The 115,343-nt window shown below is 55.8% G+C and carries 93 protein-coding genes and 2 tRNA genes (2 of these 95 cut by a window edge); 52 read left to right on the forward strand and 43 right to left on the reverse strand.

From position 1 onward, the window contains the following. A protein-coding gene (locus HG15A2_RS06085) for a glycerate kinase type-2 family protein (RefSeq protein WP_145058829.1) crosses the window boundary here: on the forward strand, positions 1 to 934 show its 3' portion. 455 nt of this gene lie to the left of the window's left edge; only the last 934 of its 1,389 coding nucleotides appear in the window; its start codon lies beyond the left edge, outside the window; it ends in the stop codon at positions 932 to 934. Between the two features lie 118 nt (positions 935 to 1,052). Here HG15A2_RS06085 and HG15A2_RS06090 read toward each other — a convergent pair whose 3' ends face one another. Next, on the reverse strand, positions 1,053 to 2,531 hold the full coding sequence (locus tag HG15A2_RS06090) for a DUF1598 domain-containing protein (protein WP_145058831.1): 1,479 nt from the start codon (positions 2,529 to 2,531) through the stop codon (positions 1,053 to 1,055). Positions 2,532 to 2,938: 407 nt separating this feature from the next. On the opposite strand from HG15A2_RS06090, the gene HG15A2_RS06095 reads away from it, so the two are divergent. The 7 genes from HG15A2_RS06095 (at position 2,939) to HG15A2_RS06125 (ending at position 12,161) form a co-directional block, all read left to right on the forward strand. Beyond that, positions 2,939 to 5,212, forward strand: coding sequence for a DUF11 domain-containing protein (locus HG15A2_RS06095; RefSeq protein ID WP_145058833.1), 2,274 nt, complete (start codon positions 2,939 to 2,941; stop codon positions 5,210 to 5,212). Between the two features lie 56 nt (positions 5,213 to 5,268). Beyond that, complete coding sequence (locus HG15A2_RS06100; protein WP_145058835.1) at positions 5,269 to 5,772, forward strand: hypothetical protein; 504 nt, start codon at positions 5,269 to 5,271, stop codon at positions 5,770 to 5,772. Positions 5,773 to 5,997: 225 nt separating this feature from the next. Beyond that, entirely contained in the window at positions 5,998 to 7,125 is a 1,128-nt protein-coding gene (locus HG15A2_RS06105; RefSeq protein WP_145058837.1) for a hypothetical protein, read from the forward strand. 267 nt (positions 7,126 to 7,392) lie between these two features. Then, positions 7,393 to 8,151: a DUF2513 domain-containing protein gene (locus tag HG15A2_RS06110; protein WP_145058839.1), complete on the forward strand. Its 759-nt coding sequence runs from the start codon at positions 7,393 to 7,395 to the stop codon at positions 8,149 to 8,151. 109 nt (positions 8,152 to 8,260) lie between these two features. Next, positions 8,261 to 9,802 (forward strand): glycosyltransferase family protein, encoded by a 1,542-nt coding sequence (locus tag HG15A2_RS06115; protein WP_145058841.1) that lies wholly within the window; start codon positions 8,261 to 8,263, stop codon positions 9,800 to 9,802. Further along, complete coding sequence (locus HG15A2_RS06120; RefSeq protein ID WP_145058843.1) at positions 9,799 to 10,728, forward strand: HAD family hydrolase; 930 nt, start codon at positions 9,799 to 9,801, stop codon at positions 10,726 to 10,728. The genes HG15A2_RS06115 and HG15A2_RS06120 overlap by 4 nt, the downstream gene beginning before the upstream one ends. 146 nt (positions 10,729 to 10,874) lie before the next feature. Continuing rightward, complete coding sequence (locus tag HG15A2_RS06125) at positions 10,875 to 12,161, forward strand: glycosyltransferase family 4 protein (RefSeq protein ID WP_145058846.1); 1,287 nt, start codon at positions 10,875 to 10,877, stop codon at positions 12,159 to 12,161. Positions 12,162 to 12,239: 78 nt separating this feature from the next. On the opposite strand, the gene phnD is transcribed toward HG15A2_RS06125, so the two are convergent. Both phnD and HG15A2_RS06135 read right to left on the reverse strand, forming a co-directional pair. Next, complete coding sequence (phnD, locus tag HG15A2_RS06130; RefSeq protein WP_145058848.1) at positions 12,240 to 13,361, reverse strand: phosphate/phosphite/phosphonate ABC transporter substrate-binding protein; 1,122 nt, start codon at positions 13,359 to 13,361, stop codon at positions 12,240 to 12,242. Between the two features lie 365 nt (positions 13,362 to 13,726). Next, positions 13,727 to 14,599 (reverse strand): hypothetical protein, encoded by an 873-nt coding sequence (locus HG15A2_RS06135; protein WP_145058851.1) that lies wholly within the window; start codon positions 14,597 to 14,599, stop codon positions 13,727 to 13,729. Positions 14,600 to 15,081: 482 nt separating this feature from the next. On the opposite strand from HG15A2_RS06135, the gene HG15A2_RS06140 reads away from it, so the two are divergent. The 19 genes from HG15A2_RS06140 to HG15A2_RS06230 all read left to right on the forward strand — a co-directional run bounded on the left by HG15A2_RS06140 (position 15,082) and on the right by HG15A2_RS06230 (position 45,468). Then, on the forward strand, positions 15,082 to 16,926 hold the full coding sequence (locus tag HG15A2_RS06140; RefSeq protein WP_246117894.1) for an alpha-amylase family glycosyl hydrolase: 1,845 nt from the start codon (positions 15,082 to 15,084) through the stop codon (positions 16,924 to 16,926). Positions 16,927 to 16,986: 60 nt separating this feature from the next. Further along, positions 16,987 to 18,207: a glycosyltransferase family protein gene (locus HG15A2_RS06145; protein WP_145058855.1), complete on the forward strand. Its 1,221-nt coding sequence runs from the start codon at positions 16,987 to 16,989 to the stop codon at positions 18,205 to 18,207. Positions 18,208 to 18,376: 169 nt separating this feature from the next. Beyond that, positions 18,377 to 19,651, forward strand: coding sequence for an NAD(P)/FAD-dependent oxidoreductase (locus HG15A2_RS06150; protein WP_145058856.1), 1,275 nt, complete (start codon positions 18,377 to 18,379; stop codon positions 19,649 to 19,651). Beyond that, the gene (locus tag HG15A2_RS06155; protein WP_145058858.1) at positions 19,644 to 20,504 is read left to right on the forward strand and encodes a DUF1365 domain-containing protein; all 861 of its coding nucleotides are present in this window, start codon (positions 19,644 to 19,646) and stop codon (positions 20,502 to 20,504) included. Before HG15A2_RS06150 ends, HG15A2_RS06155 begins: the two co-directional genes overlap by 8 nt. Then, the gene (locus HG15A2_RS06160; protein WP_145058860.1) at positions 20,411 to 21,760 is read left to right on the forward strand and encodes an SAM-dependent methyltransferase; all 1,350 of its coding nucleotides are present in this window, start codon (positions 20,411 to 20,413) and stop codon (positions 21,758 to 21,760) included. The genes HG15A2_RS06155 and HG15A2_RS06160 overlap by 94 nt, the downstream gene beginning before the upstream one ends. After that, positions 21,757 to 22,533 (forward strand): DUF1295 domain-containing protein, encoded by a 777-nt coding sequence (locus HG15A2_RS06165; RefSeq protein WP_145058862.1) that lies wholly within the window; start codon positions 21,757 to 21,759, stop codon positions 22,531 to 22,533. The genes HG15A2_RS06160 and HG15A2_RS06165 overlap by 4 nt, the downstream gene beginning before the upstream one ends. Before the next feature lie 103 nt (positions 22,534 to 22,636). Further along, positions 22,637 to 23,353: an SGNH/GDSL hydrolase family protein gene (locus tag HG15A2_RS06170; protein ID WP_218932356.1), complete on the forward strand. Its 717-nt coding sequence runs from the start codon at positions 22,637 to 22,639 to the stop codon at positions 23,351 to 23,353. A gap of 148 nt (positions 23,354 to 23,501) precedes the next feature. Continuing rightward, positions 23,502 to 24,188 (forward strand): hypothetical protein, encoded by a 687-nt coding sequence (locus HG15A2_RS06175; protein WP_145058866.1) that lies wholly within the window; start codon positions 23,502 to 23,504, stop codon positions 24,186 to 24,188. A gap of 335 nt (positions 24,189 to 24,523) precedes the next feature. After that, complete coding sequence (locus tag HG15A2_RS06180; protein WP_145058868.1) at positions 24,524 to 26,230, forward strand: GspE/PulE family protein; 1,707 nt, start codon at positions 24,524 to 24,526, stop codon at positions 26,228 to 26,230. 481 nt (positions 26,231 to 26,711) lie between these two features. Beyond that, on the forward strand, positions 26,712 to 27,812 hold the full coding sequence (locus HG15A2_RS06185) for a type IV pilus twitching motility protein PilT (protein ID WP_145058870.1): 1,101 nt from the start codon (positions 26,712 to 26,714) through the stop codon (positions 27,810 to 27,812). Between the two features lie 127 nt (positions 27,813 to 27,939). Beyond that, the gene (locus HG15A2_RS06190; protein ID WP_145058872.1) at positions 27,940 to 29,655 is read left to right on the forward strand and encodes a GspE/PulE family protein; all 1,716 of its coding nucleotides are present in this window, start codon (positions 27,940 to 27,942) and stop codon (positions 29,653 to 29,655) included. 158 nt (positions 29,656 to 29,813) lie between these two features. Further along, positions 29,814 to 31,145 (forward strand): type II secretion system F family protein, encoded by a 1,332-nt coding sequence (locus HG15A2_RS06195; RefSeq protein ID WP_145058874.1) that lies wholly within the window; start codon positions 29,814 to 29,816, stop codon positions 31,143 to 31,145. Between the two features lie 142 nt (positions 31,146 to 31,287). Then, complete coding sequence (locus HG15A2_RS06200) at positions 31,288 to 32,334, forward strand: type II secretion system protein (protein WP_145058876.1); 1,047 nt, start codon at positions 31,288 to 31,290, stop codon at positions 32,332 to 32,334. Continuing rightward, positions 32,331 to 33,449, forward strand: a complete 1,119-nt coding sequence (locus HG15A2_RS06205; protein ID WP_145058878.1) for a type II secretion system protein — start codon at positions 32,331 to 32,333, stop codon at positions 33,447 to 33,449. The genes HG15A2_RS06200 and HG15A2_RS06205 overlap by 4 nt, the downstream gene beginning before the upstream one ends. A gap of 51 nt (positions 33,450 to 33,500) precedes the next feature. Beyond that, positions 33,501 to 34,823, forward strand: coding sequence for a pilus assembly FimT family protein (locus tag HG15A2_RS06210; protein WP_145058880.1), 1,323 nt, complete (start codon positions 33,501 to 33,503; stop codon positions 34,821 to 34,823). A gap of 2 nt (positions 34,824 to 34,825) precedes the next feature. Beyond that, entirely contained in the window at positions 34,826 to 36,259 is a 1,434-nt protein-coding gene (locus HG15A2_RS06215; protein WP_145058882.1) for a type IV pilus modification PilV family protein, read from the forward strand. Positions 36,260 to 36,380: 121 nt separating this feature from the next. After that, positions 36,381 to 42,485: a hypothetical protein gene (locus HG15A2_RS06220; RefSeq protein WP_145058884.1), complete on the forward strand. Its 6,105-nt coding sequence runs from the start codon at positions 36,381 to 36,383 to the stop codon at positions 42,483 to 42,485. 260 nt (positions 42,486 to 42,745) lie between these two features. Next, positions 42,746 to 44,674 (forward strand): PEP-CTERM sorting domain-containing protein, encoded by a 1,929-nt coding sequence (locus HG15A2_RS06225; protein ID WP_145058886.1) that lies wholly within the window; start codon positions 42,746 to 42,748, stop codon positions 44,672 to 44,674. Positions 44,675 to 44,829: 155 nt separating this feature from the next. Next, complete coding sequence (locus HG15A2_RS06230; RefSeq protein WP_145058889.1) at positions 44,830 to 45,468, forward strand: TlpA family protein disulfide reductase; 639 nt, start codon at positions 44,830 to 44,832, stop codon at positions 45,466 to 45,468. 219 nt (positions 45,469 to 45,687) lie between these two features. Here HG15A2_RS06230 and HG15A2_RS06235 read toward each other — a convergent pair whose 3' ends face one another. After that, a complete protein-coding gene (locus HG15A2_RS06235; protein WP_145058891.1) occupies positions 45,688 to 47,493 on the reverse strand; it encodes a hypothetical protein in 1,806 nt (601 codons plus the stop codon). A gap of 138 nt (positions 47,494 to 47,631) precedes the next feature. On the opposite strand from HG15A2_RS06235, the gene HG15A2_RS06240 reads away from it, so the two are divergent. The 6 genes from HG15A2_RS06240 to HG15A2_RS06265 all read left to right on the forward strand — a co-directional run bounded on the left by HG15A2_RS06240 (position 47,632) and on the right by HG15A2_RS06265 (position 53,062). Further along, on the forward strand, positions 47,632 to 48,858 hold the full coding sequence (locus tag HG15A2_RS06240) for a hypothetical protein (RefSeq protein ID WP_145058893.1): 1,227 nt from the start codon (positions 47,632 to 47,634) through the stop codon (positions 48,856 to 48,858). Between the two features lie 179 nt (positions 48,859 to 49,037). After that, positions 49,038 to 49,322 carry a hypothetical protein gene (locus HG15A2_RS06245; RefSeq protein ID WP_246117895.1) on the forward strand — a complete coding sequence of 95 codons (285 nt, stop codon included), beginning with the start codon at positions 49,038 to 49,040 and terminating at the stop codon, positions 49,320 to 49,322. Between the two features lie 72 nt (positions 49,323 to 49,394). Continuing rightward, positions 49,395 to 50,345, forward strand: a complete 951-nt coding sequence (gene xerC, locus HG15A2_RS06250; RefSeq protein WP_315851217.1) for a tyrosine recombinase XerC — start codon at positions 49,395 to 49,397, stop codon at positions 50,343 to 50,345. A 139-nt stretch (positions 50,346 to 50,484) separates the two neighbouring features. Further along, positions 50,485 to 51,171: a DUF899 family protein gene (locus HG15A2_RS06255; protein ID WP_145058897.1), complete on the forward strand. Its 687-nt coding sequence runs from the start codon at positions 50,485 to 50,487 to the stop codon at positions 51,169 to 51,171. Between the two features lie 11 nt (positions 51,172 to 51,182). Further along, on the forward strand, positions 51,183 to 51,362 hold the full coding sequence (locus tag HG15A2_RS06260) for a hypothetical protein (protein WP_145058899.1): 180 nt from the start codon (positions 51,183 to 51,185) through the stop codon (positions 51,360 to 51,362). Between the two features lie 323 nt (positions 51,363 to 51,685). Next, positions 51,686 to 53,062, forward strand: a complete 1,377-nt coding sequence (locus HG15A2_RS06265; protein WP_145058901.1) for a sigma-54-dependent transcriptional regulator — start codon at positions 51,686 to 51,688, stop codon at positions 53,060 to 53,062. Between the two features lie 87 nt (positions 53,063 to 53,149). Here HG15A2_RS06265 and HG15A2_RS06270 read toward each other — a convergent pair whose 3' ends face one another. The 4 genes from HG15A2_RS06270 to HG15A2_RS06285 all read right to left on the reverse strand — a co-directional run bounded on the left by HG15A2_RS06270 (position 53,150) and on the right by HG15A2_RS06285 (position 58,581). Beyond that, entirely contained in the window at positions 53,150 to 54,886 is a 1,737-nt protein-coding gene (locus HG15A2_RS06270) for an L-lactate permease (protein ID WP_145058903.1), read from the reverse strand. Between the two features lie 190 nt (positions 54,887 to 55,076). Next, complete coding sequence (locus tag HG15A2_RS24775) at positions 55,077 to 55,211, reverse strand: hypothetical protein (protein ID WP_261342151.1); 135 nt, start codon at positions 55,209 to 55,211, stop codon at positions 55,077 to 55,079. A 1,070-nt stretch (positions 55,212 to 56,281) separates the two neighbouring features. Then, complete coding sequence (locus HG15A2_RS06280; RefSeq protein ID WP_145058905.1) at positions 56,282 to 56,872, reverse strand: hypothetical protein; 591 nt, start codon at positions 56,870 to 56,872, stop codon at positions 56,282 to 56,284. A 197-nt stretch (positions 56,873 to 57,069) separates the two neighbouring features. After that, positions 57,070 to 58,581 (reverse strand): hypothetical protein, encoded by a 1,512-nt coding sequence (locus HG15A2_RS06285; RefSeq protein ID WP_145058907.1) that lies wholly within the window; start codon positions 58,579 to 58,581, stop codon positions 57,070 to 57,072. A gap of 252 nt (positions 58,582 to 58,833) precedes the next feature. Between HG15A2_RS06285 and HG15A2_RS06290 the strand changes: the two genes are divergently transcribed. Then, positions 58,834 to 59,319 carry a DUF6960 family protein gene (locus HG15A2_RS06290; RefSeq protein WP_145058909.1) on the forward strand — a complete coding sequence of 162 codons (486 nt, stop codon included), beginning with the start codon at positions 58,834 to 58,836 and terminating at the stop codon, positions 59,317 to 59,319. 98 nt (positions 59,320 to 59,417) lie between these two features. Here the strand turns inward: HG15A2_RS06290 and HG15A2_RS06295 are convergent, their stop codons facing one another. The 3 genes from HG15A2_RS06295 to HG15A2_RS06305 form a co-directional block, all read right to left on the reverse strand. Next, positions 59,418 to 61,289 carry a hypothetical protein gene (locus HG15A2_RS06295; protein ID WP_145058911.1) on the reverse strand — a complete coding sequence of 624 codons (1,872 nt, stop codon included), beginning with the start codon at positions 61,287 to 61,289 and terminating at the stop codon, positions 59,418 to 59,420. A gap of 62 nt (positions 61,290 to 61,351) precedes the next feature. Beyond that, positions 61,352 to 62,095, reverse strand: a complete 744-nt coding sequence (locus tag HG15A2_RS06300; protein WP_145058913.1) for a hypothetical protein — start codon at positions 62,093 to 62,095, stop codon at positions 61,352 to 61,354. Between the two features lie 15 nt (positions 62,096 to 62,110). Beyond that, positions 62,111 to 62,986, reverse strand: a complete 876-nt coding sequence (locus HG15A2_RS06305; protein ID WP_218932357.1) for a DUF4339 domain-containing protein — start codon at positions 62,984 to 62,986, stop codon at positions 62,111 to 62,113. A 202-nt stretch (positions 62,987 to 63,188) separates the two neighbouring features. Between HG15A2_RS06305 and HG15A2_RS06310 the strand changes: the two genes are divergently transcribed. Next, on the forward strand, positions 63,189 to 63,998 hold the full coding sequence (locus HG15A2_RS06310) for an undecaprenyl-diphosphate phosphatase (RefSeq protein ID WP_145058917.1): 810 nt from the start codon (positions 63,189 to 63,191) through the stop codon (positions 63,996 to 63,998). Between the two features lie 111 nt (positions 63,999 to 64,109). On the opposite strand, the gene HG15A2_RS06315 is transcribed toward HG15A2_RS06310, so the two are convergent. Both HG15A2_RS06315 and HG15A2_RS06320 read right to left on the reverse strand, forming a co-directional pair. After that, positions 64,110 to 65,696, reverse strand: a complete 1,587-nt coding sequence (locus tag HG15A2_RS06315) for an alkaline phosphatase family protein (protein ID WP_218932358.1) — start codon at positions 65,694 to 65,696, stop codon at positions 64,110 to 64,112. 119 nt (positions 65,697 to 65,815) lie between these two features. Next, a tRNA-His gene (locus tag HG15A2_RS06320) sits at positions 65,816 to 65,888 on the reverse strand. A 260-nt stretch (positions 65,889 to 66,148) separates the two neighbouring features. Here HG15A2_RS06320 and HG15A2_RS06325 point away from each other — a divergent pair. Beyond that, entirely contained in the window at positions 66,149 to 66,670 is a 522-nt protein-coding gene (locus HG15A2_RS06325; RefSeq protein WP_145058921.1) for a general stress protein, read from the forward strand. Positions 66,671 to 66,830: 160 nt separating this feature from the next. Then, a complete protein-coding gene (locus tag HG15A2_RS06330; RefSeq protein ID WP_145058923.1) occupies positions 66,831 to 68,159 on the forward strand; it encodes a TolC family protein in 1,329 nt (442 codons plus the stop codon). Between the two features lie 27 nt (positions 68,160 to 68,186). Here the strand turns inward: HG15A2_RS06330 and HG15A2_RS06335 are convergent, their stop codons facing one another. The 6 genes from HG15A2_RS06335 to HG15A2_RS06360 form a co-directional block, all read right to left on the reverse strand. Beyond that, positions 68,187 to 68,648 carry a response regulator gene (locus HG15A2_RS06335; RefSeq protein ID WP_145058925.1) on the reverse strand — a complete coding sequence of 154 codons (462 nt, stop codon included), beginning with the start codon at positions 68,646 to 68,648 and terminating at the stop codon, positions 68,187 to 68,189. A gap of 21 nt (positions 68,649 to 68,669) precedes the next feature. Continuing rightward, entirely contained in the window at positions 68,670 to 70,514 is a 1,845-nt protein-coding gene (locus tag HG15A2_RS06340; protein ID WP_145058927.1) for a CHASE domain-containing sensor histidine kinase, read from the reverse strand. A gap of 175 nt (positions 70,515 to 70,689) precedes the next feature. Next, entirely contained in the window at positions 70,690 to 71,844 is a 1,155-nt protein-coding gene (locus HG15A2_RS06345) for an ATP-binding cassette domain-containing protein (protein WP_145058929.1), read from the reverse strand. An 80-nt stretch (positions 71,845 to 71,924) separates the two neighbouring features. Then, positions 71,925 to 73,118: an ABC transporter permease DevC gene (gene devC, locus HG15A2_RS06350; RefSeq protein ID WP_145058931.1), complete on the reverse strand. Its 1,194-nt coding sequence runs from the start codon at positions 73,116 to 73,118 to the stop codon at positions 71,925 to 71,927. A 122-nt stretch (positions 73,119 to 73,240) separates the two neighbouring features. After that, complete coding sequence (locus HG15A2_RS06355; RefSeq protein WP_145058933.1) at positions 73,241 to 74,458, reverse strand: FtsX-like permease family protein; 1,218 nt, start codon at positions 74,456 to 74,458, stop codon at positions 73,241 to 73,243. Positions 74,459 to 74,518: 60 nt separating this feature from the next. Continuing rightward, complete coding sequence (locus tag HG15A2_RS06360; protein ID WP_145058935.1) at positions 74,519 to 75,862, reverse strand: hypothetical protein; 1,344 nt, start codon at positions 75,860 to 75,862, stop codon at positions 74,519 to 74,521. A gap of 515 nt (positions 75,863 to 76,377) precedes the next feature. Between HG15A2_RS06360 and HG15A2_RS06365 the strand changes: the two genes are divergently transcribed. The 9 genes from HG15A2_RS06365 (at position 76,378) to HG15A2_RS06405 (ending at position 80,725) form a co-directional block, all read left to right on the forward strand. Next, entirely contained in the window at positions 76,378 to 77,073 is a 696-nt protein-coding gene (locus tag HG15A2_RS06365) for a DUF1990 family protein (RefSeq protein WP_218932359.1), read from the forward strand. After that, on the forward strand, positions 77,070 to 77,267 hold the full coding sequence (locus HG15A2_RS06370; RefSeq protein WP_145058939.1) for a hypothetical protein: 198 nt from the start codon (positions 77,070 to 77,072) through the stop codon (positions 77,265 to 77,267). Before HG15A2_RS06365 ends, HG15A2_RS06370 begins: the two co-directional genes overlap by 4 nt. 161 nt (positions 77,268 to 77,428) lie before the next feature. After that, positions 77,429 to 77,731 carry a hypothetical protein gene (locus HG15A2_RS06375; protein WP_246117896.1) on the forward strand — a complete coding sequence of 101 codons (303 nt, stop codon included), beginning with the start codon at positions 77,429 to 77,431 and terminating at the stop codon, positions 77,729 to 77,731. A gap of 250 nt (positions 77,732 to 77,981) precedes the next feature. After that, positions 77,982 to 78,260, forward strand: a complete 279-nt coding sequence (locus tag HG15A2_RS06380) for a hypothetical protein (protein ID WP_145058941.1) — start codon at positions 77,982 to 77,984, stop codon at positions 78,258 to 78,260. A 73-nt stretch (positions 78,261 to 78,333) separates the two neighbouring features. Continuing rightward, positions 78,334 to 78,783, forward strand: coding sequence for a hypothetical protein (locus tag HG15A2_RS06385; RefSeq protein ID WP_145058943.1), 450 nt, complete (start codon positions 78,334 to 78,336; stop codon positions 78,781 to 78,783). Between the two features lie 219 nt (positions 78,784 to 79,002). Beyond that, positions 79,003 to 79,356: an STAS domain-containing protein gene (locus HG15A2_RS06390; protein ID WP_145058945.1), complete on the forward strand. Its 354-nt coding sequence runs from the start codon at positions 79,003 to 79,005 to the stop codon at positions 79,354 to 79,356. A gap of 27 nt (positions 79,357 to 79,383) precedes the next feature. Then, positions 79,384 to 79,854 (forward strand): ATP-binding protein, encoded by a 471-nt coding sequence (locus tag HG15A2_RS06395; protein WP_145058947.1) that lies wholly within the window; start codon positions 79,384 to 79,386, stop codon positions 79,852 to 79,854. Between the two features lie 154 nt (positions 79,855 to 80,008). Next, positions 80,009 to 80,608 carry a DUF2585 domain-containing protein gene (locus HG15A2_RS06400; RefSeq protein ID WP_261342152.1) on the forward strand — a complete coding sequence of 200 codons (600 nt, stop codon included), beginning with the start codon at positions 80,009 to 80,011 and terminating at the stop codon, positions 80,606 to 80,608. Between the two features lie 44 nt (positions 80,609 to 80,652). Continuing rightward, positions 80,653 to 80,725: transfer RNA gene (locus tag HG15A2_RS06405), tRNA-Asn, on the forward strand. Here HG15A2_RS06405 and HG15A2_RS06410 read toward each other — a convergent pair. The 16 genes from HG15A2_RS06410 to HG15A2_RS06485 form a co-directional block, all read right to left on the reverse strand. Then, positions 80,694 to 80,957: a hypothetical protein gene (locus tag HG15A2_RS06410; RefSeq protein WP_218932361.1), complete on the reverse strand. Its 264-nt coding sequence runs from the start codon at positions 80,955 to 80,957 to the stop codon at positions 80,694 to 80,696. The two genes, HG15A2_RS06405 and HG15A2_RS06410, sit on opposite strands and share 32 nt — an antisense overlap. A 279-nt stretch (positions 80,958 to 81,236) precedes the next feature. Beyond that, positions 81,237 to 81,878: a hypothetical protein gene (locus tag HG15A2_RS06415; RefSeq protein ID WP_145058953.1), complete on the reverse strand. Its 642-nt coding sequence runs from the start codon at positions 81,876 to 81,878 to the stop codon at positions 81,237 to 81,239. 61 nt (positions 81,879 to 81,939) lie between these two features. Beyond that, positions 81,940 to 82,581: a PEP-CTERM sorting domain-containing protein gene (locus tag HG15A2_RS06420; RefSeq protein WP_145058955.1), complete on the reverse strand. Its 642-nt coding sequence runs from the start codon at positions 82,579 to 82,581 to the stop codon at positions 81,940 to 81,942. Between the two features lie 11 nt (positions 82,582 to 82,592). Further along, positions 82,593 to 83,258 (reverse strand): hypothetical protein, encoded by a 666-nt coding sequence (locus HG15A2_RS06425; protein WP_145058958.1) that lies wholly within the window; start codon positions 83,256 to 83,258, stop codon positions 82,593 to 82,595. Positions 83,259 to 83,281: 23 nt separating this feature from the next. Then, positions 83,282 to 83,959, reverse strand: coding sequence for a PEP-CTERM sorting domain-containing protein (locus HG15A2_RS06430; protein WP_145058960.1), 678 nt, complete (start codon positions 83,957 to 83,959; stop codon positions 83,282 to 83,284). Between the two features lie 70 nt (positions 83,960 to 84,029). Then, positions 84,030 to 84,743, reverse strand: coding sequence for a PEP-CTERM sorting domain-containing protein (locus HG15A2_RS06435; RefSeq protein WP_145058962.1), 714 nt, complete (start codon positions 84,741 to 84,743; stop codon positions 84,030 to 84,032). 117 nt (positions 84,744 to 84,860) lie between these two features. Further along, complete coding sequence (locus HG15A2_RS06440; protein ID WP_145058964.1) at positions 84,861 to 85,613, reverse strand: PEP-CTERM sorting domain-containing protein; 753 nt, start codon at positions 85,611 to 85,613, stop codon at positions 84,861 to 84,863. 73 nt (positions 85,614 to 85,686) lie between these two features. Then, positions 85,687 to 86,385 carry a PEP-CTERM sorting domain-containing protein gene (locus HG15A2_RS06445; protein ID WP_145058965.1) on the reverse strand — a complete coding sequence of 233 codons (699 nt, stop codon included), beginning with the start codon at positions 86,383 to 86,385 and terminating at the stop codon, positions 85,687 to 85,689. Positions 86,386 to 86,447: 62 nt separating this feature from the next. Beyond that, on the reverse strand, positions 86,448 to 86,681 hold the full coding sequence (locus tag HG15A2_RS06450) for a hypothetical protein (RefSeq protein ID WP_145058968.1): 234 nt from the start codon (positions 86,679 to 86,681) through the stop codon (positions 86,448 to 86,450). 61 nt (positions 86,682 to 86,742) lie between these two features. Next, entirely contained in the window at positions 86,743 to 87,225 is a 483-nt protein-coding gene (locus tag HG15A2_RS06455) for a response regulator (RefSeq protein WP_218932362.1), read from the reverse strand. A 492-nt stretch (positions 87,226 to 87,717) separates the two neighbouring features. Further along, positions 87,718 to 88,776 (reverse strand): sigma-54 interaction domain-containing protein, encoded by a 1,059-nt coding sequence (locus HG15A2_RS06460; RefSeq protein WP_145058972.1) that lies wholly within the window; start codon positions 88,774 to 88,776, stop codon positions 87,718 to 87,720. Between the two features lie 523 nt (positions 88,777 to 89,299). Then, the gene (locus HG15A2_RS06465; RefSeq protein WP_145058974.1) at positions 89,300 to 91,393 is read right to left on the reverse strand and encodes an endo-1,4-beta-xylanase; all 2,094 of its coding nucleotides are present in this window, start codon (positions 91,391 to 91,393) and stop codon (positions 89,300 to 89,302) included. A gap of 350 nt (positions 91,394 to 91,743) precedes the next feature. Then, positions 91,744 to 95,205, reverse strand: coding sequence for a mechanosensitive ion channel domain-containing protein (locus tag HG15A2_RS06470; protein ID WP_218932363.1), 3,462 nt, complete (start codon positions 95,203 to 95,205; stop codon positions 91,744 to 91,746). A 165-nt stretch (positions 95,206 to 95,370) separates the two neighbouring features. Beyond that, positions 95,371 to 96,828, reverse strand: coding sequence for an arylsulfatase (locus tag HG15A2_RS06475; RefSeq protein WP_145058978.1), 1,458 nt, complete (start codon positions 96,826 to 96,828; stop codon positions 95,371 to 95,373). 94 nt (positions 96,829 to 96,922) lie between these two features. Next, positions 96,923 to 99,172 carry an NAD-dependent DNA ligase LigA gene (gene ligA, locus HG15A2_RS06480; RefSeq protein WP_145058980.1) on the reverse strand — a complete coding sequence of 750 codons (2,250 nt, stop codon included), beginning with the start codon at positions 99,170 to 99,172 and terminating at the stop codon, positions 96,923 to 96,925. A 118-nt stretch (positions 99,173 to 99,290) separates the two neighbouring features. Then, positions 99,291 to 99,557, reverse strand: a complete 267-nt coding sequence (locus HG15A2_RS06485; RefSeq protein ID WP_145058982.1) for a hypothetical protein — start codon at positions 99,555 to 99,557, stop codon at positions 99,291 to 99,293. 229 nt (positions 99,558 to 99,786) lie between these two features. Between HG15A2_RS06485 and uvrA the strand changes: the two genes are divergently transcribed. From uvrA to HG15A2_RS06500, 3 genes are read left to right on the forward strand one after another with little or no spacing between them, the layout of a single operon-like run. Beyond that, positions 99,787 to 102,786, forward strand: coding sequence for an excinuclease ABC subunit UvrA (gene uvrA, locus HG15A2_RS06490; protein ID WP_145058984.1), 3,000 nt, complete (start codon positions 99,787 to 99,789; stop codon positions 102,784 to 102,786). Further along, entirely contained in the window at positions 102,783 to 103,649 is an 867-nt protein-coding gene (locus HG15A2_RS06495; protein ID WP_145058986.1) for a hypothetical protein, read from the forward strand. The genes uvrA and HG15A2_RS06495 overlap by 4 nt, the downstream gene beginning before the upstream one ends. Next, positions 103,646 to 104,704: a ThiF family adenylyltransferase gene (locus HG15A2_RS06500; RefSeq protein WP_145058988.1), complete on the forward strand. Its 1,059-nt coding sequence runs from the start codon at positions 103,646 to 103,648 to the stop codon at positions 104,702 to 104,704. Before HG15A2_RS06495 ends, HG15A2_RS06500 begins: the two co-directional genes overlap by 4 nt. A gap of 147 nt (positions 104,705 to 104,851) precedes the next feature. Here the strand turns inward: HG15A2_RS06500 and HG15A2_RS06505 are convergent, their stop codons facing one another. The 4 genes from HG15A2_RS06505 to HG15A2_RS06520 all read right to left on the reverse strand — a co-directional run bounded on the left by HG15A2_RS06505 (position 104,852) and on the right by HG15A2_RS06520 (position 107,810). Further along, a complete protein-coding gene (locus tag HG15A2_RS06505; protein ID WP_145058990.1) occupies positions 104,852 to 105,514 on the reverse strand; it encodes an RNA polymerase sigma factor in 663 nt (220 codons plus the stop codon). 189 nt (positions 105,515 to 105,703) lie between these two features. Further along, entirely contained in the window at positions 105,704 to 106,015 is a 312-nt protein-coding gene (locus HG15A2_RS06510; RefSeq protein WP_145058992.1) for a hypothetical protein, read from the reverse strand. Positions 106,016 to 106,449: 434 nt separating this feature from the next. Further along, on the reverse strand, positions 106,450 to 107,367 hold the full coding sequence (locus HG15A2_RS06515) for a cytochrome c (RefSeq protein ID WP_145058994.1): 918 nt from the start codon (positions 107,365 to 107,367) through the stop codon (positions 106,450 to 106,452). A gap of 107 nt (positions 107,368 to 107,474) precedes the next feature. Further along, complete coding sequence (locus tag HG15A2_RS06520) at positions 107,475 to 107,810, reverse strand: hypothetical protein (RefSeq protein WP_145058996.1); 336 nt, start codon at positions 107,808 to 107,810, stop codon at positions 107,475 to 107,477. Positions 107,811 to 107,939: 129 nt separating this feature from the next. Here HG15A2_RS06520 and HG15A2_RS06525 point away from each other — a divergent pair, with 129 nt between their 5' ends. Beyond that, entirely contained in the window at positions 107,940 to 109,745 is a 1,806-nt protein-coding gene (locus HG15A2_RS06525; protein ID WP_145058998.1) for a phospho-sugar mutase, read from the forward strand. Positions 109,746 to 110,000: 255 nt separating this feature from the next. Further along, a complete protein-coding gene (locus HG15A2_RS06530; protein ID WP_246117897.1) occupies positions 110,001 to 111,392 on the forward strand; it encodes a UvrB/UvrC motif-containing protein in 1,392 nt (463 codons plus the stop codon). An 82-nt stretch (positions 111,393 to 111,474) separates the two neighbouring features. Here the strand turns inward: HG15A2_RS06530 and HG15A2_RS06535 are convergent, their stop codons facing one another. Next, complete coding sequence (locus HG15A2_RS06535) at positions 111,475 to 111,930, reverse strand: hypothetical protein (RefSeq protein ID WP_145059000.1); 456 nt, start codon at positions 111,928 to 111,930, stop codon at positions 111,475 to 111,477. 71 nt (positions 111,931 to 112,001) lie between these two features. After that, positions 112,002 to 113,252 carry a beta-ketoacyl-[acyl-carrier-protein] synthase family protein gene (locus HG15A2_RS06540; protein WP_145059002.1) on the reverse strand — a complete coding sequence of 417 codons (1,251 nt, stop codon included), beginning with the start codon at positions 113,250 to 113,252 and terminating at the stop codon, positions 112,002 to 112,004. Positions 113,253 to 113,561: 309 nt separating this feature from the next. Here HG15A2_RS06540 and HG15A2_RS06545 point away from each other — a divergent pair, with 309 nt between their 5' ends. Beyond that, a complete protein-coding gene (locus tag HG15A2_RS06545) occupies positions 113,562 to 114,104 on the forward strand; it encodes a division/cell wall cluster transcriptional repressor MraZ (protein ID WP_145059004.1) in 543 nt (180 codons plus the stop codon). Between the two features lie 459 nt (positions 114,105 to 114,563). Here HG15A2_RS06545 and HG15A2_RS06550 read toward each other — a convergent pair whose 3' ends face one another. Both HG15A2_RS06550 and HG15A2_RS06555 read right to left on the reverse strand, forming a co-directional pair. Continuing rightward, positions 114,564 to 114,974, reverse strand: coding sequence for a DUF1844 domain-containing protein (locus HG15A2_RS06550; protein ID WP_145059006.1), 411 nt, complete (start codon positions 114,972 to 114,974; stop codon positions 114,564 to 114,566). Positions 114,975 to 115,082: 108 nt separating this feature from the next. Continuing rightward, positions 115,083 to 115,343, reverse strand: partial view of a CTP synthase gene (locus tag HG15A2_RS06555; protein ID WP_145059008.1) — the end only. 1,416 nt of this gene lie beyond the right edge of the window; only the last 261 of its 1,677 coding nucleotides appear in the window; its start codon lies off the right edge, out of view — the gene reads right to left on this strand; it ends in the stop codon at positions 115,083 to 115,085.

Genomic DNA, 115,343 nt, shown 5'->3' on the forward strand with positions numbered 1-115,343 from the left:
CCTGTTGCCCATGCCGATCGACGGGTTTTCACTGGCTGACAAAATCGAAATTACACGCGAGTTGTCTGCCAGTGGTGCGACCATCCAGCAAATCAACACCGTTCGACGGGAGCTAAGCGAAGTGAAAGGAGGAGGATTGCTGCACGCTTGTGGAGCGGGCCAGATGATCTCGCTGATCTTGTCCGACGTGCTAGGCGACGACCTGAAAACCATTGCTTCTGGTCCCACGGTGCGCTGTGAGCCTAAGCCGGAGTCGGCGATTGCAACTCTCGAAGAGCTCGGCCTAGCGAAGAGTCCCCTTGGGCAACGAGCGATTACTGCAATTCGTAACCAGCCGAGGCATGTCGAGCAATCGAAACAGTGCGAGGTCGTAAACCTGGTGATTGGCAACAACGCCACTGCTGTCGATGCAGCAGGCGTCAAAGCAGAACAGCTAGGATATAGTCACGCGATGACTTCGGCGAGAGAGCCCGAAGGCCATGCTGAAGAAGTGGGGATGCATCTTGGGGAAATGGCTCGAACGATGCGTGATTCGACAGGCTCCAACAGCACCGACCCCAACTCCACAGGTCCAGACTGTTTGATCTCAGGGGGCGAGCCGGTAGTGAAGCTAGTCTCTGAGGTTGTGCGTGGCCGTGGCGGGCGCAATCAACAGTTGTGTTTGGCTGCGCTGAACAAGCTGGAAGACTGGCACGGCGTGTCCCTGATTTCCGGCGGCACCGATGGGGAAGATGGCCCGACCGATGCTGCGGGGGCGATCGTCACAGCGGGCATCGTCGCGAAGGCTAAAGAATTGGAGCTCGCGCCGGCAGACTATCTATTGCGGAACGACGCTTACACGTTCTTTGAGCAGGTCGGTGGGCTTGTGAAGACGGGTCCTACGAATACGAATGTTTGTGACTTGAGAGTGGTTACCGTAAATCAGGGGCGGTAGCGCCGCTGAGCCTGACAACGCACGAGGCACTGCAAACATCGCGGCGACCAAGATCGGTGGCTAACGGGAACTCGCCGGCGGTCCTTCCACTTTCACAATCCGCTGCTCCACTTTTCCTCTAGTCCCACCACCATTGGTCGGCGGGCAAGTCGCTCAAGTCGATGGAATCTCGCATGCTGGCGACGTTGCCACCTTCGTCGGCAAGGCGATTCTCTGGGCTGAGGGCCTGATCGGCGCGGATCTCGACGCCGCCACCTACAGGAGTCATCAGCCGGCGTTGCTTCCACATGCTATTTACAGCCGTGGCGACTTGCTTCGGGGTGTTGTAGTTTTGCACGGGATAGGTCGCCTCTTCACCCAGGCTGCCTAGGTCCCAGCCGGCGGCTTCGTAGAGATCGTTCTGCTGGATGAACGCGGCAGCTACTAGCAGGTCGATGCAGTTACGTAGTTGACCATAAACGGGCGCCCGTTGGGCCAATTGCTCGTAGTTGTCAGTAAAGCTGCGAGTGAATTTCCTGCTGGCGCCGCTCTGGCGTCCTGAGCCGGTGCGCCCACCATCGCCGCCGACCACTTCGTCCTCACCAACGAGCTTCACGCCTGCGCCAACGAACTCAGCCGCGTGACCGTCTTCGCTGATTTTCACGCGCTCGTAATTAGGCACGAAGAACCAACGCTGCAATGCGTTGCGAGCCACGCTAGCCGGGTTGGCCAGGGCGACATAGCTGGCAATACGTACGGGGGGGCGTTCCAGGCCAATACCGATGAGCTTCATGCGATAGTCAGCCTCGACCAGCACTTGGGCGAAGTGCGTATCGGCTGCGACGCCACCGATAGTGATGTTCTGTAGACCGAGGCTTTCCTGCAGGCCTTCGACGACAAAGTTGGTGAACTGAGCATCGCCAATACTCCGTGGGCTGCCAACTCTGCTCAGGAACTGCTGCATGCGTTGCAAGCCTTCCTGCGTGGGATCGATCGAGCAGTAAACTAGCGGGTTCTTCTTGCCATGAGGGGCAAAGGTGCGAAGAGCGACCACGAGGTCTTGCAGTTCCATAACCGGCTGGCCAGTTTCTATGCCAATGACTCGGCCTGTTTCTGTTTCGACCCAAGCCTCAGCTGGGCCGGCAACGACGATGTCGTTTGTTTCAGGATAGAAAAACACGTACTGGACTCGCGTGAGTCCAGCTAGGTGTTGCATGGTTTCGTCAGGGCCATGGCCTTCAGCGATGGACTTGTCGATCAGTCGTCCGAGTCGTGTGAGCGAGACCTTCCGCAATTTGCTGGGTCGTTGGAGGTCCGCCTCGAGTTGCGTCCTTGCTTGGCGAGCTCGTAACTGCATGAGCTGCCCGGTGGCATCGGTCGCAGCGACACGTCGCAACACACCATCGGCATCGACTGCAACGCCGGAGAACGGACTATCTCCGATGGTGCTACCACCACCAGCGCCGCCGCCAGCACCTCCTCCACCGCCGCCGCCGAACTGGGCAACTGCTTGGCCGGGCATTCCGAGTGCCAGGCTCAGGCAAACAGCCGCAGCCAGACCGACTTTAGCTAGGTTAGCCTTGGTGAAGGGACTTACGATGAGATTGCGAGTAACCATGATTACCTCTGAGTATCTCTGGTTGAGTACGACCTGCGTGGTCGTGTGCTGTTCCGATTGAGTTCTCTTAGTAGAGAGAATCCCCATCTGTTGGGGCCTCTGCCTACTCTACTGATGGTAATTCGGGAGAGCCGGCGAAGCAAGAAATACGGCGGGAAACGGGGAAATTACTGCCTAGGCGACGGCCTGCTGGTGAAAGTAGCTGAGGTGGACCCCGGAACGATCCCTATAGCCGGTGCGACCCACTGTTCCGCCCAGGTCGTGTTGCGGAAATACCACCTGTCGCGTTGGAAAAACACATCACGGTCCGATCCAGGCGTTACAGTTTAACGCCGCCCATGCGCGCACAGTCCTATTGAGGCTGCGCGGGCCCTCGGCGGTACACTCCCGAAAATACAACCACAACTATGAACTCCCTCCCCACAAACTCTGCTCGTTGGATCTCAGCCGCTTTGACGGTTGGGATCGTGGTGTGCCTGTTGGGTACGAGCGGATGTGCCGGTTTGAGAGTGCCAAGGATCGATCCTACTGGCGAGCGGTTTTTGATTTGGCCGAAAGATCAGCCTCAGGCGGCTATCACCGCGGGTAATCCGACCGCTCCGCCGGTGCTGACTGATCCGTTCTTCCCTGCTCAACCCACTTCTGCTGTGCCGGTACAAGTTGCCCGCCCGCCGGAAGTACTGAAGGTTTCGCCCGAGCGCATCCTCGCGCCCATCGGCAGCGAAGTCGTCATCAAGGCGGGCATCTGTGAGAAGAGCGGCTACTTGCTTTCTGATCAGAAGCTGCAGTGGCAGCTCGCCCGCAACGGCGTCGGACAGTTTGTGGAAGTTGGCGGCAAAGGGCTACTGCAGCGCGCTTTGCTACCGTGGAACCAGTCCGAGAAGATTGATAACTACTACGCCACCGGCTACACAGCTGCCTCGCCGCTCTGTATTTCTCGCGGGACGGCCGATCCGAGCGACGATGTGGCAATTCGCCGAGGCGACGGCTGGGTGAGCGTCACCTCGCCGGTTGAGGGCACGAGCTACGTCACTGCTTACGCGCCGAACGTCGCCACTTGGAACGCAAGAAAATCAACGGCCCAGATCCACTGGGTCGACGTGCAATGGACTTTCCCCCCCACTACCGTGCAAAGCAATGGCCAACCCCAATTGCTGACCACGACCGTCACTCGCCAAAGCGATGGCATGCCGTTGGAAGGTTATCTGGTTCGGTACGAAGTGGCCGATGGTGGTGCACTGCGTAGCGAGTCCACTGGCCAAGTTGTTGAAGTCCGCACCGATGCGCAGGGAAAAGCCACCGTCGAGGTCGCCCCGACCGATTCGGGCGCGAATCAGTCGCGGATTGATGCCCAACTCGTCCGTCCAGCAGATTATGGCAGCGGAAGTTCGCCTAAGCTGGTCATCGGCAACGGCGCCACGATAGTCAACTGGAACGGCAACGAGCCTTATTTTAACCCCGGCACGCCGGCCCCACTGCCCAGCGAGCCACGGCCGTTGGAGCCAATACCGAGTCAACCTTCGCCAGCGGGGCCCACCACGGCGCCGCAGTTGGATGTGGAGATTTATCGCGTTACACCAGGACAGGTAGAAGTCGACGGCCAGGTTCGCTTTGAGGTGATCATTAAGAACGTTGGTGATGCGCCAGCGACCGGACTATCGCTTAACGATCGTTTTGATCGAGGCTTCCGTCACTTAGCTGATCCAACGGGCGAGCAGGAAATCACCACCGACTTGAAATACATCCTTGCCCCAGGGCAGCAGAATTCTGAGTACATCACTTTCGACGTCACGAAAGCGGGCAGGATTTGCCACGAGGTAATCGTCAGTAGTGTGGAAGGTGCACGCGCCTCTAAGGGGGATTGCGTGGATGCTGTACAGCCGGCACCCGAGCCACGTGCTGGCGTTCAAATCAAGAAGGTTGGTCCGCGCGACGCAGTCGTTGGCGAGTCGCCACTGTTTACCGTAACCGTGACCAATACAGGCGAGACGGCGCTGACGAACGTGGAGGTTCGTGATAGCTACCCCGTGGAGCTCGCACCGCAACCAGGCCGCGACTACGAAAAGCTCGGAAATGACATCATCTGGCGTATCCCACGCTTGGAAGTGGGGCAGTCGAAACGCTTCGACGTGTACGCTCAAGGCCTCCAGCCTTCGCTGAGGGCAACTAGCTATGCCGAAGTGAGCGCACTAGCTGAGGGAGTGCCGGGCAACTATCGCAGTGCGAGCGAGCACACCATCGAAATTAAACCCCTTCGAGGCGGCGCCCCCGGCGGCACTGTGCCGGGCGGTGTAACCAATGCCGATGGCAATCTAAAGATTCGCCTCGAATCGCTCAATGACACCGTGCGAGTTGGCACGCGACAGCGTTACCGCGTGACGATTGAAAACGTTGGCCAGAATGTCGATGGCCTGGTCTACATGCGTGTCATATTTCCTCAAGGCATGAGACCCGACATATTGACTGCTCAAGGACCGCAAAACGTGCAAACCGAGTTCGATGCCGGGCAAAACGCGATCGTTTTTACGCCGGTCAAGAGTCTTCGTCCGCGGGAGGTGCTACCCTACGAGTTCAACGCGGACGTGAACCAGCCCGGCAGCGGCACCATTACGGCGGAAGCTGTGAGCAGCAATTCGGCAAATGGCGTGATCGATGCGGTTAACGTGCAGATGATTCGGTAGCTGCCCCAAAAGTGGGCCGTTGCCAGGGGGCAGGGGGCAGTGTTAGCTTAGAACGCATGCCCCGCTTTGTTCTTCTTTGGCACGCGTGCCCGTCCAGTTATGGGAAATCTGACCCCAAAGGTAGCCATTGGGATTTTTTGCTTGAGGATGGCGGTGCGCTGGCGACTTGGAATTTGTTTGAATTGCCTAGTGCTTGGAATAAGTCTGTATTGAACGAGGGCGCTGCTAAGCCGAAAGCGGCGGGAATAGCCGCGGGCCAACGGCCCGCCGGTGCGCGTCCGGACGAGCTTGCAAACTCAAGAATCGTTGCCGCAGAAAAGATCCAGGACCACCGGTTGGCGTATCTCGACTACGAAGGACCCATCACAAGTGAGAATCCTGAAAATCGTGCAAGCGTGGATAAAGGCTCTGTGGAACGGATCGACGGGGGGGAGTATCGGTTGCTTGAGCGGAGTGAAACTCTCTGGCGGGTTGAACTTGCTGGTGAGTTTTTGCAGGGGATCGTGGAATTGCGTTTCTTGCAGGAAGGGGATTGGCGGTTGGAAGTGGGGTCTCCTTAGAACTTCGCCGAGCGAGTAGCAAGCTCCGCGGCTAAATGGCTTCTCTTAGTGCTTAGGCGTTAGCGCGATCGCTACGGCCCCACTATTCGGAACGGTCCAAACGACCCGACCCGTAGAGTTTCTTTACACGGTAACGTTTATCAGTGCCGATCTGTAGGAGTGTACGGATCACACCGCGGGTCGCTATCTTGGCGGTTGACTCGCTTGGGCATAGGAGGCACTTCGATGTCAGTAAAAAACACGGAACGTTACCGCAACAATTCTTCCTCGCATCAGGGGCAAGGCGAATGGTGGAAACTGCTAGCCGCCGTGGGGCTTACCGTCGCAATCGTTTACTTCGGTCACATGCGCCCCGCTGACCGCAACCTGCTGCTGTTGCAGCGGCAGTGCCACGAGCTGAACTTAGCCGTTAGTCAGCTCACCCGTCAGACGGTTGCCGCTGACGGAACGCTTGGCGTGATCGAATCGCTCTCCGTGCAAAACGCACGCATTGCCGATGCGGAAGCCAAGCTCAATGCCATCAGCCAGCGTTGGGACGCCATCGCTTCGAAAGCTGAGGCTATCGCCACTCGTACGGGCGATTTCGCAGAGCTCGCTCAGGCCCAGTCGCGTCTCGCTACACATAGCCAGACGCTCGACGGCGTGCTCGATGCAGTGGACGACTTGGAGATTTTGCGCCGCGACATGAAAGCCTCGCACCAACAGCTCACCCGAGCTGGTGCCACGCTGGCGAATCTCGAAGCACTGCAGAGCCGGCTCACCCGAGCACTGGATCGCGTTGATCGAGCCGCCCCGGCGCTTGACGCGGTAGACAGCCTGTGCGAGGAAGTGGCTCTGAGTCGCTCGAAACTGGCTGCGAGCGAGCAGACTCTTGCCGAGGCCAGTGGCAAGAGCTTCAAGCAGGTGGCCGTACTGGCGAGCCAGTTGGAGCGTCAATCGCACGTGCTTGCCGAAGCCCATGCGGGCGCTGCCGACTCGCAACGCGGTCTCGATGCTTTGGTGGACTTGAAAGACCAAGTCCTCACGGAGGCGACCGATCTGACCGAAGCGGAAGCCACACTGCAACGATTGGTGGACATGCAAACGAGCGTGCAGCTGGCGGATGAGACCCTGAACGACATTCAGCACATGGTTGTCGATGTCATGCTCATTCAGCCCGCTGCTGAACGTGCGGTGGCCGCGCTGAAGCCAGTGGTTGAGTTCACCCGCATGAGCCAGCGGCTCAACCCGCAGGACCGCTTTAGCAGCAAGCCGGAAGCCGCGGAGCCTGCCGAGAAGGTGACTGCTGACGAGCAGGCCGACTCCGCAGCGGAGCAGCTGGACATTGCGACGACGATTTTGAATTGGTTCTAAGGGCTTCTCTGCCAACTAAATATTTCTACGACTAAGGCCGGGGTGCGTAAGCACCCCGGCCTTTTGCCACTTCTGCTGGCATAACCCTCCGCTAGCACTTCATCATTGTGCGAAACCGAGGTTGACCAAATCAGTCAATTGGGCGAAGTTCCCACAGCCGCGCTGCCTGTCAGGTGCGGCTGTCGTGTGCGTCCCGCCTGGTCGTTGGGAATGACCAGCCCGCATGAATTACTGACGAACCTCTTGTTTCCCGCAATGGAGTGAACGATGAAGCGAGACATAGACTTGGCCCGCGAGCTGTTGCTCGATATTGAAAATCGTGGCATCGACTGCTCGATGAGCGTACTACGCAGTGGCCCCAATCAAGAAAACGAAGAACGCATTCGGTACCACCTGCGCCTGCTGATCGATGCTGGCTTGTTGAAGGAGGTTGACCGTACCTCGACCGGCATTCCTTGTTTGCGTCTGACTCACGATGGGCACGAACTGCTTGAGTTGGCCCGAAATGAAGGTCGTTGGCGGCAAGCGAAGAGTGCTTGCCAGCAGCGCATCGGCGGACTGTCGCTCTCGGTGATTCGCCAGTTGCTTATCCGCTCCGCACTGCGTCCCCGCTACGGACGTCGCTTCCGCCCTTTCGTCGCTGAAGGTCGCTATGAAGTTGATCGCTATCGCGAATTTGATCACTATCGCCCCCAGAATCACTACCGTACACGTCCTGCCTATCGTGCCGAGCCGTACCGCTACGAGACGATACGAGATGAAAACGCAGTCTATGGTCCCGGATCATACGCTCCTATGGAGGGTGAAGATATGATCGATACTCGTGCGGCGGACGCGCGCGACTGGTGGACCGATGGGGTCGATCAAGGTGAGCCTCGCTATGCAGAACCGCGTTGCGTCCGCACCCGCTTCGCCGGTTACGAGATGAACGGTCGCGATAGCTACCAACGCAATGGCATTGATCTGGATGGCGACGGCCGCATCGATCTGGAGTTTGAAACTACCCTGCCAGACTACCTGATCTGAGACCGACCGGTTTGATTCTCCCCAGGAGAGTCGCTAAGCTACTTAGCGGGCGGCGCGTTCGAATTGAACGCGACGCCCGTCATTTTTGCGCTACCCGTGAAGCATTTCCATGAACATAGTAATTCTTCATCACCACTTAAATCCCGGCGGGGTGACCCGCGTGGTGGAGAATCACCTGCGCGCGCTGGGCACCGTTCCAGATAACGGCGAATTGCAAGTGCTCTTGTTGCATGGCGGACGCTGCCAAGATTGGCCTCTAGAGAGATTACAAGAATCGCTGCCATTCCAAATTTCGATGAACACTATCGAAGGTCTGGACTATGACCTCACCGGAACGAAGCCTAGTGAGGCGCTAGGTCAGCGGATCGCCAGGAAACTTGCTAGTGAACAGTTCACTCCAGAAAACACGCTTCTTCATTGGCACAATCATTCGCTTGGGAAGAACGCATCGACTCCGCTAGCGGTTACTCACTTAGCAACGCAGGGTTATCGACAACTACTGCAGGTTCACGATTTTGCGGAAGACTTTCGCCCGAGCAACTATCGCTACTTGCTGCGCAAGTTGGGCGAAGGCGATGCTGAGCAACTGGCAGCACGGATGTATCCGCAATCCACAGGGATTCACTACGCGGTGCTCAACGGTCGAGATCGAGCGGTACTGGCCGAAGCGGGGATAGAACGGTCGCGGCTGCACTTCTTACCGAACCCGGTCGCTGGTCCACCGCTCGATGACGATGCCGACGAGGCCCGGCGGATGGTCAACGAGAAGCTGGCTATCTCAGCCGAGAAGCGATTTGTTGTCTATCCGGTGCGCGGCATCCGGCGAAAGAACCTGGGTGAGTTCCTGCTCTGGTCCACGGCCTGCCGCGATGCGCATTTCCTAGTGACGCTTGCTCCGCAGAATCCCGCGGAACGGGCGTCGTTTGATCGTTGGTCAGCGCTTGCGGAGGAACTAGAGCTCCCCTGCACGTTGGGCGTGCCGAGCACCGCGGAGCTTGCCTTCGGTGAAATACTCGCTGCCAGCGATGCCCTACTGACCACAAGCGTGGCTGAGGGCTTTGGCATGACGTTCTTGGAGTGCTGGCTCGTCGAGAGAGATCTTCTGGGGCGGGATTTACCTGAGATCACACAGGACTTCACGTGCGCGGGGCTCGACCTAAGCCAACTCTATGAGACGTTGGAAATACCCACTCAGTGGTTTGATCGTGGCGAGTATCTCAGCAGCATGTCGCTCCTAATGGCGGAGGCATACTCGGGCTTTGGTGTCGTCCCCACTACGCCCGAAGAATTGAGAGAGCAGCTTGCGAGCTTGATCGATCATCCGACCATCGACTTTGCCCGGCTGCCTTCTTCGTTGCAAGCGAGTGTCATCCGCCAAGTGCATCAGGACGAATCACGTCGAGAGCAGTTGCTCGAACTGAACCCTAAACTCGCCGTTAGTGCGTGCAAAGATTCAGACCGAGTCACTAGCAATGCGGCTATCACCCAGCAGCAGTATTCACTCGCCAACCTTGGTGAGCAGTTGCTTACTACTTACCAAGCAACAATGGCTAGCACGACTGCGGATGCTACCGCACTCCCACGAGGGCAAGCGATTCTGGGTGCGTTTTTGCGAACCGATCGATTCAATCCAGTGCGAGTTGAGTCATGAGCCAATCGGAGCAGCAGGCACTCGAACAGATTATCAAGCAGGCGAGCCGACCGCTTGAACCGCAACCTACTGCGCAAAACCCCGAACTGCCCAAGTTGGCGGGCGTTCGTGCGGTGCTGTTCGATATCTATGGCACACTCATCATTAGCGGCAGCGGTGATATCGGGGCCGCTGACCCGACGATTCGTGGGCAAGCCTTTGCGGATGCCCTGGCTGCGGTAGGGGTAGAGTACCAAGGCGATTGTGCCGCCGGTGCGCGTGCGCTTCGCCACCAGATAGATGCGAGCCACGATCGCTCGCGTGCTGCAGGGGTTGAGTTTCCAGAGATCGATATCGTAGAAGTCTGGCGGCTCACCTGTGAGGAGCTAGCTAGAGGAAACTCCATCGCAATGGGCCAGCAAATCAATCATCAACAGCTGGCGGTGGAATTTGAAGTCCGCACGAACCCCGTGTGGCCCATGCCCGGCCTGTTGGATTGCTTAGCCGACTTGAAGCGAAAAGGGCTGATTCTAGGGATTATCAGCAATGCTCAGTTCTTCACGCCGTTAGTGTTTCCCGCTTTAGCTCGCCAAACGCTAGATAATTTGGGCGTAGCCCCAGAATTACGGTACTATTCCTATGAGTACGGCCGCGCGAAGCCGGGGGAGTGGTTGTACGAAAAAGCGGCCCGTGGTTTGGCAGACCAAGATAACCCGATCCACCCCACCGAGACGCTTTACGTAGGAAACGACCTTCGCAACGATATATGGCCGGCTGCCCAGGTTGGATTTCGTACGACACTGTTCGCTGGCGACCAGCGCAGTTTGCGATTGCGTGAGGATGCTCCCAACCGTGACCAACAACCCGAACCGGATGCGATTGTGACGCAGCTCAATCAGATTCCAACTATTATTGGTGAAAGCGACATTGGCGAATCGCAATCCTAGCGAAGAACAACTTTAGCCCACGAGCCAACTTCAAGACCGATAGTGCTCGCGGGCTAGCCTCCAGGCTTAATTTGATACAAACCCTTTCGAAACAAGACCTCTCACAAGCCTGGCGGCGCTAGCGTGGGACATTCCCAAAGATTCTCATGAGTAGCGACAGCCAACGCCACGGGCAAAACATCGGTTTCGTTGGTACCCGTTTCGCGGGTACCGATGGCGTATCTTTAGAAGCCGCGAAGTGGGCCCAAATTCTTTGGGATCATCGCCATGTGAGCCACTGGTTCGCTGGTCGATTAGATACGGATCCCTCGATTAGCATGCTCCGTGAGCATGCTTGGTTCGGCCATCCCGATATTCTGTGGATCAACGAGCGGATTTTCGGCCGGACAACGCGAACGACTGAAGTGACGCGACGCGTCTACTCCATCGCAGAGCATTTGAAGCGATCGCTCTATGAATTCGTCGATCAGTTCGCCATTGATATTCTCATTGTGCAGAACGCGCTATGCATTCCCATGAACTTGCCATTGGGTGTTGCACTCACGCAATTCATCGCAGAGACCGGCTTTCCAACGATTGCGCACCATCACGATTTCTATTGGGAACGCGATCGCTTCTCGGTGAACGCCATCGGCGATTTTCTGGCGATGTCGTTTCCGCCTTCGTTGCCATCGATTCAGCACGTGACGATTAACTCGGCTGCGCAGGAAGCGTTGTCTCATCGGCTGGGCGAGTCTTCCGTCCTGGTGCCTAATGTGTTGGACTTCGAGACACCTCCCGAAGAAAACGACGACTATATTAGCCATATGCGTGAGGATCTCGGCCTTGATCCGGACGACATCATGTTCCTCCAGCCTACGCGCGTAGTACCACGAAAAGGTATCGAGCACGCCATCTCGCTCCTCGCGGCGCTGAAGAACCCTAAATGTAAGCTGGTGGTGTCACACGAGTCGGGCGACGAAGGGGACGAGTATCTGCATGCCTTGCACGAGATGGCAGAGCAGCAGGGCGTATCGCTGCTCATGGTTTCCGATCGTATCACCGAGGAACGCGAAACAACCGCCGAGGGCGAACGCACTTACACCCTTGGCGATGCTTATGCGATTGCCGACTTCATCACCTATCCCAGTATCTACGAAGGCTTCGGCAATGCGTTGATTGAGGCGTTCTACTATCGCAAGCCGGTGCTAGTGAATCGTTACTCAATCTTCGTGAAGGACATCGAGCCGAAGGACTTCAAAGTGATCACCATGAACGGCTACCTCACCAAAGATGTGGTCGCCAAGGTGCAGCGTGTGATTAACGAGCCCGAGTACCGCGAGCAAATGGTGCAGCACAACTTCGAGCTAGGTAGGAAGTTCTACAGCTACGGCGTCCTGCGACGCAAGCTGCGGGCGTTGATTACGAATCATACGGGGATGGATGATTTGTAGGGTTACTGCCCCCACCTCCGAATCAAGCTAGTCCGCGCTGAGTCAACTGATGACATGGCCGATGGATACCGGGCATCCCTAGCGAACAGCGATTTGATCGCGGACGCTGCTGACGGCTTGGTCGACCGCGCGAACACTGGCCCAATCGTCCCGATAGACAACGGGAACGAATTTCTTTGGCTCACCCGGTGCCATTTCCTTGGCGAGTGTTGTGTCAGTCCAGTCGAGATTCAACAGGGCGTCGCGAATCTCTTCGCGTAGCTTGCTGGGAAGATTGTACGAACAGCCCACTGCCACGGGTGGGAAGAGAGAGGACTCGTAGATGACTCGAAACGAATCTCTAGCAACATCTCCCTTCGAGACAAGCCGCTGCAGAATGTCGCTGGCAACCGGTGCTGCGTCTGCCCTACCTTCGGTCACATTTCGCACGGAATTGGCGTGGCTGAGGGTAAAGTGCCAGTTGTAGTCATGCTCGGGCCGAAGGTCCATTTGCCACAAGTGGACCATTGCCGCCTTGCAGCCAGAGTTGGAATTGGGACGTACGAAGGCGATATTCTTGCCACGTAAGTCAGCTAGGTCCTTGATCTGGCTGTCGACTTTGACGATGAATTGCATCTTGTACCCGAACTGACCCGTGGCTGCCTTTTCGGTTTTGGGGCTTTCTGCTTCGCCGGCCTTTGCTTTCGGATCGCTACCCTCGGCGTTGCTAATGGTGCAGAGTGGAATGAATCCTGCGTGCTTGACCGCCACGGGTACTGAGCCGGAATCGAATGCGGTGATATGCAACTGCCCACCGCGCAGGGCAGCCATCTGTTTCCTTGTATCCACTAGTCGCAAATAGCTGACGGGTAAGCCGGTCTTCTCGCTGATCGCTTCGACGGCTGCTTCCCAGACCGCGGCATCATTTGAACTGTTATCGGTGGCAACGAATGAGAATACCAATTCCGTCGGTTTAGCAAGCAGGGTTGCTTCTTCAGGCGTGTCGGCAACAAGGTCGAGATCCGTGTCGAAGTAGACCGCATCCATCTTTTCGTCGCGCGGCATATTGGTGAAGAGCGTATTGACCGACCGATCGGCAAGTACTTTTCTTTCGCGATCCCCTGAAGAGGACTCGTTGTAGACTACCCATCCCGCCACGGCCGCAGCCAGTGCGAGTATTGCCACCACAGGTTTCGTCGCGAATCCAGAACGGGTTCTCATCGGATTGTTCTCCAGAAAAGTTCGCCAAAGCGGTATGCGTGGAAGGCGCCGGCGCGGTTCAACGCTCGGTCCCTACAGTGAGTCTACACTCTCAGGGGGGAATCCCGCAAACGTGCAGCTACTGAACCGAAAGGTTCACCCGGGGGGCTATTCGGATAGAAAGGTCACGGCGGTCGCGAGGCTCGTTAAAACGCCGTCCCGACGTGCCGCACTACTGCTAGGCCAAGTACGGTCCGGCGTGCGAACCACCGTTTCTGCGCGGGCTGAAGAATTGAGTTAATTCGGTGCTCAAGAAGTACGGCGAGATAGCAATATCAGTCGACCATCGCGGTTTGTGCAACGGACAGTATGTTAGATGGCCTGCGCTACTCCTCTCCAACAGTACTCGCACGTCTCCGCCCCACGATGTGGCCAGCAGCGGCTCCCGTGGCCTCCATGAGAAATGTGCTGCCCGGCACAAAGGCTCCTAGGTCGCCGCCTACTTCGGATCCCATCTGCGGGTCGAGGATGCGGTGGGCCTCGGCGCGGCGTTCTGGGGTGCCTTGCTCTGCTAGAAAATGGTGGACTTCCTGTTTGTTCTTGCGTTCATGAATGAGCCCCACGACGGGCAAACTTTGTACGGCGGCGTAGGTGCCTGGGCGCCCGCGTCCGTGGACATCCTTGGCGTAGGCGGCCTGCTCGAGAGCGAGCGCAGGTACGTCGGAATAGATGTTTATCGTGTCGGTGTACGGGTTGTACGAATCATTGCCAATTAGTCGGCCGGGTAGCAGCGTGTAGCCGAGGGTGTGCAGTGTACCCAATGTGTAGCGCCAACCGGCTCCGACGCGTTTGTTCTCTACAAGGCGGCGCCACTCGCCACCTGGGTCGTACTGGTTGATGCGAACCTTGGTTTCCTCAAGTTCATTGACCGCTAAGAATTCTGCAACCTCGACTTGCGTAGCTGGGGAAACGTCGTGGTTTTCTACGCGTCGATCCCAAAGGAGTAGCTTTCTTGGCGCGCCAAACACCCACCCGACGCCGTCGATAAGTTTGCTGGGTCTGCCCTGTTCGAATTGAGACTCGCAGGCGGTTGTGCAGGGCAGTTGATCGGCAGGCGACACGTAACTAGCTTGCATCAAGGTGTCTTGCCGGACGACGGGTGCGCTTTGCGGTTCGGTAGCCAATTGGGCGACGGCGCTGCTCGCGAAAACGATCGACAGGCCGCAACTAGTAAGCAGAGTTCGTGTATCACAAGGCATTGCTTAACTCCTCCGAGAGTGATGGCGCCAGTAGGTTCTGGTCTAGTACAATTTTCGCCATACATCTTCGGGCTATGGCGGGCGGGAGTTTCCCGAGAAGTTAGCTTCCCGTAAAGAGGATTCCGAGCCGATTTGATAGCTGCTCACATCCTGAGGAAAGCTAGGAGAGCTGCGAAGTCAAGGATGTTGCATTTCGAATGCCGGCACAGAGGCAGAGCCAACAAGTAGAATCGGCGGTCACCTCAGAACTCAAGCTGATTTCCACTTTCGTTCGACTCCTTTCGGATTAACATGTCCGTTAACCTGCAGCCCTCTGGGGGCAAAAAACTACTGGATTTCTAGGCTCTTGCGGTTCTGGTATACTGAGCCGCTTTCCCATGCAAGCACGTGCCGGCGGTCACGAGCTTGCTAGCATGGTTTCGGAGTCGATGCAGCAACCCAATAAGCTTGCGGTGCAAGCACCGCAGCGAAATTAGACGAAGGTGCTATTCGAACTTCAAGAACCTGCATGGGTGAAAGAGAATACTACCCTCGCCCCCCACAGAGAGATTGCAGTTGTGACGGAAACCACTGCTTTTACGACCACTACCAAAACGATCGATCCTGCTATCGTTTCACAACTTCTACAGCGCTTAGAATTGCTCTACGGCGAAGCAGCAAGCGAGGTGCTGCCTCGGCTGATTGAACTGATCGAAAAGCATGCTACTACTGCTCTGCCTTCTGATGCGCGCGAGCAGCGGCGTTGGACTCAAGAAGATGTGGTGCTGATTACCTACGGCGATCAAGTACAGCATGAGGGCCAATCGCCGTTGGCGGCATTCGATGCATTCCTCGCGGAACAACGCTGGGACGAACTGTTTTCAACGGTTCACTTCTTACCGTTCTGTCCGTATTCGTCTGACGATGGCTTCTCGGTGATCGATTATTTGCAAGTCGATCCCGCGCTGGGCGACTGGGAGGACCTCGGTAGGATCGGTAGTTCGTTCGGTCTGATGTTCGATCTCGTGCTGAATCACTGTTCAGTCAAAAGTGATTGGTTTGCTGCGTATCTGCGCAGAGAATCGCCCTACGACGAATTCTTCTTCGAGGCCGAACCTACTGACGATCTTGGCCAGGTGGTAAGACCACGCAGCTTGCCGCTACTTACGGAATTTGAGACCGCGAGCGGCCCGCGTCATGTGTGGACGACGTTTAGTGCCGACCAGGTTGATCTGAATTATGCTTCGCCCGATGTGTTGCTCACGATGCTCGACGTGCTCTTGGAGTACGCAGCACGGGGCGCACAAATCATCCGGCTGGATGCAGTGGCATTTCTGTGGAAAGTCCTGGGCACGAATTGTCTGCACCTGCCAGAGACGCACGAAGTGGTAAAGCTCGCTCGTGACGTTCTAGAGCTAGTCGCACCGCACGTGTGGGTGCTCACGGAAACCAATGTGCCTCACCACGAAAACGTGAGCTACTTTGGCGATGGCGACGAAGCACATATGGTTTACCAGTTTAGCTTGCCGCCGCTGTTGCTTGATACGTTCGTACACGGCGATGCCACCTACTTCAATCGCTGGCTGGCCGCCTTAGAGTCTCCCCGTCCTGGCACAACCTACTTCAACTTTACCGCTTCGCACGATGGCATTGGCGTTCGGCCGTTGGAAGGTCTGGTTCCCGACGAGCGGGTCGATTCGCTAGTCGCTGCGGTGGAGCAGCGAGGCGGTCGCGTGAATACGCGCCGTCGAGGCGATCGTGATGTGCCCTATGAATTGAACATTACCTATGTGGATGCGCTAAGCCCTGAGGGTGAGGCCCCAGAGAGCCAGGACGAGCAACTTCACGCCCGCCGTTTTCTTGCCACTCAAGCGGTGATGCTGGCCGTTCAGGGTGTGCCGGCCACTTATTTCCATAGTCTCGTGGGCACTCGGAACGACCAAGAGGGCGCTGAAGAGAGCGGCATCGCTAGACGGATCAATCGCCGCAAGTTCCAGTGGGACGAATTGCACGAACAGATCGGCACCGCGGCACTGTCGAGTACGATTTACAAGGGCTACCAACGCCTCCTTCGAGTAAGACGCAGTTTGCCGGCCTTCCATCCGGATGCCCCGCAGCGTGTTCTCGAACAGGAGAACCCCGCACTGATCGCGTTCGAGCGGACCAGTCTCGATGCCTCGCAACGCATCCTTGTCGTTGCCAACTCCGGAGATGCAATTACGACTCTCAACCTCTCGGATTGGAATGTCGCCCAAGCGAAGGATTTGGTTACTGAAGAGACCCTTGGCGACATTGCGAACTACCAACTGCCGGCAGGCTCAGCTGTTTGGCTTGAGGTATCCGTGTAGTACCTTAGCCTTTCCTCCATTACCTCTAGACTCTCGACCCCAGTCCCTAGACTCTCAAAAATGCCTGACTTTGCCCAACCGAGTGCCGTTTCGACAATTCATGATCTAGGAATTGTCCATACCGATGAGATCGAGGCGAAGCTTGTTAAGGCTTCTCAGACCTATGGACTGGGCCTCGTACTGCCGGTCACAGCAAGTGATATGCGTGCTGAGCCGTTTGCAAAGATCGTAGACGAACTGGCCGGCGCTGAGTTCCTGAAGTCGATTGTGGTTGTGCTTAATCGAGCACCTGAAGAAAGCGACTACCGCGAAGCAGCGCAGTTGGTAGCACCATTGGGTGAGCGGGCGGAGATTCTGTGGACCGATGGCCCGACGGTTGCGCCAATGGTCGATGAACTGGTCGCCGAGGACTTCAATCTCGATACGCCAGGCAAGGGCAGGGCGGTATGGCTTGCGTTTGGTTACTTGTTGGCTGACAAAGACTTGAAGGCGTTTGTGTTGCACGATTGCGATATTGTGAATTACGATCGCGAAATTCTTGTGCGACTGTGCTTACCCATGGCGCACCCGAGCCTCGATTTCGATTTTTGCAAAGCGTACTACGCACGTTGCACGACGAAGATGCATGGCCGCGTGGTTCGCTTGCTCATGACGCCGCTCATGCGAGCTTTGCACACGGTCATTGGCGAAGACGAGTTTCTGTCTTTTCTGAGTGCATTCCGCTATCCGTTGGCCGGTGAGTTTGGCATCTCGAGCGGACTCGCTCGCTCGAATCGCATCCCTTGCGACTGGGGGCTTGAAGTAGGCACCCTTGCCGAGGTGTTCCGCAACACCTCGCCCAAACGTGTGTGCCAGGTCGATCTGGGCAGGTTGTACGAGCACAAGCACCAACCACTGTCGCTGAATGAGCCCGACAAGGGACTGATGAAAATGACGGGCGACATTCTCACGAGCATCTTCCGCACACTCGCTAGTCGAGGGTCGGTGTTCTCCCCAGGCCACTTTATCAGCCTGCGAGCAGCTTACTTGCGCTGTGCTCAAGATGCGATTCGCCAGTATCATGCCGATGCGCTGATGAACTGTCTCGACTTCGACCGCCACAGCGAAGAGCAAGCGATCGAGGGTTTTGCGGAACAAATCACGGCCGCCGGTACTGCCGTTCACGACGACCCGTCCGGCGGCGATGCCTTGCCCACTTGGACACGTGTGCTGGCGGCGAAGCCAGACTTCCCGCACAGGCTCAGGGAAGCTGCCACGGCTGACCACGAGCGGTTGAGTTAATCGGATGCCGGTTAATCGGACCCAAGTCTTTCCGGTAAATGGCGAACTCCTAATTGACCACGAAGTACACGAAGATTACCAAGTAAGTTAGCTGTTTACTGGCCTTTGGTGTCTCTATTGTTCTTTGTGGTTAGGTCAAATTGCCATTGCTCTCAGCTGGATATTTCTAATGCGCATCGCCATCATCGGGTCGGGAATCAGCGGCCTTGTGTGTGGTTGGCTTCTCTCTCGTAAGCATGAAATCACACTCTATGAGGCAGACTCACGTTTAGGTGGGCACACCAACACGGTGGACTTCACGGCCTTTGATCGTGAATGGTCTGCCGACACCGGTTTTATGGTGTTCAACGATCGAACCTACCCGAACTTTATTCGTCTGTTAGACATCTTGGGCGTTGCGTCGCAGCCTAGCGACATGAGCTTCAGCGTTGTGAATCAGGCGAGCGGACTGGAATATCAAGGCAGTTCGCTCAATGGGCTGTTTGCTCAACGGGCAAACTTACTGCATCCCCAGTTCCTGAGCATGTTGCGAGAGATTACACGGTTCAACCGGCTAGTATCGAATCAAGTATCACAAGTCACAGGCGAAGCTCACGAGACACTTGGTCAATTTGTTCAGCGGGAAGGTTTCCAAAAGGCATTCGTTCGCAACTACTTGCTACCCATGACGGCCGCTATCTGGTCTGCGCCGGCCAGCAGCGTGCTGGACTTTCCGGCGAAGTTCCTGTTTCGATTCTTTGCGAATCACGGCCTGCTCCAATTGCGCGACCGGCCCCAATGGCGAACGATCTCCGGCGGTGCACGTAGCTATATCGAGAAGTTGACGGCCGGCTGGGCAGATCGCATTCGCTTGCAGAGTCCGGTTCGACATGTTTCCAATCGAGCTGCAGGAGTGCGTATTGAGGGAGATGCTTTTTCTTCGCAGGACTACGATGCAGCGGTGCTAGCCTGTCATGCCCCCGACTCGCTAGGCATGCTCTCAGAACCAACAACGTTGGAAAACGAGGTGCTTTCCGCATTTGAGTATCAATCAAACGAGGCAGTACTTCACACGGATGTCTCCCTGCTGCCGAGTTCGAAGCGCGCTTGGGCGAGTTGGAATTATCGCGTTACGGACAACCGAGAACAGCCGCCCACGGTCACCTACGATTTATCACGCCTGCAGAAGCTAGAAACGCCTTCGCCCGTTTGTCTTACCTTAAACCCTGCGGCGGATATTGATCAGGAATTCGTCTTGTTGCGCCTCAACTATTCGCATCCGCTCTACACGGGAGCGGCTCTTGAGGCCCAGCAGCGACGCAATGCTTTGCACAAAGAGGGCAGGCTGTTTTACTGTGGCGCGTACTGGGGTAACGGTTTTCACGAAGACGGTGTGAATAGTGCGCTCGCGGTTTGCAAGACCTTCGGGCTTAGCTTAGAAGACGGGAAACCGAGAAATGCATAGCTGCTTCTACACGGGTCGCGTGATCCATAGTCGTCATACGCCAGTCGAGCACAGGTTTGCCAATCGCCTAACAATGGCCTACCTAGATCTGGAAGAGGTCCCGCATATCACCAGCAAAAGCTGGCTTCTCTCCGCCGCACGGTTCGCACCGGCTTCGTTTCGCGAGGTTGACCATTGCGAGTCGATCAGAGCAAAAGCCCGCTCTCTGCCCAGTCGGCCTACTTTGCTAAGCGATCTCGTCAAAGAGTATGTTTGTCAAGCAACAGGTGTTCAGCCTAATGGACCGGTGCGGTTGCTTACGCAATTGCGTCAATGGGGGCTCTATTTCAGCCCATTGAACTTGTTTTTCTGCTATTCGGGCGCAGGAGAGCAAGTCCAGGCTATTGTCGCCGAGGTGAGCAATACGCCCTGGGACCAGCGGCGATTGTATATACTGCACAAAGGAAATTCGACAAACGTCAAATCTGAGTTAAGTCAGGCAACGTGTCTGCGGTACGAACACCTGAAGGATTTTCATGTGTCTCCGTTTCGCGAATTGGGCGAGACCTATCGCTGGCGTCTCAGTCCACCGTCGAAGCGGTTGCATGTTGGCATCCAAAGCGTCGAAGCGGGTGTACCGACCTTTGCAGCAGCGATGACCCTTCGTCGGCAACCGTGGAGTGAATGGCAGTTGGCAGCCACGCTCGCGCGCCGACCTGTGAACACCCTTAACATTTTGGCCGCCATCCATTGGCAAGCCCTACGACTTTGGCTCAAACGATGCCCTTACTTTCCTCACCCGCAAGAACAGGCAGCGCCGGCGGCGCCAACCGTATCGCCCGCGGTCGCGTCCTCAGCGGCAAAGTCCCAGTAATTCGGGGCCGATTCTCTCCCTGGGACCGGCTTGCGCGAGGTCTCGTGCATCAGCGGCTCGAACAACTTGGGGTAGGGCCACTACGAATTACGGACTCCCTGGGAGAGGCCACTCTTGCCGGGGCCGGTTGCTCCGTGCTTGACCAATCAGAGTCATTCTGCAGTTGCAGGGAATTGGTTGTCACGCACCCCCGCTTTTATCGAAAAATCGTGACTCGCGGCAGCCTCGGGTTTGGCGATGCTTACGTCGATGGCGACTGGAACTCTCCTGACCTGCCGGCGTTGTTGGAAACGCTGGCGGAAGTGAGCGTCGAAGAATCCAATGAGCGGAATCCCACTCGATTGGCACTCTCCGCTTGGCAACGGTTGCAGCAACTTCTGAATCGTAACAGTCCACGTGGTAGCCGCAGGAACATTAGCTTTCATTACGATCTGAGCAACCAACTGTTCGCCCTGTTCTTGGATCCCACCTTCACCTACTCGTGCGGGATTTTTAGCAACGCATCGACGACACTGGAAGAAGCTTCGCTCGCCAAGTACCAGCGAATTTGCGAAAAGCTTGAGCTTAGTCCAAGGGACCATGTCCTAGAGATCGGCTGCGGTTGGGGTGGGTTTGTGGAGTATGCAGTGCAACACTACGGCTGCCGCGTGACTGCGGTAACAATCTCCAGAGAGCAGCTCAATTTCGCCAAGCAGCGTATTGCTGCAACGGGATTAGCTGACCGAGTTGACTTGCAGTTCTGCGACTATCGCCACTTGACTGGCAAGTTTGATAAGCTCGTATCGATTGAAATGATCGAAGCAGTCGGGCACGACTATCTACCAGCATTTGTTGAGAAATGCGACTCGCTGCTTAAGCCGAGTGGCAAGATGATGCTGCAAGCGATTACGATTCCCGATCACAGGTACGACGCCTATCGCCGCCGCGTCGACTTTATTCAGAAGTATATCTTCCCGGGTGGTTGCCTTGTTTCGTTGGAGCGACTTGCCAGGGTCGTTCATCAACACAGTACGCTTCGCGAGCTGCAATCGTGCGACTTCGCTGCGGACTATCAGAAAATGTTGCTCGCTTGGCGAGAGAAATTCTTGGCTTCCCGAGAGCAAGTACGTGCGCTACACCCCGGCGATAGATTCCTACGTGCCTGGGATTACTATTTCAGCTATTGTGCAGCGGGGTTTGCAAGAGGGAAGATCGGTGTTTCGCAGATACTGCTGGAAAAGGATAGCGGAACCAATCAGCGGACAACGGCGCAATGATTGATTTTCAGCTGCTAATCGCTGGACTAATAGCTGCGATCGCGCTGATGATCGGCCTCTGGTTTGTGCAACGTCGTACCGGTAACGCAGGAATCGTGGACGTGGCCTGGGGGGCATCGATAGGTGTGTTGGGACTTGCGTTCGCGCTGTTGGGCACAGCCCTGCCGGGACTCCGTTGGTTGGTCGGCGGAATGATTGGCGTCTGGGCGCTACGGTACACGAGTCACTTGTACACGCGTGTCGTGGGCGAACCAGAGGAAGGACGATACAAGGAGCTACGTCGTGCTTGGGGGGAGAAGCACGACTGGAAGATGTTTCTGTTCTACATGTTTCAAGCCTTTGGAGCCTGGGTATTTTCGTTGGGCGTGTTCGCCATCGCACATGGGAGTTGGCCAACCAAGCCGCTTGTCGGTTTCGCAGTCGCTCTCTGGATCGTTGGCATTGCAGGCAATTCAATTTCCGACTGGCAGCTCAAGCAGTTCAAGCAATCCCCTGACTCGAAGGGCAAGACCTGTCGACGCGGGCTGTGGCGCTACTCACGGCATCCGAATTACTTCTTCGAGTGGATTCACTGGTGTAGCTACATTCCACTGGCATGGGCGTCGCCTTTGTGGTGGCTAGCGCCGTTGGTGGCGTTGTCGCTGCTCTATCTCCTCCTGTTTATGACGGGCATTCCGCCCACCGAGAAACAGGCACTTGCCAGTCGTGGGGACGATTATCGTGAGTACCAGCGTACGACCAGCATGTTTGTCCCCTGGTTTCCGAAGGCTTGAAGGCCAAGCTGATTTCTAGGCACTGCTTTGACGCGAAGCTGGCTTCCGGCTAGGCTCATCCACTCGATATTACCCGTGGTTGGCAGAAGCCAAGGAGCAAATGATGACTAAGTTTTCCCAGATAGGTTTTCTCACTAGTTTGGCGCTATTGCTTGCCGTATCGATTGCTACTGCCGAGTCGCCAACCAAGTCTGCACGCTGGGCGAAAGCGATGGAGACTTTCGCAGCTGAAGACGCCAAACATCCGACGGATCCTGGAGGGGTCGTATTTGTGGGGAGTTCGAGCATCCGGCTGTGGGATTTGCCGAAGAGTTTTCCAGACCTAAAACCGCCTGCGCTCAATCGTGGCTTTGGCGGATCGCAACTTGAAGATTCGATTCGCCATCTCGAACTGCTTGTTCTCAAGCACAAGCCGCGGCTTGTTTTCATTTACGCCGGCGACAACGACATTGCCGCCGGAAAGGATGCGGAGCGAGTGGTGAAAGACTTCCAAACGCTTACGTCGCGAATTCACAAGACGCTGCCTAAGGCTCGAATCGCTTTTATCGCCATCAAACCGAGTCTCGCCCGCTTGAAGCTGGCTGACACCATGGTCGAAGCGAACGGGCAGATTGCTCAGCTCTGTGCAAAACGCGAAGAGTTGGAATTCATCGACGTTTGGAAGCCGATGCTCGGCAACGACGGCCAGCCGCGGCCTGAGCTATTTCGCAACGACGGCCTGCATTTGAACGACGCAGGCTACAAGCTATGGAACTCGCTCGTGGCGCCGGTGCTGGAACCTAGGTTGGAATCGACTGCTCAACGGGAGAGAGAGCAATAGCCCGCAAGCTACGTCTCGCGCGGAGACTACGATTTATGAAGAGACCAGCTAAGCCGCAAGCGGCGGAGTTGGGTTGTCGGATCATCGGCGGCGCGGGATACTACCAAGATACAAGTTCCCCTCACAGTAAGTCTTTACGGAGAAAGCAATGACGATCAGCCGAACTCGCTGGGAGTACATCCCCTTGGTTTGCACCGGTTTGCTTGCAGGTTTGGGAGGCGTGGCGATAGCCCAAGCGCAGGCGCCTCCACCGGTTGTTGTTGCAACGGACCAAGAAGATAAGGCAATCGTGGATGCCGTTGTTGAAGAAATCCAAAGGCAGGGCGGATCGATCGTGCCGCCTTTAGAGGCGTCGCCGCAGGAGCCTCCCCATGGGTGGCAAATTCAACAAGAACTACGAAGAGACGGCTTGCGCGGCGAATCGCGCGTTCTTGGCGAAGTCCTAGATCCTCCTGCTAGAGAAAATCTTCGTTTCGACCCGTCGGGCAATCCAGCGCTCAACAACCCCGGGCCCAGGGGTGGGGTGGGTCAGCCACGAGAGCGTCATGAGCGACGGCAGCTTGATCGTGACAGGCCGCGTGAGTTCCAACGTGAACAGCGGGGGGCTCACCATCAACCGGCCCACTCCAGATCGTCCATCCTACGCGATAGTTCCTGGCACTTAGAGGAAGTGGCCCATCGCCTGGAAGTCGAAGGACTTTATAGGGAGGCAGATGCGATTCGCGGCACAGCTCGGACGCTTCGCGAACGGTCGCGAGAGCTGGCCCGCAGCGAAGAGAGCAAGCCGAATAAGTCGGATGATCCTCGTGAGCGTACTTTGGGGGCGGTTCAGTAGTTGGGTGAGTTTCTCTTGGCCGGGATGCGTGCGAGGGCTTAGAATTCACGGCGAGCAAGCTCCTCGGCTAGCCGAATATTGCCTGGGAATCGCGCTGATGCCGGCGACTACTTGATTGACAGCCTGCGGGGGCGTCATTAGCCTAGGACTGTGGAGTGGGGCCGTCGTAGCGGGGTTGCTCAAATGTGCGCAACCGCGCGAATTCTCTCGTCGTAACCACTTCTGTCACTGTCTCTTAGTCGTCGATTGTCTGTCGGCATGAGATTCGCTGACGACATCGGAACCAGACGACTTCGAAACTACTTCTCGGAACAAAACAGAGAACCCCTGCCACCATGGCTGCTGACTTCGGTGACTTTCTGATCAAAAAGGGAATCCTTGGGCCTGAACAGCTCAAAGAAGCCCAAACCGTTTCCACCTCGCGCAACTTGAAACTGTGGGACGCGGTCCAAAATCTGGGCTACGGCAGTGCCGAGCAACTGATGCGGGCGCTGGCTGAATTCCATAAGTACGAGTACTACGATCTGAACAACGTGCCGATCCCCCCGGCCGTGGTGGAACTCGTGCCCGAGTCGGTCGCGCGAGAGAACTCCGTCATCCCCTTCTCGGAAGATGATGGCAAGTTGATGGTCCTCACCAGCGACCCTGAAGACTTTGCGACCATCGACAAGCTGCAGTTCATTCTCAATCGCGATGTGAAGATCGGCCTTGCCACGCGGGAGAGCATCCTCGAAGCGGTTAACCGAAACTACGGGCAGGTGGATGGCGAGTCTGCCGACTCGATGCTGCAAGAATTTACCGACACGGCGATCGACTTCACCGAGACGGAAGGTGACGACGCTGGCGACGACGACGATGTGGTCGACGAGACGAGCGCCCCCATCGTTCGGCTCGTGCAGTTGATGATTGGCGAAGCGGTGCAGCTTCGCGCGTCGGACATTCATGTCGAACCGTTCGAAGATCGCGTTCGTATCCGTTACCGCATTGACGGTGTATTGGTCGAGCGAGATAGTCCGCCACGACGTTTGCTTGGTGCGTTGCTCTCGCGTATTAAGATTCTCGCCAAGATGGATATCGCTGAGCGACGGCGCACACAAGACGGTCGCATTAAGATTACCGCTGGCGGTAAAGAACTCGACTTGCGTGTGAGCATGTTGCCGACCAGTCACGGTCAATCATGCGTAATGCGCCTGCTGGATAAGGATAATATCAAGGTTGGCGTCCGCCAGTTGGGCCTCTCTGATGTCGACTTTAAAAAGTTCCGCAATATTATCCGCCGCCCCAATGGCATCCTCCTCGTGACGGGGCCAACCGGTTCGGGCAAGACAACCACACTTTATGCGGCGCTCAACGAACTGAATCGGCCGGACCGAAAAATCATCACTGCCGAAGACCCGGTTGAGTACTACCTGCCTGGTATTAACCAAGTCGAAGTCCGGCATTCGATTGGGCTCGACTTCTCAGCGATCATTCGCTCTATGTTGCGACAAGCGCCCAACGTGATTCTCGTGGGCGAAATGCGTGACCATGAAACCGCGTCGATGGGTATTCAAGCTTCGCTCACAGGTCACTTGGTATTCAGCACGCTCCACACCAACGACGCGCCTGGTGCGATCACACGCATGGTCGACATGGGCGTGCCGGCTTATCTGGTGGCAGGAAGTGTGGTTGGTATTCTCGCGCAACGTCTTGTGCGTGTTGTGTGCAGTAAATGCAAACAGCCTCACACCCCATCCGACGCGCAACTTCAAGCCGCCGGCATCACGCCCGAACAGGCCAAAGAGGCAACCTTTATGAAGGGTGTCGGTTGTTCGCATTGTGGCAAGGGCGGTTATCGTGGACGGCTTGGCGTGTTCGAGTTCATGACGATGACCAGCAAAGTGCGCGAGCTGGCGTTCCAAGGTGCCTCGACCATCGACATTCGCAAGGCTGCCGAGTCTGAGGGCATGAGCACGCTCTACGAAGATGCCATCTCGAAAGCCATGCAGGGCATCACGACGCTCGAAGAAGTGTTCAAGGTGACGAAGCGGACTGAGAAGTAGTCGCGTTTGAGAGTGACTGTAGCGCTCGTTGCTTCTCACTTCAACCTCTACTCACTTCAACAATAGCCCGCGAGCTAATTTTCATTCAGCGTAGGGCTTAACTCTCGGATTGGGACGCGTCGATGGGGGTAGGCTCCGGTGGCAGCTCCTCTGCGGGTTCCTGTTGCAGCGAAATGGCACAGTGAAACGAGACGGCTTGGGGCAGAATCCAACAGGGCCCTTGTGGAGTTATCCCCTTGAAATACTTGAGTTTAGAGAGATTCTCGCGCATAATGTGGACAGCGCCCATGGTCCCCAAATTGGGGCCTCCACAGTCGCCGCGCTGGGCAGTTCTTTTCCAAGCTTTCGTTCGGAACAATGAAGGCGTCGCCCAGAGTGTCACTTAGGTGGGTGGCAGTAGGTGGGGTCGCCCGCAAATTGCGACAGCCGGCAACTGCCTGGGCAATAGCGCGAACTGAGAACATCAGACAAGAAGGCACGTATGGGAACCATTCTGATCGACAAGCTGCTCTCTGCTCAAGTTAAGCAGGGTGCGAGCGATTTGCATATCACCGTCGGGCAACCGCCTGTGCTGCGATTGCATGGTCGTATGCAGAAGCTCAAGACCAAGGTCCTGGAGTCGGCAGACACGATGGGCTTGATGAAAAGCATCACGCCGGATCGTTGCCAGCAAGAATTCCAAGAGACCGGCAGCGCCGACTTCGGCTTTGCCTTTGGCGAGGAGGCTCGCTTCCGTGTGTCGGTGTTCCGCCAGCGTGGCAACGTGGCCATGGTGCTACGGCAGATTCCTGTCGACTTGCTCACGATGGAAGATCTCAAGCTACCGGAGATCTTCAAAGATATGATCATGCGCCCCCGCGGGCTGATTCTCGTTACTGGGCCGACTGGTTCGGGCAAGAGTACTTCGCTGGCGGCAATGATCGACCACGTGAACTCCACGGTCGATCATCACATTATCACCATCGAAGATCCGATCGAGTTCTATCACAACCACAAGAAGTCCACGGTCAACCAACGTGAAGTCGGCGTGGATGTCACTTCCTTTGCGGAAGCAATTCGACGAGCCCTGCGGCAAGACCCTGATATTATCCTGGTAGGTGAGCTTCGCGATCTAGAGACCATCGAAGCGGCCATTACCGCTGCTGAGACGGGTCACGTGGTATTTGGCACGCTGCATACGTCGAGCGCAGCCGGCACGATCAATCGCGTGATCGACGTGTTCCCCACCAACCAGCAAGACCAAATTCGCACGCAGCTCGCCACGTCGATCATTGGGATCCTTGCCCAGCAGCTGATTCCCAAGATCGGTGGTGGACGCATTGCCGCGTTTGAAGTGCTGGTAGTCACGCCCGGTATCTCGAACCTTATCCGCGAGAACAAAGTATTCCGTATCACTTCCGCGATCCAAACCGGTGCGAAGCACGGCATGCAACTGCTCGATGATCACCTCTTCAGGCTCTGGCGAGATGAGATTTGCTCGGAAGAGGATGTCATCGGAAAAGCCAATAGCCCGGATGACCTTAGCAAAAGAATTGCCTCGGCTAAACGAGGCGTCTTTGATGAAGAGCAAGATGACGATTGAGACACGAGACGAGACGTAGGGTACTGCCGAGTGGAGCGAGGCATACCAAGACGCGGTGGTATGCCTCGCTCCTCTCGGCCCCTACAAATAACCGACCAACCACAACCTAACCCCTGTTCTCTAAGCAATGGCTCTACGTCGAATCGGACAAATCTTTGTCGACCTTGGCTACATCAGCGACGAACAACTCGAACTGATCGTAGACGAGCAAAAAGAACGCCCCGGGCAGATGCTCGGTCAGGTGGCGATGGATCTCGGTCTACTGGCCGACGACCAGCTAGCTATCGCGCTTGCAGAGCAGATGTCGCTCAAGACCGTCTCCGCTCATGAGGTAACGATCGAGCCTGAAGTGCTCGCATTGGTCACCGAGCCCATGGCCCAGATGTATCGCATCATCCCCATTGAGTTCGACGGAAATACTCTGACGGTAGCCATGTGCGATCCGCAGAATTTGGCGGTTCAGGACGAATTGCGCACCTTTCTGGGCTACAACATCCGCGTCGCCGTAGCCACCGAGCCCTCCCTGCTTGCGGCCTTGGAACGCTATTACGGCGAGAGTAACGAGAGTGTCGAGTCGATCGTTTCCGACCTCGAGGGCGATGCCGATCTGGCCGCCGCGGTTGCCGCGGCTGAGGGCAACGCGCACGACATCAGTAGTGTGGAAGCGTTGGCTGATAGTGCTCCGGTTCGCAAGCTACTGAACATGGTGCTTTTGCTGGCGATTAAGGATCACGCGAGCGATCTCCACTTCGAGCCCTTCGAGGACGAATTTCGCATTCGCATCAAGGCGGATGGCGTGCTCTACGAGATGGTCCCGCCGCCACGTCATTTGGCATTTGCCATTACCACACGCATCAAAGTGATGGCGGATCTCGATATCGCCGAGCGCCGCCTCCCGCAGGATGGCCGAATTGAGCTGACCGTGGGTGGTCACCCGGTCGATCTTCGTGTGAGCGTCCTACCCACCATGTTTGGCGAAAGCGTCGTCATGCGGGTGCTCGATCGCTCGGTTGTGTCGCTCGACCTGGGCAATGTGGGTATGAACGAACAAACGATGGCCGACTTCCGCAGCGCCATCGAGAAGCCCAACGGCATTGTGCTGGTGACCGGGCCTACGGGCTCTGGCAAGACCACCACGCTCTACTCCGCCCTCAACGAGCTCAACGTCATTGAGGACAAGCTCATCACCACCGAAGACCCGGTGGAGTACGACATGGATGGCATCATCCAGGTGCCCATCGATGCGTCCATCGGCAATACCTTCGCCCAGTGCCTACGAGCCATTCTGCGGCAAGACCCAGACAAGATCCTCGTCGGCGAGATTCGCGACCTGGAGACGGCCGAAATCGCCGTGCAATCGTCTCTCACCGGGCACATGGTGTTTAGCACGCTGCATACCAACGACGCCTCGGCCACGATCACGCGACTCAAGGATATGGGGATTCCCACATTCCTGATTACCGCAACTGTCGAGGTCATCCTCGCCCAGCGGCTTGTGCGCAGAGTCTGTACCCAGTGCAAGGAAGAGTACAAACCCGCAAAGGAAATCCTCGACGATTTGGAGCTCACCGAGGAAGATATGAAGGGAAAACGCTTTTTCCGTGGCTCAGGCTGCGAAAATTGCAACAATACAGGATATAAGGGGCGCGTCGGCCTATTCGAGTTGCTGATCATGAACAACGAGCTCCGCGACATGATCATGCTGAATGCCTCGACCGACGACCTCCGAGATAAAGCCCGCGAGCACGGAATGGTCACCCTGAGAGATGCTGGCATGAAAGCTGCATATGAGGGAACCACCACGCCCGAGGAAGTGATCCGCGAAACCATTATGGAAGCGTAAGAGAAAGCCACCATCATGTCATTCCGAAGGGAGCCGAGCGAGCGAGGAATCCAGTTTGAACCCCAGTTGAGTAACCAGACGAACACAGATTGAGACCGGATTCCTCCGCCGCTGAGACGGCTGTCGGAATGACACGAAACTAAGCCACGAGCCTTATCATGCCCACTTTCCAATTCGAAGCGATGGATTCGCAAGGTGCCGAGATCAAAGATGTGATCGAGGCGGCCACCGAGGAAGATGCGCAATCCACGATTCGCCAGATGGGGTACTTCGTCACGAAGATCTCCGTCAAGAAGAGTCGCAAAAAAGACGAAGCCGTCGGCGGCGCTAAGAAAAAGCGAGGCTTTGTCTTCGGTGGCGTGCGCTCCAAAGATCTCACCGCCTTCACGCGGCAACTTTCCATCCTGCAAGACGCGGGCCTACCGATTTTGCGCTCGTTGCGAATCCTTGGCGATCAAGCCAAACCAGGACGCTTGAAGTATTCCCTGGAAGACACCTGCGAAGCGATCGAAGGTGGCGACACGCTCAGCGAGGCGATGGTCAAGTCGCCCAAGTGCTTCGACCGCCTCTATGTGAACATGATCAAAGCGGGCGAAGCGGGTGGTGCCCTGGAGCTCATCCTCCAACGCCTGGCCGACTTCAAGGAACGCGCCGAATCGCTCAAACGTAAAGTCAAAGGCGCGATGATCTACCCGGTTGTCGTTGTCACGGTGGCTGTGGGTATCTTGACGTTCATCATGATCAAGATCGTGCCGCAGTTTAAAAGCATCTTCGACGACTTCGAACTCGAATTGCCCAAGATGACCGTCTACCTAATCGCGGTGGCCGATTGGTGTACCAACTACTGGTTCCTCATTCCTGGCATACCAATTGCTATCTGGTTAACGGTCAAGCTCATCCGCAAATTTAAGGCGGGACGCATGGGCTGGGATCAGTTTGCCATCAAGGTGCCCATTTTCGGTGCCCTGGTCGAGAAAAACATTATGGCACGGACCTCCAGAACCTTAGGAACGCTCATCGCCTCCGGCGTGCCGATCCTCGAAGCGCTGAACATCACGCGCGAAACGGCCGGCAACGCCGTGTTCGAGAAAATGTTCAGCAAGATTACCGAACGCATTAAAGAGGGCGACGCCATTGCCCAACCGATGAAGGAATACTCCAAGCTCAGCTTCCACCCGGTCGCTGCGTTCTTCTGGTTCGCATTCATCGCCGGCCCGATTGGGCTGCTGATCTACATGATGAAGTACCGCCAACGCGTGGTGGACGACATTGTGGTGAACATGGTCGACGTGGGGGAAGAGACCGGCGAGCTCGACACCATGCTGTACAAAGTGGCCGACACCTACGACGAGGAAGTGGCCGTCCTCACCGACAGCCTGACGAAGCTGATGGAACCGTTGCTGATTATCTTCCTAGGTGGTGCGGTGGGCTTTATTGTGATCGCACTGTTCCTGCCACTGGTCGACTTGATCAACGGTCTGTCGGGGTAATGAATTAGGGGGATAGGTAGTTAGGGATTAGGTGTTAGGTAGAGAGGGTAAGAGGTGAGGAGAAGGCAACCGACAAACAATTTGCAATTTATATTTTGCACTATTCATCACAAGGATTAAGTACCCAACCAAGCAAACTACTATGAGCAACTCCCCAACCAAGAACCGGCGCCCCGCTTTTACTCTCACTGAGCTGCTGGTCGTGATCAGCATCATCGCGGTCCTGGCGAGCCTAATCACCGCTGGTGCCGTCAACGCGCTCAACGCCGCCAAGCGGGCCCGGATCAAGCTAGAGATCAAAGAGATCGAACGCTCATTGTTGACGTTCAAAGAAGACTTCGGGACATTTCCTCCGAATGCTATTACAAATAATGGAGCAACACCATCTTTGACGCAGGTTCGCTCCGATGTGACGCGTGCCATTAAGAATTGGTTTTCTCGTGCAAACGAGCCTAACGAGCTTCTTGAGAAACTCATTGGCAATCCGTCTGCCCCTACCCCCTCGGGATCGTCGGCGATGAATCAAGGCGGCTATTTGGAAAATGGCTTGTCTGGGGCCGAAGCGATCGTCCTCTGGCTGAGCGGGTTTAGTGACGATGAGCAACGACCTTTCACTGGACCCGGCGGACCATCCTATGTTCCTGCAAATGGTGCCGAAGTGTTAGAAAGCCGTAATTTCCTGTACGAATTCGATGTAACTCGCTTTGGTCCGCGGGACGACAACGGCAATTTTTCTGGTCGGTTCGTGGAGTACGAAGATTCCAACGGTGCTACGCGTCGCATCAATCTCTGGACTTACACACCGGCCGATTCAGAGCAGCCCTATGTTTACTTCGACACTTCCAAACTGAAACCCAGCGAGATGCTCCCCAAATATGACTTCGAGCTGGCCTCCAGATCTGATACCAGTATTTCAGGAACCGGAGGGACGGTAATTCGCCCCATCCGACGTCGCCTAGAGACGGCCACGGGCACCATTACCGATTACTCGCAAACCAAGTTTGTGAACCAAGGGACGTTCCAAGTGCTTCACGCAGGCTTGGATGATGCCTGGGGGGAAACCAACGACTGGAATGGATTCGCTGGCGCAGAGCCCGGTCTCCTGTTCCCAGAAGGCCCGTTTACGGGCGACATCGCCGACACGCTGACCAACTTCACGCAAGACACGTTGGAGGCGGAACAAGAATGATTATCCAAGGCGGAAGGTGGAAGGCGAAAGGCGGAGGGGTTGCTGTGCGCGCACGGTCTAACCGCGGATTCCCCCTTCCTCCTTCCCCCCTCCGCCCTGCGGTCACCCTCATCGAGCTGATGATCACCATGGCGATCATCTCGATCCTGGCGGCAGCGCTGCTGGGTGCATCGAATGCCGCCTTCGAGAGTGCCCGCCACGCCCGCACCAAAAGCATCATCACCAAGATCGACGGGCTGCTCATGGAGCGCTATCAGTCGTATACGACGCGACGGGTGAATGTTCAGTACGTTGGCGGCCCTTACTCAGGTCGTGATCAAGCCTCTGCGCGATTGCTCGCGATTCGTTCCTTGATGAAATTGGAAATGCCTGATCGATGGAGCGACATCCTTGGTCCTAGTAGTAGCTTTGGCGCAACGGTGCAGAGTACTCCGCCAGGTTCTGCTGTTGCACCAGTCACCAAGTCCTACCCCCTCCCGCTGCAATCGGGGGGCTTCGGAATGTTCAGCACCGACTATCCGGCCATCACTTCAACCTATTTGCGGCGTTACAACAGCCTTAACTCGTCTGATCTAGATGCCGTCGTGCAGAACCAGGGTGCGGAGTGTCTCTTCATGGTTATCATGTATGCCACCGGCGAAGGGGAGGCACGGACCCTGTTTAGTGAACAAGATATCGCAGATACCGATGGTGATGGTGCTCCCGAATTCATAGACGGGTGGGGGCAACCAATCAGTTGGCTACGTTGGCCTACAGGCTATGCGGAGCGATCAACCGTCATGACATCACTTAACAACAGCATGTTTAGCTTGCCCACACAGGATGCTGAGGCTAAGGCTCATCGCGCTGATGTCGACCACGACCCGTTCGATCCGTTCCGTAGAGATCGGGTAGTTTCGTCTCCTCAGAATTATCTCCAAGATGAAAACCCAGCTTTTCGATTGGTGCCGCTCATCTACTCTTCGGGTGCTGATGGTGAATCAGGAATCAACAGCAAAACGGACGACTATATCGCCTCGCTTGACCCCTATGAACCCGGAAGTGGCACGTTCGTTGGTACGCCCGACGGGGACGTATTTATCGACAACATCACCAATCACGACGGGGACGATTAAGAGTCCAAATGGGTGACCGTCCTGGGGAGGACTGGAACAGAGAAAAGTTATATGTTAGATGCAAAGAGCAAAAAGCGAAAAGCGAATCAACAGTGGCGTGACGCTGCGCAGCCAGCAGGCCCTTTCCGCCCCGCACTCACGCTCATCGAGCTGTTGGTCGTCATCACGATCCTCACCACACTGGTGGCGGGGGTCATTCCGATTCTTTCGCCCAACAACGACGTTCGTAAGATTCGTGAAGCGTCGCGCGCGGTGCAGAACTACATCACCATTGCCCAAGCGGAGGCGGCCCGCACGGGGCGGCCGCATGGCATTGGCTTTGTCGAATCGGCCCCTGGCAGCGGCGTGGCGTTGGAAGTTTTCCAGCTTGAGGTACCCCAGGCGTTTGCCGGGTTTAGCAACTTCTCGCGAGTTAGAATCGCGAACAGTTCTTTGCCACTTTACACACACACACTTCAGTTCATATACGGTGACTCACCGACCACCGATCCTTTCCCTCTCGAGTACGTCCAGGAGCCATTGCCTCCTAATTTTCTTCGGCGTGGCGACATCGTGGAAGTTGATGGGGTGCGATACCAGATTACCGATCTTGATCAAGATGGTGACGGCAATCCTGAGGCGGAGGCAGATTTCCCTCAGGGCGACTTCTACACGTTCGACAATCAGCCCAATCCGGCATCTAACCCAATTACGATTCAGTGCAATTACCTCTCGTCAACCCGTCCGCTTCTTAGTCTTGTAGCAGGAGGGGGCACCGCGACAGCACCGAAGGAATATCGCAACTTTCGCCAACCTGCGAACTCCCCCGAGCCGCCGCTGGCGCTGCCCAGGGGGGTCGGCATCGATATGGTCGCTTCCGGAATTGAGGGAGGGACGTTGGGTGGATTTACATTCCTTTTCAACACTTACGGTACTCCAGCCCCGTCGAATAGTTCGTTCTACGACGATACTCTCGCGACCTTTGCTACCCCACAAATAAATAGTGTCGGCATGATGTTTGCTCCTTCGGGCCGTATCGAGCGCGTCTATCTCAACGGTGCTGAGTCGGACAGCGTCGCAAAAGTGATGCTGCTCCTAGGACGAGTAGAGAATGCGAGCGTGGACCCAACGGATCCCAACTTTAGTTTGAGTGCTTCGGTGAGCGATTCGGACCTGGAATCACGTCGTGAGACAATAAATTGGCTCAACCTCGACAGCCGTTGGATTTCGATTTCTGCGAATAATGGTCGCATGGTCGGCACCGCAAACACGTTTGTCGATCCGCGACAACTTTCGGCTGCTCAGAACAACGACCCGGTGATTGACCAAGTCGCCGAGCAACTGTTCGCCGCTCGCCAATACGCCCGCGAGATGCGGCGAGAGGGAGGACGGTAAGCATGAGAGCATTCAAACGCCCGACAATTGGCTTGGCAACCAGGACCACCACGACGGAAGGCCTTTCCAAGGCGGAGGGTGGAAGGCGGAAGGCGGAATCACTGCGCGCCAGCCTCCAACAAGCTCCCCCTTCCCCATTCCTCCTTCCGCCTTCGAGAAGAGGTATCAGCCTCTTAGAGGTCCTCATCAGCATGTTCGTCCTGCTGTTTGGGCTGATGGGCGTGGCGTCGTTGTTTCCGGTCGGCAACTTTTACGCCTCTCGAGGCGAACGCGCCAGCCGAGGGGTCGCACTGTCCGATGCCGCGTTCGATGAAATGTTAGCGCGGGGGATGCTCAAGCCGGAGGCTTGGTTGTATGGCGATCCAGATATGGCGACAGTCACGGAACTGAATTCCGAGTCAATTTCGCCTACCGACAAGTCATACGTAATTCATCCCGAAACAGTTTTCGATGGTACCGCTCGGGTACCCAATCCGCAGCGGGCCAATATTGGCGAGTTCAATTTAACAGCAGGTGCAATCGGTCCTGGGCGTGCATTTGTGATCGATCCGATTGGCGTTGCTGCCGCATTACCGCCGCAAGACCCGGAAAACCACAACCAGTTCTTTCCCTATGCGGGGGGAGTCAAACTTACCGCCACTATGCCAGCGGCTTGGAAAAACTCTCTCGCTCCAATTCTGGAAGATGCTTGGCCGATTCGACGCGTAACGCTACCCGCACCTGATCCAACAACCAATGGCGGAGCGATTGCGTTGCCGCTGAATGTTGCCGACACCATTTTTTCCCTTCATGACACACTCAGCGTAGAATTACCTGAGGAGAGCGACAAGCCGGCTATTCAGCGTTGGAGGACTGCCGATGTCGATTTGAGTGGTAGCGCGAACAATACGCCGGACGATCCCTCGGACGATCAACTTCTGCGGCGTCAGTACGATACGACTTACACGTGGCTAGCCACCGTGGTGCCGGTCACCAACGACGGGCTCGACGCGCTGCAACCGGCGCACGACCAATACGGCAATCGCAGGTACGATGTTTCGGTCGCTGTGTTTTATCGGCGCGAGGAAGTTCCCTCGGAAACCAGCGAACGATTGTTGGAAGCCGTGCTCCTTCCTGGCGGCGAATTGGAACTCATCGGGGTTGACCAGCAGAGCTTAGAAGACGCAACCGAAGACATCCGCACCGGTCAGTGGATCGCCTTGGCCGGCGTGAACCAAACCAACGGCACATTCCTCATGAAATGGTACCGACTGTTGTCGCTCGACGACGAGACTTCAATCGACAGTCACGGCCATATCGTGAGACGCGCCATGCTCGACGGACCTGCTTGGCCACAAGACCCTGCCAATCCAAATGAAGTAGAAGACCTCCGTGCGATACTCCTTCCGGGAGTTGTCAGCGTGACGACACGATCGATACCGATGCAGCAGAATTAGAGGCGCTAGTTATTGGGCGCTAGGCGCTGGTTGTTAGTAACCAGCGCCTAGCGCCCAGCGCCCAACCAACCAACCAATACTGAGCGGGCCGGGGCAAACGATTCGCTCAGGAGAAGAGAAGATGAACGATAAGCAACGAACACCGAACATGGGCGCTGGGCGCGAGGCGCTAGACGCTAGTTCTCCGCTGCCAAAACCAGCGCCCAGCGCCCAGCGCCGAGCGCCCAAGCGCCAACGCCGCAAAGGCATTTTGCTCCTGGTGGCGCTCAGCATGCTCGTGCTGTTCCTGTTGGTCGGCACCGCGTTTGTGGTGACGTCGCGGCACGCGTACCGCACCCAAAAGGCAGAGGCCAAGGCGAGCCAAAACACGAGCGCCGAAGTCGGCCAAGCCGATTTGCTGGACGACATTCTCAAACAAGTCGTGCGCGACACGAAGAACCCCAATAGCGTGCTGCGTAATCACAGTTTGTTAAGAGATATGTACGGGGAAGACGGGTTTGTGGGGAGCGTGCCAGTGCCGAACGCTCAGACTGACGCCGACGGCCTGACGGCGCGTTGGGCACCGACGCGCGATGTCGATGGTGTGTCGCAAAACTTCAATATCACCAACGGTCAGATTCTTGAAATCGACGTGCTTGGCGTCGAGGACCTATTCGGCAATCAAGCCGCGGCGAATGTCGTCAACGGCATGAAATTGCAGAGGAATGCCTACAATGGCATGACGCTCACTTTCACTAGCGGCTTTGCAAAAGGAGTGAGCACTCGAATCGTCGGCTACATCCCGGCCAACCATTTGATAGATCCCGTAAGCGGTAGCTTGGCAACGCCAACTCCTACTTACCCGCGTAAATTCGCCAGATTTCGCTTGCTCGCCTTTCCGTTGGCCGATGGTAGCACACTCAATCAGGACTATGACCGCGACGGCGATATCGATCAACTCGACTTCCAGCAACTCTTGGAAGGCAGCGAATTCGTCGTGAACGGCCGGCCGTTCAATGGCACGGGGGTTGGTTACGACTCTACGGCAACGACGGGCGATGCACGATTAAGTGCAAAAGAAATGGTTACTCTTCTCGATGGTTCAACGACTCTCGATATGCAAGTTGCTCTTGAGCCAAATACCATTTTCTTTGATCCAGGATCGGTAGTATCGACAACTGGAACCACGTTCAATTATTTCCCGCCAAATCCGCTGGGTACAATCACGGTCAATTCTCCCTACTCCGGTTTTGGTGGCAGCGATGAGAGTTACGACGCGGTTGACTTTCAAAACATGCTGCTGGCGTTGATGCCGAAGGACCTACAGGGAAATGCATGGGTCGTTAACGATGTAACTGACCCCTCCTCCTGGCCAAGCGATCCAACCTCGTTGAGCACGTCTGGTAACAACGTGCCGCTGCCGTCGTTGCATCGACCTGCTCTGTTGAACTATTGGAAAACAGAAGTTGCCAACAGTGGCAGTCACTTGGCTGTCGAGCCAATGGTTCTTCGCAAGGTCATGCTCCGCCCGAGTTGGTTGGATCATCCGAACTTCACCGGCAGCAACCCCGAATTTGCACAAGCCTTCAACCAGTTTGATACCAACCGCGCGGACCCTGATAACCAACGACTAATAGTCAACCGCATGATCGCTGGTCCGTGGGATGTCGACAACGACAACGACGGCTACCGCGATAGCGTGTGGGTAGACTTCGGCGCGAGTATCATCAGTATGCCGGACGGCACCCTCGTCAAACCGATGGCCGCGGTGCTGTGTTTGGATTTGGATGGGCGCTTGAATGTGAATGCGCACGGGTCGCGAGAGCAAGTAAAGTCGAAAGTTTTCACGACTCGCCCGCCTGGTGCTTACCCTCCATTTTATGATGCTGAACTTGCTGGCACCGCAGTAGCTCTCGACTTGCCATTTGGCCAAGGCCTTGGACCGGCGGATATTGACTTGGAACCTTTGCTCGGTGCTGAATGGGCCAATCGTACTATAGGTGGTTCCCGAGGCATTGATGCAACTGGCTTAGCCCCGCTTTCAGGGCGTCAATTGACCGGGCGCTATGGAAATATTTATACCGATGGGTTCGGCTACCCTGGCTCTCCTAGTCAAATGGACATTCAATACCAGCTTAATATGCAGGGAGTACCAGTAGGATTTGGCAGTGCAGCGCCTCCTAGCCTGTACGGCAGTGCTCCCGATTTTGCGAGCAGTTACCCTTCCACAGGTATCAATGACTTTGGCCAACCTGTTAGCGTGATCGCCGAGGATACTTCGTACCAATCGAGGGACATGCCTTACGAGATGAATCTGCTCAACGTGTCTGGGGAGAGTCCGAATTCGCCCGACTCTCCGTACACAGTTAACGAATTGGAGCGTCTGCTGCGAGTGTACGATGCAGACGCGACTACTGCGTCAGAACGACTGGCCACGTTAACTAACTTTGTAGGATCGAACCTTCAGGCCCGTAACTTAATAACGACCGACTCGTTCGACCTGCCGGTCCCTGCAGGTGTGTTGCCGAGTTGGGTGAATGAGACCGATGGCACCAAGATGGACCTGGATGGCAATACGGGTAACGACGACAGTTTCCTAGAAGTCATGGGGCGTCCCGCTGTTGGGGCATCGTTTGCTGACTTGATGGAGTATCGCATGCGTGCAGTAACTGCTGGTCTGCGATACAACAGGACAGCCACGCCGAATTTCCTTCCTCCGCTGAGCGCCTTACAGCGTCGCGCCCTCGAACGCTTGATCCCCCAGGACCTTGCGGACGGCAAGTTGTTGGATATCAATCGAGCGTTGGGGAACGGGCGTGATGACAACAACAACGGTGTGGTTGATGAGCCAGGTGAGCCAGAAGGAGCCCAATGGCGACTCCAGCAAAATGTCGCCGCATTAGGGCAACCGATCGATGTGCAACCTGTCGATCCGGCTGACAACATTCACCACCCCGCCGATGCGTTTGTGCGTGATGATCTTGCCACGACGGTCGATATGATTGATCGCAATCAGGACGGCATGATCGAGTTCGACTCCAAGGACCCAACCAAATCGCCCATCGAGTTGCGTGATCCGCGTGTACGGAGCGTCGCCTATCAGGTTGCGTGGGACAACCTGCGTCGTCAGGAACTGGCCAAGGATTTGTACATCACGGCGCTCGCCGCTGCCGACCCGTTTGATGTGGACTCCGACGATGGCAAACGAAGATGCCGCGAACTGGCACAATGGGCGATCAACTCGGTTGATTTTCGCGATGCCGACTCCGCCATGACCGCTTTTGAGTACGATCACAACCCGTTCGATGGATGGGATGTTGATGGCGAGATCGGTACCCTGGGCGGGGTGAACAACACTCTAGATAGCCTCGGGCCCGATGGCAAAGCGGGGACAGCTGACGACATTGGCGGCATCGTTTGGGGACTGGAACGGCCCGAACTGGTCATGACTGAAACGCTCGCTTGGCATGACCGTCGCACCAGCAACTACTCGAATGAGATTATCTACTCGGACCGCAATAATCCTAATCCTAACCAGCCTCCTAGGAATCCCTCGTTGCTAGATCGGAGCGATCCTGAGAAGGACCAAGATTTCGACCAGAGGTTCGTTCCAAGAGGCGGGTTGTTAATTGAACTCTATAATCCTAACGCGCCAAACCCCGCTGCGCCTGCCGATACACATCGGATTGTGGGCGGGCAAGACCTTGGGGTTAATCTGTCCACCTTTACCAATTACACCGACTTAAGTGGAAGTGCCCAACGCTCACCCGTGTGGCGGATGGCTTTTTATAAGAGAACCCAAAAATATGCTAGCGATCAAGCTATGCAGTGGAATCCCGATTCGCTCGTTGATTGGAAAGTGGCGAACGGGGGAACTGCAGCCGTTGTAGGTCGTCCTCCTGCGGATGCCAAACTCGACCGCTGTGCCTATTTTACCGATTTTGCTCCTGCTTATGACGTGATGGTAGAGGGCGAGCCCTTCTATTCAGGGACCACAAGTCCCTACCACGTGCGGCCAGGGCGTTACATGGTAGTCGGTGGTGACAACCAAGTAGTGATCGCAGACCAAGACGGTTCTCGAAGCGACCCAGCCAAGAAATCTCGTCGTTTTGAACTCAATACTACGACCGGTTCGGTCAGGCTTATGCACGAGAAGGATGGGGTAATCGAAGACCCGCTGACAGGGGAGGAGATGCGTACACCACTCGACAGCGGATTTGCAGATGCGAGTGCCACAGCTGCCGCCACTCCGGGCGCTGACGTTGCCATCATCAACATGCCCAATCCACTCACCGCTTCAGAACCAGCAGAGGGTTATCCCGAAAGGATTATGGGAGCTCGGTTGGACAAGACAACAGGTGAGTACAAGGATAGCAACGGGACCTTGATGACACTTGATGTACCAATGGACGGACCGATTGGAACTACCCGTCCGGCGAATGAAGTGCACCCGGCCTATCCTGAGTTCGAAGCTGCAAAACAGAGGGTTGACGCGATTTATGCCAGTAAGCCTGACCCGCGAGTTACCTACTCGGTCATTTTTTTGCAAAGGCTGGCAAATCCATTGCTTGGTTGGAATCCCGAAGCCGGTCATCCAGAGCACCGCGAGGATGATCCTGTCAATCCTTATCGTACAGTCGATTCGATGGGAGTTAACCTAAGCGTTTTCAATAGCATCGGCGATGTGGCAATTGGTCAGGTGGGGAATGAAGAGGATGGCACGTCACCGCGCGAGGCACGCAGGACTTTTACGAGCTTACAACGAGGCATGACTGGGCAAGAAAAGCTCGGGTCGGCTGCGACCGCTCCTATGGCATCGTTGATGGCGTTTGAGCCGTTTTCTTCCGAAAAGCGAGCTACGCTGGGCCCAAGGAATGGAGCCGATGGGCTGGGGTTTAACCCGCCAGCACCGGCTGATTTCAAGAACATGCTTACGGGCCAAGACTACAACGGTGATTTTACGTTCGATGCAATTCCGTCAGCCACGATGGGTTACCTCAATCGTCCTTTCCAGGACACCGCACTTTCCGGAGAAGCACTCCATGCGAAGCCCCAGACCCCCTTCGATTGGCTAACCTGGAACAATCGCCCTTACGTTAGCGGAAATGAGTTGATGCTGGTACCACGAACGAGTTCATTTGAATTATTCCGGGCGTTCGCGACAGCAGATCCGAAAGACAACGATCCGGTGACGGGATTGGAACAAGAGTGGCCTTATCAAGCGATTCAAAATGGAGCAGCCACGCCTGCACATAACGGATTTGAGCACTTGCTTGGTTTCCACAACACACTTGATCCGGCTGCAACGATGCCTCCTGCCCCCGAGGAGCCCATGACGGGGCTTTACCGCATGTTGGATTACGTGCATACACCCTCGCTGTTCGTGGGCACCAAGAATTGGCTCAATCCGGTTGCCTTCAATAACAACACGGTGCCTGTCACTTCCACGGACGATCCTCGCTATGGCAAGCTGATTCCCAACAACTTTGTCTCTGAGTTCCGCGACCCGGGCGAGGTGAATCTCAATACCATTGCCGACGGTACCGTCTGGAAAGGTATCCAGCAGGATATGGGAGGGGCGCAGAAGCACCTGGGTCCGGAAGCTCAGGAGTTTGCCAGCTCCCGACGTGGGTACGGTAGTGACAGCGACGCTATGCTGTCGCTGAGCAGTGATAGTCCAACTTTCTTTGCCAATCCGTTCCGGGCTACGGGTGCCGGGGACCTTGTTCCCCTAGCAGCGATGGAGCGACCGGATGTCGAGACGGGACTGCTACGCAGTGACTCACTTGATGCGACCATGGCACCCAGTGATACGCCTGTTATGTTTGAGCGCAAAGAGGCTCGCAACGGAGCGACAAAAGATCCAAGGAACACGGATCGCAACGCCTATTTCCATTACCAACCGGTGACTCGACTGGATAATCTTACAACGACACGATCCAATGTGTTCGCTGTTTGGATCACGGTAGGGTTTTTTGAGGTGGCACCGGCACCGGCACCGACGTCTGGGGAATTCCAGTCCTTAAACGATCCGAGTAATAATCTAACCTCGGCCCAGTTGCAGGCGCTGTACGATCGCATCTACCCGGAAGGGTATCAACTAGGGCGTGAGTTTGGTCTGGACACGGGCGACACGCGACGGCTGAGAAAGTTCAGCATTGTGGACCGTTCGATCCCCGTTGGGTTCGAACCGGGCGTGGATCACAATGTCGAGGAGACTATCCGCTTGGATCGTCAAATCGAGTAAATACGGCTTTGTTTTGAACAAACGGCGTCGGCATAACCGGCAATTCCGGGACGTTTAGCGGATTCACCTAGCTAGGTCGCGCAATTTCGTTGACAGGACTAGGCCCAAGAGAAAATGATGGAGGGAGGCGCATCTCGTGTGCATGCTCCCAATGAATCGTCGCACGGACTACGTTAAGCGACTCGAAACTATTCTTCTGAACAGAGAATGAACAGGTATTAACTGTGTATCAAAATCTAATAACACTTAGAGGGCGACTCTTGTCGCTGTCTATCGCACTTGCCCTATTGGCACCCTCAGTTCATGCGGATGTCATAGGCAATGGTGACGTCACTCCGGTAATAGATAACGGCAGCGGGACTGATGTACCCGACCTGCCACAGTTTGGTGGCGCTGTCACAGGTGGCGACTTGGTTGTCGGCGGAACTGGAATGCAGGTAGGAGGTACGGATTTTGGTACCGTCGTTGTGGATGTTCCTCAAGACACCGATCCGCTCACTGCCACGAACGTTACGATTGGTGGCATCTTCGACGGTTACGGTCTGATTCAGGTAGTGGGCGCTGGTTCCTCACTGCGAGTCCAGGATCGGTTTATTGTGGGAGAGGAAGGTCAGGGTGTATTGTCTATATTTGCGGGAGCACAAGTAAGAACCAACGTCGATGATACGGGTGCACCATCGGGAATGATGGGTACGCGAACAGACCCGGACATGGCGATTGGTGAGATTGAAGGCTCGCAAGGGTTCGTAACGGTCGATGGTTTGGGTTCTCTGTTGCGTAACAATACTCTCGCTGTGGGACACGGCGGCTTTGGTCGCCTCGATATCACTAATTTTGCTCGCGTGCAAACCGACGACGAAGCGATTATCGGTAACGAAGAAGTCTCCGGCGGAACCGGAACTCCACAGCAGCCTGGCAACGGCAGTGTCTATGTAAGTGGTCGCGGAACGCGTTGGAATATTGGTCCTGGTACGAATACGGGCACGACCGGCGATTTGATCGTGGGTAACGAGGGGCGTGGCTTGTTGGAGATCCGTGAAGAAGCCTATGTGCGTGTTGTTCACGATGCCGAATTTGGGGTGGAATCCGGTTCGTTCGGCGAAGTCGTGATTAGCGATCAAGGGTCGTTGTTATGGATTCTCAACGACACCCAGATTGGGCATGCTTCCGATGAGACGGCTCGCAGTACGGTGCATGTTGAGAATGACGGTCTGTTCCGCGTCGATGGCAATTTTGACGTTGGAGTTAGCGGACGCATTAATCTGGCGGGCGGGATCATTCTGACACCTACGGTTACTAACACGGGCGTCATTCGTGGCGATGGTCGCATCGAGGGAGACATCTTGAACGCTGGGGGAGACATCCGCACGGCAGCTGGGATTGCCAATATACGCGAGCAGATGTTGGTGACCGGTTCCGTCGTTAACAGCGGTATTGTCGAGTCGATCGGTGGCGAGATGGAGTTCGAAGAACTATTTACGAACAATGTCGACGGACAAATTTTTGGTAAGGATGCGATCCTGCGGTTCCGCGGTAACCTTGTTGATAATGGCGAGATGTATATTGAGAACACCGTGGTCGAAGCCCCGCTGCTCAGCGTGGGATCGTTGACTGTTGGCGCTGCTTCGTCATTTGTGCTCGGCGATTTGGCCATGTCCGGTATCAGTGAGCTCTCCATGCACATCGACGATGACGACGATCATAGCCGTCTGGCAATGACGGGCGATGCGATGCTCGGCGGAGCGTTGCGGCTGACGATCGACTCGGGCTACAACCCGCAGGATGGCGATACGTTTGAGATCATGACCGCGGATAGTATCATCGGAACGTTTGATATCGAGCCGCTCTCGATCGACCCTGATTTCAGTTACGTGGTGGATTACCAATCGGATGCCGTTTACATCAACGTGGTGGCGGGGAACACGAATTTGGTGGGTGACTACAACGGCGATGGCATGGTCGATAGCCTGGACCTCGACGAGTGGCAGATAGATTTTGGCATGACTGACGGCAGCGATGGCGATGGGGATAGCGACTCCGACGGGTTCGACTTCCTGCTGTGGCAGCAACAATTCGGCGTGAGTGCCATCGCTTCTGGCGGTGCCGCTACCGGCGCTGTACCTGAGCCTTCGAGCCTGGTGCTTGCCTTAGGGCTCATTGTTGGAGCCGGTTTGCGTCGCAAGCGATAGGCGTAGGATGGGTTCAAGAAGCGTCAAGGCAGTTGCCAGAGTGACTACCGCAGAATAGGTCCCGATCCAAGTTGGATCGGGTGGATCGGGGCCATTTCGGCGGTAGCGAGAAATGTCAACTTTTTCTTGAAGCAATACTTAGGAAGGCACGCGCTATGGAAAGTGACTATTCATCGCAGGAGGGGGCCTCGCAGCCGGGCGGTGGTGGTATTCCGACGCCGCTGGTGATACTGGGGGTGTTTGCCGTTGCGCTGGCGGCCGTTCTTTGGCGGACTGATACTTCTGCCGGCCGCCCGCCCGTCCCTTCTGGCACGTCCTGGCCTGGAGTACAGGCTGATGGGTGGCTGAATGCTCCGGCAGGCGACGACGTTGCGGGAAGCGATGACGTTGCGGGAAGCGACTTTGATATCAATGCGGTAGTGAATTCTGGCGACGTTGTGTTCGTCGACTGCATGGCATCGTGGTGCGGGCCGTGCTTGGCGGAGATGCCGCGGATCGTCGAGGCGGCTGACGCGTACCGGCCTTTAGGGGTTCAGTTCGTGAGCCTATCGATGGAAACCGAGCGCGACGTTCAGAAGCTGCAAGACTTTCTCGACGCTTCGCCTGGCGCCAATTGGCCGCTTGGCTATGGGTGCAAAGGTTTCTTCGACCGATTGGGGATCCAGGGCATTCCTACGTTCATCATTTTCGTAGACGGCCAAGTGAGTTGGTCCGGGTACGGTGGGCAGAACTTTACCAATGCGCTTGATGCAGCGGTTGCGGTGGGAAGAAGTGGGCGGAAGAGTGGGCAGTAGGCAGCAATATCGCAACCTTGCCTCGTTCCCACGCTCCTGCGTGGTAACGGGATATCCAGCCGTAGGGTATGTCGAGTGGAGCGAGGCGTACCGAGCTCAAGGCACCAAGGACTTCAGACTTCGGGCTTCAGGGTTGCCCTGGAGGCCTGAAGCCCGAGGTCTGAGGTCCGAAGCCGTAGATACGGGCAAACCGGTACGCCTCGTGGAGCTCGACATACCCTACGGACTTGGCTGCCAGTTGCTCCATACGATTGCTTCTTTGTCGCCTCTGATTTTCTGACTCTCGGTCATTGGTTCCAGCCAGATGTTTCTGCCAAACAGAGGAGCTGTCGGTATTTGGAGAGTAGCAGCAGCCACGAGGCTACTGGTGCCGTACTGTTGTTGCCAGACGGTGAGATCGTCGAGGTCGATATTTCCGTCGAAGTCGGCATCGCCCTGAGCGTTGACGGCCCCTAAAGGTATGCCAGCACTGGTTTGCCAGGTGAGGAAATCGAAGCCTGAAACGGCTGCTTCCTTATTAAAATCGGCATCCGGGGCGGGGATGCTAGTGACAAGGCGGATGTTGTCGATTCGGACTGCCGAGTCGATGCCATCGCCGGCCGAATCGTTGATGCGGAACTCGAGCGTGTCAACAAAACCGCCGTGGGTGAAGGAGAGCGGTGCTTGGTGATCGATCACGAAGCTGCCATTGATCGAGCTAAGTAGCAACGATTCGATTACGGTATCGCCAATGATTACCTGAAGTTGATCGTCCGGCGAGGAGCCTTCGATGCCGTAAATTTGATAGTCATACTCAACGGCCACGGTGTTGACGTCGAACCACAGCGGGTTGTGGCGGCGGAACGAGGCGTTGCCGGCGGCATCGAGTTCGAGATAGTCGCCGCTATCATCAACATCGCCCGTACCACTACCACCGTGGCGAATCCAGCCAGGAGGATTGTCGCTGAAAACGCCAAAGTTAAATCGGAAGTCACCGTTATTGACGGTTTCAATGGAACCGGCGTCGATCTTTGAACCGAACTGCTCAAGTCCGGCACGGCTGCCGCCGGCAATTTCTGAGAAGTGAAAACCGATGGCATCGCGGGCTGGTACGCCCGAGTTGCCCCACCAGCTATCGGGGAAGCTCACATCACCATCGTTGTTGCGACCTGCTGCATTGAAGCCGGAATAGTTGGAATCAAAGGGCTCAGTCACCGTGCCGTAGTACCAAGTATGCACGTCGCTATGCTCCAGCCCACCGCCGCCGTTCTCTAGGACGGTCGTAGGAAGTCGCAAGTTGTAGGCTCCGTTAGTGCGTACGCCGTTGAAGTCGAAGAAAACCGGTTCGTAGGAGCCGTTCTGCTGATAGTAGTTGTCAGCAAATAGGACGTTATTGTAGGTGAATATACGACTATTATTGTTGGGGTCCGTAGAGACGTACCCCTGATCGTTCATAGCACTAGCTGGGTGACCGTCGAGCGTTGTGACATGGTCGATCATCGTTGAGAAATAATGGTCAAATCGCTCGGTCACTAGGGAGTTAACCACGGTGCCGCGACTATGTCCGATGAAATGGAAGTCGAGGAGCCCGCCTTCTTCGATAGCGGGCGTTTCGAGTCCCAGTTCATAGAAGCTTTGTCCAGTCAGGTCTCCCGACAAATAGTCGTTGTCATCGACTAGGCTTGCAAACAAGCTGTCTGCCGCGGCTTCGGCCCAACCATCGTTCAGGGCACCTGATTCTTGCGACCAGTCGTACAGCAGGACGACGTGTTCTGCGGCGGAATTGCTGTTCGTCCAGACGCTGTTGTCTAGCGCCGACCAACGCCCAGTCGTTTGGTCATGGCGGAAGATGCTACCCGTGGTGCGATCAGTCGCGCTGCCATCGGCGCGATCGAGGATGGCTTGTCCCAAAGTCACTTCCCAATCCGGCAATCCGGCTACTACTTGGGCTCCGTGAGTGATAATCGTCACCCCAGCAGCATCGAGTAGTTCGCGCGCTTCGAGTCGTTCGATACGTAGAGAACGCCAGTGAGTCATAAGAAACATGCCGAATGCTAGCAGTTGAATGCAGTTCAGTGACTGCTTTGGGAAACTTCAGACTTTCACTTTAGCGATTATATCAATTGTGTCGATCCATATGAGTAAGCCAAAAAGGGGGGATCCTTTCGTGGTGGAATTCTTCGCGTGATTAGTCGGTTGTCCAAATCGCTCTCCAGAGCGTCGCTGCTCTCCCAGGTGTCCCTCTGGACACTGCTAGCAGCCTGCGTGTTGCCCGCTGCAGGGTGCCGCCTGATTATTCCCGAGGTGACGTACCGTCCGGTGATACGTAACCCGTTCCCACAGCTTAGCCGCGTGGCGGTTGCGCCTTTCTTCAATCAAAGCGACGAGCCTACGGTGGATGGCCGGCAGTTTGCGATGGCTTATTTCGCCGAACTACAAGCAACGCCGGGCTTTGAAGTTGTGCCGGTAACCGTCGTGGAAGAAGCGATGATTCAGCATCGAATCGATCTGAGCGGTCCGGGTGAAGCGCGGCGGTTAGCAAAGATTCTTGGCGTGGATGCCGTTGCCGTCGGATCGGTGACTGATTTCTCAGCCTACTATCCGCCTCGTTGTGGTCTGAAAGTTGAGTGGTACTCGGCAGACGTTGGTTTCCATGAAATCCCTGCAGGATATGGTTTACCTTGGAACACGCCTGAGGAAGAGTTTATTCCCGACTCGCTCGTTTACGAAGCGCAGCTTGCCCAGGCTCGCTCGGAGATGACCGCCCAGCCCTCGGCTTGCAATACGCAGATTAAAGTACTCCCACCACCACCTGAGGTGAGCACCGATTCAGGCTTCGGAACGCAGCAAGCCGGCTTCCAATCGGTGCGGCTCGCACAGGCTGTCGAAGAAGTGGCTCCGGGCGATCAAGCTGGAGATATCAGTGATCGGGACGTGTTTGAAGAGCCTGCGTTTGCTGGTGCTGAAGATGCATCGGAAGCTTTGCCTTTGCCATCGAGTGACAGCACGGAAGCGTCGGAGATGCTAGCTCCCGCGCCGGATGAGCCGTTGCTGCTGCCGGGTGCAATGAACGGCACAAATGACACGACCGGGACGATCGTCATGACGCCCCATAGCGGAGCAATCCTTAACGGGTGCCAGCAGCAAGAGTTGTTTGAGTGTGTGCCACATCATGGACCGGTCCTCAACCACACGAAGATCTATCGGGGCAACGACCCTGAAATTACCGAGGCGCTCAAGGGTTACGTGTACTTTCAAGACGACGCGCGATTCGGTGGTTGGGAAGGTTACTTGCAACGCAGCGACGACTTCGTCCGCTTCTGCTGTCACTTGCATATCTCTGAAATGCTATCGGCTCGCGGCGGGAGTCGAAAAACAAGCATGGTGTGGCGCTGGCCCGATGTCCGATAAACCCTCTAGCAGACGGTTGTTTGAAGCGAAGTTTCGACCACGCTGCTGATGGCTTGACTCTCAATTGATAGCCCGAGTTTGAGACGCCGAGCTGAGACCACTGCTGCGAACGGATTTCGCGCTGCCGTGTGCTCCGTTCGCCAAGAGCCATCCCCGCCAGAAAAGACGCACGACCCGATGTGTGTCGCCGACCCAAAACGTACTTCGAGCAAGAAGTGCCCGCACCCCAGAAAGCCCGACCCGTGAGTGACGATATCAATGTGCTAGCCCTGGTTAAGGGCAAGGAACGGTACGTTTTTCTCTACGACGATTCCCAGCGCGCAAAGACCTTGCGTACGCTCGGGCGTTTTGCGTCGAACCCCGAGCTAAGTTTCAGCTGGTACGACGCCGCCGTGCTCAGCCAGAAACTGCGCAACAATGCGCCGAGCAAAGAGATTAAAGTCGACGAGATTCCGTTTAAGTGAGAAGAGGAAATAGGTTTTTAGGGTAGTAGGGCTAGTGGAAATGAACTTGGAGGGCCTTCACAACCTTCCCTCATGACATCGATCCCCATCCAGCTAATCCCTACCCCCGAAGCCTATCTATATATGCGAAGCAAAATTGCTCAGTTTTTGAAGCATTTGCAGATCGAACGGAATGCTTCGCCGCATACGCTCAAAGGCTATCGGGAAGACTTGCAGGCGTTTGCTGAGTACTTTGCTGAAGAAGATGGCAGCACGCCGGAGCCAGAGAGCATCGCTGCTGTGGAACTCCGCGGATTTCTTTCCGCCTTGCACGATGCGGGTTACGCGAAAACCTCGATCGCTCGCAAGCTTGCTTCGCTGCGTAGCTTCTATCGCTTTGGGCAACGAGATGGGTGGGCCGATAGCAACCCGGCTCGCGCCTTGAGGAACCCGCGCAAGGGTCGCAAGTTGCCGCATTTTCTTTCCTCGGAGGAGATTGGCAAGTTGCTTGCTGCGCCTTCCACGGAGAAAAAGCTTGGTGTGCGCGATTGCGCCATACTCGAGACGCTTTACTCGGCTGGGCTGCGAGTGAGCGAATTGGTTGGCCTCAACGACGGCGATCTCGACTTCTCGCAAGGCATTCTTCGCGTCCGAGGTAAAGGCCGCAAAGAACGCCTCGCCCCGCTAGGTTCTTTCGCGACACGCGCACTAGAGAAATGGCTGAAGGTTCGAGAACTCTCGCCGAAGGAAGCTACCGGTCGTGGTGCGCCCGTATTCGTGAACCGTTTTGGAACGCGGCTGACGACTCGCAGCGTTGGTCGGATGCTGGAGAAGTACTTGCAGGAAACGGGCCTCGACTCGCGCACGAGTCCGCACACTTTGCGGCATAGCTTCGCGACGCATCTGTTGGATCGCGGGGCCGATATTCGCAGCGTGCAGGAGTTGCTGGGCCACAAAAGCCTAGTGACGACGCAAATCTATACGCATCTGAGTACCGCGAATCTTCGCGAAGCGTACGAGAAAGCACACCCGCGGGCCGGGTAGCGATCTCCTCGGAACGACTACCTCGACGGCTGACGCATCACGGATCGGGGCCGCGGATTACTGCCTAACAGTCAGATAGGGTAGACTAAGGCGCAGTGATGTCTGTCTTGAGATCGTCCTCGTTCCCCGGAGCTCTTCCATGTCCGACTTGCGCTTTCCCAACGAGACCCAGGAATACCGCGACGCTCGCGACGCGTTGCTCGAAGAAGAAAAGAGCCTGATTGAAAAAGTGAAGGCGGTTGCCGCGAAACGCCGGGAGCTGCCCCGCGGCGGAAAGTTGAAGGAGGATTACGTTTTCGAGGGTGCCGACGATGACAAACTCGGGCAGGAAGTGAAATTCAGCCAGTTGTTTGGCAACAAGAGCACATTGCTACTTTATAGCTATATGTTTGGGAAGAACTGGGACAACCCTTGCCCTTCTTGCACTTCATTAATCGACGGATTTGATCGGGCGACCATCTCAGTGAGTCAGGACGCCGCGTTAGTCGTCGTTGCAAAAGCTCCGGCTCAACAGATCAACGATTGGGCAAAGCAGCGCGGCTGGAGCAACATCGAACTGATTTCTTCGGAGTCGAATTCGTATCTCGTTGATTACAAGTGCCAGTCAGGTGAGACCGATGACACCTTGCAACCGGTGATGCACGTGTTCACCAAGCAAGACGATGGCATCTACCACTTTTGGGGCACCGAGCTGTCGCACAATCACATGGATACCGTGTGGCCTTATTGGAATCTCATGGACATGACACCCGAAGGCCGTCCGGATGTGATCACCGCGCCGCAAAACTTTCGCTCAGAGTTTTTGGAGCTGCATTACCTCAGCTAGGTGCTCAAGCCATGGCTAATGCAGACCACGAGGCGACTCAGGCGGAGCCGTATGTGAAGCCGATGGACATCACCGGAAAAGTCATGCGTGGGTGGGCGCTGGTTATGCCTGCCGGTTTCAAGACCGACGTGGCGCTGAGGGGCTGGGTTGACCGCGGGGTGAAGTTTGCGCGGTCTTTGCCTGGGAAGTGAGGCAATCTCCACGGCGAGCAAGCTCGTCGGCTAACGGGACCATCTACGTCGATTTCTCTCTGTTGGCACAACCGGCACAACCCGCCCACCTGTTTTCTGCTGCTTTCTAGCAACAATGTTGACCTGGTGCGACCTGCGACGTACTTATTAAGCAACAGCCATTGCGAGCCACTCCCCGGAATCGCAACGCGAAGCGTTCTCTCCCCAAACGCTTTGCTGCACTTGCTCGTTGGTCCACTAAATGAGTGTCCACTAGAAGTACACGCACTAACGCGCTGAGTGAATCTGCCCGCGCGGCAGACTCTCAGAGGGGAGATTTCGATATGCTTAACGGCTCACTGCTCGTTGTCGATGACGACCGCCAAGTTCTTGAGTCCATGGTTGACTGGTTACGAGGCGAAGGGCTTACCGTTGATGGCGCCCGCGGCGCCGGCGAGGCCTCCGAACTCTTGGGCCGCAATCAGTACGATCTGGCTCTAATCGACGTTCGCCTACAAGATGGCGATGGGTTCGATCTACTCGAGCAGGTCCGCCGCTCGTATCCGCAAACCAATGTCATCTTGATGACCGGCTACGGTGATGCAGACTCTGCGGTTGAAGCGGTGCGTGCCGGGGCGCTTGACTATCTCACCAAGCCTCTAATCGATGACGAGCTCCTCATGGCGCTCGAGCGTGCTTTTGCTCAGCGTCAGGTCATCGAAGAAAACTCGCAGCTTCGCAAGGAACTCGACAAGCACTACTCAATGGGCACCATTGTGGGTCGCGACGCACGTATGCAGCGTGTGTTCGAAGTGGTTGAGAGTGTTGCTGACACAAAAGCCACAGTACTGGTGACTGGCGAAAGCGGCACCGGCAAGAGCATGATTGCCCGAGCGATTCATCGCTACAGCGATCGCGCTGGCAAGCCGTTCATTGAAGTTGCTTGCGGTGCATTGCCAGAGAATTTGCTGGAAAGCGAACTGTTCGGCCATGTGAAGGGTGCCTTTACCAGTGCCAGTACAGACAAGGTTGGCAAATTCATGCAAGCCAATGGCGGCACGATTTTCCTCGATGAAATCGGTACTGCCAGCCCTGCCATGCAGGTGAAACTGCTTCGCGTACTGCAAGAGTTAGAGTTCGAGCAAGTCGGCGGAGCGGAAACCTTTAAGGTTGATGTCCGGGTGATTCTTGCCACGAACGAGGACCTCGCCGAAGCCGTCGCCGAAGGACGCTTCCGTCAAGACCTCTACTATCGCGTGAACGTGATCAATATTGCGGTGCCTGCTCTTCGCGAGCGACGCAGCGATATTCCTCTGCTCGCTCAGCATTTCCTGACTGAACTGCTGGAAGACACAAATCGTCAAGTAACCGGATTTAGTGACGATGCCCTCATCGCTCTCGAATCCTACGCATGGCCCGGTAATATTCGCGAATTGCAAAATGCGGTGGAACGGGCTGTGCTCCTTGGCAAGACAGAAGTTATCACGGCTGGCGACTTGCCTAAGGATATCGTTGGTTCTCCTTCGATCAGCATTCCCCGAGTTGGCCAGAAAACGCTCAAAGAAGCACTCGAAGGCCCTGAGCGTCAGATCATCCTCGAAACGCTCGAAGAGTACTCTTGGAATCGGAACGCTACGGCAGACGCGCTCGGTGTGAACCGCACGACGCTCTACAAGAAGATGAAGAAGCTGGGACTGGAAGAAGAGCAGTTTGCTCAATAGGGCAACTAGAGCACCGCATCGTTATACACATTCTCTGTAGCCTGCGAGCTGCGCCTCATGTTTCATTGCAGTGACTCGGAATTTGTTCTAGCCAGGAGATTCAGCTAGCGGCTTCGCGGTCAGCAAGTCAAGCCCTTGCGTGAAATCGGAGATGCGAAATACGTAGACAGCCAGCAGTCCACAAACTGCTGTAACGACTAAGTAGTAGATCGTGGGCAAAAGGGTTTTGCGCAGCGTGGAACCTTCCTGGCCCAGCAGTCCGACCGTTGCTGAAGCGGCGACGACATTATGGATAGCAATCATATTGCCCGCTGCCGCTCCGACAGCCTGGAGGGCAACGGTCATCATGCCGCTGATATTCAATTGCTCAGCTACAGAGAATTGAAATTTAGAGAACGTGAGATTGCTTATCGTGTTGGAGCCAGCAATAAAGGCTCCTAGAGCTCCCACGACGCCCGCGAACGCTGGCCATACTCCGCCTACATGCTGCGAGACCCACTGCGCCATCGCGACGGGCATGCTGCTGTAACCAGCCTGGTTCACATTGGAATTGATCAATATTTGGACCATGGGAACGGTGAAGACCAGCACGAATCCAGCCCCCAGTAGAATTCTTGAGGAGTCGCCGATAGCCCGCTTGAGTTGCCCGACGCTCATCCTATGCAGGAAGAAAGTCATTGCAGCAACAATCATCATGACCGTGCCCGGCAGGTAAAGCGGCTTGCTCACGGCTGAGATTTCTGTTCCCAGTACGTTCGACCAACTGAGCGAAACACTCTGGAGCAAGTTGCCCAGTCCGAGCGCTTTGGTGCGGGTGAGCAACAGCAAAATAGCGACAAGCAAGTAAGGGATCCATGCCAGCGAGAAGGACATGTTGCGGCCCTCAGAGAGGTCAGTTTTGGCTGGTTCCTTGCTGGCGTTCCAATCTGCGGGCCACTCTTGCTTCGCCTGGAAGTCCCACGCTTTTGCAGGTAGCAACCATTTGCGCCGCGCGATGATCGTGACGATTGGCAAGCCGACGAGCGCGCCAACGAGCGAGGGAAACTCGGGCCCGAGCAGAAATGCCGTCACCATGTAGGGAATGGTAAAGGCGAGCCCGCTGACAAGAGTGAATGGTAGAGTCTCCAACCCGGCTCTCCAGGAACGCTGCGGCCCGAAAAAGCGAGTCATCATCATGCACATGAGCGTGGGCATGAATGTGCCGGCAATCGCATGGACGACTGAGACTCGCTTGCTGACTTGGTGCAGGAACTCGCTCGTCGTAAAACCGTGAGCAGCTAAGCTCTCACCAAAGGCTGTCCCGCCCATGCCGTCTTGAACCCCGACAAGAATGGGCGTGCCTGCCGCCCCGAAAGTAACGGCAGTGGATTGAATCATCATGCCGATCATGACGGCACAAGCGGCAGGGAAGCCCAGCGCCACTAGCAGGGGTGCTGCGATCGCGGCCGGCGTACCAAAGCCAGCAGCCCCTTCAATAAACGAGCCAAACATCCAGGCGATGATTACCACCTGCACGCGTCGATCATCCGAGATGCCGCGAAAGCTCCGGCGAATGACCGAAACACCGCCCGATTGTTCGAGCGTGTTGAGTAGCAAGATGGCGCCAAATATGATCCATAATAAATTGGCAGAAACGAGCAAGCCCTTGATGGATGCGGCGGCAACCTGCGTAAAATCCATTTGCCACGCCCACAGTCCAATGCAACCTGTCACGGCATAGACGATTGGCATGGCCCACTTCGCTGCAACACGAAAGCCGATTAGCAGGACACCTCCAAGCAGAATCGGGAGGAACGCTAAGAAGGCTTGCGTTGAGAGGCTCATTCCAACGTGCTCGTGGGGGCCCTGGGGGGAGAACATCAGCACAAGTTCTAGAGGATGTAGGAGGCCTTGCACACGGCTGTTATTGATGCCAAATCACTCCAGGGGAGACACATTGTAAAAAAAGCCGGACCTCATATTGAGGCCCGGCCTTTTCGATTATTCAAACAACTCGAATCACGCAAGGCGTGGTTCAGGTGGTTTCGTCCGAAGCAGGTGCTTCAGGAGCTTCAGGAGCGGACTCTTGTACAGGAGCAGCTTCCACGGGTACTACCGTGCCACCGCTGCAACCACAGCCGGCCTGAACGGTTGTCGAGGTCTGCATCATAACAGGACCTTGATCGGCAGAAGCACAGCCACAAGCTGGGGCGGCGGAAGCACAGCCACAAGATGGAGCGGCGGAAGCACAGCCACAAGCTGGAGCGGCAGAAGCACAGCCACAAGCTGGGGCTGGGGCACAGCAAGGCTTTGGAGCTGGAGCACAGCAAGGTTGTGGTTCAGGAGCTGCACAGCAAACTGGCTCTGGAGCAGGGCAGCACGTTGGGGCTGGCTCGCAGCAAGTTGGCTCGCAAGCCTTCTTGCAGGCCTTGCGGGCTTTGCGTAGCTCGCGACGGCTTGGCTTGCAGCAAGGATCTGGAGTACAGCAGACTGGCTCGCAGCAGTTGTTGCTCTTGCGATTACCAAATAGTCCAGCTTCAGCTTCGGTGCCAGTTACGGCGAAAGTGACGACAGCAAACACAAGGGCTGCTGCAATAGTGACAACACGATTCATCTTAAATCTCCCACTCTGAAAGTAAGGGTGCATGGAATCCAGCGTTACAAACGCCTGTTCCTAAACGGTAACCGTCAACTTGAAATCCCCCCGAGCCTAAGTGACGGTGACAAAGGTCGGACATCTTTTTCATTGCTCCCCGACTACTATTCAGTTATTCAGTAATCTTAAAGGGATATCTATGTGAAACGCGACCACCAGCGGGATCCCCAAGAATGAATCTTGCTGGCACTCAGTTGCGGTTTCTTTTCTCAGTTTCAATTTGTTGCTCAAGGCGGGGTCTTACTGGCTTCCCGCTGTTCTTACAGCACAGTGTTTTCCAAAAACACAGTATCAACAGCGGTTAATCAGGGTGACTTTGAGCGTCAGATAACTTAGGCGGCAAATCTATCACGCAAACACGGGGCCTACAAGTGGCCCCTCCGTCAAGTCAGGCAATTCAGGTTGAGTTGAACGGTTTGGCTGTTGCTCAGCCTAACACGTACAGGCTTGTCCTGGCAATTGCCCGAGATGAATCTTCGGGCAACTACTATGAAAAGAGAATCAGCCCACGGTTCGGTGAACCGAGGGCTGATTCTCTAAGTGTTTTTACTGCAAGGGTTTGCGGGGAATCCCCGAAATTCATGCTAGCGTTTCACGCCTTCTTTAAAGGGGTCAACAGCCGGCTGTTGAGCCTGGCGAGTGATGTCTGGGGTTTGAGTCTGGCTAGGCTGGGCATACTCGGCAGGATTCTCAAAATCGCATGCCACTGGGTTTTCACTCTCAATGTCAGAGACCATTCCGGAGATCCGCCATTTGCCCTCGATAAGCCGTAAGGCCCAGAGAGTTTGTTCGTTGTAGCGATTGCCGTCCACGTCGAGGTCTGACCAGACAGCGTCGACAGTCGCTCGCTGCGCATCGTGCTGTTCAACGGTCCCTACGCGGAAACTGGCCGTTTCACTGGCAGGCATGACGATGCAGCGGTCGTGACGCTCCAGCAACTGATGAGCGATCGGCGTCAGGCGAGCGTTCGCGACGTTGGTTTTCCCCTGGCGCAAGGCTTCGAGGAATTCGTAGACGACTCGCTCCGATTGATCGGTGGGTATCTGTTGGGCCTGGGATTGACCAGTGGCAACTGGACCAGCCGGACTAGCTGCTGCTGAGGAAGTGTCGGAACCGCCACAACCGGTGCAAACAAGCGGGGCGGACAGGGCAAGCAACAATGTAAAGCGAATCATATCGGGAAGTCTCCAGCAGTGGGCATGACCATTCACACGGGGCGGGAGTGTGCCAAATGGCCCGCAGCGGGTCAAGCCGACCTAGAGCGACAATTGAAGAAGACGCTGCTAGCATTTTGCTAGTTCCTTACGTACAGTTGCGCGCTCAAGGATGCGACAGGCCACTGGGTGAGGCGTAGCTTGCCGGATGGCCGTTCTTACCCAGCCAGTGTCGCATCCAGCGTCTTCTGGTCGCGCTGGTAGATTGCTAGCTGCGTTTCGAAAGTCGAGAGCGGAACTTCCCAGACAGGGTCGGTATCCACATGCGACTGGCAGTGCGCGACTAGCAAACGATACAAGAACTTGAAGAGATGCCGCGGCACTCTTAATGTTGCGAACGCGTCGATGAGCCGCCGTTCGTCGATTGTATCGTCGAAGAGCATTTGTAGCCGTGGCTGCTGGTTTTCGGTGCCACAGGCAGCAACGCGAGCGTTGGCCAAATCATAGAGCGATTGGCCGGTCCATTCCAGTGAGGGCACCATGTTTTGCTTGTCGAGTCTTGCACGCTGAAAAAAGTCGCGGTCTTCGTTCAAAGCGTACTCAGATAGCTCCGCTGGAAGTAGCAATTTCAACCCAAAGCCCGGTTGCTTGAGGAACTTGTTGTCCAACAGCGGCCACACAAACGCTTTCATCTTAGGCAACGCGCCGCCGGTGAGGTGCGGCTCGTCTACTCGATCCACAAGCACGACCACGCCGGCATAACCGAGCGCCTGTAGTACTCCTTGGAACTTGTAGAGCAGTTCATAGCGATCGTCCGTGCGATATTTATTCGGCAGGGGCTGTCCGTTGATGTCGCGACCGGAGAACTGCATGAGCACCTGACGCAACGGGTGGGAATCGCGATTGATCGCCCGTAGGTGCTTCGACACACCCCGAGCCTGCATCCACCATCGCCAAACTTGTGCCATCCAGGGTGCCCAGCCCAGGGCAATGATAAGCCAAGGCCAAACCGTAGCGAGCCAGCTGTAATTCTTCGTGTAGAGTATCGTGCCAATGACGGCCGATTTGACTGCCACACCAATGCCACGGATGAACCAACTTTGCCATGGGTAGTAGCGCAATCGCTTTCGCAGGCGGTACCAGCGCGACTGAAACGTCTCAGTCAGTGAATTGTCGTAGCAGGCAGAAAGCAGTAGGAGATCGCGTTTCTGAAAACGGTCGAGTCGTTTCGCCGCGTCGGAGGGCAGCTTATTAACCTGCTCTCCGTTGCCGTTACTGCCATTGCCATTTCGGCGTACCCCTAGCACCTGATCCACTACGTCCGTCACGCCGAGGGACAGGATCGAATCCATGTGGTCCCATAGCTTCCATTCGGCTAGCACCTTATCGGGGCTGCGGCGCTTGCGACTGCTCAACCGGTCGGCAAATCGATCGAGAAATGGATTGAAGTCGTCGTACTCGATGACAAACACCTTCGAGTCGGAGTCCCTCTGGTTGTGCTCGTGCAGTTGGTTGGCAATCTGCAATCGCATGGCCGTCTTGCCGGCACCTTTTTCGCCAAACACGATCGACGTGGCAGGGCTGGACGGATCGCCGTAGATTTTGTCCCAGTTGGGATGAAACACGCTGCTGCGGCACCGACCTTGAAAGACAGGATCGGTCTGCGCATCCTCATCGGCAAACGGGTTTGCCCCCAGGCCGTGATGTTCGAGCAAGTCGTGGAGGTTCATGGTTGCTTTCGTTTGCAATAGGCCGACCGGCGACGGCATGTTGCACAAACGCAACGCCACCGTTTTATTATAGTGCGCTTAGGCACTTGCGGCAGCGATTCTCGGTTGCGCGGGCAGGAACCGTTGGCCGGTCGTACGGGTTATTGCTAAAATAACAGTGAGCCGCTCGCGGCTTAGCCGCTACGCCATCGACTGCACGCGGCTATTCACCGCAACTGCCGAGCAACTTCTCAACCATTGGAGAGTCGCAATATGCCGCCAGCCCCGGAACTAACCGCAAGAGAAGAACCTCGCTACGGCTACTTCGCCCACTGGCCCGAAGATGGCGACGCCTGGTTGCATCCCGAGGATGTCGAGTTGGCCCGCACGCTCATCCCCAGCGACCGCGTGTTCCGGCGAGAGCGTGCGGAAGACGACGAATTCGACCGGCTCGTTTACGGTGACAAGGCAATACGAGTGAAGCCGGCGCTTTGGAATGAAGTGCAGGGAGAAGGGTACGAGATCGGCCAGTGGGTCGAGGTTCTCTCCCGCGGTATGAAAAACACGCCGCAAACCGCCGTCATTCGCGAAATTCACTGGGACCATAAGCAGCGAGCGCTACGTTACCAAATTCGCCACAATGAAGACCTCGTGCCGAATTTCTACGCGGCTGAGGACTTGCGTCCGGTTGAGACCACACCTGAGGCGGCAGAGCCGGTGGTGATTGAACCTAGTGGGGAAGCCGAGGAGCTAGCGTAGGTCGCAATAAGCAACGCGCAGTTACGGCATGGTGCGCCGTATGAGGTGTGCCAGTTGAGGGGCCAACTTTGAGAGGATGGCAGCTAAGCCGCAAGCGGTTAGGGTTGGGCTTCCTTATCTTCCAACTCTTCTTCGAGCGTGTCGAGTTCTGCCTGTTCGGCGGCTAGCTCAGCAGCTTCTGCAGCAGCGGCTTCTGCCTCTAAACGCTCGCGCTCAAAATGGGATTCGAGGGTAACGTCGTTTTCATCGCCCAAGTGGTCGTCAAGGCTGTACCTTCCAGCCTCATCAGTGCCGTTGGCACCAATGGTGTAGAGCAAGTACTGATTCTCATCAAGTCGTCGGTAGCGCAACAGTCCACCAGCGGGGTCGAACGGGTCTACCAATGATTCGAGTCCCCTGATGGGCGAAGTTTCTTCCAGCGAGTCGGGTAAGCGATCATAGGCGGCGCGATAGTCTTCTATCGCAATGGCCGCCAGTAGCAACCGCACTTCCATTTCGTTGCGTTTGCGTGCCTGGAGATAGCCCTGGTTTTCCCAACGGTTTGCCTGAGCATCGTACGACTGAAGGTAAATCCGCAGAGCACCAATCCATCCGGTTGCGTATATCTCCCAAATTTGATCACGTTCGATAAATTCTTCTGCGGACTCAAGTCCGTTGAGATATGCGGACAGTCGCCGGGCTACTTGTTTACGTTGAGACTCGTCGAGTTCTCGATGAATCTCGTTAATCCCGTACTTGCCCATCCCGCTACACGCGATACCGACGAGATCGTCAATAAGCAGACCACCTTGGGATATTCGAGCACCATAGTCTACCAAGTCGAGATTGGTATCGAGCGATTGTTGCCATCGCCCGTTCATGGCATGGACACCTCCCACTTCTGTCATAGCGCGAGCCAAGCTTCGGAGTGATGAGATGTTTGCCAAATCCGTATCAATGTCGTACTGAATGCGCACGACGGAAGGCAGAGCGAGAGTGTCGTGAACTTCTGAAACAACGCTATCGACTTCAGCCGCCGCTGCCTCGCGTTGTGACTTGGTAGCAACAGAGCTGTCGAAATTTCCATTGACGATTGCGGTTTCGGTTGTCTTGGCGAGTCCGACAAGTTGCTCGTAGCCGTTGGGATTTGGGTACGTGACATCATGTTTTGCAGGCGGGGTAGCAAGGTGCCAGTAAGTGACCATGGGAAATGATGCCATTACAAGTACGCAGACTACGGACATCGTCGTAGCAAAACGTGAGGGTGCCGCGGAGCCAAGTGAGAATAGCTTGAACGTTGCAGCCGTAAGTACGAGGTGAGTCAATCCTATCACTAGCCAAATTCCTGTACCTTGATCGGCGAGAAACTCTCCCAGCTGAGCAAGCAATCCCTGGGGCGCCTTTGACATAAATAGACTGCTCATGAAACTGTCATATTCAACGAACGCGACTACGATCCAGTCCGAATATGCGGCGATGAGAGCGAATGCCAAGCTACCCAGGATCGCAAAACAAGCTGCGATAGCCAGTCGCTTACCACTGGAAGTGGTAATCCAATATGCCAGTGAAGTGATCAAACCGACGGCAAACCCATTGAATGTTGGATACAGCCAAGTGATCTCTGTGAGCCCCATGGTCTCAGGCTGACCACTAGGAAACTGGCTGGCCACTGCTAGAAGATACGACACCACCACTGTCGCCAGCAACATATCGCCCATGCCAAACTGAAAGCCTCCGCCGGCGACTCGCGCTTCCTTCGGCTTTCGATTCTGAATCCAGCGCGTGATTATTACAGCTGCGATTACGGTTATTCCCTGCACCGTCAGAGTCACCAATGGTTCGCAAGCCGGTATTGCCAGCAACGGCGCGAGTGTGCCCAAGAACACTGCTGTGCGGACGAACCAATGCCGTGTACTGGTTGCCGCCCACAGAGCCAGCAGACCCACGCACGTGAATGTGCAGGTCAGCAAGAGGGTGAGGGCAAATAGCATGAGAGTGCGATCTCCATGTAGGCCGTAACTGCGCGTTGCTTGTTACGGCCTACGACTCTGCTTCAGTTAGGCGCGTACTTCGCACGCTTAGCCATCGCACGATAATCTTTCGCCGCGGCGTCCACCGTCTTTGCGGGGCCGTAGAATTTTACGAACCAAGTGCCGTGCTTTTCGGTGGGGATGATGAGCCCCAACATGCGATAGTTGGGCAGCGTGACGGACGGACCAAGGGGGCCGCGGGGGCGCTCGCTGAAAGTGCCTCGTAGGTCTACCAGCGTAGCAGTCACGCCGACGGCTTTGATTTTTTCCGTGTAAAAGCCTTCTTTGTCTGCCTTGGGAGGTTGGCCTTTGTCGTCGGCTTTCAACTCACTTAGGCCGCCACCCTTCTCGCTTTTGAATTGACTGATCCAACGCTGCACGTTCGCTTCCACACCGCCAGTGGCACTCATGATGGTCAGCCGACCTGGCTTGCCTGCCGCTTCGTCCTCGACATCATCGGACTCTTCGCTTTTGCTACTTTTGGGCGCAGGCACGGCGAATTCGTACTTGAGAATGAAGCTGCGCGGCTTGACCGACTTCCACTCGGTGGGTAACGAAAGCGTGAGAGCGCCGTCGGCCAGTTCCAGCTCTTGTAGCTTCTGTTTCTGAATTCTCTGCGCTGGGGCTTTCTCGGCAGGCTGCTTCACTTCAACGACTGGCGTACCGGGCTCCTGGGCTACGGCGAAACCGCAAGCGAGAGTTGCCACCAACGAGCAGAGACACTTGTAGGGGCGATAAGAAAACTGTGTATTAGAAATGCTGTGCATCGTATTGAAATCCTATCAAGTTGCTGGGGGAGACTCTTCTGCCGCTTGCGGCTTAGCCGCATCGTCATTCTGCGTTGTCTCTTCTGGTACCGGCATTTCTTCTACGGGTGCAACAACAACGGGCTTCTCTGTTGGTTTCTTTTCGGTGGACTTATTCCCAAGCAGCACCCATGCAAGGAGCCCGGCTAGGGCGAGTGTCAGTACGCCGAGTGCAATAGTGATGATCTTGTTGCGTTTCTTTTTCTTTTCGCGTTTTAGTCGGCGAGCTTCGGCTGCACTATTTGTCGAGCCGTCTGAAGAGCTCGCTTGTTGAGACGCGACCTCAGATGCGGTTTCCTGAATTACAGGGGCGACCGCTCCAGCGGCGGCAACCATGGCGGGCACGGCTTCGACGGGAGGAGAGGCTGGCTTTGTGGCGCTGAGCTCCGCAATGGCATCGGCCCCAGGCTTCCAGTCTTCCCAGCCGGTGCGCCAGGTCCAGCTATCGGCGGCAACGCGACCTTCGTCGATCCACCCTCGCATGACATCGGTGCTGGCGGGGCCGAACTGCTCGCCGGTGGTGGAGCGAACGTACCAAATAACTTCTTCAGTGGCGGGCTCCGGCGCCACAACTGGTTCAAGAGGGGGCGGCGAAGGCGTAAGCGGGGGGGCAGGAGTTGCTGACGGCTCTGCCGCCGGTTCAGGAGCTGTTTTACTAGCTGTTTTACTAGCTGTTTTAGCAGCTGGTTTGGCAAGCTCTTCGCTCGGACGCGACGCTTGCGATTTCATCGTCTCCTCGACCTGAGGGACTACGATCTTCGCCTTGCATTGTGGGCAAATCGCGCGGCGTCCGGCGAGTTCTGCCTTCACGTTGAGTTTATGCCCGTTGGGGCAGGCGAACCGAATGCCCATGGCGTGTGCTAGATCATAAAAAGACGTGTGTGACCTCGAAACGTTCCATACTTCAGTGTATCCAGCGCCGGAAGTCGCGAGAAGCCGCTGACAGGCCCGGCATGGGTGATTATAGTGCCACGGCACAGGAATGAACGGGTTTTGCGGGTTGACCGCGATCTGCCTGTTCGGCATCTAACGACAAGCCCTAGAGAATTCAGCAATGACAACCTGGGAAATTATCCTGCTGGCGATCGTGCAAGGACTCACGGAATTTCTGCCAGTAAGCAGTTCAGGCCACCTAGTGGTCGCCAACGCGCTGCTGGAAGCCTTCGGCAGTGAGCCTGTGCAAGACCTTGTCGAGGTGAGCGTCGTGCTACACCTGGGCACGCTGGCCGCAGTGCTGATCTTCTACCGCAAAGAAATCGTCGGTCTGCTGTCGAAAGACTCCAAGGCCATCATGCCGCTGATCGTGGCCACGGTTCCGGCGGTAATCATTGGTCTCACTATCAAAAAGGGATTGCCCGAGCACTTGGAGAAAACGGTGCTAGAGAGCCCACTGCTGGCGGGGTTCATGTTTCCGATCACGGCGGTTGCGCTCTGGTGGATTTCTCGCCAACAGCCAGGTGAGGGTGAGTACACGGAACTGACCCCCGGCAAAGCGTTGAAAATTGGTTTGCTTCAAGCATTCGCGCTCCTGCCGGGAATATCGCGGAGCGGAGCCACGATTGTCGGGGGGCTGGCGATGGGATTGAAACGCGAAGCCGCGGCCACGTTTGCCTTTCTCATGGCCATCCCCGCAATCGGCGGCGGAGGGTTGCTCGAGGGGCTAGAAGCCTACCAGGAAGGTACCACGGGCACGCCAATCGGCACGCTGCTGATTGGCTTTATCATTTCCATGATCGTAGGACTAGCCGCTCTGAAGCTCGTGATCCACTGGGTAAAGGCAGGACGACTGGCGATGTTCGCCTACTATCTTGTGCCACTAGGCGTTGCGGTGGTGGCGTGGAGACTAACAAGCGGACTGCATTGAGTGCTACATGAATTCGTCGCGCATCGTGGCTCTGCAAATTGGACTCGCACAATTCGCCGCAGTGCTTGCACCGCGATAGGAAGCCTCTCGTCAGAGAGTCCCAAGAAACTCCTAATGACGATAGGGCCGATTCTGCTGTGTTGTAAGCGGTACAGCAACGTGCCCCGCTCCTAGTGCTCGCGGACTTGGTAGGTCGAGAATCGTCAGGCAGAGCGGCACAATATCTACACTGCGGGGTGTCTCGGGGAGCTCGATACTTTCTGGCAGACCAGCGACGATCAACGGAGGGGAACTGTCCAACTCTTCGAGCGATCCGTGTGAGCCTGCCCGATGTAGTTCAGTGCTGGCAATTTTGAATTCACACCCCGGAACGGCCGTTGCCCACAGGTCGCCCGATTCACGCGTGAATGCCAAAGAGATTCGTTCTAACGCGTTCGGGTATTTGCCGTAAGCGATCAAGCCGCCCGCTTCGAGTGTGGCGTCTACGGCGCTGAGATCCCCCTCTAGTCGCCAGCGATTGCCGTACTCGTCGTGCGGAGCGCCTCCGCCATCTCCCGCAATCGTGAAGCTCAGCTTGCCACAGTCCTTGGTCGCAACCGTCCAGCGGTGGGATATTTGTGGATCAGCCGCCGTGTTCTCTTGCCAGAAAACTTGATCGACTCGACTATCGCACAGCAGCCGTTCCACGATTGAGGTGCGCACCTCTTGCTGCTCGCTGCGCAGGTAAATTTGCACGGCTCGCATGTTGGGACAGACCATTAAGTCGTCGTGGTTGTCCCAACGTGTTCCCGCTTCACACAACGTGAACGGAGTGAGCAGCTCGTCGAGACGGATAGCACGCTCCGTTTCGCTCTTGGCAAGGTCTGTTTGCGAATGGTCGCCAGTCACGACAACACAAACCTCGTCTAGAAATGCTTCCCATCCGCCCCGCGATTCGGCGACACGCCCTAAGCACGCATCGACTTCCTTCACAACGTCGATCGCCTCCTTGGGGCCCCGCTCGTGGCTGGCGTAGTCGTTATCGGGAAAGTAGGCGAGGGTCAGGTCGGGAATCTCTTTGGCAGAGAAGAGCGTTTCCAAAAACTTCGCGGACGCGGCATCGTTGAAACCGTAGCGATTGAAGATGGTGTCGCCAACATGGGGCACCTCCTCTTCGCGGAGCGAAATGCTGGACGTAATGAAGTCGCCAAGAAATAATTTGAGCGGGCCGGCCATCTTCTCTGGAAATTCTGCGCCGGGAAGAAGCTTCAACAGGAGCGGCACGTTTAACTCGTGCGGTGTGTCGCCGCGCACGCACAGATAGTTGATGCAGGCCGTCGCAAGTCCGTGGTGCTCGGCAAGCTGGAAAATCGTTTTTGCTTGTAATTGGGTGTAGTTGAGTTGCCCGATGTAGTCGCGAAAGAAATCGCCGAAGCCCTTCTTCATAAGCACCCAGAAATCATCCCCCAAGTAGACGACCTCGTCGTCGACCTCGTCGTACCAATAGTTTCCGAGAATGCCGTGTCTGGCTGGATACTCTCCAGTCGCGATGGTCGTAGTTGCGGCGGGGGTGATCGAGGGGAAAGCCGGGACGCAGCACGGCTTGAACTGTCCGGAATCGGCGAGGATCGCCAAATTGGGTAACTTGCCACTGGCTATTGCCGGCTCGACCACCTTGGTGGCCAGAGCGTCGATCACTACCAGCAAGACCTTTTTCATAGGGGCTCTTCGATTCTCGTGAACGGAAGCATTCATCAACGGAAGCATTCGTCCACGAAAGCGGCGGGCGAGCCGAGGGCACCTTAACTTAGGTACTCCAGCTCGCCCGCCGAGAACAGTCCTGCCGTTGGGGCTCGAACCCAAGACCTCCGGATCCACAATCCGGTGCTCTACCAACTGAGCTACAGCAGGAAATGAAATTCACTCGCGTCTGGCAGATTGGTCCTGCCAAAGCGAATCGCCCAGTTTAAGGGGCGGCTGACCAACTGGCAAGACACGCCGTAAGCAGACTGTTGGGTAAGCCGCTTGTCATTGGCTCCTGAATTGCAAGAATGGACCTGTCAGACTCAAACAATGTTCACCGAACGGTGTTCCTCACTGCCTCCAACTGTCTTTCTAGCGATGGCCCACTCGGCACGGTTGTCCTGGAGAAGCGATAAGGTCGACTAATCATGAGTAGTCCCGAAAAAAAACGCCCCATTCGTGTTGGCGTGTACGACACTGTTGCTGCTGCCCAACAGGCACTTCAATCTTTACAGAATGCCGGATTCACAGACCAGGAACTGTCGGTCTTGTGCAGCGAGCAGCACCAAGCGGAACAGTTCCCCGATACCATCGCCGAAGAGGAAGACTCGGAGGAAGCGGCGACTGCGGCCGTTGCTGGCAGTGCTTTGGGTGGTTCGATCGGCGGTCTGATGGCAGCTGCAGGTCTGGCCACGGTTGCCGGCATTCCTGTGCTCGTGGCCGGGGCTCTTGCCGCTACGCTAGCGGGAGGAGTCGTTGGGGGCCTCGCAGGGGCTATGATCGAGCGCGGCCTTGAGCAGAATACCTCTGATTTCTTCGATCAAGCCGTGTCCGAAGGAAAGATACTCGTTTCGGTAGAGCCAGTCGAGCAAGACGAACAGCGTCTAGCAAAGGCGGCGGAATTGCTCAAAGATGCCGGGGCAAATCCCATCTCCCTCCTTGAGGGTTAATCCTCGGGGCTTCGCCGAAAACGCCTAACCAGCAAACTCGACCAGACCCGCATACGCGGAAAATTGCTGGCATTTGTTGCGAGAAGCGCCAGCGGTATTCGATAGGTAACGAGCAGGAACAGGTTCCTCTCATTACACCGGTTGTCCGGTATCGAATATCATGCTTTCGCGGATTCTCATCATTAAGACGCCCCTGCTCACCGTGGTGATGCTGCTTAGCTTGACGCTACTGGTTGGCTGTCGCTGCACTTCATCCTGCTGTCTGCCAGAAACCCCTGCCGTCCCCTGCGTGTGCATGACGGCGTTTCCTGACGGCCAGTCGGCCAACGTGGCCGATCTGGTGCCGGTCTACGAAGATGCCGAGCTACTGCAACCCCTGCCAACGCCAGCAGAGAGCTTCTGCCAGCTCGATCCGGCAACGTGTCAGTGCAACGCCGCGGTGAACGCAAATCTGGCGAACCTCGTGAAGCTCGAGCAGCATTGGGCAAGCACCATCATCGAGTGCGATTCGCGTATTGTGAGAGAAAATCTTTGCCTTAATCGCGATCTCCTGGTGCTTCACGAGTATGACTTACGATCAGAGGCCGCCGTTGCAGCAGTGGAAAGCCTCTACAATTTGGCAGCATTGGAAGCTCGGATCCACTACCTTGAGCTCGCATTGCAAGAGAATCGCAATACCCTTGCTCGTATTGATGCGCTCGAAGCGGAGGGGCTGGAGACCGATGGACTTGATCGCGGGGAAGTCGAAATCGTTATCAACGCCTTGAAAGATCGCCGCTTGCAGGCTGATTACACACGACTGCAACTCAACGGCCAATTGCAGAAGTTGCTTGCTTGTTACTCTAACGAGTTCCAGTTTTATTGGCCCTCCGTGGACTGGGTTCCCAATCTCACTCCCGTGGACATCTCAGCCGAAGTTGCGCAAGGCATGGCGCATCGCTCGGACATGCGAGGTGTTCAGCTAGTGCTCTGCAAGTTAGAGAAAGGGACACTGCGGGTTGCCCGTGGCGTGTTGAATATTGCTGACAGCACCCTAGGTTCAGTGGAACCCACTGAAGGCTGGATTCATCGACTGCGTTGTATTCGTTGCAGCGGACACGAAGTAGATGTGCGCTGCAAGCAGTTGGCTTTGCTCTACACAGATACCGAGAACCTGGCGACAGCAGAGCTGAAAAACGCAGCTTATCGAGTTGCCATGCAGCAAAAACGAGTCATGCTTGCCCGCCAGTCGGTCGAAGATCGTCGTGAGTCCGTTTACCGCATGGAAGAGAAGCGGGACGTGGAGGAGACCACGATCTTCGAGATCAGCCGCGAGCGCAGCCGGCTTTTCGACGCGGAAGGCGAGTTGGTCCAGCAGATTGCGAATTTGAAAATCGCCCGCGTGAAGCTGAAGTTCGCCCAGGGCACGCTCGGGCAAGAATGCGGCTACACCCGCACGTTGTGTACCGAGGGCTGTTGCGATGGAGCTTGCATGCGTTGCAAGAAGTGAGGCCTCTCGTCGTTCGCTTTCCCACCACTAATTTCCCGGTAAGCGAACCGTTGCAAACCAATAGCTGAAAACCTTACTCAACGACTTCGCAAACTTCTTTGTATCGCTTAGCTTGGTGAGGTAGCCGTTGGCATGATTCTTGTAGGCAGTGGCAACGTCGTTTTCGTTCTCTGACGTCGTGAGGATGACGACCGGGATTGTTGCCAATTGTTCGTCGCTCTTGATGGCCTGCAGCGTTTCATGACCACTCATCCGCGGCATGTTCAGATCAAGCAAGATAAGATCAGGGCGACAGGCGTCTTCATGAGCACCTTGGCTGCGAAGGAATTCGAGAGCGTCGATTCCATCCCTAGCGATGTTTAGCTTGCAGACGACTCCTACCTGACTCATGACCCGTTCGGTCATCATGACGTCAACTTCGTCGTCATCGACAAGTAATATGTGAATCGGCTGTTTCGGGAGAGCAGTGTCGCTGAGCGTCGCATCCATCGTGATCAATCCGTAAGGTTGTTAGACGGCTGTATTGGCTTTAGGCAGCGTAAAGTAAAATACACTACCCGATTTTGTAGGAGCTTCCTGGCCACGCTGCATGTCCTCGTCAGATTGGGATTCTAACCAAATTGTGCCGGAGTGTCTCTCTACAATCTTTTTGCAGATAGCTAGTCCTATGCCAGTGCCCTGATAGGCTTCGCGGGCGTGTAGGCGTTGGAATATGAGGAAGATGCGATCCCGATACTGTGGCTCGATCCCGATTCCGTTGTCCGCGACACGAAACTTCCAAAACTCTCCCTCTTCAGAAGCAGAGACGTGTACTTCAGGGGTGGCTTCTCCGCGATATTTGAGCGCATTACCAATCAAGTTTTGTAGCAGTAAGGTCAGTTGGGTGCCATTGGATTGAACCGTCGGGAGGTTGGCGACTTCCACCTTTGCTTGGGTCTCATCGATCGTGTATTGCAGGTTGGAAAGTGCGTCGTGACAGACGCGGTTGGCATCGACCACCTCCGAATGCTCCTCGTCACGTCCAATTTTGGAGAACGAGAGTAAGTCCTTGATCATTTGACGCATTCTCTCCGAGGCGTCTACCGCGTAACTAATCCACTGCTTGGCTTTGTCGTCGAGTTTGGACGAGTAATCTTCGAGAAGTACCTGGCAGCAAGCAGTCACCTTGCGTAGCGGTTCTTGAAGATCGTGAGAGGCGACGTAAGCAAACTGCTCCAGCTCTGCATTGCTCCGTTGCAGTTCAGCCGCATGAATCCGCAGTTCGGCGGTCATCTCTTCAGCCAGCTCGTAAGCTCGTTGCCGCTGACGGGACAGCGAAGCGATCACTAAAAATAGCAACACGTCGACTATCAATCCGCCGATGGCAACGAGCAGGCTTTGCCAATTTTCGATACTGCTAGTTAATTCGGGTCGTGAATAGGTTACGAGTGTCAAGACTCGACCGCTGAAGTCGAGATAGCGTGTCTCGGCAAACTCGGCAGTCTCGCCATGTTGCGGGCCTTGTAACTGTGCGCTGCGGTACATCAATGCATCGGCAGAGTTTTCTTGACCGCTAAAAAGTTCGAACGCGATGCCTCGAACAGAGTCGCCAATAATCCCATGCATAAGGTCGCCGGAACGAAACGCCGCATAGACGAAACCCTGAATCGCCTTCCTGCGTTCTTCGACCGAAGTGGTTGGCAACCCGGGAGTATAGTGCGGCAGGTAGTAGAGGAAGCCGGCTTGGACATCCACATCGGTTTCCTGAACCAAAGTAACATTACCCGTGATCGAGGGGAGTCCCGTATCTATTGCTCGATCCATCGCTTGACGGCGCACTGGGTTGGAGTACATGTCGTACCCGAGAGCTCGCTGATTGCGCCAGTCAAAGGGCTCGAGGTAGACGATCGAGGTAGTAAACGCTCGTTCCCCTGAAGGCTTGATTTGGAATTCAGGAAATCCGTCCGCACGAATTTCTTGCTCAAAACTTGCCTTGTCGCTAGGTGCAATGACTCTGCTATACCCCATGCCTTGAATGCCGGGGTAGTACTTTTGCAGCTGTGAATTCGAGACGTAAGCATGCCACTCCCCGCGGCTGACGTTCTCAGAGGCGGCAAAGAGTCCGATTCCGCCGCGGAGCACCTGTTCGTATTCCAGCATCCTTTCTCGGATCGCCACTTCGAGTTCATTCGTCCGTACAGTGAATCTTTCAGCGGCGCGTTCGTTGAGATAACGATTGGAAAGCAACCAGGCACAGAAAGTCAGCAGCAGAGAAATCCCTAACACAAGCCACGCCAACAACGGGCTGTGCCGCCAACGCGATTTCAGCTTCGCGTCTTGCAGCGGCTTATAAGGTGAATTGGGAGGGCTACTCATCGGAGATACCTAGGCATAGGGAAAGTCCAACCTAGATAACTCTACGTTACCGGGGCATCAGTCTAAAAGCATTTCTCCCAGGCGAATACGCCAGGAGCTAAGCTCTGTACCGATTTTCAGCTTGGCACAAGCGGCTCGTCACTGCGACTTGCGGGTAGCCACTGGCAGCCTAGGGTCAAGTACGACCTGCCAGCACGCTGCGGAGTTCGGACTCGAAAGTCTTGCTTTGGTCGAGCACGGCTTGGAAATCCTCTTGGCCGAGCGTGTAGAACGTGGTCTCCTCCGTGGCGATGACCGTCGCGTTCCGTGGTTTCTTAGTGATAAGCGCTGCCTCGCCGAAAAACTGGCCCTGGCCGAGTTCAGCAACCTTCTCGCTCTTGCCTGCCTCTTCCACGATGACTTCCACATGGCCGGCGCGGATGAGATAAAACAGGTCGCCCGGATCGTTCTGCCGAATGACCACTTCGCCAGGCTCTGATTGGCGGACCATCATCTTGTCAGCCATGTCAGTAAGCGTATTAGGTGTGAGTTCTGCGAACAGCGGATACTGACGCAAGAATTCGCAGATGACCGACGCTTCGACCACGGCCACATCGCTTCGGATATGGCCTTGCACCATGTTCACGATACGATCCGCTACGTCGAGAATACGATTGTCGTGCGTCACCATAATGACGGTGCAGCCTTCGTCCTTTGCCATCTCTTGAAAGAGTGTGACCACTTCGCGTCCCGTCTTTTCATCGAGGGCGGCAGTCGGCTCGTCTGCGAGAATGAGCTTCGGTCGATGTACCAAACCGCGGGCAATGGCTACGCGTTGTTTTTGACCACCGGAAAGCGAATTCGGCTTGTAATGAATGCGGTGGCCCAGATCGAGTCGTGTGAGCAAGTATTCAATGCGCTCTTTGGCGGCTTTGCGCGAAATCCCTTGCAGCTCCGCCGCCATGTTCACATTTTGGAATGCAGTGAGCGACTCGAACAAGTTATGCGCCTGAAAGATGAAGCCCATGTCGCGACGGATGTGATTGATGTCATCACGGGAAGCTCCGTTGAGCTCGTTCCCGAGCACTTGCAAGCTGCCCTCGCAAACCGTGCGCAAAGTGCCAATAAGGGTCAGCAATGTGGTTTTCCCAGAGCCCGACGGGCCGGTCATGATGACGATCTCTCCGCGGCGGACTTCAAGATTGTTGTCGAAGAGCGCCTGCGTGCGCTGCTCGCCATCGCCGAAAAAGTGGTTCAGTCCTCCCACCTTCACGGTCTTGGGTAGCTGGGCGCCATCGGCATAGGCACCGCTGGTGGCTGGTAACGATAGATTGGGCGTGGCAGTAGTCATAGTTTCATCTCGTCTCAGTCAACTAGCCCCCGGTGCAAGCCGGGACTTCGCTTGGTGAACAACAATAAATCGAACGGTCTCTAGAATAAACTTGCCGGATCAGCAGACAACAATTTCCGCACTGCCAACAACCCCGAGGCGATGCACATAAGAATGGTTAACCCAAGCACCTTCATGGCTGAGGGCATGGTCATTATTAACTGTAGGCCGGTCATGTTCGCGAGAAAGTAGTACAGCCCCCAACTCGCAAGCAGGCCGGGAATGAAACCAATGATCGAGAGCAGCACCCCCTCGGCAACGATCATGCGAACAAAGTAGCGGTCTTTGTAGCCCATAGCGCGTAAGGTGGCGAACTCAGACATGTGGTCGGCAATGTCGGTATAGATAACCTGATAGCAAATCACTACGCCGACGACAAATCCGATGATCTTGCCGGCCGAGAAGATGATACCGATCGGTGTACTGGCGTCCCAGAAACCGATTTCCTGATTGCGATATTCTTCCCTTGTGAGCACGCTAACATCATTGGGCAGCAGGTCGTCTACGAGGTCGCGCACCTTTGCCAGGTCGGCGTCTTCTTGCTTATGGACTACGCCCAGGTCAACCACATCCAGCGGATTGCCAAACTGCTTGCGAGCGGGGAAGTAGCTCGCGAAGTTTTCGGCACTCATCACCAAGTTGCCGTCGTGGGCGAAATCCGTACCGAGCTCAAAGGAGCCGACCAACTGTAGCCGCTTTCCTGCCAGTTCGGCTGGTTGATCGGCGAGCAGGTCGTCGTCCTCGGTGGGGAAGGCGAAGTTGGTACCCTTACTGCGCACATCGATCAGAGCGGTATTCGGGATGCGGAGCTTGTAGATCTGGTCGGTGATCGCGTCTGCCCGGAGTACCGGGTCTTTCAAGTGAAAGCCAATCGAACGGATTGGATAGCCCTTGGAGCTTTGTCCCTTTGTGAGGTTCTTGAGTACTGAGAGCGTTAATTCCGAATAAATTGGAAACGCCCCGGCGACGCCAAAGCAAGAACTGGCTTGATTGATGCGTTCCTTGGGAAAGCGTTTCTCGGCGGCTAGCGTGTACTTTGCTTTGCTCACCAGGAAGATATCCCCTCGCAGATCGTCGATGAGCTTAACTTGGCTATCGAACAGCGCTTTCTGGAAGCCTACTTGCGTAAACATTAGCAGCACCGCAAACCCAATCCCGGCTAGCGCAACCGCCAACCGGCGCTTGTCGTGCGTTAGGTTCTTCCAGGCGAGTGGTGTTTTGCGAAGTAAGGGCATGTGTTTAGTGGTGACGATCTCGTTGTTCTGGTGGAGAGTCCAGTTCTTAACCGCGACCTTGGTAGGCGGCCAACAATTCTGTCTGTGTCCCTTTCTGGTTCACTATGGAAACTTCATACGATCTAGAATAAATCTGCTGGGTCGGCTTGGAATAGTTTTCTCAACGCGGCCAATCCCGAGAGCACACACATGAGAATTGCCAGCCCCAGGACGATGCTGGCAATTTGCCAGGTCATGGCCATGGGCATGCCTGAGGCACTGCTCACTATGTAGTACAAGGCCCAGGAAATGAGGATCGATGGTACGTAACCCACCAGCGCAAGCAGCACCGACTGCTGCAGCACGACCGAGGTCAGATAGCCATTGGTGTAGCCCATCGCCTTCAGCGTGGCGTATTCGCCCATCATGTTAGCGATGTCCGTAGAAAGCACTTGGTACACAATCGCCACGCCAACAAACAACGCTACATAGACGCCAATTTCAAAAATAAAGCCCAGTGGCGTCTCTTTCACCCAGCGTTTCTCTTCGCGTACTCTCACTTCATCGCGGGTCAGCACCTCGACATCGGCAGGAGTTGCTGTAGGAGGGCCTTCGAGTTGCACAGGACCGAGCAACTGTTGAATAGCATTCTGCACTTGATGGATATCTGCTCCCGGTGTGAGTGTCACCAGTCCCAGGTTCACCTGTTGAAGCGGTTGCCAGTAGCACGCTTTTGCAAAGCCATTGGGATTGGTCAAGCAGGCACCATTGGCCGCCAGTCCGGTGCCTAGTTCAAACGTGTCGACAATCTGAAATCGTTCGCGTCCGAGAACCGTCTTTACGCCGATGTCCAACTCGCCGAAGCGTTCACCATTGCTTGGCCCGAAGTCGGACTTGCTCTTGCGATCAATCAACAAGAAGCTGCTATCAGTCAGGTTCTTCACCTTCTCGCGAATCTCCGCCGGCCTAAACGCAGGGTCTGCGGGATCGGTGCCCATGCAGATGATGCCGCGCCACTCGCCTTGCCAGTCGCCCAGCTTCGCATCAGGTGGTTGCGGGGCTTGCCACTCGGTGAGACCCAAGTAGAACGGTCTCGAAGCCTCGACCCCAGGTAGCGATGCCGCTTGGTAGATGCGTTCCCGGGGAAAAGTTCTCGGGTCAGTCAGATGCAAGTAAGTGGGCGAGCGCAGCATCAAATCAAATTCGAGCGCGTCGTAGATCTGCGTGGCGGTTTTCTTGACCGCCCCTTTAAAGCCCATTTGCATGAAGATCAGGATGACCGCAAACCCGACCCCCGCCAGCGCAACTGCTGTGCGGACTTTGTTGTGAACGAGATTTTTCCAGGCCAGTGGAGTTTTCATGATTCGCTCCCCTGGGAAAAAACTTTGCGGTTGCGGGCCCTTAACGGGGGAGAGGGGTTCTCACTTGGCCGTGATTTTCTCGCACTCAGTATCGACGTCGAGGGGGCTTTCTGCCGGCGCGTCTGCGGGCTCTTCCACTTCCGCCTCACTCTTTCCTTGGGCTTGCTGGTTAGATTTTTGCGCCTTCTTGTCGACCGGGATAAACTCGACGGTCACTTGCAGGCCCACCCTGGCGGCCGCTTCTTTGGTCACAGCGATGAGCCGCTTCTCGCGTTCCTCTTCGGTGTCGCGTTTGGGATCGAACTCGATCCGGACTTCAACGACCGAGCGATCGCTGGGGGCCAATGGGTTACGATTGGTCAGCTCGGGATTGCCGATCATCGAACCGATGTGGACCACTTTGCCTCTAATTCCGCTAGCAAATTTCGAGTCGAAAGCAGAGCTGGTGATGACCACCTCTTGGCACTCTTTGATCTGCGTGAGGTCACCTTCGTAGACTTCCGCGATGCAGACCATCGTGCTTAAATCAGCCGCTTGCAGCACGGGTAGTTGCGTAATGAACTCACCCGGCTCTACAAATTTTTTCAGAATGGTTAGCGGCGGATCATTCTCAGCACCGGGTGCATATAATTCCGACTGTTGGACCGTTTGCTGCGCGACCTCCAGTTCCAACCTGACGACTTCCGACTGATCGATGTCAGTAAGTTGCGACACATTGCTCTCGGCAAGCGCCTTACTCGCCACGGCCGTTTCCAAAGCAACTGTGGCGGCCGTCTCTGCTGCCAGCAGACTGTCTTTCAAGGACCGATGCTCGTTGCGAGCGCGGGCTGCCTCATTCTCTTTGCGCCGTAGCTCATGAGGTGTCACCAACTCGGGATCTTGCCTTTGGAGTTGAGCAAGCCGCTGGACGTCTTCAGTCGCAATGGCAGCTGCTTCTCCTAGGCCACTGAGTTTGTTTTTCTGCGAGTTGATTTCTGCGATTTTCGCAGTCGCTTCTGCAACAGCAGCGGTGGCTTGATAGACCTGCAATTGGGCGCCACCCTTCTCGTACTTCTGCTGCTTCTGTGCCAGGTCGTACTTCTTCTCCAAGGCTTCGACCTGCTTGCTGCGGAGCGTATAGCTAGAGAGCACGGCTAGCTTGCTACCAGCGGCAACTTGGCCACCTTCTACAACATGCATCGCGTAGGACTCAATCCGCTCGCCGGGAATCGCGCTGATGGAGATGACTCCGCCGGCCGGTTGGAGCCGTCCAAGGGCCACCACACGACGCGGACCGCTGGTTGTGCCGCGAACATTTTGGGCGGAACTACTTGGCTTGTCTCGGCAACCAACTAGCGTCAAGCCGGCGATTGCCAAGAGGCATCCGCTGAGTGTAAGACGCAGGTAAGTCTTGGGCAGGGGCATTCGATCTATGACAATTCAGTTATGTGTTATCTCAGTAGTGTCCATGAGCAGCGTCGCGAAGTTATCGTAGCAACTCAGATACAAAGCCACGTCCATTCCCTGCACGATTGCTCTCCGCCTGCGACTTATCCGATTCTAGCTTAAAGCCTCCTTCGACGGCTGAGGAAAAGACTTCCACAATTCCCAGCTTTGACAGGTAGGCGACTTATGTCAAGCAATCTGACGCGACCGAAGTCATGGAGAGAACGCTACTTAAACGATTTTTCGGCTTCCAGCGGGGGGGACTCGCACGGAAAACCTCGAGGCGATCCAGAGCGAATTGCAGGAATTCCCAGCAAAGCTATGCTTGTTCGCTACGGTCGTTACAACTAGATGGGTAGAGCTACCGTCGGGGGCAGTCGTCGATTGGTTAATCGGCTGCCATCGTCGCGGTAGGCACTCTGGCAGGCATCCTAGTCAATAGTATCTGAGGTGGCCCAGTCTTTGTGGGCGCAATCGAAAGCATGCATCCCACTATGAAAACCACAATCGCTAGGCAGTGGTCAATCACGAAACCAAGCGACAATCAGCTGCACAATTTCTATGAGCACCAACAGGAACAGCCGTTGACCTTTCCTGTCGAAACTCGCCTCGATGGAAGCCCCCCGGTTGGGTTTCAACTTGATGATAACCGCGTATTACTGGGCCAGGGAGAGGAGACTTACCGCGCAGCTTGCGACGCCCTGCGCTGCTGGGAGATGTATCCCAAGTCGTGGATTGAGCTCATTCCACCAAAGGCTCCTCTTCAGGTTGGGACGGTCGTCCTGGTACTCGCCAGAGCCTATGGAATCTGGTGGAAAAACGTTTGCCGAATTATAGAATTGTTCGACGACAATAGTCCGTCACCTCAAGTTGCTGGCAGTCGGGCGGTTCGAGCTTACGGATTCACCTACGCCACCTTGGCTGCTCACGTTGAGTGTGGCATAGAGCGTTTCCTTATCACCCAAGATTCTGAAGGCCAAGTGTGGTACCAAATTCGTGCGTTCTCACGGCCGCAGCACCGGTTATTGAAACTTGCTAAGCCCCTAGCTCGCAGAGTCCAATCGCGATTCGTGCGAGACTCAAAAACCTGCTTAGTAGCGGCAGTGCAACAACGGAACGCAAAGCGTTTAAGCCAAGGTGCAAATCAGGCTATTTCGCCAAGTACGGCAGTTCCCTTGCCGAGCCCATGAAGTCGACTAAAGGAAGCACAACGGCTTGGTTGCTGTTGCCAGTACAAGCCTGCTGCGGAATGGTGTGTCACTTTCCACCATTGGAGTGGCTTACGATCGAGCGGATGCGTGCCAGCCATGGGACGATTAATTTCCTGGGCTACGCGTTGCGCGGGACCCTAGCTTCGCCGACTCAATCCTCAGAAGCTACCTAACACGTTTTACCTGCAAACGTAGGTTGCAAACCATCTATGAATTCTACGAACTCTAGGCAAGCCGCATTCGTATTGGTGGGGTAGGATGCATGAAACTATCCTTATACCCACCCAGGCAAACTTCGCCTAACCGCCACGTCATTTCCAGCGAAAGTAGAGCCATGAAACGTATCTCGACCTTCATTACAGGCATGCTTGTTGGTGGCGCTCTCGTTTACATGGCGTTGCACTATCACTTGGTACGCGCTACCGATGGCATGCATCTCGTGCCGAAAGCAGAGTCCTCAATAGCTTCTACGTACGTAGATATCCGCAGCTTCGGGCCACGAGATTGGCTCGATCACCCTAATCTGGCAGCGGCGATGATGAAGTCGGGCCAGGAAGAGCTGATGGATTCTACCATGGACAATACCCTGCAGAATGGCATCGACCGGCTGTTGGGTAGTCCCCAGAATGGACGCTGAGCAATACAGCTGAATGCACGCGACGCTCCGCAGGAACCGTTCTAAGCGTCGCAATCGTCTACTTGTCGCAATCGCTACTATCCACCTCTGCCGCAATACAGGCGCATTGCTCACTTGCTGAGTGAGCGTGTACTGCAGGTTCGGATTCTTTCGATAACTACTTGTAGCGACGCACAGGATGTGCGGAGCTTTGCCGTGCGCAGGAGGCGCCAGTGGCCTGAGTCTCCTGTTTGCATCGAAGGTTCGCAGCGTGGAATTCAATCGCAATCAATGGTTCTTCATCGGCATCTTCTTATTGCTCCTGGGCCTCCAGTTCCGCATGGTCACGGAATACGTCCTGAATCGCGAGACGACCCAATTCCTGGCAGAAAACACCGCCACGGACGCCGATGCCTCGTTGTACGGCCTGGCGAGTGACTTGGGTGCTACGCCGCAGAAGGTCATTCACCCACCGGTTTGGCTCGGCTGGTGTACGCTCTCCGTGGGGTCGGTTTTTGTATTGCAAAGCCTCGCGATGCGTAAGCCGTAGTTGGCGCCCTACCTACCTGCTTTGCTCCAAGTCCTCTGCCTAGCAGAATTTCTCCCGCAGAAGTTGTCCCAACATGCCACATCACACTCGATTCTTCCAGCGCCCCGATGGCCTAATCCTGAGCGTGTGCTGTTTGACGCTGCTCGCGACGTTTCTTCCACAAGTGCAGGGGCGTACGGGATTGAGTCCCAAGGCATCCGGCAGCGTCGTTCACAGCGAAGATTCGGGATTCGCCAGCAAGTCGGGCAAGCGTCGGCTGCGCGAAGGGACTCGTATCGAGGGTTGGTTGGGACATTTCGAACTCAAGAGCCAGTCAGCGACTTTTCGCACTGAGCAAGGGCATGTACTGGGCAGCCTAGCTAATCTAAATCTCGAACGAATCGTGGCAACTCTCCAAGCGGCCGACAAGCCTGAGGACATGTGGTGGAGCGTCAGCGGAACGATCACCGAGTACTCCGGCAAGAACCATGTTTTGATCTCAAGGGCTGTCTACAAGGCGACTGCCGTTAGGCCAGAGCACTGAGAGTCGGGCTTACTGACGGGCATTCTGTGCAAGAGAACGGCATAGTCACCTACAATCACGCCCAATATTGACTTTTCAGTTGCCCTGAATCTCCCAATGGCATCCTCGCCGTAGATCTCCATGTTCGCTATGATGGATGTCGTCGGATCCGTGTCGGTAGTATTGACTGGCAGGAATCTGCCCACCAAACAAAGTCCAAGGCAAGCTTAGAAGCGAATTATGACAAACACCAAACGTATCGATGTTAGCGAGTCGGCATCAGTCACCGTCGTGCGATTCAAAGACTCAAAAATCATCGACCCAGAGTCGATTCAGGAACTGGGCGCCGAGCTCTTCGATCTCATCGAGCAGGACGATAGAAAGAAGTTGGTGCTCAACTTCTCCGATATCGAGTTCCTCTCCAGTGCGGCGCTGGGTAAACTCATCACTTTTGATAAGAAAGCCAAGCGTGCTGGGTCGAGGCTGATCCTCACCAATATCTCACCAGAGATATTCCAAGTTTTTGCTATCACTAATCTCGACAAGCTGTTCGAGATCAAAGATACCGAAGCCGATGGGCTTGCCGTGTTGTAATCGAAACTGTTTCGAACTTCTCCTTCCGTGTCGCCTCCTGATTGCGTCAACCGTATGTCAGCGGACCCCAGCCCAAGCGTATTCAAAGAGTCACTACCAAGCTCTCTTGATAGCTATCAAGAGTTCGTGCAATCGGTACTCACGGAACTTGAGTCGCTAGGCTGGCCAACTCAGCCGGATTTATTTGCGATTCACATGGCACTGGAAGAGTCGATTAGCAACGCCATTCGACACGGCAACAAACAGGATGACAGCAAACGCGTAGAAGTCGAATGTCGCCTAAGCGAGGACGTCTTCTGGGCCCAGGTATGCGACGAGGGTCCTGGGTTTTGCCCCAAAGACGTGCCCGACTGCCGCGACAATGACCGTCTAGAAGTCCCCGGTGGTAGGGGACTAGCCCTGATCAAGGCCTACATGACGATCTGCGAGTACAACGAGCACGGCAACTGCTTGACCATCGAGAAGCGCCGCGGAGACGAAACCACTCCAGGTGGGTAGCAGGCTTTACCAGGCGGAACGTCTCTGCGTCTAAGTCGGCAAGCGGTGCGCGCACGTGCTTAATAGGGGAAAACGAACATCCCAAAACCGTGCAGCCGACCTACCGAATGCGCCCCGTTCGACCAACTGGGTCCTCGGTCCCAGTCTACTGATTGTGGCAGTCGCTCTCTGCGTCCTACTTTGGCTTGGGCAGCCCTTGTTTTGTCATTGTGGCAGCCTCCTTTTCTGGATCAGCGACGCAGCTGGCTCGCACACTTCGCAGCACTTCACTGATCCCTACAGCATTACCCATTTCCAGCATGGTCTGGTACTCTGCCTCTTCATCGGCTGGATCTTCGAGAAATGGACAGCTTCTACGCGGGCGGTCTCGTGGCAGCTTACCCTTACGGTCCTGATTGAAGCAGGTTGGGAAGTGCTCGAAAACACGCCCCTTGTCATCGACCGCTACCGCACGGCAACCGTCGCAGTCGGATATCGGGGCGATGCCCTCATCAACAGCCTGGGCGACATTGTCTGTTGCATTTTGGGTTGGATTGTGGCCAGATACTTCGGGTGGCGGTGGACGATCGTTCTGTTTGTAGCGATTGAGATTGCCCTAATCATCATAATCCGGGATAGTTTGCTACTCAGTATCCTGATGCTAACCTCTCCAGTCGAAGGGATTCGAGAGTGGCAGCAGGGGGAAAGTTTGTCCGCTTCCACGAACCCCACCCCTCGAAACCCCCTCCCCTCTTGCTGGTACCGTCTCCAGTGAATAAACTGGGGATCGCTGGCAACGTCTGAGAGTTTGCCACCCATTCCCCTGTAGCTCAGTTGGTAGAGCGAGTGGCTGTTAACCACTAAGTCGTAGGTTCGAGTCCTACCGGGGGAGCTGAAGCGGTAGTACTTTCCCCGAGTATTACCGCTTTTTTCGTGTTTTGTAGAGTCGAGGTGGTGTAACTGTCGGTGCGATTCAACCGCTGACCGACGCTGACCGCACCACCTGTTGCACCACCTCCAGAGCCATCGTGGGTAGTGGTGGCTGCTGGCTCATCATGGGCGTCTGTGGTTTGCAGATAATGCTTGTCGGCCACTCGGGGCGTATTCCCTAGCCATTCGGTCACAACGTGCAACGGGAAGTAGTTCGCTAGCTCCGTTTCTCAGCTGGTCCGTAGGTTCTGGAACAGTCGCGGCCAGGGCTTCACGCCTGCCGGTTTAGGATTCGCTCGAGTTGGTCGGGGGAATAAGTTGCCTTCGTATTTGCAGACTGACGCTGTGCGGATGCGGTGATGCTGGTCATACGGGTAGATCGTCGGTGAAAAACCGAATTGAGCGCGCAACGAATCAATACAGATCTTGGAGTATTAGTTAAGAGTGCTGCTGGTTATGTAAAAGTGATGCGGCTACGAGAGAGGATTGCGACGTCGTGACGCAAGTAATGCGAATCCGCATGAAGCGAACAGGGCGACAGAGGCGGGCTCGGGAACGGTCGATCGGTAGAGGAAGTGGCCGATCTGTGCACCGGCGGTTGCCGAGCCGACTCCGCCGGCTTGGATAGTCGAGGTGACACCGTTGTTGCGAATCGCGATGACGCGTTGGTTGCCTGGGCCGGGCCATGCTTCGCTTGTGGTGGCCTGACTGAAGCTGACTCCGCCGACTAGGCCGCTCTCACCGAGTAAACCGATCGCGGCCGCTGCTGCTGTGCCCCCGTCGGCAAGATCGGTCATCCCCGGAAACAAGGTCGTCGAGAGACCTAGGTTCTGTAGAAACTGGACAGCCTCGGGTGTCGATGCAATCTGAAAACCTTCGAAAACTGCTCCCGGTCCAAGTTGTGCGGCCACCGAGTTGAACGACATGCCATCAGAAAGCGTTAGGTCGAGCCACTCGCGGTTAGTGCTGGTGTCGAGTGTGAGATTCATGCCGTCGTCGGGCGCGTCGCCATTGGCGACGATCGTGGCGTCGTGGGTGGGAACGATGGCGGCAGACGCGTTGGTAGTGAATGCGAGCAAGTAGACGAAGGAGGCAATAAGGAATAAACGTTGCATGACAGGGGGCTCTTGGATTGTGGTCGGATGGTAAGGGAGTCTGATGGGTGAATGAGTTGGGTTAGCGACGTCGTGTGCCGGAAAGGGCAACGCCACAAACGGCGAGTAGCACAAGTGTAGTTGGTTCGGGAATCGTACTGGTGGGGAACTCTAACAATGTGTAGAGCAGCGTGTTCGGTGGAGAGAAGAGGGCTGTCGTCAGTGCGAATTGCTTGTCGATCTCCAGAACGTCACCGGGGAGTACCGGTTGCGAAAAGCTATCGACATCAAGGATCATGGTTCCCGTTACCGAGGTTGTAAACCCGATAGACGTTCCATTGATCCGTAAGTCCGTGACGCTACTCGTGCCCCAGATGCCTACTTGCGAACCGAGATTTACGTTGATTTCGTGCCAGTCGGTCCACGGTTCGGTGCCGGCATTGAGGATGGTTTCTCGAAAGAGTATGCCACCGCCCGACCCAGCGATGGGGCCACTATATATCTGCTTTCTCCAAGGTCCTCCGCTCGCGTCGAGATCGATGGGATAGGGCGCGGGTCCATTGATAAGATCGTTCGGTCCCCCTATCCAGACAGTGTTGGTGCTCGGATCGACTTCGTGCACCGTCGACGGCGACGAAGCCGTCCCTTGGGCAAAGGCTACCGTTGAAGCAAGAAGCCAAGCGGAGCCGAGGATTAATGCGATCTTGAGAGGTTGGGTGTTCATAGGTGGAATCCTTATTGCTGACGTGATTTACGATGCGATGTGGTGAAGAGAGCGATTCCGCCAATGGCTAGAATCGCGAACGAAGTCGGTTCAGGAATAGCCTCAATGCGAATGTTGTCAAACAATCCTGGAAACGCGCCGTTTTGGAAGCTTCCCGTTCCATAGATTCTTGCTTCGTCAAAGGGCGTGCCACTCAAGGCGAGTGTGTGGTGCTGGATGCCCGAGCCAGACAACACCATCGACGTTCCGCCAACGACGGTCCCGCCAAGTGAGATGTCGAGGTGAATTGAGTTGCCAGCCGTATTTGGGGAAACGAGCGTGAACCATTCGACGCTGATCGAAGTTTCCACGTTGCCCGTGTTCATCTTGAAGGCGCCAATGATGGGGAATCCGGCTCCCGAACCCGGCGCAAATCCGCCTTGTCCGAGAACATTGTTGGGCGAAAAAAACGGCCCACTGAGGGTAGCATCCGCTTGTTCGGCCATGAATACGGTCGATCCCCCTGATGTAAATACCGGATCGTAAAAGTTAATTCCGCCGTCGGTTAGCGTTGCCCCTTGGTTGCCTTCGGTCAGTGTGTCAAACGTAGCTAACGCTGCATGAGCACTACGGTGGACTAGTAGGGTGCTGGAAATCGATAAGACAACGGCAATCAAAATTGAATGGCGAGTTTTCATGGTAGTGCTCCAGGTGCAATAGTTCATTGACTTCGTCTGCGACGAGGGAATGCAATCAGTCCGCAAGCTGCCAAGAGTGCGAGTGATGTAGGTTCGGGTACAGCGGCAATCGGCGACTGACGCAGCGTGAACGACGTGATGCCATCGGGGACGTCGATCGTGAACTCGTACGGGGGAAGACTGTAACCGCCGCCGTTGGGATGTAAGCCGCCGCTCACTTGGATGACGTCTTCGGTCCACACATCGAGGGTGCTAAAGAAGGTGCTGAAATCGGGCGGCGAGCTGAAATCGGGTGCGTCAAAATCAAGCCCATCACCGGGTGTCGATGGCACAAACCCTGCTCCCATCCCGAAGCCAAGCTCAATACGGTAGCCAGACCAGTCGAACGGCGTGCTGTTATCTACGCCTTCTTGGAACAAGTATTCAGTCGTTCCCCCAGGGGGCGTTGCCGTGAAAACGTCGAACTGGATATCCACAGGACCGATACCCGTGTAATGTTTTTGAGCGACGACCTGCACGTTTCCTGAGTCCCCGATAACATCATCGTTGCCAGGAAACGGAGGCGGCGAGATCGAGACTCCTGCCACCGATGCCACCCCCGACGACCAAGTGAAGCCGCTAATCTCGCCCGCCTGGACGACCCTGCCTCCTGCCAATACGGCGAGCACGAAGCTCGGGAAAACTATGCGTTTGATGTTCATTGTTCTTCTTTCGAAAAAGCTTGTTGTTACAAATTGTGGAGAGGGTTTAGTCCGCTAATCAGGTAAGCGACTAGCGACGGCGCACTGTGACGCCAAGTCCGACGAAGCCGAACAGTAGTAGCGTACCGCTTAGGGGTTCTGGAATGGTTGCTGTTACAGCGATGATGCTGCCAGAGGAATCGATGATTCCTGTCGCGGGAGTACTCGACACACTACCAACGCCAATGGAAGAGATCGCGTTGGCGGGAAGTCCCAGGGTGTTGGAGTAGTCCTGCAGAATGAATCGCCAGACCTCGCCCGCTGCCCAAATGCCATCGAACGTCATGCTCTCGAAAATCAACGGATGGTGACTTCCGGCGGGGTCGGAAACTTTGTGGTCTAGCCGAAACGCTTCATGCGCGGGCGCCAGGCCGGGTATGCCGTGATTGGCTTCACCGTCGTAGTTCGTGATGGTCGTTTCCTCGTCGGCGACGTACCATACTTCATGCCAGTCGATTCCTGAGGTGTTTCTTATTTCGACAACTCGATTGAGAACGCTCGGGTCGTCCTGAAGAGGACACGGCGCCAGTGAGGTTGGTCCTTGATCGGTCGAGAATAGCGACTCGTCAGTGGGGAACTCGATCATGTCGCCGATTTCGTGGACATCATCCGGGATGAACAGTGGGTCACAGTCGCCCGGCGTATCGATGTGAATCATCGGTGTTGGCACCGCTGAGGCCTGTGATGTGACAGCGAAGACTGCAGCGAGCGACAACAGTGAGGTAGCAAGTTTTTGTGTAGACATGAGACTTCTCCAGAGGAAATAAGTGGTAAATGTAGTGTGAGATCAAATCGAAGTTGGGCCAAAGTCGCGATCTGCGGTCGGAGGGGTGCGAGCCCCCCTCCTTCGCCTGCCACATATTTACAAACTCCGTCGCCGGCGAGTTGCAACGCCACCGATGCCAGTTGTTAGCGTGAGCAGAATACTGCTAGGTTCTGGCACTAGAGGGGCCTGCAGGCCGAAGCCGTAGTGTGTAAAGGGCTTGTTGAGTTGCAGTCGGTAGATCGGCTGGTTGGTTACCAGGGCGACTGCCACACTGGGATTGCCGCCAAACGTTGAGCCAGCGACGCGGTAGGTATTGGGGTTGATGCCGTTCCAATCCCAGCCTGGCATGTTGCCTGGCACGATGGCGCCCGCGGTTCCCGTGCCCGTACCGGTGATGGCGTGAACCGTGTTGGGCCCGGTTGTTGCTCCCAACCATTCGGTCGTGATTGGAGCATTGGCAGAGTCGAAAGCCCGGAGGTCGAAACGCTCCGCCAGTGTCGAACCACCATCCACATCACCGAAAATCATAAATGTGCCGGACGGCAAATAACCCAACGGAAGCGTTGTGAAGTCGTATCGAATGGTGCCCGTGTTAAAGGCGCTGGGAATGGGACCGTTGGCGACAAAACCTCCCAGCCAGTTGGGATGAACTCCCGCTCCCCAGGCTCCTGTGAACCCAGGCCCAAAGGAGACCTGCAGCGGGGCTTGCCCCGGTGGCCAGGCGGGGTTGGGGACGGGAATCGGCAAGTTGCCGCCAGAGCCGGTAAGGATGGCGGCCGACAGCGTACTGCCGAAAGAAGTCAAAGCAAGTGTCAATAGTGTGGACAAAGCGAGTGTGTGAAGCTTCATGAGTTCGATCCTCTCAAAGAAAATGAGGGTTTAGATTTACTGAGGTGATTTAAATCGTGGCTTGTGCGGATAGTCAGACTGCATGACGGCGAGCTGTACCAATCCCGACTAGGCCCATGAGAAGTAGCGCGATGCTTGCCGGCTCGGGAATGAGCTCGATGGCAATGATGCTGCCGGAAGACGTGATTGCTCCCGAAGCGTCAGGCGATGATGCGTTGCCAACACCAAGCGAGTTGATTGCGTTTGGCGGCAGTCCGGAAGAGTTCACGTAGTCCTGTAGCACAAACTGCCACGACTCGAAGGGCTCCCAAATGCCGTCGGGATTCATACTCTCAAAGAGGAGCGGATGATGCGATCCACCTGGATCTGCGACGAGATTGTCGATGCGAAACGCCTCTCGCAGTGGCGAAAAAGCCGAATCGTTCGCTTCACCATCGTAGTTGCTGATCGAAGTACCCGGGCTGGCGACGTACCAGACTTCCGACCAAGATCGGCCGGAAAGATTACGGATATCGATCATCGCATTGGGACCGCCCAGATGCTTGGGTGGGCAGGGCACGATAGTCGATTGGCCTAGGTCGCCGGACGTCAATGCTTCGTCCGACGGAAAAATCGATACGTCCCCAAGTTCATCGACGTTCATGGGAATTAGCAGCGGATCACAATCCGGCGTGTCGAAATGCACGACCTGCGTAGGCAACGCCAATACTGGGGAGGACAATGCAAATAGGATTAGGTAGAAGGGTGAGCCTCTAGAGATGCACGTTTTCATGAGATCATTTCCTGATAGGGTGAGGTTGTTACTTGCGCCATTGGGATGAAGCGACGGGTAGCTTATTCAGTTCCGCGCATCCAGCGATGGTTGTGGCGATACTTGACGCCATGACAATGCTGCGGAGCACGGTGGGTTCGCCTAGGCGGTTTATTGCGCCGCCGACCCTTTGCTGCCGCACGAGTGCGCGAGACAGGCATCACGCCTTCTCGATTGCAACGAATCCGCTCGAAGTGCTCGACATCTTCGTAGGCATCTAACAGCGCGTCTGACTTTGGATTGATGAAATTGACCATGGGAATGCTCCTGAGAGTCGGAAAAGTGGGTTGGTAGAAAGTCGCAGTGTGTAGGTGGCAGTCAGGAATCTGGTTTGCTTCGTACAGCCGCGTCTACGATGGGCGTGGAAATCCTAGCTGAAGATGCCCGAGGTCGAGGTGGACCATGGGCGAGGTGGTCGCGTTGATCGAGACGTTGCAACGCTGGCATAGCGCTGAACCAAGCGGCTTGAGGAGGCTTGCAGCCGTAGAGAGTCGCGCCCGCATGACGGGCTTGTATTTCGTCAGCGGCGGAATAGATATCGCTAATGAGAACGCAAGCGGAGTTCCTATCCCGCTCGCAAATCTGCGAGAGCAGCTCGACGCCGGTCATGTCGGGAAGTTTGAAGTTTATCAACCATAGCCCCACACCAGTCATCGCCGGCAGGCGCAGGGCTTCTTCGCCGCTGGTGGCGATATGGATACGAACTTCACTAGCCGCCAACTCGGCAGCCAGTTGCGAGTAGTCGTCTGGGCGCGGATCGACTACCCGTATGTCGGTAGTGGCAGACGTTGTGGTTGGCATGAGATCACTCGGAAGCGAAGTGAGTATTGACTGTTTCAGCGAATTCTGAAGCCGGTGAATCTTGTGGTGCAGTTCAACCGCAGCGAACGCTGTGACATCTTTCGGCAGACAGCAATCGCAAAGCCTGGACCAAACCTGCGACATTCAGTGCGCCGATCGACCTAAGTCCTGTAGAGAGAACAGGAAGAAAAAAGCGAGTGGCACTGGCGCGCGAATCGGTAGGATGGTTCCACACAATGCCTTGTCCGGCGATGCGACAGAACAGTCCGATTTCCGAATGCCAACTTATCGTGCGCAGCTACAGAAGTGTCCGCTTTCGGACAAGCATTGACTGCGCAGTAACGCGATGTCGCTTCTAAAGGGATGCAAAAAGTGCGCAGAAGTGCGCGGAGTGTACCTGTCACGCAAAGGCAGCGAGATGCGTGAGCCTCGAATCAAATCATAGCTTCAACGGAGGCGACGGCGTTATGGATGATCGTGTTGGTGGGGGCTCTACTTAGCTCGTGGTAGCTTGCCAGGTAAATCTGGGATTGTTAGCTCAAACTTTTTTATCAGGCGAATCAGCGACTGACGACTGATGCCTAGCAGCCTCGCTGCCGCACTCTGGTTGTAGTAGGTGTGCTCAAGGGTAGACAGTAAATGATCTCGCTCCAACTGGGCCAGGGTGGTCCAACCAGTCTCGGAGGTATCGCTAGCTGAGTCCGCAACCATCGACGAGGAAACCCTGCCACACTCGTGTTGCGGAATTTCTGTACAATCTGCTTGGGTGAGAAGGCATTGGAGATTTGAGCGTGTGAGCAACTCGGTATCACTGGCAATAACCGCCTGCTCAAGCACGTTTTTTAGTTGCCGAACGTTACCCGGCCAGGAGAACTCTTGCAGGGCTTCTAGGGCACCCGGCGAAATCACGCATCGCGGCATGCCTTGTTGGGCAAGCAATTCCAAAAAACATTGCGATATCTCAGGGATGTCGTCACGACGCTCGTGAAGTGGGCTCGTCACAATAGATACGACGTTGAGTCGATAATAGAGATCCTCGCGAAATCGGCCAGCTGCGACTTCTTGTGCCAAGTCGCGATTCGTGGCAGCCACGATGCGAACATCAACGGGAACCCCCTCGTGGCTACCCACGGGTGAAACGATTCGTTCTTGCAGAGTGCGAAGTAGACGTGCTTGCAGCGACAGTTCTAGCTCGCCAATTTCGTCGAGAAATAAAGTGCCCTTGTTGGCCGCACGAAAGCAGCCTAGTGCAGTGAATGTCGCGCCCGTGAAAGCACCTTCGACATGCCCGAAAAGCTGACTAGCCATCAGCTCGCCAACTAATGAGGCGCAATCAACTGGAACAAAAGGCTCTGCTGCCCTGGCACTTTGTGAGTGTACTGCTCGAGCTACCAGCTCTTTGCCAGAGCCGCTAGGTCCTGTGATCAATACATTGGAGTCAAATGGAGCCGCTCGCGTTATATCCGCTCGAAGCTGCTTGGTTTCAGTACTAGAGCCAAGAATGCAGTGGGTGGATTGCGGCGCTTTGGGAGATTGCGTTTGTAGATTCATGAGACAATCAAGGTTGGGTGACTAGGCTGAAAATCAGCACAAAACCTGACTGTTATCAACGAAATTTCGGCTAACAGCCAAGTCTCTTGCGTCTACCAAATCAATCGTAGAGCAAACGCTGAGATCGTGGTCTTGGAAAGCTTCTAGCGCAGAATCGCATAAGAAAAGAAGCTTCTCATCCTTGAGAATAAAAGTTTTTCTCGGTGACCCGTCGCGTCGTCTTGCCCAACCCTGTTCCGCGTAGGTCGGCTGGGCCCAAAGTCCACCCCTTGCTGCGGGTGTATCTCATGAAAACTGGCCCTGCCACTAATCTTCCTTACAGGGTTCTAACACAAGTAGGATGTGATTTCCACACGATGGTCCATTGCCAGGTCCTGATAGCTAACTGCCGACAACTGTTGTTCCGCAACCCTATATGCAGAAGTAACTTACGACGCCAGGTCTGAATTGAAAGTTATTCAGTTAGTCGCGTGTTCCTAATGGATTTGCCAAATAGGTTTCGGCGAAGTGGTTTGGGGCATCGCTAGTAGGGCGTACTCAGCCGACGGCTTCGTCCCATGGCACCAACGACTAATAGACCCAGCAAGAGCCCCGACGGCTCAGGTACGGCATTAGAGAGAGCCCCTGCGCTGTCGCCGTACTGGGTTTGCCACGTGAGAAAATCGAGCCCGTTGATGCTTGTGTTTCCATCGGCATCGCCCTGAGGCTGGATGGCGCCGCTTGCAGTAGCGTAGTTGCCTTGCCAGGTAGCCAGATCGGCAGCATCAACATCGCCGTTGCCGTCGAAGTCCGCACTGAGTAGCGAGAGGGCTACGTCGAGCACTAAGCCCCCCTCGGTGAGCGTCGCGGTGACAGTCTGTTCTTGGCCGTTGAGCATGATCGTGACTTCGTACTCTCCTTTGAAACCGTCAAGATTGATCGAGCCATCAGCCGCGATCAAATCTTCGTCGGTCCACCATTCGTCGTATACTAAATCGAGGAACGCCTGCCCGTTGGGCTTGATTGACCAATCTTGGTTGAACATCGCGGCGTTGGGTCTCCAATGAGCGCCTTCCCAGAAGCCCCACATGACGAAGTCGTCCATTCCCTCATGGGCGAATACGGCTGTTAAGAAGTCGCGTGTGTAGTCTGCCTGCAACTGCTGGTTCGTGGTATTGATGTCGAACTCAGTAATCTGCATGTCGAGGCCCAATTGCTCGAAGCGGTCGAAAATTGTCCAAAGTTGTTCGGGTCCGGTGAGATCGTTGTTGAGTGTCGTGTCGTCCACTGCAAAGTGCGCCTGGAAGCCAACTCCATCGATTGGTGCACCATTGTTTTGGAGATATTCAAGCGTATCGAAATACAACTGCTGGTTGGCGGTGTTGGTCGCTCCGCTTGAGTCAAGTATCCCGTAGTCATTTAAGAAAAGCTTAGCCGCTGGGTCAGCCGCCATTGCTTGGGTGAACCAATCAATCATGACCGCATCGCCTTCGGGTAGATTGTCCATGATGTCGTGGTGGACGCGCACCTCGTTAATCACATCCCACGCGGAAAGCTGGCCGGCAAAGGCGCCCCCCACATCGGCAATGTGTGCTGAAACGGCGTTACGGAGCTGAGTCTGCTGAGCAGCGTTCAGGGGAGCTTGATCGAGTAGATTTTGAATTGAGTTAGGAAGTACGTCGTAGCCAGGCCACACCATGGTATGCCCCCGGACATCAATGCTATTGCTAGCGAGCCAATTTACGGCGTCCTGCGCACCGGTCTGCGAGTAGAGGTTTCCCCACTCCCCATCCCAGGGTGGCCATTTGAGATTGTTTTCGAGCGTCGCGATGTTAAACAGCTCGGCTGTTTTCTGTTTGTAGGTAGCGTAACTTGGATTGTTGTCGCGTAACCGGAATCCCACGACGGCCGATCCGAAGCCGAACTCGTGCTCTGTCATCTCGACGGAGACGTTTGCGCCAGAGAGCGTATTACCCAGCGCATCCTTCACATTCACTTGGATATTGTCCATGCGATTGGCGGCGATCCGTGCATCGGCCACAGCTCGCCAAGGGGCGTCCGGTTCCGCGCCCGCGTAGGCCGGGGGAGCAGTTACAGTGTCGGAAATCAGAACGCGGTCGAAGCTCATGTCAAATGGAGCTAACGAACCGTACGTCCCGAGTACCTGGAACTTTGTGACGTTTGTAAAATCAAATTGCTGGAAGTTACCGACGGAACTCGTGGGATTGGCAAGTGTGGTCGAAGCAACCAGCGTCCCGGGGGTTCCTGTTCCCAGCGATGAGGAGTCGAAACCCCACTTGCCCGTGATGCCCGCGGAGTCGACGAGTTCCACCAGGAATTGATCGCCGGAGTTCCCCGGGTTGGTGAACATGTCGACCACGATTCGGCCATCGGCAAAGGAGGAGAGATCTAGCGGTGAGCTCAGGTTGAGACCAGCGCCGCCGATGTCGTCCACGGGATCAGAAAGTGTTACCGAGGTTGCCCCGATCGACTGACTGAAGCCGCTAAACGTGTAGTTAAAACCTGTGCTATTGAAATCGGAGAGTACGATATCGGTGGCTGAAGCGGGACGCGCAGAAGCGGCTGCAAGGAGGCCGCTGCCGATAAGCAGCAAGGCGCAACGGGACCATCTGCACACAGGCGTAGAATCTGAAATAGTAATGGCTCTGTTCCGTGGGATAAGTGGTACACAATTGGCGCAACTTCTCTACCTTTCATTCTAACAAGCAATGCCGATTGCGGGTAACAACACGGATTCCTGCCGAGAAACTGGCCGCGTAAGACCAGTTGGACGCTTACGGACGTGGTTCGGCACGTGCCTTGTCAATCAACCCTCCCCGGCCCCGAGAGGCCAACCCTCCCAAAGGGAGGGGTTTCGCCCGCAGAAGCTGTGAGTCCAAGTCCGACCCTCCCCCTGGGAGGGTCGGACGCGGTAGCGGCCGGGGAGGGTTGATCGAGCTGAGGGGCAGAGGGCGCTTGGCGTAGGTCCTATGCGGCAATGTTCTCGGGGTCCTGAGCGTGCGTTTCGGTTGCACCAGCAAAGATTTTGTGAGCCGCCGCAGGCAGGGTTTTTAAATGCAGATCGCACTGAGGGAAGGCAATCTCGATATTGTGCTGCTTGAATAGATCGTCGATCAGTAGATGTAAATCGTGTTTCAGACGACGGTACATTGTCAAATCGTTCACGAAAACTCGCAGCTCAAAGTTTAAGCTGCTCTCACCAAACGCATCGAACATCACGAACGGCTCGGGCGAAGCCAGCACGTTGGGATTCTCCGTGGCGACTTGGTAAAGTAGTTTCGTAGCCAGCCGTGTGTCACTGCCGTAGGCGATCCCTACCTTTACAATTAGCCTTAGGCTGGGGGTTGTTAAGGTCCAATTCACCAAGTTGCCAGTGATGAAATCCTTGTTGGGGACGATTAGTTCTTTGTTGTCCCAATCGACGATAGTAGTCGCGCGAATGCGAATCTTCGTTACCGTGCCAGTGATCTCGCCGATAGTCACAGTATCGCCCACGCGTGCCGGACGCTCGAACAACAAGATGATGCCTGACACAAAGTTGGCGAAAATCTCTTGCAGGCCAAAACCTAGACCAACCGTCATCGCTGCAACGAGCCACTGGACGCTCTGCCAACCTACGCCCAGTTGTCTCACGCCTAGTGCGATACCAACGACCATGATCATGTAGCGTGTCACAGAACTTGCCGCGTAGCGTGCTCCTGCGTCGAGTGGCAGTTTCTGCAGCACGGCGATTTCAAGGAGGCCAGGTAGGTTGCGCCCGGCGAACCAAGTAAACCCAAAGATGCCGAACGCGAGTAGAACGTCAGCAAGCGTGACAAACACCGTACCGACATCGGAATCGCTGGGTGCGAGACCGCTGGTCCACAATTCAACATGGTCAAGAACGCCGAGTGCCGGCAGCACCTCGCTCCAATTCCAGAGCATCGTAAACGCAAAAGCCAACCCGACTCCAACTCCAACTAGATTGCGTGCCTGTTGGTTGATATCGCCCAGATTAAAGTGCGTTTCTACTTCGACAGCTTTCTGGTCGGCGGTCTTGCTTTCCTGTGCCTCTAACAAAGCCTTGCGCTTGGCTCTTGCCTGCTGGATTGCGACGCGTCGGTACGAGACCAACAACCATCGCATCAACAAAGATCGGAGTGCTAGGAAAGCGAAGACAAACACACAAGAGCCAAACACACGCCGTGTCAACTGCATGGCCGTGTAGTGGTAGCCGGAGATCGTTGCGGCCAACAATCCGAGGATTGCCAAAGTCGCCAGCGGTGGGATCAGGGAAACAAATCGCGTTCGCCAAGAGTTTTTACTGGTCGAGGCCAAGCTTGAAGCCAGCGGTCCGCGTGGGCGAAGCAAGCGAAAACAAATGACACCGATCACGACCAACGCTGAGATAAGCGATAACCGTCCGATCGAGTTGATGGTTTGTTCGTCTCCAGCGATCTCAACTCCCACTGCAATCGCCAGCAGTGGCAGGGCAATGAGCTCGAGTGATCGCATTGAGTGGCGAATGGCAGACAGAGCCCTTGCGTCCCAACCAAAGTGATTGGTCCCCAGGCCGCTGCTACGCGAGGCATGCCTTACTAGGTTCAGCATGGCATAGGCTGCGGCAAACCAGACCAGCGACCAACCCGCAGCACACGCGAAGCCATCACTCGTGCGGCACAGTCGCCAACCTATGAATCCGCAGACAACCGGAACTGTCGCGGCAAGGAATAGTGTTGCCAGCGACGCGACAATCGTCGGTCGGAAGAGCGTGGCGCTTGGTTTGGCGGCCAATTCTCCATTGGCTCGGAGAATACTTCGAACTTTTCTCCTTCCGACTAGTAAGACCAGTGTGACGCAGGTCGCCATCGCCCACCAGTGAGAATTTTGCTTAGCGTCAGCCAGTAGATTTGCAACGAGCTGTTTGGTTTGGTTGAGCCGCCCGGGGACACTGCTCCAGAAGGTGTTCGTGAAGTCAACGTCTTCGAGGGAAAGTGTCGGAGCGCTACGAACCCACAGAACTTGCTCCGCAATGAAGCTTTGCAGTTCCTCGGTAACCTTGACTACTTTTGCTTCTTCGGTATTCACTTTTTCCAAATCTGTTACGCAGTCTCCAGAATTGCTGAAGAGTTCGGCGAGAATCTCTACCCGGCTATTGAGCACTAGGCGTAACTCGGCAATGACTTCTTCTGGAAGCGTATCCGAGGAGGATGCCTCGAATGCCACAACCGCCTCTTCGACGGCCTTGTCGACGTTGAGTGCTCTATTGCGCTGAACTTCCCATTCGTAGACATCGAGGCTTAACTGGGATATTTCCAAGGGACGAGTCCTGAGCCGTTCACGCAGTGATCCCAGCTCCGGCATTTGATCCTGTTGGCTTCTCAACATGACGCCAATGGCTGGCGAATTCTCGGCAAACTCGGCCTGCTTCTTGACGTCGCCGAGTCGCCGCTTCATGGTTTGGCCCAGTTCACGAGCAGCTGCGATGCGTTTCGCAACCAGTTGCATGCGCCTGACCAGCGTTTGATTCTTCTCGGCAAGCACCGCATTGAGTGTAGCCGCTTCCTTGACAGCCGGGTGGGCATTAACAGCCGTACGGCGAGCCTCGGTCGCCTGACGCTTTGCCTCGATCCGCTGGGACTTCGCATTGAGCTCCTGAACGTGCTTGAGTTGCTCGCTAGCTAGTTGCAATTGTTTCTCGGCCGCATCGCGTTTAGCCAACGAAAGTCGACCGGTTGCTTCATAGGTGCGGTTCTCTTGCTCAAGCCATTGCAGTTCCTGTTGCAAAAAGCTAAGACGTGCTGCTTGATATAAACCCCGAGCTTGTTTCAACAAGGGGGGGACACTTGCAGCAGCCTCTTTCTGAACTGGTACGTTCTTGTCTAGCTGTTCGCGACACTTCGCTAGCAAGTCGGGAAGTACCAAGCGACGAGCTGCGCGCCGTTCGATTTCGGCGGCGACTTTTTGAACTTTCTCCCGCGCACTGCTGACTTGGAGATCAGCAGCAGAGAGTTTGCCGCGGAGTTCTTCCGCGTTCAGTTGGGCGAGATCACTGGGTTCGGCGTGTATTTCGGAAGACTCTTTTTGCAGGCTCTCTAACTTTTCGCCTGCCTCGTCAAGTTCCTTTTGTAACGCGGCGGCGGCCGCTTCGAGTTTTTCTTTTTCCGCAATCTTCGCCAGTGCTTTGTCGCAAAGCTCGGCGACTTCAGTTCGAGTTTCCTCGCTGAGCTTGTCAGCCTCGATTGCTTTTGCCTTAAGTTCCTTGAGAGACTCACTTATTCCTTCAGCGGTGAATGCAAGAGGCTCGTCTGCGCTGGGCTCCTCAGGGGTCGGTACGGGCTGGTCTGCCTGTGCGACGGCGGGACTTCCCTCGAATTCTTCCGCAGCATGCAATGCTGACGCTTCAGTGAAGAGGGCTGAGAGAAGTAGTAGAAAAAGTAAGCTTCTCATCGCAGGTTGTGCCCTTCCATGGCGGTACGGTCGCGCAAGCATGGCTTGCGGTAGCCTCGTTTCAGCGAGAAATAGCCACTGGAAAGCAGCTGCTACGCGGCAGCGGAGAGTAGGCAAAACAGGCGGACATAAGAAGGTCATTCACGCTGGGAATCACTCGTGCTATCACTTCCGTTTCGCTTCGGCACCCTGCATACCTCTGCGCTCACCCTGCCACTGGAAACGCTCTACAGGCGACTCGCTGTGAGCCTCCTGGATGAACCTGTCGAGCTTCTCGACGACCTCGGGATAGCCAGTCGCAATGTTGCTGTTTTCTGACGGGTCGTTCCTAAGGTTGTAAAGCTCCAGGCGTGAATTTGGGTCTTGATCCACGTTGTAACGCACTCCCTTCCAATCGCCCCAGCGGATGGCCTCGCGGCCCTTCCTTTCGTGGAATTCCCAGTACAAGTATTCTGAAGCCGTCTGGCCCTCTTTGCCCAAGAGCGTCGGCAAAAAGGAAACACCGTCGCAATCGTGCGGCGGGGCTACGCCAACGAGATCCGCAATGGTAGGCAATACGTCCCAGAATGCACTCAGGTGAGCCGTCTCACTGGCGGCTTCGATTTTTCCTGCCCAGTTAGCGATCATCGGCACGTGAATGCCGCCCTCGTAGAGATCGCGTTTGTGACCGCGTCCTAGGCCGTTGGAGTTGAAGTAATCCGGATCATGCCCGCCTTCTTGGTGAGGGCCATTATCGGAGGAGAAGATGACCAGCGTGTTGTCGGCAATACCCAGCTCTTCCAATTTTGCGATGAGTTCACCAATATCGTCGTCCATGACACTCACCATCGCAGCAAAGGCGGCGTGGCTTTCCGGCTGTGAACCATAGCCACCTTTGCGATAGTTGGGACCGCCATCGGTACCCTTGTAGGCACTCTCCGGCAAGAACTTCCCACGATACTTGACCATGTACTCTTCCGGAGCGAACATCTCGGCATGCGGCTGAATCATCGCGTAGTAGCAGAAGAACGGCTGCTTTTGGTTATCCTCAAGGAACTTCAGCGTCTGCTCTTGGATGAGATCGGGGGCGTACGCTTGCTCTTCCAACCCAAAGTTGCCCCACAGGATTTCGCGTTGGCGGTCATTCCACAGGAAGTAGGGGTAGTAATGGTGCGCAAGCCGCTGGCAGTTGTAGCCGTAGAAGCGGTCGAAGCCCATCAGTAGCGGTTCACTCGCTGAGCCCGGTGCACCGAGTCCCCACTTGCCAAAAATGCCTGTCTTGTAGCCAGCCGTTTGCAACAAGTGGCCGAGCGTGAGCGTATCAGCCGGCATGGGTTGTTGTCCCTCAGGTTTTACTTCCGCATTACCACGCACTACGCAATGCCCCGTATGCTTGCCGGTGAGCAACGCACACCGTGAAGGGGCACACACGGTGCTGCCCGAGTAGTGCTGTGTGAACCGCATGCCTGTGGCAGCAAGTGCGTCGATGTTGGGCGTCGTGAACTTTTCCTGACCCTGGCAGCTCAGATCACCATAGCCCAGGTCGTCCGCCAATATGTAGATAATGTTGGGGCGCTCATCGCCGCTAGCATTTGATATCAGAGCGAATATCAAGAGCATCGAAGTTGGTAGAATTCTCAGCATGGTTAGGCATCTTTGCAGCTTTGTTTCACAGGGAAGGTCTTGAGTCTCAGGGGGAGTCAAAAAACTGGCCTCAATATTTTACGTCTCTTGGAATCTATGTATCTTGCAGGATCTCGTGAAACTCGGCCTCGTTGAGTACCTTCACGCCCAGTTGTTCTGCCTTGGTGAGCTTGCTGCCCGCCTTTTCGCCGGCGATCAGATAGTCGGTCGATTTTGAAACGCTACTCGCTGCGCGACCGCCGTGGGTGCGGATGAGCTCCTGGATTTCTTCGCGAGTGTACCGCGTGAGCTTACCGGTCACGACTAGCGACTTGCCAGCCAGCTTTTGCGTACTACCCTGTTCTGTTTGAGGCATCGTGAGATCGACGCCTGCTTCCTTGAGCTCGGCAAACACATGCTGGCCGCGTTCGCTGTGGAGGAAATGGTGCAAGCTCTTGGCGATTTCCTCGCCAATGCCTGATTCGCTGCCGTTCGCCTTGAATGACTGAATGTCTTCGGCCGTCGCCTTACTTAAGGCGTCCAGAGTGCCGTAATGTTCCGCGATAATTCGTCCGCTCGTCGATCCCACGTGACGGATGCCTAGGCTGGCCAGCACACGAGCCAAGCCGCGATCCTTGGCGGCTACGATGCCAGCAAACAGGTTGTCCGCCTTTTTCTCGCCCATGCGTTCTAGCTTGAGAACTTCCTCACGGCGCTCATGCAGAGAGAACACATCGCCGAACGTGCCGATAAGCCCCGCTTCGGTGAGCTGCTCGACCGCCTTCTCCCCAAGGCCGTCGATGTCCATTTGTCCCCGCCCCGCGAAGTGGATGAGCCGTTCGCGCAGTTGAGCCGGGCACTCAGCATTGATGCAGTAGCGGGCTGTTTCGCGACCGGTCTCGCCATCCGATGCAGAGGAGAAGGCGATTTCAACTTCGCCAGCGCACTCGGGGCATGCTTCGGGTGCTTTCATCTCTTTCAAGCCGTCCGGCCTTTTGTTTTTCACCACCCGAACCACCTGAGGGATGATTTCGCCCGCCTTCTCGATGATCACCCGGTCACCCACGCGAATATCCTTGCGGGTGATCTCGCCAAAGTTATGGAGCGTCGCATGTTGCACCGTCGTACCGGCCACCAGCACCGGTTCCATCTTTGCTCGCGGGGTCAGCTTGCCTGTCTTGCCGACTTGCCACTGCACTTCCAGCAACGTGGTTTCCGCTTGTTCAGCCGCGTACTTGTAGGCAATCGCCCAGCGCGGTGCTTTGCTCGTGAATCCCATATGTTGTTGAGCAGCGTAGCTATCCACCTTCACGACTACGCCATCGACCGCATAGGCGAGCTCGTTTCGCTGATCCTCAAACTTCTCAATCTCGTCGATGGCTTCTCGTAACGATTCGCACCTTTGATTGAGCGGATTGGTAGGAATGCCCCAACTGGCAGCATGTTGGAGGAACTCGCTGTGCGAGGTGATTTGTTCCGCAGCCTCCGCACTCATTTCGCCCACTCCGTGGGCGAGGAATTGCAAGCGCCGCTCAGCAACGATCTGCGGGTCGAGCTGTTTGAGCGTGCCCGCTGTGGAGTTGCGAGGGTTGGCAAACGGCTCGTTTCCGGCTGCTACCGTCACTTCGTTCAGACGCACGAATTCCGACTGCGGCATGAAAATTTCACCGCGAACCTCTAAAATCGCTGGCAGCGGTACCTTTCCTACTGCTGACAGTTTGAGCGGAATCGAGCGAATCGCCCTCACGTTCTGCGTCACATCATCGCCGTGCGTGCCATCGCCGCGAGTGATCGCCTGCGTTAGCAAACCGTTCTCGTAGCGCAAGCTTATTGCCACGCCATCGACTTTTGGCTCGGTTACGTAGCCACCGGGCAACGGGTAGCCATGAGCGCTGGCAGCATCCAAATGATCGCTAGTTCGACTTGCCAACGCTTCACGCTGCAAATTCGCTTTTTCTCGTACCGCTTTAGCCTCAGCAGTGCGTTGCCCTTTTACCTCAGTTTCCTGGTTGTCGATTGCGATTGATTCGGAGGCAAGTTCAACCAGCCTCGGATCAAGTGCTTCAAAGCACCGCTTCGCCCATTTCGTGAGGTCTTCGACATTGTACGTGTTGTCGATCGAGTACATGCGCTGGGCATGAGGTACGGTTTCAAACCCATCGATCGGCTGCCCGCTTACTCGCTGCGAAGGACTGTCTGCGGTAATCAGTTCTGGATGGGCAGCCTCAACTTCTTCCAACTCTTTGAGCAGCAGGTCGAACTCTTGATCAGAAATCTCCGGAGTCGCATCTACGTAGTAAAGCCGCTCGTGCCGGCGGATTTCCTGCCGGAGCGTCTCAATCGTTTTTGCGGGGTCTTCAGGCATTGGTGCTAATTGAAAATCGGAGGCGAATTCGTAGGCCGGAACGAGTGGAGCGAGTTCCGGCAGGGATTGCCCAATGGGGATCCGCCGGAACTCGCTCCACTCGTTCCGGCTTACTTTCTCACTCGTCCTTACGATCTTGCCGACTCTCCAGTGCCATCGCCCCGAACGTCAGCACTGCCAGCACTGCCAGTTCGACCAGCAGTAGTGTGTTGCCGTGGGCCCGCATCCACGCAAACAGCGGGTGCGCTGCCTGCTTAGCCGCATCAGCTGCCGCATTGACCATCTGAAAAGCCATGTATCCGTAGATGAATGCCGTCACCACGAACACCGTGCCGACTGGGATAAGAGCGAGATAAAACGGATTGAGTGGTTTCTTGCGGGGCATGGGCTTGCTTTTTGTCATTCCGAGCGAGCCAACCCGTCGAAGCTGCCCGCTCGGACTAGTACCGAGGCTGGCTTCCTCAGTCGTTCGACTCCTTTCGGAATGGCATGTTCTGACTTTTCAGTTCTCTCGACCAGATAAGCCAGCATTGTAGCACCTTACCCCCCGGCGCGGTAAGCTGGTCTGTTTGCGCCAGGTCCGCCAGCCTCGGCCTTGCCTTGACGAATCCGCCATGTCGACCGCCACTCCTGATCAATCGCTTGACTCTGTTGCTCGTTCCGAGCCCGCCGCGACGGACGAAATCCGCTTGCGGGGGGTGGAAGTGCACAATCTGCGGCACGTGGACCTCGATCTACCCCATCGCAAGCTCATCGCATTCTGTGGCGTGAGCGGCAGTGGCAAGTCGAGCCTCGCCCTCGATACGCTTTATGCGGAAGGGCAACGCCGCTATATCGAAAGCTTCTCAGCCTACACGAGGCAGTTCCTCGAACAACTCGACAAGCCTGAAGCGGAAAGCATTGAAGGCATTCCTCCCTCGATTGCCGTGACTCGCAAGTCCGTCAGCCGTTCCAGTCGTGCCACGGTTGGCAGCGCTACGCAAATCAACGAGCACCTGCAGCTACTCTTTGCCCGCATTGGTGAGATCGTTTGCTACCAATGCCATCAGAAAGTGGAAAGCACTTCGGCCGACCTCGCAGCACAATCGCTCACGTCGTTGCCGGATGGGACGCGAGCGATGGTCGGATTCATTTCTCAACGTGGTACGGAACGCAACAACGAGGAATGGCTCACTGATTTGATATCACTCGGATATCGCCGCGTGGTCCTAGAGGACCAACTTGGCGAGCTGTCGACAAGTTTGGCGAATCAGCTCGGCGATGCAACCTCGCTGGAAATTGTCGTCGATCGGATCACCGCTGGCAGTCAAACGCACGATCGGCTGCATGATTCCCTCGAAAGCGCCATGGAAGCAGGGCGAGGGATTGCAGTCGTTTGGTCGCAAGTAGAGGGACATAAGAATCTGAGCGGCCAAGATGAAGAAAACGATGAAGAATATAGTGGCAAGCGGGTGGTGGAGTTGGCTGGCGCAACTTGGCAGCGACATGTCTTTAGTCGCCGACTGCGTTGCGAAACGTGTGAGATTGATTATCCCGACCTGCAGCCGCAGTTGTTCAACTATAACAATCCGCTCGGTGCCTGCCCGGAGTGCGAAGGATTTGGCAACGTGACCGAGCTCGATATGAGCTTGGTGGTGCCCGACCCATCGAAGTCGCTCCGAGATGGGGCCATCGCCCCGTGGAACACGCCGTCCTACAAGCACGAGCTTGAGGAGCTTATCGCGCTGGCAGACGACTATGACCTGCCGTTAGACGTGCCATTCGCAGAACTTCTGCCGAAGCATCTTGAGCTGATTCACCAAGGGGTCCCGGAGCGAGATTTCGGCGGGCTGAGAGGCTTCGTCGCTTGGCTGGAGCGGCGTAAGTATAAAATGCACATCCGCGTATTCTTGAGCCGCTGGCGCAGCTATTACCCTTGCACGAAATGCGATGGGGCGAGGCTAAACCCCGCAGCGCTCGCTGTAAAAATCGCTGGTAAGAGCCTTGCCGAAGTGGTGGATATGCCTGTCGAGGTGAGCCGGCGCTGGATGGAAACGGCTGCACTGAAGGAAGCGCAACGTGCCGTTGGGCGCTTGTTGCTCAGTCAGGTGGGCGACCGACTCGCCTATCTCGACAAGATCGGCCTCGGGCATCTTTCGCTCTCCCGCCCACTGCGTTCGCTTTCGGGTGGCGAAGCACAACGGGTGGCGCTGACTTCCGCGCTGGGTTCCAACCTCACGGGCATGCTCTATGTGCTCGACGAACCCTCAGCCGGTTTGCATGCCGCCGACTTGCCACGACTCGTAGACGCGGTCGCTGCACTGCGAGATCGCGGCAACACGGTCGCGCTGGTCGAACACAATGTCACGCTCATTCAATCGGCTGATGAAGTTGTCGAATTGGGCCCCGGTGCCGGCGAGTTCGGTGGCAAAGTGATCTATCAAGGCGAGCCCGATGGTTTGGTCAACACGCCCGAAAGCCGACTAGGAGATTGGCTCACTGGTCGGCGCTACTTGCGTTTGCCGGCTCAGCGGAGGGCAACCAACCAAGGATGGCTGAAGCTCTCTGGAGCGCGTGGCAACAACTTGCAGAATATTACGGTCGATTTCCCGCTCGGGATGCTGTGTGCGGTTACGGGAGTCAGCGGAGCGGGTAAGAGCACGCTGGTAGGTAGCACGCTCTACCCGGCCTTGGCAGTGGCGTTGCAAATCGATGCAGGGAAGAGCGATGTTCGACGTCCTGCCGACTTCGACGATCTCGTAGGCGTAAGCCAAATCGACGATTGCATTTTGGTGGATCAGACTCCCATCGGTCGCACACCGCGATCCAACCCCATTACCTACGTGAAAGCATTCGACCCCATTCGCACGCTGTTTGCCGCGACGACTGACGCAAAAGCCGCAGGTTTCAAGGCGGGGCACTTCAGCTTCAATGTCGATGGCGGACGCTGCCCTACGTGCCAAGGAGACGGCCATACTCAAGTTGATATGCAACTGATGGCGGACGTGTTCATGCGCTGTGCCGATTGCCAAGGCCAGCGATACCGCCGTGAAGTCTTGGAAGTCAAATACCGCGGCCTGAGCATCGCCGATGTGCTTGATCTTTCGGTGCGTGAAGCATTCACGTTTTTCCGTGGCCAAAAGAAGATTCTCACGCGTTTGAAGTGTCTTATTGACGTGGGGTTAGATTACCTGCGCCTTGGTCAAGCAGCTAACACGCTCTCTGGTGGCGAAGCTCAACGACTAAAGCTGGCGAACTATGTTTCTGCTGCCAAGCGGGGACGCACGCTGTTTATCATGGACGAGCCAACCGCGGGACTACACAATTCAGACGTCATGCAGTTGCTCGACTGTTTCCAGTCGCTCACCGATATGGGCCACTCGCTCATTGTGGTCGAGCACCACATGCTCGTGATGCAAGCAGCCGATTACTTGATCGACATGGGGCCAGGCGCAGCTGAGGAGGGAGGGCAAATTGTGGCGACGGGCCCGCCAGAAGACCTGGCACGTCAGGAAAACTCCATCACAGCCCGCTACTTGGCCGCCGCTTTAAAACAAACGGCCGAAGCTGCCGAGCAAGCTGCCGCCGAGGATGCGCGCGAGGCTGCTGAGGCAGCTGAAGGTGATGATGAATGAACATCGGCGAACTATTTAGTGTGGAAACTCGTGAGGCGACCGACTCGCAGGCGATCGTACGCCTGAATCGTCTGCCCGAAAATGATATCGTCGCCATTGCGGGTTCTATGCGCGGCCCGCGATGTCGCTTTGCAAAAACGTTGCCATCGATGTTTTCGGTCAAAGAGCGAGGACTTGATTCCAAGAGTAAGTTCATCGAGCTGCTTGTGACTGATCCCTGCTATTGGTCACCGCAGTTGCCTTTTTACTACGATCTTGAGTTAACCGTCGAGCTAGCCGATGGAAGCTCGCAGACTCTTCAGCATTCGCTTGGCCTGAATCGCTGGGAGTGCTTTGCTGGGCAATTGAGACTCGAAGGACGCCGTACGGTGCTACGTGGTGGCGCAGTTGAAACCTTCGATGTGTCAGCGGCGCGCGAAACTGGCATAGCCGCCATGACGCAGAAACATGAAGGAGGCTTCCTGAGAGAAGCGAGTGAAGCCGGAATTCCCTTGATTGTAGATCTTCGTGAGTGGAACGGTGATCTCAGCCAAAGACTAGCGCCGCTAAGTTGGTATCCAACAGTGACATTCACTGTTCTCGATGGATCACAAACTCCTGGTCCGTTAAATGGAATGAAATTGGCTCAGGCTGTTGGCGCGGATGCAACCGAAACAGCACTAGCCAGTTGGGCGAGCGCTGTGCTTGTAGAACTACACCCGGGCGAGCGCCCACCAAGCTGGCTGCGTGATTGTGGGCGGCCAGTGCTGGTGCGGCAGTTACTGGAAGAAACCGTCTCGCTCGCCGACATTCGCCAGCAGTGCGACGCCTTACAAGCCCGCCTAGCTCCCGAGTTCGACTTCGCGGGGTACTTCGTCGGATGAGCGGCTCAACCAATCCAACTGGAGAGATTAGCAAAGGGCGATACCGCCGTCAGGTGAACTTCTCTCCGTTAGGCGAAGCCGGGCAACAGCGTCTGGCGGAATCTACTGTCCTGGTCTGCGGCTGCGGTGCGTTGGGCTCAGTAGCTGCGGAATTACTCGTTCGTGCTGGTGTCGGGCGAGTTCGGATCGTGGATCGCGACTTCCTCGAACTGGATAACTTGCATCGGCAAGTCCTCTACACCGAGGCAGACGTCGACGCAAATCTTCCCAAAGCGATTGCAGCTGCCCAGCATCTCCGGCAGATCAATTCGTCCGTAAGTATTGAACCGTACGTTGCGGATGTCACCACGGAGAACATTGCCACACTGGCTGACGGCTGTGACGCCATTGTAGACGGCACCGACAACTTCGAGACGCGCTACCTGCTGAACGACTATGCCGTATCGACCGGCACGCCCTGGGTATTCGGCGGTTGCGTCGGCGCGGAAGGCCAAACGATGGCTATCTTACCTGGCGAAACCGCTTGCTTGAGTTGCCTGCTCCCTGAACCTCCGCCGGCTGAGCTCCAACCCACCTGCGACACGGCAGGTGTGCTCAACCCAATCGTTCACACCATTGCCGCCTGGGAAGCGATGGAAGCACTGAAGATTCTCAGCGGGAACGTTGCCGCAGTGAGCTGTCGCCTAGCTGTGGTTGATCTTTGGAATAACCAAATTCGTAGTGTAGGAATTGCGCGACGCGAGGAATCACCTAAGTGCCAAACCTGCATCGAGCGAGATTTCCCCTGGCTGGAAGGCCGCCGCGGTAGTGCGACCGTCTCCTTGTGCGGCCGTAATGCCGTACAGATCAGTGCAAGTTCCTCGCAAGCGCCTTCGCTTCCTGCCTTGGCAGAGAAGCTAGCTTCAATTGGCAAAGTCACCGCGAACGACTTCCTGCTCAGGTTGGAAATCGACGAGTACCGTATCACTCTCTTCGCCGACGGTCGAGCCATCATCGCAGGAACCGACGATCCAGCCGTAGCTCGAACGATCTTCAACAAGTACTTCGGCGGATGAGGAGTTAACCACGAAGCGGCTGTGTTAGAGGTCAGTAGGGAAGCCTGGTCGGCTCATGAAAAGGCAGCAAAAAAACGCGACGCCGTGATGGTGGAGAGACCATCTCGACGCCGCGCTATCGAACAACTCATCCTCGGAAAATCGATCCTAAACCGCCTGCAAGAACTCCAACTCTTTCGCAAGCCGCTTGCGGGCTACGTGTAGGCGTCGCTTGATGGTGCCCAAGGGGGCAGCGAACTGGTCGCTCATTTCCAACAGCGATTGGCCTTTCAAGTAGAACGCCACCAACGTGCTACGATCGAGTTTTGCAAGTCGGTCCAAGCCGTCGTGCAGTTGGCCGACGCGTTCGTCGTCGAGCAGCGAATCAAGCGGAGCGGAAAACTCTCCATCCACGCTATCAAACATCTGAGGCTCAACGGCAACCGATGGCGGACGCCGTACGCTGCGGTTGATCGCTTGCCGCACGGCAATCGACTTTAACCAACCAGCGAAGGCAGCCGGCTCCTGTAGTTGGTACAGCTTCTGGAACGCCTTGATGAAGACTTCTTGCGAAACCTCCTGCACCTCAGCGTGGTCGCGTAGCCGCCCCCAGCACACGCCGTACACCATGCGCTCAAACCGTGTAAACAGTTCGTTGAAGGCAGCGTTGTCGTCCTGCTGGGCAAGCTCAACGAGCTCAGCGGTGTCGAGCTCAGTCAAAGGAACTTGAGCCGACAACGCGAAGTCTTCTTGTGCGCCGGTTAAAGCGAAGGAGTCTAAAGCTTGTTGATCTGAATCTAGCTGTGTTTCTTGTAGTAATGCGGTAGCCATGGTTCTCTCGAAACTGGCCCTTTCCGTGCGCGATGCATAGGAAAAGGCATGAAGTGGTCAGCAAGGGTCCGCGGTAAACGTTAAACTGCACGTAAATCAATCCGGTGCAGCGATCAGTCTTAGCTCGCGGAAGCGAGGCAAGCCAAAGTCAAATTGCGTTTCTAATGAAACGGGACTTCAACGGCTTGCTTAGCCGGCGACGACGCGACGCTTTATCGAGCGTTGCATCCGGCGTTTGGCGGTTGCATAACATACGCAACCAGAACAAACGCCACCCGCCGGCGTCGTAATCACGGGCGTGCCCGTAATCTTCGCCTGGAGTTGCCATGCTAGGGCGTGCCAATGCACCCCTAGCCGATCAACCACGACCAGTGCTGAGAGGCGTTCGATCGAGGCACGCAGGTCTGCGCATTTGCTTGCAATCAAACGTACAATCAGCTTGGCGCTCAGACGAGCGTTGTTTGTGCCAAGATTACTGAGTGTGTTGATTGCAAAACGCATGATGACCCTCGTGCGTGTGAACGCCGTTCGAGAGAGATGGCGGCCTTTGCCGGGGCTTGGTAGCCGCGGGAAAAACAAAGGGTTCGCCGGTAGTTCCCAAATGAATGGGGCTTCTTCACTTCAATGAGTGTGTCAGCCGATAACCGCCCAGTCAAGCGAAACTTAACTGCAGGGAGCGGCCCATAAGGCCGTAAATGCCCGACACGTCCCTATGGACGCCTACTTCGGCAGAAAGGTTCGCTGAGATGGGGAAGAAATTCCGAGAAAATCGGTTCGAGTCGGAAGTTGTTTCATAGAAACACCTTAGGGGTTGGCTAGGCTCTCCCGGCCACCTTAGCCGCCGAGCTTGCTCGACGCTCGGACTGAGTTCCGACCCCGCGGCGACCAAGGTCGGCGGCTAACGCTCCCTCACCGGCATTAGGAGCTTGATTGAATCACCCGCGGTAATCCTCGTGGCACTGGCTGCAGGATTGCCCAATACGTCCGGCGGCGGTGCGGGCCCGCTGGTAATCGCCGCTGCCGGCCGCCTCGGAAACTTCGCTGGCACTGGTTTGCAGTGCTCGTGCGTATTCGAGGAAGCTATCGTCGTCCCAGTAGTCGTAATCTTCACGTTGGATGATTTCGCCAAGGGCGGAAAGCAGTTGGGTCTCGTGGTGGAGCTTGTCTGACTCACGGCTGAATGCCTTCTCATTGGCGAGCATCGGCCCGACTTTCTCAAAGGAAGCCTCCATCCAGCGCATCACAAGTTCTCGATCAGCCAGCTCGCTCCAATGCTGCAGTTCCTCAGCCTCGACCATGGGTTTCTCGCCACGTAGCAGCCCGTCAAGGTCTTGCTTGCGAAGGGTCGCATCGCGATAGCTTTGGTCGTTCGCGACTTTGCAATTCGCGGCCGTCTTGGCAAACGCCGTGCGCAAGCCGGCGGCTTCGGTTTGCCAGCGCGGCTTTTTGTCGTGCTCTGCGAGAATCCCAAACAGCACGGCCAATTGTGCAAAGCCTTGCCGACATTCCTGAAAGCCGCCCGACTTGAAGCGGCTAGGGTTGGAGAGCGGCGTGCGGAGCGAATTCGCTACGCGCTTGATTTCCTGCGAAAGCGTTTCAGCAGAAAGCCGCTTCGACCAGGCGAAACCGCCGGCGGATTGCTCGCCATCGGTTGCTGGTGTTACTTCCAGTTGTGTATTTGTAGAGCTGGCCGGGGCAGGGCGCTCGCCGACAAGGTGGTCACGGACGTCATCGAAGAACGCGTCAAGCACATCGCGCGACCAGGTGGGTGGGGCGGCGCGATTGGGGGGAGCTTTGGCCTGTGAAGTAGCCGCAAGAGAGACAGCAACAATAACGGGGATTAGCAGTTTCATGATCTACACATTGTGGTTGTAGGATGCGTGAGCGGAGCGAAACGCACCAATTGGTTAGCTAGCCGTCCTCATGGTGCGTTTCGCTCCGCTCACACACCCTACCCAAACTAGGAATCGCGCATGCCCTCGTACTTCTCCCAATAAACCACCTCGTAGGTCTGAGGATCTACCTCAACCGTATAGTCGTCAACACCGACGGCTATTGTGCCATCGATCAGCGGGACATCACACCAAGGTGCCAGTCCTTCCCGACGACGACGCAAGCAGTCGCTCCACTGATCACCACGGGCATTGAGTTCGATTTGTGTGTCGAGGAACTCCAAGTAACTTGCATCAAAAGTCGACGTTCGAATCCCCTGGACGGTGGCTGCCGACTTGCGAACCGCCACTGGGAGCTCGGCACACTTACTTACTGCAGCGATAAACACGTTCTTGGGGTTCATTCTTGACTTTGCGATCGAGTGCGTGGTGCTCCATTTCTGCACCCTACGAGCACTGCCCAGCCTACTGGAAATCGGTTATTTTAGGGGCTCGGACTTCCTACCATCTTACCCGAAACACAACAAATACGCATGAATGTCCAAGACGCCCTTGCCGCTGCTGAAAAGGCCGTGGCTGACGACAAGCTCACCGCCTCGGCACTCGAAAACCTCAAGGTCTGGCTCACGGAGTCTCGCTATGCGGACTACGCGGATTCCATCTGCCAGCACGTGGCCGACGGGAAGTGGCAAAAGCTGGATGATGTGTTCTGGACGATCATCCCGTTCGGCACGGGTGGGCGACGGGGCACTATGTATGAGTTTGGCAGCAATGCGATCAACGAGCGCACGATTGGCGAGAGTGCCCAAGGCTTAGCGGACTACACAAAGAACAATCGCGAAGGTGACGGAGAGCTAGCCTGTGCCATCGCCTACGACACGCGGCACCGGTCGGTGGAGTTCTCCAAGCTATGTGCGGAGATCATGGTCGCAGCCGGCTTCAAAGTCTATTACCTCGAGGGGCATCGCAGCACGCCAGAGCTTTCGTTCCTGGTACGTTACAAGAGCTGCTCCTGCGGCATTATGGTTACTGCCAGCCACAACCCGCCAAGTGATAACGCGGTGAAAGCCTACTGGTCGACTGGTGGGCAATTGTTGCCGCCCCATGATAAGGGAGTCATCGAGAAGGTCATGAGCGTCGACAAGATCGAGCGTGTGCCGTTCGACGAAGCGGTTACCGATGGGCGTATCGAGACTTGCCAGGACGAAGTCGATGAGGCCTATATTTCCGCCGTCGTGAAACTGGCAACCGATGGGCCGCGCGACCTGAAGGTGGTCTATTCCCCGCTGCATGGTGTTGGCGCTACAGCTGTTGTGCCCGTGTTAGAGCGAGCCGGTTTCAAGGACGTAGAAGTCTACGGTCCTCATGCCGAGCCGAGTGGCGATTTCCCCAATGTGCCTGGGCATGTGTCCAACCCCGAGCGACCCGTTGTGTTCGATGCCATTGTCGAACATTGCAAGGAGGTCGGTGCCGATTTAGCCGTAGCGAGCGATCCCGATTGTGATCGCATTGGTTGCTCCGCACCGCTTACGACTGCCAAAGATTCAGAGTGGAACATTCTCACAGGCAACCAAATTGGCGCGCTCATGGCTGACTATTGCTTGGAAGTCCGCCAGAAAGCAGGCACGCTCACACCCGAGCATTTCAACATCATCACGCTGGTCACCACGCAACTCACGAAGCGCATTGGCGACAGCTATGGAGTGAAGACCGTCGACAACCTGCTGGTGGGCTTCAAGTGGATCGCCGGAGCCATCGACGCGGGCGGGCCGGAGAAATACATCCTCGGCACCGAGGAATCCTACGGCTATATGGCGGGTACGCACGTTCGCGACAAAGATGGCGGCGTGGCGGCCCTGCTGCTGTGCGAATTGGCGGCGAAGCTGAAAGCCGAGGGGAAAACGCTGCACGAAAAGTTGGAAGACCTATTCTGGCAGCACGGCGCCCACGCGGAACGAACCGTGAGCGTCATGATGCCCGGCAGCGAAGGGATGGACCGCATGAAAGAAGTCATGGCGAGCTTCCGCAGCGACCCGCCGGCCGAGATTGCTGGCAATGAGGTCGCTCAGGTGCGCGACTATTTAAGCGGCACGGTGACGACTCCCGGCAAAGCCGGTAAGCCGTTGGAAGGTCCGACCGGCGACCTCATTATCATCGACTTGAAGCTCGAGGGGAACTACATCGCGATCCGCCCCAGCGGTACGGAGCCAAAAATTAAGCTCTACATGTTCGCCTGGGAGCCGGCCGAGCAGCTAGCGAATATGGAACTCACCCTAGGGCAACTGGAAGAACGGCTGGATGGGTTCGAAAGGGACCTGCGCGCGTTCGCTGGGGTGTAGACTCGCTTCGATCGTTGGGAACAACAGAGTCACAGAGGGCATCAAGAGCTTTGGGAATCATGTTTCGCGCAGAGACGCGGAGGCGCAGAGTTCGTTGTTGCGTTGTTTCTTGCTCATTCGTTTTTGCACATCCATGAGCCGTTGTGGAATTCTCTGTTTGCAGATTGCACTCCCTCCTCTGCTGTCTCCGCGTCTCTGCGTGAGACCCAAATTGTCTTATCGCCGGCCTCATAAGCCTTCTCTCTCGTCGCCACCATGCCTACGATGAATGGCATGTCCGAGCCCGATGAGCCAACCTCTGAAACGGCGTCGCCCGAGCCGAAAACGCAAGGCGACTTCTTCCTGCGCGCTGCGGAGAAGGTGCGCACGAAGTTCCCCACGACTCCCGGCTGCTATTTGTTCCTCGATCAAGCTGGCCGCGTGCTGTATGTCGGCAAGGCGAAAAACCTGAAGGTGCGGGCGAGTAGTTACTTCTTGAAGGCAGCAGCTCAGGATCAACGCACCGAGCAACTCGTTAAAGAAGCGTACGACATCGATTTCATGGATGCGGAGAGCGAGGTAGATGCCCTATTGATGGAGGCACGTCTCGTAAAGGACGTCCAGCCGAAGTTCAATCGCGATCTGCGTGATGATAAGAGCTTTCCGTACTTGCAAATCACTACGTATGAGGATTTCCCCCGAGTGGAAATCACACGCGAACCGCGCGACACAGCAGCGAAACTCTATGGGCCGTTTGCCAACGTGGGACAATTACGCGGGGCCGTACAAGTGCTGCAGCGGGTGTTCCAGTTCCGCAATTGCTCGCTCGACATCGAAGAGAACGACGAAAAGTGGCGCTGGTTCCGCCCCTGTTTGCTAGCTTCCATCAAGCAATGCACCGCACCGTGTAACTTGCGAATTGGCAAGGAAGAGTACCGCAAAGACATCACACGGCTGCGGAAGTTTCTCGATGGCCAGGGGAAGTCGTTGCTCAAGGAGATGCGAGCCGAGATGGAGGAAGCGTCAAAAAATCTACGCTTCGAGCAAGCCGCCCGGCTGCGTGATGAGCTGAAGATGCTCGCATCGATTCACGATCGGGGCGATCTGGAGAAGCACGAGCAGCCGGAAGTGTTCTATGTTGATCCCAAGAAAGGACTGGCTGGCCTGCAGAAGATTTTCAAGCTGCCCGAAACGCCGCGCACGATTGAGGGCGTGGACATCGCTCACCTGGGCGGCACGGAAACTGTGGCGAGCCTCGTACAATTCATCGATGGCTTGCCGTTCAAGCCAGGCTATCGCCGGTTCAAGATTCGCGAAGTCGACGGCATCGACGACTACGCCAGCATCCACGAAGTGGTCAGTCGCCGCTTCAAACGCCTGAGCGACGAGGGGGACGTGTTCCCGGACATCCTACTGATCGACGGCGGCAAAGGGCAGTTGAAGAAGGCCGTCGAAGCGTTCGAGGCCCAAGGCATCACCCCGCCGCTGCTGCTGTCGCTCGCCAAGAAGGAAGAATTGGTGTATCGGATGGGCAAGGTCGAGCCGATAAAAATCAGCCGTCATGCGTTCGCGTTACGCCTGCTGCAATACGTCCGCGACGAGTCGCACCGCTTTGCTCAGCACTACCATCATTTACTGAGGCGGAAGAAAACGCTGGGGGAGAAGTAGGGGCCGCTGTGCGGACCATAGTGTTCGGAATGGGACACGGATGAACGCGGATCGGGCGGATGTTTGGGGATAGCTACCGATGTTAATGCCGTGCCGCAGTCAAAAAGGGATCTTGAGCAAACCAACCGAGGTGCTCAAATCGTTCGTCAGCTTCAACTATGGCGTCCAAGCCATCAGCAATACATGTGACGGCCTGCTGAAATTTAGAGTTCGAACTACGCAGGAAGAACTTGCGTTTGGGTTCCAAACCGATAGCCCAACAATGCTCCTGTTCGGGCCAGGGGTAAGTTAGTAAAGCCACGCGCACATTAAGATCAAATGTGCGTAGAGCAGAGTACCACCCCCAATCCTCCATTACTGGGCTGGTCCCAGCTCGAATATTTGGTTGTGGTAGCAGGCGAGCATAAAGCCAACCAGCGCAATCACCTCCGACAAACCACTGATCGATCTGATCATCGGGTTGGTGATAGAGAAATAGTCCTGATTTGAATATCAACCAGTCTCTTTCAGGTATACCCATGTTTGTAATTTTCCACACCGAATCTGATTCGCGAACATCCGCCCAATCAGCGTTTATCCGCGTCCTATTCCTCACCCAACCTCCAACGGCTAAGCCGCGAGCGGCAAAGGCACGGTCGTCGGTGCTTGGCGTTCGTTGGCGCCGCTGTAGCGTCTTAGCGCGATGGCAGCCAGGTGCCCGCCGAAGGCGATGCTGGTTTTCATCGCATGTTCGAAGGGGCGTTTGCGGCCGATGAGCGGAATGCAGTCGAGATCGCACTCGGGATCGGGAGTCGTGAGATTCATCGTAGGCGGGGCAAAACCGTCGCGGAGGGCGAGCACCGTGAGCGCCGTTTCTACGGCACCAGCAGCGTTGACCAAGTGACCCAGCACGGCTTTGGTGGAACTCACACAAAGATCGCCCACGCTGTTATCGAACGCATTGCGAATGCCGCGGCTTTCCATAATGTCGTTCTGCTTGGTTCCCGTGCCGTGGGCGTTGATGTAGCCGACGTCGCTGGAATGCAGGCCTGACTTGCGAAGGGTTTCACGCAGCAAGTGGGTGAAAGTAGTGCTGTCCGTGCTGAGATCGGTCACGTGGTGGGCATCGCCGCAGATCGCGCCGCCGGAGACCTCCGCGTAGATCTGTGCGCCGCGATTGATGGCGTCGGTCTTGCGTTCGAGCACCATCATGGCGGCGCCTTCGCCCATGACGAAGCCGGTGCGATTGGCGTCGAAGGGGCGACAGGCGAGAGTCGGGTTATCGCCTTTGGCCAACACACGCATCTTGTCGAAGCCGGCTGCGAGCAACGGATGGATTGCTTGGGAACCGCCGACGAGCATCTTGTCGCATTGGCCATCTTGGATTGCGCGAGTGCCTTGGAGAATGGCGACGGTGCCACTTGCGCAGGCTGTGGAATTGCACAGTCTTGGTCCACAAAAATCGAAGTGTTGGCCAACCGTGTAGGCCGTGGTGTTTGGGAGAAGTTGCTTCCACCACTGGTTTGGGCTCGCTTCGATGGGCACGCCTACGCGGGTGGCTTCGTTGAGCGGCATGTCGCCCGTATTCACCGCGACGGATGTCCCGAGACGCTCTCGATCGTATTCCAGTAGGTTGAGGCCGCTATCAGCGAGTGCCTCGGAGGCAGCTTGTAGTGCGAAGGGGACGTTTCGCTGCGTCGGGCAGTTCGGTGGTGTGCTTTCAACCACCGCACCCAGCAGTCGGCCGGGCTGGATGCCAGGAAAGTTGTCGAGCGGGGTCACACCGCTCTCGCCATTGCAGACGGCCCGCCAAGTGGCTTCGCGGGTTTCGCCCACGGCAGTGACCATGCCAATTCCTGTGATGACAACCGCATCATCCATGATGTTCTCGTCGTTGCTTATGTGATTTGGTTCTGGGTCTTCTTAACTAGGTCCGCTCAGACCACCTGGGTAGGGGCCGCGCGATCAGCATAAATAGGAGATTCTGCCAGGAGCCGCCAGTTCGGTTTGCGAAAACTCCTCCGAAGCAGTGCCCAAGACATTGAGCTGGCAGTCACGACTGCTATCATTGAATATGTGGGGAAAAAGCCCAATAGAAAAGTAATCTAAGAAAAAAACGGGGAAAAGGCCCCAGACAACTCCACGGAGGGGTATTCGTCCAGCAGATAATCGGCAAACTAAGGCACGTGCATGGCATCACCCGCCAAAGAAAATGCTCCTGAATCAGGCTTAGCTGAGTTAGGAGCGGGACTGTTTGTGGGCGAGTGGAGCCGGTCGCTGGATGAGCGTTACCGGGTGTCGCTGCCCACGGAGTGGGCGGAGGCGATCGCAGGCGGAGCGGATTCAGACAGCCCGGCAGAGTGCACGCTAGCTAAGGAGCGGCCAGGGTGCGTGAGTATCTGGCGCCGCGATGCATGGCAGCACTGGCTCGCAGAGGGGCTCGAGCTTGTGCAAGGAAAAATCAAGAGTGGCCGGTTGGCCCGCCAAGGTAACGAAGTACAGATGCTGGGACGATTGCTATCAACCCGACATAAGACGATTCCCGTGACTGGGAGAGGAAGAATTGCGATTCCCGACAGCTTTCGAGAATTCCTTGGCGTAGAGCCGGGAGGATCGCTGCTGGTAGTCGGTGCCGCGACCTGTATCGAGCTGTGGCGGCCCGAGGCCTGGGGGAACCATATTGGAGAACACATGCCGGGCTTCCGTGAGTTGTTTGAACAACTTGCGAGTTAGCGAGCCCATAACACGAATGACCCCGCGGCTTGCGCCGGGGGCTACCTAGCTAACCACACAATAACACACTTGGAGCCACCACTACGCCCAGTCGGTCGTTTGATTTATTAGCTTTTCCATTTTACCCGATTCGTTGTCACCGATCCGGGGAATGCAAGTCGCTTACGGAGGAGCTAACTCGGCTACGGAATGCCGAACTTTTATGCCGACTGGGCGTGGTGGATTTTTCTTTCGAGTGGTTTGCCCAGCCTTGAATCTTGGTTGGCACTTCTTTTTGAACCACAGAGGGCACAGAGAACACGGACGAACTGCACTGCTAAACTTCTATCAAGAACACACCTTCGCACTCATGCTAGAACACTGACGTATTAGCTAGCTAGTCGAAGCAGAAGAAGCGAGCAATCTCTAGCCCCGCAGGAACGGTGCAATTGAGAACTCCGTGTCCTCTGTGGTTCAAACCTATTCGGTTTGAATCGGCGAAGTGGGGGGCTGCTGCTGGCTCTGGACGGCGACGAACGCCATGCGGAGCTGGTGCAGCAGGTCGCGCAGGGTATTTTCTTCTTCGTCGCTGAGGTTGCCTTTGGTCTTTTCCTGGAGGACTTCGAGCATGTCGATTGCGTAGCGAGATTGCTCAAGGCTGGGTTGCGGCTGGCCAGTGGCAGGGTGGGGGATTTGGCCCATGCCTACCATCGCTTCGGTGACGAAGATGCTGATGAGCATTTCAATAGACGCTTCGGGAAACATGCCGGGCTGCCCGGTCGCCGCTTCGTCGGCGCCCGTCTCGGCAGCTTGCTTATCAGCCGCCTCTTTCTCTGCAGTGACTTGGGACTTCCAGTCTTCGTCGATAATGATTTTCTTTTCTTCAGACATGATAGATAGTTTCCAGTTAGCAGTGTTGAGTTTTCAGTTTGGTAGGGTATGCCTCGTTCCAGTCGGCAGTACCCTACGATTGGATTTGTCGTCCGCGATACCCTGTGTCTAATTGGCTGCTTCTTGGGTAGGTTCTTCTGTGGCTGGCTTTGCTTCGCTGTTTCTTGTTCGGCGTGTTTCACGCTGCTTGATGGCTGCCTCGACGAAGCCGGCAAACAAGGGTTGAGCTTGTGTGGGCTTTGACTTGAACTCAGGGTGGTACTGCACAGCCAGAAACCATGGGTGGTCAGGCACTTCCACGATTTCAACAAGTGAATCATCGGGGCTCGTGCCGGCGATACGTAAACCGTTGGCCTCGAAGCGTTGGCG

This window comes from Adhaeretor mobilis (genome assembly GCF_007741515.1).
Classification (GTDB): Bacteria; Planctomycetota; Planctomycetia; order Pirellulales; family Lacipirellulaceae; genus Adhaeretor; species Adhaeretor mobilis.

Excerpts from the sequence above, each read along its gene's own strand:
- HG15A2_RS06545 (WP_145059004.1), top strand. The coding sequence starts at position 113,562 with ATGGCATCACCCGCCAAAGAAAATGCTCCTGAATCAGGCTTAGCTGAG.
- HG15A2_RS06470 (WP_218932363.1), bottom strand. The coding sequence starts at position 95,205 with ATGAGAAGCTTACTTTTTCTACTACTTCTCTCAGCCCTCTTCACTGAA.
- HG15A2_RS06500 (WP_145058988.1), top strand. The coding sequence starts at position 103,646 with ATGAGCGGCTCAACCAATCCAACTGGAGAGATTAGCAAAGGGCGATAC.
- HG15A2_RS06495 (WP_145058986.1), top strand. The coding sequence starts at position 102,783 with ATGAACATCGGCGAACTATTTAGTGTGGAAACTCGTGAGGCGACCGAC.
- HG15A2_RS06255 (WP_145058897.1), top strand. The coding sequence starts at position 50,485 with ATGTCCGACTTGCGCTTTCCCAACGAGACCCAGGAATACCGCGACGCT.
- HG15A2_RS06540 (WP_145059002.1), bottom strand. The coding sequence starts at position 113,252 with ATGGATGATGCGGTTGTCATCACAGGAATTGGCATGGTCACTGCCGTG.
- HG15A2_RS06460 (WP_145058972.1), bottom strand. The coding sequence starts at position 88,776 with ATGAATCTACAAACGCAATCTCCCAAAGCGCCGCAATCCACCCACTGC.
- HG15A2_RS06360 (WP_145058935.1), bottom strand. The coding sequence starts at position 75,862 with ATGCCCCTGCCCAAGACTTACCTGCGTCTTACACTCAGCGGATGCCTC.
- HG15A2_RS06515 (WP_145058994.1), bottom strand. The coding sequence starts at position 107,367 with ATGAAACTGCTAATCCCCGTTATTGTTGCTGTCTCTCTTGCGGCTACT.
- HG15A2_RS06100 (WP_145058835.1), top strand. The coding sequence starts at position 5,269 with ATGCCCCGCTTTGTTCTTCTTTGGCACGCGTGCCCGTCCAGTTATGGG.
- HG15A2_RS06430 (WP_145058960.1), bottom strand. The coding sequence starts at position 83,959 with ATGAACATCAAACGCATAGTTTTCCCGAGCTTCGTGCTCGCCGTATTG.
- HG15A2_RS06115 (WP_145058841.1), top strand. The coding sequence starts at position 8,261 with ATGAACATAGTAATTCTTCATCACCACTTAAATCCCGGCGGGGTGACC.
- HG15A2_RS06525 (WP_145058998.1), top strand. The coding sequence starts at position 107,940 with ATGAATGTCCAAGACGCCCTTGCCGCTGCTGAAAAGGCCGTGGCTGAC.
- HG15A2_RS06260 (WP_145058899.1), top strand. The coding sequence starts at position 51,183 with ATGGCTAATGCAGACCACGAGGCGACTCAGGCGGAGCCGTATGTGAAG.
- HG15A2_RS06375 (WP_246117896.1), top strand. The coding sequence starts at position 77,429 with ATGAAACGTATCTCGACCTTCATTACAGGCATGCTTGTTGGTGGCGCT.
- HG15A2_RS06325 (WP_145058921.1), top strand. The coding sequence starts at position 66,149 with ATGAGTAGTCCCGAAAAAAAACGCCCCATTCGTGTTGGCGTGTACGAC.
- HG15A2_RS06190 (WP_145058872.1), top strand. The coding sequence starts at position 27,940 with ATGGCTCTACGTCGAATCGGACAAATCTTTGTCGACCTTGGCTACATC.
- HG15A2_RS06420 (WP_145058955.1), bottom strand. The coding sequence starts at position 82,581 with ATGAACACCCAACCTCTCAAGATCGCATTAATCCTCGGCTCCGCTTGG.
- HG15A2_RS06305 (WP_218932357.1), bottom strand. The coding sequence starts at position 62,986 with ATGGGCATTCGGTTCGCCTGCCCCAACGGGCATAAACTCAACGTGAAG.
- HG15A2_RS06215 (WP_145058882.1), top strand. The coding sequence starts at position 34,826 with ATGAGAGCATTCAAACGCCCGACAATTGGCTTGGCAACCAGGACCACC.
- HG15A2_RS06365 (WP_218932359.1), top strand. The coding sequence starts at position 76,378 with ATGAAAACCACAATCGCTAGGCAGTGGTCAATCACGAAACCAAGCGAC.
- HG15A2_RS06235 (WP_145058891.1), bottom strand. The coding sequence starts at position 47,493 with ATGTTTCTTATGACTCACTGGCGTTCTCTACGTATCGAACGACTCGAA.
- HG15A2_RS06105 (WP_145058837.1), top strand. The coding sequence starts at position 5,998 with ATGTCAGTAAAAAACACGGAACGTTACCGCAACAATTCTTCCTCGCAT.
- HG15A2_RS06205 (WP_145058878.1), top strand. The coding sequence starts at position 32,331 with ATGATTATCCAAGGCGGAAGGTGGAAGGCGAAAGGCGGAGGGGTTGCT.
- HG15A2_RS06120 (WP_145058843.1), top strand. The coding sequence starts at position 9,799 with ATGAGCCAATCGGAGCAGCAGGCACTCGAACAGATTATCAAGCAGGCG.
- HG15A2_RS06455 (WP_218932362.1), bottom strand. The coding sequence starts at position 87,225 with ATGCCAACCACAACGTCTGCCACTACCGACATACGGGTAGTCGATCCG.
- HG15A2_RS06150 (WP_145058856.1), top strand. The coding sequence starts at position 18,377 with ATGCGCATCGCCATCATCGGGTCGGGAATCAGCGGCCTTGTGTGTGGT.
- HG15A2_RS06265 (WP_145058901.1), top strand. The coding sequence starts at position 51,686 with ATGCTTAACGGCTCACTGCTCGTTGTCGATGACGACCGCCAAGTTCTT.
- HG15A2_RS06290 (WP_145058909.1), top strand. The coding sequence starts at position 58,834 with ATGCCGCCAGCCCCGGAACTAACCGCAAGAGAAGAACCTCGCTACGGC.
- HG15A2_RS06385 (WP_145058943.1), top strand. The coding sequence starts at position 78,334 with ATGCCACATCACACTCGATTCTTCCAGCGCCCCGATGGCCTAATCCTG.
- devC (WP_145058931.1), bottom strand. The coding sequence starts at position 73,118 with ATGCCCTTACTTCGCAAAACACCACTCGCCTGGAAGAACCTAACGCAC.
- HG15A2_RS06485 (WP_145058982.1), bottom strand. The coding sequence starts at position 99,557 with ATGCCCCGCAAGAAACCACTCAATCCGTTTTATCTCGCTCTTATCCCA.
- ligA (WP_145058980.1), bottom strand. The coding sequence starts at position 99,172 with ATGCCTGAAGACCCCGCAAAAACGATTGAGACGCTCCGGCAGGAAATC.
- HG15A2_RS06435 (WP_145058962.1), bottom strand. The coding sequence starts at position 84,743 with ATGTCTACACAAAAACTTGCTACCTCACTGTTGTCGCTCGCTGCAGTC.
- uvrA (WP_145058984.1), top strand. The coding sequence starts at position 99,787 with ATGTCGACCGCCACTCCTGATCAATCGCTTGACTCTGTTGCTCGTTCC.
- HG15A2_RS06170 (WP_218932356.1), top strand. The coding sequence starts at position 22,637 with ATGACTAAGTTTTCCCAGATAGGTTTTCTCACTAGTTTGGCGCTATTG.
- HG15A2_RS06090 (WP_145058831.1), bottom strand. The coding sequence starts at position 2,531 with ATGGTTACTCGCAATCTCATCGTAAGTCCCTTCACCAAGGCTAACCTA.
- HG15A2_RS06415 (WP_145058953.1), bottom strand. The coding sequence starts at position 81,878 with ATGCAACGTTTATTCCTTATTGCCTCCTTCGTCTACTTGCTCGCATTC.
- HG15A2_RS06135 (WP_145058851.1), bottom strand. The coding sequence starts at position 14,599 with ATGCCTTGTGATACACGAACTCTGCTTACTAGTTGCGGCCTGTCGATC.
- HG15A2_RS06315 (WP_218932358.1), bottom strand. The coding sequence starts at position 65,696 with ATGAAAAAGGTCTTGCTGGTAGTGATCGACGCTCTGGCCACCAAGGTG.
- HG15A2_RS06280 (WP_145058905.1), bottom strand. The coding sequence starts at position 56,872 with ATGATTCGCTTTACATTGTTGCTTGCCCTGTCCGCCCCGCTTGTTTGC.
- HG15A2_RS06165 (WP_145058862.1), top strand. The coding sequence starts at position 21,757 with ATGATTGATTTTCAGCTGCTAATCGCTGGACTAATAGCTGCGATCGCG.
- HG15A2_RS06310 (WP_145058917.1), top strand. The coding sequence starts at position 63,189 with ATGACAACCTGGGAAATTATCCTGCTGGCGATCGTGCAAGGACTCACG.
- HG15A2_RS06330 (WP_145058923.1), top strand. The coding sequence starts at position 66,831 with ATGCTTTCGCGGATTCTCATCATTAAGACGCCCCTGCTCACCGTGGTG.
- HG15A2_RS06475 (WP_145058978.1), bottom strand. The coding sequence starts at position 96,828 with ATGCTGAGAATTCTACCAACTTCGATGCTCTTGATATTCGCTCTGATA.
- HG15A2_RS06160 (WP_145058860.1), top strand. The coding sequence starts at position 20,411 with ATGCCCTTACTTTCCTCACCCGCAAGAACAGGCAGCGCCGGCGGCGCC.
- HG15A2_RS06230 (WP_145058889.1), top strand. The coding sequence starts at position 44,830 with ATGGAAAGTGACTATTCATCGCAGGAGGGGGCCTCGCAGCCGGGCGGT.
- HG15A2_RS06125 (WP_145058846.1), top strand. The coding sequence starts at position 10,875 with ATGAGTAGCGACAGCCAACGCCACGGGCAAAACATCGGTTTCGTTGGT.
- HG15A2_RS06370 (WP_145058939.1), top strand. The coding sequence starts at position 77,070 with ATGAAGTCGACTAAAGGAAGCACAACGGCTTGGTTGCTGTTGCCAGTA.
- HG15A2_RS24775 (WP_261342151.1), bottom strand. The coding sequence starts at position 55,211 with ATGATGCAGACCTCGACAACCGTTCAGGCCGGCTGTGGTTGCAGCGGT.
- HG15A2_RS06200 (WP_145058876.1), top strand. The coding sequence starts at position 31,288 with ATGAGCAACTCCCCAACCAAGAACCGGCGCCCCGCTTTTACTCTCACT.
- HG15A2_RS06300 (WP_145058913.1), bottom strand. The coding sequence starts at position 62,095 with ATGCACAGCATTTCTAATACACAGTTTTCTTATCGCCCCTACAAGTGT.
- phnD (WP_145058848.1), bottom strand. The coding sequence starts at position 13,361 with ATGAGAACCCGTTCTGGATTCGCGACGAAACCTGTGGTGGCAATACTC.
- HG15A2_RS06335 (WP_145058925.1), bottom strand. The coding sequence starts at position 68,648 with ATGGATGCGACGCTCAGCGACACTGCTCTCCCGAAACAGCCGATTCAC.
- HG15A2_RS06110 (WP_145058839.1), top strand. The coding sequence starts at position 7,393 with ATGAAGCGAGACATAGACTTGGCCCGCGAGCTGTTGCTCGATATTGAA.
- HG15A2_RS06175 (WP_145058866.1), top strand. The coding sequence starts at position 23,502 with ATGACGATCAGCCGAACTCGCTGGGAGTACATCCCCTTGGTTTGCACC.
- HG15A2_RS06425 (WP_145058958.1), bottom strand. The coding sequence starts at position 83,258 with ATGAAAACTCGCCATTCAATTTTGATTGCCGTTGTCTTATCGATTTCC.
- HG15A2_RS06445 (WP_145058965.1), bottom strand. The coding sequence starts at position 86,385 with ATGAAAACGTGCATCTCTAGAGGCTCACCCTTCTACCTAATCCTATTT.
- HG15A2_RS06095 (WP_145058833.1), top strand. The coding sequence starts at position 2,939 with ATGAACTCCCTCCCCACAAACTCTGCTCGTTGGATCTCAGCCGCTTTG.
- HG15A2_RS06270 (WP_145058903.1), bottom strand. The coding sequence starts at position 54,886 with ATGAGCCTCTCAACGCAAGCCTTCTTAGCGTTCCTCCCGATTCTGCTT.
- HG15A2_RS06185 (WP_145058870.1), top strand. The coding sequence starts at position 26,712 with ATGGGAACCATTCTGATCGACAAGCTGCTCTCTGCTCAAGTTAAGCAG.
- HG15A2_RS06520 (WP_145058996.1), bottom strand. The coding sequence starts at position 107,810 with ATGAACCCCAAGAACGTGTTTATCGCTGCAGTAAGTAAGTGTGCCGAG.
- HG15A2_RS06510 (WP_145058992.1), bottom strand. The coding sequence starts at position 106,015 with ATGCGTTTTGCAATCAACACACTCAGTAATCTTGGCACAAACAACGCT.
- HG15A2_RS06505 (WP_145058990.1), bottom strand. The coding sequence starts at position 105,514 with ATGGCTACCGCATTACTACAAGAAACACAGCTAGATTCAGATCAACAA.
- HG15A2_RS06340 (WP_145058927.1), bottom strand. The coding sequence starts at position 70,514 with ATGAGTAGCCCTCCCAATTCACCTTATAAGCCGCTGCAAGACGCGAAG.
- HG15A2_RS06440 (WP_145058964.1), bottom strand. The coding sequence starts at position 85,613 with ATGAAGCTTCACACACTCGCTTTGTCCACACTATTGACACTTGCTTTG.
- HG15A2_RS06550 (WP_145059006.1), bottom strand. The coding sequence starts at position 114,974 with ATGTCTGAAGAAAAGAAAATCATTATCGACGAAGACTGGAAGTCCCAA.
- HG15A2_RS06145 (WP_145058855.1), top strand. The coding sequence starts at position 16,987 with ATGCCTGACTTTGCCCAACCGAGTGCCGTTTCGACAATTCATGATCTA.
- HG15A2_RS06195 (WP_145058874.1), top strand. The coding sequence starts at position 29,814 with ATGCCCACTTTCCAATTCGAAGCGATGGATTCGCAAGGTGCCGAGATC.
- HG15A2_RS06285 (WP_145058907.1), bottom strand. The coding sequence starts at position 58,581 with ATGAACCTCCACGACTTGCTCGAACATCACGGCCTGGGGGCAAACCCG.
- HG15A2_RS06530 (WP_246117897.1), top strand. The coding sequence starts at position 110,001 with ATGCCTACGATGAATGGCATGTCCGAGCCCGATGAGCCAACCTCTGAA.
- HG15A2_RS06220 (WP_145058884.1), top strand. The coding sequence starts at position 36,381 with ATGAACGATAAGCAACGAACACCGAACATGGGCGCTGGGCGCGAGGCG.
- HG15A2_RS06180 (WP_145058868.1), top strand. The coding sequence starts at position 24,524 with ATGGCTGCTGACTTCGGTGACTTTCTGATCAAAAAGGGAATCCTTGGG.
- HG15A2_RS06295 (WP_145058911.1), bottom strand. The coding sequence starts at position 61,289 with ATGCTATTTGCCCTCACCCTCTTGCTGACCTGCACATTCACGTGCGTG.
- xerC (WP_315851217.1), top strand. The coding sequence starts at position 49,395 with ATGACATCGATCCCCATCCAGCTAATCCCTACCCCCGAAGCCTATCTA.
- HG15A2_RS06390 (WP_145058945.1), top strand. The coding sequence starts at position 79,003 with ATGACAAACACCAAACGTATCGATGTTAGCGAGTCGGCATCAGTCACC.
- HG15A2_RS06450 (WP_145058968.1), bottom strand. The coding sequence starts at position 86,681 with ATGGTCAATTTCATCAATCCAAAGTCAGACGCGCTGTTAGATGCCTAC.
- HG15A2_RS06155 (WP_145058858.1), top strand. The coding sequence starts at position 19,644 with ATGCATAGCTGCTTCTACACGGGTCGCGTGATCCATAGTCGTCATACG.
- HG15A2_RS06345 (WP_145058929.1), bottom strand. The coding sequence starts at position 71,844 with ATGACTACTGCCACGCCCAATCTATCGTTACCAGCCACCAGCGGTGCC.
- HG15A2_RS06355 (WP_145058933.1), bottom strand. The coding sequence starts at position 74,458 with ATGAAAACTCCACTGGCCTGGAAAAATCTCGTTCACAACAAAGTCCGC.
- HG15A2_RS06210 (WP_145058880.1), top strand. The coding sequence starts at position 33,501 with ATGTTAGATGCAAAGAGCAAAAAGCGAAAAGCGAATCAACAGTGGCGT.